The sequence below is a fragment of the Pseudoclavibacter chungangensis genome, assembly GCF_013410545.1.
GTDB lineage: Bacteria > Actinomycetota > Actinomycetes > Actinomycetales > Microbacteriaceae > Pseudoclavibacter > Pseudoclavibacter chungangensis.
On the sequence record NZ_JACCFV010000001.1, the window covers coordinates 3,562,320 to 3,675,221 of the forward strand.

At 71.8% G+C, this 112,902-nt stretch carries 107 protein-coding genes, 1 tRNA gene and 2 pseudogenes (2 of these 110 running past the window's edge); 67 read left to right on the forward strand and 43 right to left on the reverse strand.

Annotated features, from left to right (window positions below; all coding sequences use genetic code 11):
• The 8 genes from HNR16_RS15775 to HNR16_RS15810 all read left to right on the forward strand — a co-directional run.
• On the forward strand, positions 1 to 71 hold the end of the coding sequence (locus tag HNR16_RS15775; protein WP_225737986.1) for a thiamine pyrophosphate-dependent dehydrogenase E1 component subunit alpha. Its footprint begins 1,045 nt before the window's first position; only the last 71 of its 1,116 coding nucleotides appear in the window; the start codon falls outside the window, past its left edge; its stop codon occupies positions 69 to 71.
• Between the two features lie 107 nt (positions 72 to 178).
• Positions 179 to 1,144: an alpha-ketoacid dehydrogenase subunit beta gene (locus HNR16_RS15780; protein ID WP_158042014.1), complete on the forward strand. Its 966-nt coding sequence runs from the start codon at positions 179 to 181 to the stop codon at positions 1,142 to 1,144.
• Between the two features lie 17 nt (positions 1,145 to 1,161).
• Positions 1,162 to 2,637: a dihydrolipoamide acetyltransferase family protein gene (locus HNR16_RS15785; RefSeq protein ID WP_158041983.1), complete on the forward strand. Its 1,476-nt coding sequence runs from the start codon at positions 1,162 to 1,164 to the stop codon at positions 2,635 to 2,637.
• Between the two features lie 180 nt (positions 2,638 to 2,817).
• Entirely contained in the window at positions 2,818 to 3,087 is a 270-nt protein-coding gene (locus tag HNR16_RS15790) for a hypothetical protein (RefSeq protein ID WP_158041982.1), read from the forward strand.
• A gap of 51 nt (positions 3,088 to 3,138) precedes the next feature.
• Positions 3,139 to 4,173 (forward strand): IS30 family transposase, encoded by a 1,035-nt coding sequence (locus HNR16_RS15795; protein WP_179558345.1) that lies wholly within the window; start codon positions 3,139 to 3,141, stop codon positions 4,171 to 4,173.
• 23 nt (positions 4,174 to 4,196) lie between these two features.
• Complete coding sequence (locus HNR16_RS15800; RefSeq protein ID WP_218868468.1) at positions 4,197 to 4,985, forward strand: hypothetical protein; 789 nt, start codon at positions 4,197 to 4,199, stop codon at positions 4,983 to 4,985.
• Positions 4,986 to 5,466: 481 nt separating this feature from the next.
• Positions 5,467 to 5,736: a hypothetical protein gene (locus HNR16_RS15805; protein ID WP_158038810.1), complete on the forward strand. Its 270-nt coding sequence runs from the start codon at positions 5,467 to 5,469 to the stop codon at positions 5,734 to 5,736.
• A gap of 61 nt (positions 5,737 to 5,797) precedes the next feature.
• A complete protein-coding gene (locus tag HNR16_RS15810) occupies positions 5,798 to 6,628 on the forward strand; it encodes a suppressor of fused domain protein (protein WP_158038811.1) in 831 nt (276 codons plus the stop codon).
• A gap of 25 nt (positions 6,629 to 6,653) precedes the next feature.
• Here the strand turns inward: HNR16_RS15810 and HNR16_RS15815 are convergent, their stop codons facing one another.
• On the reverse strand, positions 6,654 to 7,724 hold the full coding sequence (locus HNR16_RS15815) for a PLP-dependent cysteine synthase family protein (protein ID WP_179558296.1): 1,071 nt from the start codon (positions 7,722 to 7,724) through the stop codon (positions 6,654 to 6,656).
• A gap of 210 nt (positions 7,725 to 7,934) precedes the next feature.
• Entirely contained in the window at positions 7,935 to 8,669 is a 735-nt protein-coding gene (locus tag HNR16_RS15820; RefSeq protein ID WP_158038813.1) for a TetR family transcriptional regulator, read from the reverse strand.
• Positions 8,670 to 8,780: 111 nt separating this feature from the next.
• On the opposite strand from HNR16_RS15820, the gene HNR16_RS15825 reads away from it, so the two are divergent.
• Positions 8,781 to 12,473 (forward strand): ABC transporter ATP-binding protein, encoded by a 3,693-nt coding sequence (locus HNR16_RS15825; protein ID WP_218868469.1) that lies wholly within the window; start codon positions 8,781 to 8,783, stop codon positions 12,471 to 12,473.
• Positions 12,474 to 12,619: 146 nt separating this feature from the next.
• On the opposite strand, the gene HNR16_RS15830 is transcribed toward HNR16_RS15825, so the two are convergent.
• The gene (locus HNR16_RS15830) at positions 12,620 to 13,258 is read right to left on the reverse strand and encodes a TetR/AcrR family transcriptional regulator (protein ID WP_158038814.1); all 639 of its coding nucleotides are present in this window, start codon (positions 13,256 to 13,258) and stop codon (positions 12,620 to 12,622) included.
• 125 nt (positions 13,259 to 13,383) lie between these two features.
• Here HNR16_RS15830 and HNR16_RS15835 point away from each other — a divergent pair, with 125 nt between their 5' ends.
• From HNR16_RS15835 to HNR16_RS15850, 4 genes and pseudogenes are all read left to right on the forward strand, one after another.
• Entirely contained in the window at positions 13,384 to 14,121 is a 738-nt protein-coding gene (locus HNR16_RS15835; protein ID WP_158038815.1) for a hypothetical protein, read from the forward strand.
• A 33-nt stretch (positions 14,122 to 14,154) separates the two neighbouring features.
• Positions 14,155 to 14,802: pseudogene (locus tag HNR16_RS15840) on the forward strand (NADPH-dependent F420 reductase); the annotation flags it as partial.
• A 114-nt stretch (positions 14,803 to 14,916) separates the two neighbouring features.
• Positions 14,917 to 15,747, forward strand: coding sequence for an arginase family protein (locus HNR16_RS15845; RefSeq protein WP_158038817.1), 831 nt, complete (start codon positions 14,917 to 14,919; stop codon positions 15,745 to 15,747).
• A 76-nt stretch (positions 15,748 to 15,823) separates the two neighbouring features.
• The gene (locus HNR16_RS15850; protein ID WP_158038818.1) at positions 15,824 to 16,288 is read left to right on the forward strand and encodes an META domain-containing protein; all 465 of its coding nucleotides are present in this window, start codon (positions 15,824 to 15,826) and stop codon (positions 16,286 to 16,288) included.
• Positions 16,289 to 16,348: 60 nt separating this feature from the next.
• Here the strand turns inward: HNR16_RS15850 and HNR16_RS15855 are convergent, their stop codons facing one another.
• The 3 genes from HNR16_RS15855 to HNR16_RS15865 form a co-directional block, all read right to left on the reverse strand.
• A complete protein-coding gene (locus tag HNR16_RS15855) occupies positions 16,349 to 17,452 on the reverse strand; it encodes a hypothetical protein (RefSeq protein ID WP_158038819.1) in 1,104 nt (367 codons plus the stop codon).
• Positions 17,449 to 17,925 (reverse strand): hypothetical protein, encoded by a 477-nt coding sequence (locus HNR16_RS15860; RefSeq protein ID WP_158038820.1) that lies wholly within the window; start codon positions 17,923 to 17,925, stop codon positions 17,449 to 17,451. Before HNR16_RS15860 ends, HNR16_RS15855 begins: the two co-directional genes overlap by 4 nt.
• A gap of 217 nt (positions 17,926 to 18,142) precedes the next feature.
• A complete protein-coding gene (locus tag HNR16_RS15865; protein ID WP_158038821.1) occupies positions 18,143 to 18,877 on the reverse strand; it encodes a MarR family winged helix-turn-helix transcriptional regulator in 735 nt (244 codons plus the stop codon).
• 109 nt (positions 18,878 to 18,986) lie between these two features.
• On the opposite strand from HNR16_RS15865, the gene HNR16_RS15870 reads away from it, so the two are divergent.
• On the forward strand, positions 18,987 to 19,553 hold the full coding sequence (locus tag HNR16_RS15870; protein WP_225737704.1) for a MarR family winged helix-turn-helix transcriptional regulator: 567 nt from the start codon (positions 18,987 to 18,989) through the stop codon (positions 19,551 to 19,553).
• A 135-nt stretch (positions 19,554 to 19,688) separates the two neighbouring features.
• Here the strand turns inward: HNR16_RS15870 and HNR16_RS15875 are convergent, their stop codons facing one another.
• A complete protein-coding gene (locus HNR16_RS15875; RefSeq protein ID WP_179558297.1) occupies positions 19,689 to 21,155 on the reverse strand; it encodes an InlB B-repeat-containing protein in 1,467 nt (488 codons plus the stop codon).
• 387 nt (positions 21,156 to 21,542) lie between these two features.
• Between HNR16_RS15875 and HNR16_RS15880 the strand changes: the two genes are divergently transcribed.
• The 6 genes from HNR16_RS15880 (at position 21,543) to HNR16_RS15905 (ending at position 26,266) form a co-directional block, all read left to right on the forward strand.
• Positions 21,543 to 21,968, forward strand: coding sequence for an META domain-containing protein (locus tag HNR16_RS15880; protein ID WP_179558298.1), 426 nt, complete (start codon positions 21,543 to 21,545; stop codon positions 21,966 to 21,968).
• Between the two features lie 126 nt (positions 21,969 to 22,094).
• Complete coding sequence (locus HNR16_RS15885) at positions 22,095 to 23,243, forward strand: metal ABC transporter substrate-binding protein (protein ID WP_179558299.1); 1,149 nt, start codon at positions 22,095 to 22,097, stop codon at positions 23,241 to 23,243.
• Complete coding sequence (locus HNR16_RS15890; protein ID WP_218868470.1) at positions 23,240 to 24,103, forward strand: metal ABC transporter ATP-binding protein; 864 nt, start codon at positions 23,240 to 23,242, stop codon at positions 24,101 to 24,103. The genes HNR16_RS15885 and HNR16_RS15890 overlap by 4 nt, the downstream gene beginning before the upstream one ends.
• Complete coding sequence (locus HNR16_RS15895) at positions 24,100 to 25,029, forward strand: metal ABC transporter permease (protein WP_225737705.1); 930 nt, start codon at positions 24,100 to 24,102, stop codon at positions 25,027 to 25,029. Before HNR16_RS15890 ends, HNR16_RS15895 begins: the two co-directional genes overlap by 4 nt.
• The gene (locus HNR16_RS15900) at positions 25,029 to 25,874 is read left to right on the forward strand and encodes a metal ABC transporter permease (RefSeq protein ID WP_158038826.1); all 846 of its coding nucleotides are present in this window, start codon (positions 25,029 to 25,031) and stop codon (positions 25,872 to 25,874) included. Before HNR16_RS15895 ends, HNR16_RS15900 begins: the two co-directional genes overlap by 1 nt.
• Positions 25,871 to 26,266 (forward strand): Fur family transcriptional regulator, encoded by a 396-nt coding sequence (locus HNR16_RS15905; protein WP_158038827.1) that lies wholly within the window; start codon positions 25,871 to 25,873, stop codon positions 26,264 to 26,266. The genes HNR16_RS15900 and HNR16_RS15905 overlap by 4 nt, the downstream gene beginning before the upstream one ends.
• A 15-nt stretch (positions 26,267 to 26,281) precedes the next feature.
• Here HNR16_RS15905 and HNR16_RS15910 read toward each other — a convergent pair whose 3' ends face one another.
• From HNR16_RS15910 to HNR16_RS15925, 4 genes are all read right to left on the reverse strand, one after another.
• Positions 26,282 to 26,440, reverse strand: a complete 159-nt coding sequence (locus tag HNR16_RS15910; protein WP_179558300.1) for a hypothetical protein — start codon at positions 26,438 to 26,440, stop codon at positions 26,282 to 26,284.
• A gap of 107 nt (positions 26,441 to 26,547) precedes the next feature.
• Positions 26,548 to 27,468 carry a metal ABC transporter permease gene (locus HNR16_RS15915; RefSeq protein WP_158038828.1) on the reverse strand — a complete coding sequence of 307 codons (921 nt, stop codon included), beginning with the start codon at positions 27,466 to 27,468 and terminating at the stop codon, positions 26,548 to 26,550.
• Positions 27,465 to 28,364, reverse strand: coding sequence for a metal ABC transporter ATP-binding protein (locus HNR16_RS15920; RefSeq protein ID WP_158038829.1), 900 nt, complete (start codon positions 28,362 to 28,364; stop codon positions 27,465 to 27,467). The genes HNR16_RS15915 and HNR16_RS15920 overlap by 4 nt, the downstream gene beginning before the upstream one ends.
• Before the next feature lie 109 nt (positions 28,365 to 28,473).
• Positions 28,474 to 29,400 carry a metal ABC transporter solute-binding protein, Zn/Mn family gene (locus tag HNR16_RS15925; RefSeq protein ID WP_158038830.1) on the reverse strand — a complete coding sequence of 309 codons (927 nt, stop codon included), beginning with the start codon at positions 29,398 to 29,400 and terminating at the stop codon, positions 28,474 to 28,476.
• Positions 29,401 to 29,708: 308 nt separating this feature from the next.
• Here HNR16_RS15925 and rpmB point away from each other — a divergent pair, with 308 nt between their 5' ends.
• The 3 genes from rpmB to rpsN are packed head-to-tail and all read left to right on the forward strand — an operon-like array spanning position 29,709 to position 30,423.
• Positions 29,709 to 29,945 carry a 50S ribosomal protein L28 gene (gene rpmB / locus HNR16_RS15930; protein ID WP_158038831.1) on the forward strand — a complete coding sequence of 79 codons (237 nt, stop codon included), beginning with the start codon at positions 29,709 to 29,711 and terminating at the stop codon, positions 29,943 to 29,945.
• Positions 29,945 to 30,115 (forward strand): 50S ribosomal protein L33, encoded by a 171-nt coding sequence (rpmG, locus tag HNR16_RS15935; RefSeq protein ID WP_026937797.1) that lies wholly within the window; start codon positions 29,945 to 29,947, stop codon positions 30,113 to 30,115. The genes rpmB and rpmG overlap by 1 nt, the downstream gene beginning before the upstream one ends.
• A gap of 2 nt (positions 30,116 to 30,117) precedes the next feature.
• Positions 30,118 to 30,423, forward strand: a complete 306-nt coding sequence (rpsN, locus tag HNR16_RS15940; protein WP_158038832.1) for a 30S ribosomal protein S14 — start codon at positions 30,118 to 30,120, stop codon at positions 30,421 to 30,423.
• A gap of 184 nt (positions 30,424 to 30,607) precedes the next feature.
• Here the strand turns inward: rpsN and HNR16_RS15945 are convergent, their stop codons facing one another.
• Positions 30,608 to 31,174, reverse strand: coding sequence for an SRPBCC family protein (locus tag HNR16_RS15945; RefSeq protein ID WP_158038833.1), 567 nt, complete (start codon positions 31,172 to 31,174; stop codon positions 30,608 to 30,610).
• Between the two features lie 106 nt (positions 31,175 to 31,280).
• Positions 31,281 to 31,742 carry a hypothetical protein gene (locus HNR16_RS15950; RefSeq protein WP_158038834.1) on the reverse strand — a complete coding sequence of 154 codons (462 nt, stop codon included), beginning with the start codon at positions 31,740 to 31,742 and terminating at the stop codon, positions 31,281 to 31,283.
• Between the two features lie 291 nt (positions 31,743 to 32,033).
• Here HNR16_RS15950 and HNR16_RS15955 point away from each other — a divergent pair, with 291 nt between their 5' ends.
• Positions 32,034 to 32,321, forward strand: a complete 288-nt coding sequence (locus HNR16_RS15955; RefSeq protein WP_158038835.1) for an HU family DNA-binding protein — start codon at positions 32,034 to 32,036, stop codon at positions 32,319 to 32,321.
• A gap of 71 nt (positions 32,322 to 32,392) precedes the next feature.
• Here HNR16_RS15955 and HNR16_RS15960 read toward each other — a convergent pair whose 3' ends face one another.
• Positions 32,393 to 32,560, reverse strand: coding sequence for a MetS family NSS transporter small subunit (locus HNR16_RS15960; protein WP_158038836.1), 168 nt, complete (start codon positions 32,558 to 32,560; stop codon positions 32,393 to 32,395).
• Entirely contained in the window at positions 32,557 to 34,140 is a 1,584-nt protein-coding gene (locus tag HNR16_RS15965; protein WP_158038837.1) for a sodium-dependent transporter, read from the reverse strand. The genes HNR16_RS15960 and HNR16_RS15965 overlap by 4 nt, the downstream gene beginning before the upstream one ends.
• A gap of 152 nt (positions 34,141 to 34,292) precedes the next feature.
• Here HNR16_RS15965 and HNR16_RS15970 point away from each other — a divergent pair, with 152 nt between their 5' ends.
• The 4 genes from HNR16_RS15970 (at position 34,293) to HNR16_RS15985 (ending at position 40,008) form a co-directional block, all read left to right on the forward strand.
• On the forward strand, positions 34,293 to 36,461 hold the full coding sequence (locus HNR16_RS15970) for a bifunctional copper resistance protein CopD/cytochrome c oxidase assembly protein (RefSeq protein ID WP_225737706.1): 2,169 nt from the start codon (positions 34,293 to 34,295) through the stop codon (positions 36,459 to 36,461).
• Positions 36,458 to 37,825 carry an ATP-dependent DNA helicase gene (locus HNR16_RS15975; RefSeq protein ID WP_158038838.1) on the forward strand — a complete coding sequence of 456 codons (1,368 nt, stop codon included), beginning with the start codon at positions 36,458 to 36,460 and terminating at the stop codon, positions 37,823 to 37,825. Before HNR16_RS15970 ends, HNR16_RS15975 begins: the two co-directional genes overlap by 4 nt.
• Positions 37,826 to 38,035: 210 nt before the next feature.
• Positions 38,036 to 38,674 carry a YceI family protein gene (locus tag HNR16_RS15980; RefSeq protein WP_179558301.1) on the forward strand — a complete coding sequence of 213 codons (639 nt, stop codon included), beginning with the start codon at positions 38,036 to 38,038 and terminating at the stop codon, positions 38,672 to 38,674.
• Between the two features lie 62 nt (positions 38,675 to 38,736).
• On the forward strand, positions 38,737 to 40,008 hold the full coding sequence (locus HNR16_RS15985; RefSeq protein ID WP_179558302.1) for a YceI family protein: 1,272 nt from the start codon (positions 38,737 to 38,739) through the stop codon (positions 40,006 to 40,008).
• Positions 40,009 to 40,026: 18 nt separating this feature from the next.
• Here the strand turns inward: HNR16_RS15985 and HNR16_RS15990 are convergent, their stop codons facing one another.
• The gene (locus HNR16_RS15990; RefSeq protein WP_158038841.1) at positions 40,027 to 40,959 is read right to left on the reverse strand and encodes a 2-hydroxyacid dehydrogenase; all 933 of its coding nucleotides are present in this window, start codon (positions 40,957 to 40,959) and stop codon (positions 40,027 to 40,029) included.
• Between the two features lie 129 nt (positions 40,960 to 41,088).
• On the opposite strand from HNR16_RS15990, the gene HNR16_RS15995 reads away from it, so the two are divergent.
• From HNR16_RS15995 to HNR16_RS18675, 3 genes are all read left to right on the forward strand, one after another.
• Complete coding sequence (locus tag HNR16_RS15995; protein ID WP_158038842.1) at positions 41,089 to 41,826, forward strand: enoyl-CoA hydratase/isomerase family protein; 738 nt, start codon at positions 41,089 to 41,091, stop codon at positions 41,824 to 41,826.
• A gap of 99 nt (positions 41,827 to 41,925) precedes the next feature.
• On the forward strand, positions 41,926 to 42,123 hold the full coding sequence (locus HNR16_RS16000; RefSeq protein WP_158038843.1) for a hypothetical protein: 198 nt from the start codon (positions 41,926 to 41,928) through the stop codon (positions 42,121 to 42,123).
• 102 nt (positions 42,124 to 42,225) lie between these two features.
• Positions 42,226 to 42,360, forward strand: a complete 135-nt coding sequence (locus HNR16_RS18675; RefSeq protein ID WP_263971447.1) for a hypothetical protein — start codon at positions 42,226 to 42,228, stop codon at positions 42,358 to 42,360.
• Positions 42,361 to 42,392: 32 nt separating this feature from the next.
• Here HNR16_RS18675 and HNR16_RS16005 read toward each other — a convergent pair whose 3' ends face one another.
• Positions 42,393 to 43,565: an acetyl-CoA C-acyltransferase gene (locus HNR16_RS16005; RefSeq protein WP_158038844.1), complete on the reverse strand. Its 1,173-nt coding sequence runs from the start codon at positions 43,563 to 43,565 to the stop codon at positions 42,393 to 42,395.
• Between the two features lie 287 nt (positions 43,566 to 43,852).
• Here HNR16_RS16005 and HNR16_RS16010 point away from each other — a divergent pair, with 287 nt between their 5' ends.
• From HNR16_RS16010 to HNR16_RS16025, 4 genes are all read left to right on the forward strand, one after another.
• Positions 43,853 to 44,008 (forward strand): hypothetical protein, encoded by a 156-nt coding sequence (locus HNR16_RS16010; RefSeq protein WP_179558303.1) that lies wholly within the window; start codon positions 43,853 to 43,855, stop codon positions 44,006 to 44,008.
• Between the two features lie 115 nt (positions 44,009 to 44,123).
• Positions 44,124 to 44,360 (forward strand): hypothetical protein, encoded by a 237-nt coding sequence (locus HNR16_RS16015; RefSeq protein WP_158038845.1) that lies wholly within the window; start codon positions 44,124 to 44,126, stop codon positions 44,358 to 44,360.
• A gap of 96 nt (positions 44,361 to 44,456) precedes the next feature.
• Complete coding sequence (locus HNR16_RS16020) at positions 44,457 to 45,119, forward strand: DsbA family oxidoreductase (RefSeq protein WP_179558304.1); 663 nt, start codon at positions 44,457 to 44,459, stop codon at positions 45,117 to 45,119.
• Positions 45,116 to 45,319: a hypothetical protein gene (locus HNR16_RS16025; protein ID WP_158038847.1), complete on the forward strand. Its 204-nt coding sequence runs from the start codon at positions 45,116 to 45,118 to the stop codon at positions 45,317 to 45,319. The genes HNR16_RS16020 and HNR16_RS16025 overlap by 4 nt, the downstream gene beginning before the upstream one ends.
• 46 nt (positions 45,320 to 45,365) lie before the next feature.
• Here HNR16_RS16025 and HNR16_RS16030 read toward each other — a convergent pair whose 3' ends face one another.
• Together HNR16_RS16030 and HNR16_RS16035 are read right to left on the reverse strand one after the other, a co-directional pair.
• Positions 45,366 to 47,087, reverse strand: a complete 1,722-nt coding sequence (locus HNR16_RS16030; protein WP_158038848.1) for an amidase — start codon at positions 47,085 to 47,087, stop codon at positions 45,366 to 45,368.
• Entirely contained in the window at positions 47,084 to 48,124 is a 1,041-nt protein-coding gene (locus tag HNR16_RS16035; RefSeq protein WP_158038849.1) for an agmatine deiminase family protein, read from the reverse strand. Before HNR16_RS16035 ends, HNR16_RS16030 begins: the two co-directional genes overlap by 4 nt.
• Before the next feature lie 195 nt (positions 48,125 to 48,319).
• Between HNR16_RS16035 and HNR16_RS16040 the strand changes: the two genes are divergently transcribed.
• The gene (locus HNR16_RS16040) at positions 48,320 to 48,931 is read left to right on the forward strand and encodes a TetR/AcrR family transcriptional regulator (RefSeq protein ID WP_158038850.1); all 612 of its coding nucleotides are present in this window, start codon (positions 48,320 to 48,322) and stop codon (positions 48,929 to 48,931) included.
• A 216-nt stretch (positions 48,932 to 49,147) separates the two neighbouring features.
• On the opposite strand, the gene HNR16_RS16045 is transcribed toward HNR16_RS16040, so the two are convergent.
• The gene (locus HNR16_RS16045; RefSeq protein WP_158038851.1) at positions 49,148 to 50,821 is read right to left on the reverse strand and encodes a DUF4190 domain-containing protein; all 1,674 of its coding nucleotides are present in this window, start codon (positions 50,819 to 50,821) and stop codon (positions 49,148 to 49,150) included.
• A gap of 319 nt (positions 50,822 to 51,140) precedes the next feature.
• Between HNR16_RS16045 and HNR16_RS16050 the strand changes: the two genes are divergently transcribed.
• A complete protein-coding gene (locus tag HNR16_RS16050; protein WP_158038852.1) occupies positions 51,141 to 51,500 on the forward strand; it encodes a hypothetical protein in 360 nt (119 codons plus the stop codon).
• Positions 51,501 to 52,311: 811 nt separating this feature from the next.
• On the opposite strand, the gene aroQ is transcribed toward HNR16_RS16050, so the two are convergent.
• From aroQ to HNR16_RS16085, 7 genes are all read right to left on the reverse strand, one after another.
• Entirely contained in the window at positions 52,312 to 52,776 is a 465-nt protein-coding gene (gene aroQ / locus HNR16_RS16055; protein ID WP_158038853.1) for a type II 3-dehydroquinate dehydratase, read from the reverse strand.
• 129 nt (positions 52,777 to 52,905) lie between these two features.
• Complete coding sequence (locus HNR16_RS16060) at positions 52,906 to 53,289, reverse strand: hypothetical protein (protein ID WP_158038854.1); 384 nt, start codon at positions 53,287 to 53,289, stop codon at positions 52,906 to 52,908.
• Between the two features lie 171 nt (positions 53,290 to 53,460).
• The gene (locus HNR16_RS16065) at positions 53,461 to 54,420 is read right to left on the reverse strand and encodes an aldose 1-epimerase family protein (protein ID WP_225737707.1); all 960 of its coding nucleotides are present in this window, start codon (positions 54,418 to 54,420) and stop codon (positions 53,461 to 53,463) included.
• The gene (locus HNR16_RS16070) at positions 54,417 to 56,027 is read right to left on the reverse strand and encodes a hypothetical protein (protein WP_158038855.1); all 1,611 of its coding nucleotides are present in this window, start codon (positions 56,025 to 56,027) and stop codon (positions 54,417 to 54,419) included. Before HNR16_RS16070 ends, HNR16_RS16065 begins: the two co-directional genes overlap by 4 nt.
• Positions 56,028 to 56,205: 178 nt before the next feature.
• Entirely contained in the window at positions 56,206 to 57,453 is a 1,248-nt protein-coding gene (locus tag HNR16_RS16075; protein WP_158038856.1) for a MerC domain-containing protein, read from the reverse strand.
• 102 nt (positions 57,454 to 57,555) lie between these two features.
• Positions 57,556 to 58,227, reverse strand: a complete 672-nt coding sequence (locus HNR16_RS16080; RefSeq protein ID WP_158038857.1) for a hypothetical protein — start codon at positions 58,225 to 58,227, stop codon at positions 57,556 to 57,558.
• A 57-nt stretch (positions 58,228 to 58,284) separates the two neighbouring features.
• A tRNA-Gly gene (locus HNR16_RS16085) sits at positions 58,285 to 58,355 on the reverse strand.
• A 112-nt stretch (positions 58,356 to 58,467) separates the two neighbouring features.
• Here HNR16_RS16085 and dcd point away from each other — a divergent pair.
• The 4 genes from dcd (at position 58,468) to HNR16_RS16105 (ending at position 61,195) form a co-directional block, all read left to right on the forward strand.
• Positions 58,468 to 59,073, forward strand: a complete 606-nt coding sequence (dcd, locus tag HNR16_RS16090; protein WP_158038858.1) for a dCTP deaminase — start codon at positions 58,468 to 58,470, stop codon at positions 59,071 to 59,073.
• Positions 59,074 to 59,225: 152 nt separating this feature from the next.
• Positions 59,226 to 59,429: a CsbD family protein gene (locus HNR16_RS16095; protein WP_158038859.1), complete on the forward strand. Its 204-nt coding sequence runs from the start codon at positions 59,226 to 59,228 to the stop codon at positions 59,427 to 59,429.
• 127 nt (positions 59,430 to 59,556) lie between these two features.
• Complete coding sequence (locus HNR16_RS16100) at positions 59,557 to 60,669, forward strand: VIT1/CCC1 transporter family protein (RefSeq protein WP_158038860.1); 1,113 nt, start codon at positions 59,557 to 59,559, stop codon at positions 60,667 to 60,669.
• A gap of 1 nt (position 60,670) precedes the next feature.
• On the forward strand, positions 60,671 to 61,195 hold the full coding sequence (locus HNR16_RS16105; RefSeq protein WP_158038861.1) for an NUDIX hydrolase: 525 nt from the start codon (positions 60,671 to 60,673) through the stop codon (positions 61,193 to 61,195).
• Between the two features lie 61 nt (positions 61,196 to 61,256).
• On the opposite strand, the gene HNR16_RS16110 is transcribed toward HNR16_RS16105, so the two are convergent.
• The 4 genes from HNR16_RS16110 to HNR16_RS16125 form a co-directional block, all read right to left on the reverse strand.
• Positions 61,257 to 61,844 (reverse strand): DUF4333 domain-containing protein, encoded by a 588-nt coding sequence (locus HNR16_RS16110; protein ID WP_158038862.1) that lies wholly within the window; start codon positions 61,842 to 61,844, stop codon positions 61,257 to 61,259.
• A 25-nt stretch (positions 61,845 to 61,869) separates the two neighbouring features.
• Complete coding sequence (locus HNR16_RS16115) at positions 61,870 to 62,769, reverse strand: hypothetical protein (RefSeq protein ID WP_179558305.1); 900 nt, start codon at positions 62,767 to 62,769, stop codon at positions 61,870 to 61,872.
• Positions 62,766 to 63,821 (reverse strand): trypsin-like serine peptidase, encoded by a 1,056-nt coding sequence (locus HNR16_RS16120; RefSeq protein ID WP_158038865.1) that lies wholly within the window; start codon positions 63,819 to 63,821, stop codon positions 62,766 to 62,768. The genes HNR16_RS16115 and HNR16_RS16120 overlap by 4 nt, the downstream gene beginning before the upstream one ends.
• A 139-nt stretch (positions 63,822 to 63,960) precedes the next feature.
• Positions 63,961 to 65,031, reverse strand: a complete 1,071-nt coding sequence (locus HNR16_RS16125; RefSeq protein ID WP_158038866.1) for a trypsin-like serine peptidase — start codon at positions 65,029 to 65,031, stop codon at positions 63,961 to 63,963.
• A 197-nt stretch (positions 65,032 to 65,228) separates the two neighbouring features.
• On the opposite strand from HNR16_RS16125, the gene HNR16_RS16130 reads away from it, so the two are divergent.
• The 7 genes from HNR16_RS16130 to HNR16_RS16160 all read left to right on the forward strand — a co-directional run bounded on the left by HNR16_RS16130 (position 65,229) and on the right by HNR16_RS16160 (position 72,573).
• Positions 65,229 to 66,266 carry an LLM class flavin-dependent oxidoreductase gene (locus HNR16_RS16130; protein ID WP_158038867.1) on the forward strand — a complete coding sequence of 346 codons (1,038 nt, stop codon included), beginning with the start codon at positions 65,229 to 65,231 and terminating at the stop codon, positions 66,264 to 66,266.
• Positions 66,267 to 66,297: 31 nt separating this feature from the next.
• Positions 66,298 to 67,932, forward strand: coding sequence for a DUF7059 domain-containing protein (locus HNR16_RS16135; RefSeq protein WP_225737708.1), 1,635 nt, complete (start codon positions 66,298 to 66,300; stop codon positions 67,930 to 67,932).
• A 52-nt stretch (positions 67,933 to 67,984) separates the two neighbouring features.
• Entirely contained in the window at positions 67,985 to 68,392 is a 408-nt protein-coding gene (locus HNR16_RS16140) for a metal-sensitive transcriptional regulator (protein ID WP_158038868.1), read from the forward strand.
• An 87-nt stretch (positions 68,393 to 68,479) separates the two neighbouring features.
• Complete coding sequence (locus HNR16_RS16145; RefSeq protein ID WP_218868471.1) at positions 68,480 to 68,686, forward strand: heavy-metal-associated domain-containing protein; 207 nt, start codon at positions 68,480 to 68,482, stop codon at positions 68,684 to 68,686.
• Complete coding sequence (locus HNR16_RS16150) at positions 68,673 to 70,985, forward strand: heavy metal translocating P-type ATPase (protein ID WP_263971448.1); 2,313 nt, start codon at positions 68,673 to 68,675, stop codon at positions 70,983 to 70,985. Before HNR16_RS16145 ends, HNR16_RS16150 begins: the two co-directional genes overlap by 14 nt.
• 101 nt (positions 70,986 to 71,086) lie before the next feature.
• A complete protein-coding gene (locus HNR16_RS16155) occupies positions 71,087 to 71,233 on the forward strand; it encodes a hypothetical protein (RefSeq protein ID WP_179558306.1) in 147 nt (48 codons plus the stop codon).
• Positions 71,234 to 71,361: 128 nt separating this feature from the next.
• Positions 71,362 to 72,573, forward strand: coding sequence for an RtcB family protein (locus HNR16_RS16160; protein ID WP_158038870.1), 1,212 nt, complete (start codon positions 71,362 to 71,364; stop codon positions 72,571 to 72,573).
• Between the two features lie 45 nt (positions 72,574 to 72,618).
• Here HNR16_RS16160 and HNR16_RS16165 read toward each other — a convergent pair whose 3' ends face one another.
• Together HNR16_RS16165 and HNR16_RS18910 are read right to left on the reverse strand one after the other, a co-directional pair.
• The gene (locus HNR16_RS16165; protein ID WP_158038871.1) at positions 72,619 to 74,694 is read right to left on the reverse strand and encodes a glycosyltransferase; all 2,076 of its coding nucleotides are present in this window, start codon (positions 74,692 to 74,694) and stop codon (positions 72,619 to 72,621) included.
• A 208-nt stretch (positions 74,695 to 74,902) separates the two neighbouring features.
• Positions 74,903 to 76,357 carry an MFS transporter gene (locus HNR16_RS18910; RefSeq protein WP_158038872.1) on the reverse strand — a complete coding sequence of 485 codons (1,455 nt, stop codon included), beginning with the start codon at positions 76,355 to 76,357 and terminating at the stop codon, positions 74,903 to 74,905.
• Between the two features lie 303 nt (positions 76,358 to 76,660).
• Here HNR16_RS18910 and HNR16_RS16175 point away from each other — a divergent pair, with 303 nt between their 5' ends.
• Entirely contained in the window at positions 76,661 to 78,325 is a 1,665-nt protein-coding gene (locus tag HNR16_RS16175) for a Mur ligase family protein (protein ID WP_158038873.1), read from the forward strand.
• On the opposite strand, the gene HNR16_RS16180 is transcribed toward HNR16_RS16175, so the two are convergent.
• The 3 genes from HNR16_RS16180 to HNR16_RS16190 all read right to left on the reverse strand — a co-directional run bounded on the left by HNR16_RS16180 (position 78,304) and on the right by HNR16_RS16190 (position 81,271).
• Positions 78,304 to 78,576: a hypothetical protein gene (locus HNR16_RS16180; protein WP_158038874.1), complete on the reverse strand. Its 273-nt coding sequence runs from the start codon at positions 78,574 to 78,576 to the stop codon at positions 78,304 to 78,306. The genes HNR16_RS16175 and HNR16_RS16180 overlap by 22 nt on opposite strands.
• 224 nt (positions 78,577 to 78,800) lie before the next feature.
• Positions 78,801 to 80,483: a VWA domain-containing protein gene (locus HNR16_RS16185; RefSeq protein WP_158038875.1), complete on the reverse strand. Its 1,683-nt coding sequence runs from the start codon at positions 80,481 to 80,483 to the stop codon at positions 78,801 to 78,803.
• 26 nt (positions 80,484 to 80,509) lie between these two features.
• Entirely contained in the window at positions 80,510 to 81,271 is a 762-nt protein-coding gene (locus HNR16_RS16190; RefSeq protein WP_158038876.1) for a hypothetical protein, read from the reverse strand.
• 299 nt (positions 81,272 to 81,570) lie between these two features.
• Between HNR16_RS16190 and dnaK the strand changes: the two genes are divergently transcribed.
• The 4 genes from dnaK to HNR16_RS16210 all read left to right on the forward strand — a co-directional run bounded on the left by dnaK (position 81,571) and on the right by HNR16_RS16210 (position 85,792).
• Positions 81,571 to 83,442, forward strand: a complete 1,872-nt coding sequence (gene dnaK, locus HNR16_RS16195; RefSeq protein WP_158038877.1) for a molecular chaperone DnaK — start codon at positions 81,571 to 81,573, stop codon at positions 83,440 to 83,442.
• Between the two features lie 2 nt (positions 83,443 to 83,444).
• Complete coding sequence (locus HNR16_RS16200) at positions 83,445 to 84,095, forward strand: nucleotide exchange factor GrpE (RefSeq protein ID WP_158038878.1); 651 nt, start codon at positions 83,445 to 83,447, stop codon at positions 84,093 to 84,095.
• An 84-nt stretch (positions 84,096 to 84,179) separates the two neighbouring features.
• Positions 84,180 to 85,181 (forward strand): DnaJ C-terminal domain-containing protein, encoded by a 1,002-nt coding sequence (locus HNR16_RS16205; RefSeq protein ID WP_158038879.1) that lies wholly within the window; start codon positions 84,180 to 84,182, stop codon positions 85,179 to 85,181.
• A gap of 80 nt (positions 85,182 to 85,261) precedes the next feature.
• A complete protein-coding gene (locus HNR16_RS16210; protein WP_158038880.1) occupies positions 85,262 to 85,792 on the forward strand; it encodes a heat shock protein transcriptional repressor HspR in 531 nt (176 codons plus the stop codon).
• Between the two features lie 36 nt (positions 85,793 to 85,828).
• On the opposite strand, the gene HNR16_RS16215 is transcribed toward HNR16_RS16210, so the two are convergent.
• Complete coding sequence (locus HNR16_RS16215) at positions 85,829 to 86,875, reverse strand: DUF2207 domain-containing protein (protein ID WP_158038881.1); 1,047 nt, start codon at positions 86,873 to 86,875, stop codon at positions 85,829 to 85,831.
• 49 nt (positions 86,876 to 86,924) lie between these two features.
• Entirely contained in the window at positions 86,925 to 87,683 is a 759-nt protein-coding gene (locus HNR16_RS18915; RefSeq protein ID WP_158038882.1) for an HNH endonuclease family protein, read from the reverse strand.
• A gap of 120 nt (positions 87,684 to 87,803) precedes the next feature.
• Between HNR16_RS18915 and HNR16_RS16225 the strand changes: the two genes are divergently transcribed.
• The 6 genes from HNR16_RS16225 to HNR16_RS16250 all read left to right on the forward strand — a co-directional run bounded on the left by HNR16_RS16225 (position 87,804) and on the right by HNR16_RS16250 (position 96,437).
• On the forward strand, positions 87,804 to 88,550 hold the full coding sequence (locus HNR16_RS16225; protein WP_158038883.1) for an SDR family oxidoreductase: 747 nt from the start codon (positions 87,804 to 87,806) through the stop codon (positions 88,548 to 88,550).
• A gap of 109 nt (positions 88,551 to 88,659) precedes the next feature.
• Positions 88,660 to 90,438, forward strand: coding sequence for a S8 family peptidase (locus HNR16_RS16230; protein WP_158038884.1), 1,779 nt, complete (start codon positions 88,660 to 88,662; stop codon positions 90,436 to 90,438).
• A 46-nt stretch (positions 90,439 to 90,484) separates the two neighbouring features.
• Positions 90,485 to 91,552 (forward strand): class I SAM-dependent methyltransferase, encoded by a 1,068-nt coding sequence (locus HNR16_RS16235; RefSeq protein WP_179558307.1) that lies wholly within the window; start codon positions 90,485 to 90,487, stop codon positions 91,550 to 91,552.
• 145 nt (positions 91,553 to 91,697) lie between these two features.
• The gene (locus HNR16_RS16240) at positions 91,698 to 93,116 is read left to right on the forward strand and encodes a maltokinase N-terminal cap-like domain-containing protein (protein WP_158038886.1); all 1,419 of its coding nucleotides are present in this window, start codon (positions 91,698 to 91,700) and stop codon (positions 93,114 to 93,116) included.
• 106 nt (positions 93,117 to 93,222) lie between these two features.
• Positions 93,223 to 93,888: a response regulator transcription factor gene (locus tag HNR16_RS16245; RefSeq protein ID WP_225737710.1), complete on the forward strand. Its 666-nt coding sequence runs from the start codon at positions 93,223 to 93,225 to the stop codon at positions 93,886 to 93,888.
• Positions 93,885 to 96,437, forward strand: a complete 2,553-nt coding sequence (locus HNR16_RS16250) for an ATP-binding protein (RefSeq protein ID WP_179558308.1) — start codon at positions 93,885 to 93,887, stop codon at positions 96,435 to 96,437. Before HNR16_RS16245 ends, HNR16_RS16250 begins: the two co-directional genes overlap by 4 nt.
• Before the next feature lie 61 nt (positions 96,438 to 96,498).
• Here the strand turns inward: HNR16_RS16250 and HNR16_RS16255 are convergent, their stop codons facing one another.
• Positions 96,499 to 97,800 (reverse strand): hypothetical protein, encoded by a 1,302-nt coding sequence (locus tag HNR16_RS16255; RefSeq protein WP_158038888.1) that lies wholly within the window; start codon positions 97,798 to 97,800, stop codon positions 96,499 to 96,501.
• Between the two features lie 108 nt (positions 97,801 to 97,908).
• Between HNR16_RS16255 and HNR16_RS16260 the strand changes: the two genes are divergently transcribed.
• Positions 97,909 to 98,550, forward strand: coding sequence for a hypothetical protein (locus tag HNR16_RS16260; RefSeq protein ID WP_158038889.1), 642 nt, complete (start codon positions 97,909 to 97,911; stop codon positions 98,548 to 98,550).
• A gap of 62 nt (positions 98,551 to 98,612) precedes the next feature.
• On the opposite strand, the gene HNR16_RS16265 is transcribed toward HNR16_RS16260, so the two are convergent.
• Both HNR16_RS16265 and HNR16_RS19070 read right to left on the reverse strand, forming a co-directional pair.
• Entirely contained in the window at positions 98,613 to 100,277 is a 1,665-nt protein-coding gene (locus HNR16_RS16265) for an amidohydrolase (protein WP_158038890.1), read from the reverse strand.
• A pseudogene (locus tag HNR16_RS19070) lies at positions 100,277 to 101,670 on the reverse strand (purine-cytosine permease family protein). The gene HNR16_RS16265 and the pseudogene HNR16_RS19070 overlap by 1 nt, the downstream one beginning before the upstream one ends.
• A 400-nt stretch (positions 101,671 to 102,070) precedes the next feature.
• Between HNR16_RS19070 and HNR16_RS16275 the strand changes: the two are divergent.
• The 4 genes from HNR16_RS16275 (at position 102,071) to HNR16_RS18920 (ending at position 108,144) form a co-directional block, all read left to right on the forward strand.
• Positions 102,071 to 104,242: an ATP-dependent Clp protease ATP-binding subunit gene (locus tag HNR16_RS16275; protein WP_158038892.1), complete on the forward strand. Its 2,172-nt coding sequence runs from the start codon at positions 102,071 to 102,073 to the stop codon at positions 104,240 to 104,242.
• 77 nt (positions 104,243 to 104,319) lie between these two features.
• Positions 104,320 to 106,167, forward strand: a complete 1,848-nt coding sequence (locus tag HNR16_RS16280) for an RCC1 domain-containing protein (protein WP_158038893.1) — start codon at positions 104,320 to 104,322, stop codon at positions 106,165 to 106,167.
• A gap of 151 nt (positions 106,168 to 106,318) precedes the next feature.
• The gene (locus HNR16_RS16285; RefSeq protein WP_158038894.1) at positions 106,319 to 107,752 is read left to right on the forward strand and encodes an NAD(P)/FAD-dependent oxidoreductase; all 1,434 of its coding nucleotides are present in this window, start codon (positions 106,319 to 106,321) and stop codon (positions 107,750 to 107,752) included.
• Positions 107,749 to 108,144 (forward strand): cupin domain-containing protein, encoded by a 396-nt coding sequence (locus tag HNR16_RS18920; protein WP_158038895.1) that lies wholly within the window; start codon positions 107,749 to 107,751, stop codon positions 108,142 to 108,144. Before HNR16_RS16285 ends, HNR16_RS18920 begins: the two co-directional genes overlap by 4 nt.
• 83 nt (positions 108,145 to 108,227) lie before the next feature.
• Here the strand turns inward: HNR16_RS18920 and HNR16_RS16295 are convergent, their stop codons facing one another.
• Both HNR16_RS16295 and HNR16_RS16300 read right to left on the reverse strand, forming a co-directional pair.
• A complete protein-coding gene (locus HNR16_RS16295; protein WP_158038896.1) occupies positions 108,228 to 109,136 on the reverse strand; it encodes a class I SAM-dependent methyltransferase in 909 nt (302 codons plus the stop codon).
• A gap of 4 nt (positions 109,137 to 109,140) precedes the next feature.
• On the reverse strand, positions 109,141 to 109,764 hold the full coding sequence (locus HNR16_RS16300) for a nitroreductase family protein (RefSeq protein WP_158038897.1): 624 nt from the start codon (positions 109,762 to 109,764) through the stop codon (positions 109,141 to 109,143).
• Between the two features lie 64 nt (positions 109,765 to 109,828).
• Here HNR16_RS16300 and HNR16_RS16305 point away from each other — a divergent pair, with 64 nt between their 5' ends.
• The 3 genes in view from HNR16_RS16305 to HNR16_RS16315 are tightly spaced (at most 57 nt apart) and all read left to right on the forward strand, a layout consistent with a single transcriptional unit that may run on beyond the window.
• A complete protein-coding gene (locus HNR16_RS16305) occupies positions 109,829 to 111,184 on the forward strand; it encodes a serine hydrolase domain-containing protein (RefSeq protein ID WP_158038898.1) in 1,356 nt (451 codons plus the stop codon).
• 57 nt (positions 111,185 to 111,241) lie between these two features.
• The gene (locus tag HNR16_RS16310; protein ID WP_158038899.1) at positions 111,242 to 111,868 is read left to right on the forward strand and encodes an ArsR/SmtB family transcription factor; all 627 of its coding nucleotides are present in this window, start codon (positions 111,242 to 111,244) and stop codon (positions 111,866 to 111,868) included.
• Positions 111,869 to 111,870: 2 nt separating this feature from the next.
• A protein-coding gene (locus tag HNR16_RS16315; RefSeq protein WP_179558309.1) for a serine hydrolase domain-containing protein crosses the window boundary here: on the forward strand, positions 111,871 to 112,902 show its 5' portion. It continues 108 nt past the right edge of the window; 1,032 of the gene's 1,140 nt are visible here — the first part of the coding sequence; the start codon lies at positions 111,871 to 111,873; its stop codon lies off the right edge, out of view.

Consider the following 112,902-nt stretch of genomic DNA (forward strand, 5'->3'; position numbering starts at 1 on the left):
ACGCGCTCGTCGAGCACGAGCACGCGTGGTCGGACCGGTACGAGGCATCGTTCGGGGAGGACGCGAAATGAGCGAGGGGACGACGACACAGGTGTCGACGGACGCGCGCGAGCGCACGACGCCCGAGACGGGCGGTACGACGGTCGCGGCCGAGCCGCGGCCAACCGGTGTCCACACGATGCCCATGGCGAAGGCCCTCAATCTCGGGCTGCGCCACGCGATGGAGGACGACGCGAAGGTCCTGCAGATGGGCGAGGACATCGGGGACCTCGGCGGCGTGTTCCGCGTCACCGAGCACCTCAAGCGCGATTTCGGTCCGCGTCGCGTCATCGACACGCCCCTCGCCGAGGCCGGCATCATCGGCACCGCGATCGGCCTCGCGCTGCGCGGCTATCGCTCCGTGTGCGAGATCCAGTTCGACGGCTTCATCTTCCCCGGCTTCGACCAGATCACGACGCAGCTCGCGAAGATCCGCAACCGCCACGAGGGCGGGGTGACGATGCCGATCGTGATCCGTGTGCCCTACGGTGGCCACATCGGCTCGATCGAGCACCACAGCGAGAGCCCCGAGGCGTACTTCGCGCACACGCCGGGGCTGCGCGTCGTGTCGCCGTCGACGCCCAACGACGCGTACTGGATGATCCGGCAGTCGATCGCCTCGAATGACCCGATCCTGTTCATGGAGCCCAAGAGCCGCTACTGGCAGAAGGGCGAGGTGAACTTCGACGAGCCCCTCGCGCCGCTGCACACCTCGCGCGTCGCGCGCGTCGGGACGGACGTGACGGTCGTCGGGCACGGGGCGATGACGAGCCTCCTGCTGCAGGCCGCGGCGCTCGCGGAGACCGAGGGCGTGAGCCTCGAGGTCGTCGACCTGCGCTCGATCGCGCCGATCGACTACGAGCCGATCATCGAGTCGGTGCGCAAGACGGGCCGGCTCGTCGTCGCGCAGGAGGCGCACGGGAACGTGTCGGTCGGCGCGGAGATCGCGGCGACCGTCGCGGAGCGCGCGTTCTACTCGCTCGAGGCACCCGTGCTGCGCGTGTCGGCGTTCGACGTGCCGTTCCCGCCGTCGAAGCTCGAGTCCATCTTCCTGCCCGACGTCGACCGCATCCTCGAATCGGTCGACCGCGTGCTCGAGTACTGAAGCAGACAGGATCAGCGATGACGATTTCCGACTTCGAACTGCCCGACGTGGGCGAGGGCCTCACCGAGGCCGAGATCGTGCAGTGGCACGTGCGACCCGGCGAGCCCGTGGCGCTCAACCAGGTGCTCGTCGAGATCGAGACGGCGAAGTCGCTCGTCGAGCTGCCGAGTCCGTTCGAGGGGGTGATCGGCGAGCTGCGCGCCGCCGAGGGCGACACGGTCGAGGTGGGCAGCGTGATCCTCACGGTGCAGGGCGCGGGGGCGTCCGACGCACCCGACGACGGCGCGCCCGTCGCGGCCGACACCGGTGCGGGTGCCGGCAACGAGGTCGACGCGGAGTTCGAGTCGGCCCGCGCGGACGCGTCGAGCACGATCGCCGCGGCCGAGACGGCGGAGGCCGCCGCGGACGAGAAGCCCGGTTCGGTGCTCGTCGGGTACGGGGTCGGGAAGGCGCCGACGACGAGGCGGAAGCGTCGCACGGCGGGGGGCTCGGCCGCGAGCGACGGCGCGGGCCGCGACTTCCGCGGGGCCGGGGCGGAGGCGACGAAGTCGGCGCTCGCGGCGCAGACGCGTGCGAGCCGCTCGAACGAGGACGGCCCGCGACGACTCGCGAGCGTTCCCGCGGCGTCGGCGCAGCCGGTGATCGCGAAGCCGCCGATCCGGAAGCTCGCGCGCGATCTCGGCGTCGATCTCGCGCAGGTCGAGCCCACGGGGCTCGCGGGTGAGACGACACGTGACGACGTGCTGCGTTCGGCGCACCAGGCGAGCGTGTTCAAGAATCTCGAGACGCCCGAGCCGGGGCCGGTGCGTGAGGAGCGTCACCCCGTGAAGGGGGTCCGCAAGGCGATCGCGAACGCGATGGTGTCGAGCATGTTCACGGCGCCGCACGTGACGCTGTTCGTGGATGTGGATGCGACGCGGACGATGGAGTACGTGAAGCGGCTGAAGTCCTCGCCGGACTTCGCGGGCGTGAAGGTCTCGCCGCTGTTGCTCGTGGCGAAGGCTGTGGTGTGGGCGATCCGGCGGAACCCGACGACGAACGCCGCGTGGACCGACGAGGAGTACACGATCAAGCACTACGTGAACCTCGGGATCGCGGCGGCGACGCCGCGCGGGTTGATCGTGCCGAACATCAAGGATGTGAACGAGATGTCGATGCGGCAGCTCGCATCGGCGATCGAGCAGCTCACGCTGCGTGCACGGGACGGGAAGACGCCGCCGTCGGAGCAGCAGGGTGGAACGTTCACGATCACGAACATCGGGGTGTTCGGGATGGACTCGGGTACGCCGATCCTGAATCCGGGTGAGGTGGGCATTCTCGCGCTGGGCACGATCAAGCCGAAGCCGTGGGTCGTGGGTGACGAGGTGCAGGTGCGGCAGGTGACGACGCTCACGGCATCGTTCGATCACCGGCTCGTCGACGGCGATGTCGCGTCGCGCTTCCTCGCCGACGTCGCGACGATCGTGGAGGAACCGGCACTGCTCCTCGACTGAGCGGGCCGTGGTGATGGTCCACGCCTGGGCATGACCGGTGTCCGCGCCCGCCGTGTCGGCGGAGTGACGTCGCCAATGTGCCCGAACGGGCGCCGCCGGGCACACGGCCCCGCGAACTGAGGGCTTCAGATTCGCGGTGACGCCCCTGACACTGGTGCCATGCTTGCATCAGTCGGGAGCTTGGATCACACGTCCGAGCGGATCACCGAAGGGGTGCTGCAGCGCACGCCGGTCTGGGTGCCGATCGCGATGGGGTTGATACTCGGCGGACTGGTGTCCCTCGCCGCCGGGGCGCCGTCGATCGGCGACCGCATCGACTGGGCGGCTGCGACGTCCGCGGCAGCGGAATTCATCGATGACTCGGTCCTGTGGTCGGCATTGACGATCGCCGCGCTCGTCTTCACGCTCGCCCCCATCGTTTCGAGCCTGACGCGAACGGTGGTGTCATAGCGTCGAAGCAACACTCCTGTTCGGCGGGGGTCTGATCGATGGAGTGTGTGGATGTCGCGGGTGGGGTTGTCGTTCAGTGACAGGTCGGAGATCTCCACGGCGTCGAAGGCGGGTTGGGGTGTGCGGAAGATTGCCCGTCACCTGGGGCGTTGCCCGTCAGTGGTCTCCAGGGAGCTGCGTCGGAACGCGACGAAGACCCGCGGCTACCAGGCCGTGACCGCAGACGTGGCCGCGCAGCGTCGCCGGGCCCGTCCGCAGCAGCGGAAGGTCGCGGCGGATCCGGTGCTGCAGGCGCGGGTGAATGCTGACCTAGCCGCATCGTGGACGCCGAACGAGATCGCGGGCCGCTTGCGCCTGGAGGCAACAGACCCGACTGTTGGCCGTATGGCGAACTCTCCTGATGCGCAGGGCCGCACCGTCTCTGGTGAAGCGATCTACCAGTACATCTACGCGATCCCGCGCGGGGAACTGGCCCGGCGCGGGATCTTTCTGCAGTCCAAGCGCACCAAGCGCAGGCCCCGCACTACGGGCCGGTCCCGGGGCGGGCCGATCATCGGGATGGTCCCGCTCTCAGAACGGGGCGAGGACGCCGCCGAGCGCCGGGTGCCAGGCCACTGGGAGGGGGACCTGATCATCGGGAAGAACGGTGCCTCCTGCGCGGCGACACTGGTGGAGCGGATGAGTGGTTTCACCGGGCTGCTGGCTCTGCCCTCCAAGCACGCCGAGGGCACCGCGGACGCGGTCATCGAGTATTTCAACGAGCTGCCCCAGATGATGAAGGCGTCACTCGCGTGGGACCAGGGCAGCGAGATGGCCCACCACGCGAAGGTCACCTTGGCCACGAACATGCCGGTCTACTTCGCCGACCCCCACTCGCCCTGGCAGCGACCCAGCAACGAGAACACCAACCGGCTCTACCGCGAGTACCTGCCCAAAGGCACGGCGATACCCGACCACCAGCCCTACCTGACCACGATCGCCGAGGAGATCAACAACCGGCCCCGCCGCCGGCTCGGCTTCCTGACACCGACCGAAGCATTCGCTCGACTACTGGCCGGCGAGCCCCATGTTGCTTCCACGCCTTGACATCGCCAACCTCCCGTATGTCGGTGGGGTCCGGCGCAGTCGTGGCGGACGCCCGGCCTGAGTTCGGCGATGCCGTCGATCTCCGCATCCTGAGAACGGCGCAATGGCTGCTGTTCGTTTTGACCATGATCGCGTACACGCAGATCGCGTTTCGCGTCCTTGCCGTAGTCGACGAACCGTCCGGGGAGGCCCTCGGAGGCGTCGTCCCGCTGCTACTCGCCTGCGCGATCACGCTGCTGCTCTGGAACTTCGAGGACTGGGGCAATCCCTGGGCGTGGCGGCCACAGATCGAACGGCGACTGGCCGCGTTACGGGCGCAGCGAGCTCGTGTCGGCGTCCCTCCACGAGCCGACGAGCACACGGGGCCCGATGGTCTGGCTGATGAGCGGAGACGGGTATTCTGCCGTTCGCTGCTGGTAACCGCTGTCGCCGCCGCAGGAGCCGACGTCATAGTCGTGGTCGGCCTCATCGTCGTGGGAACCGTGCAGGCCGGCCCATCTCTGTCCGAGGCGATTCTCGCGGCACTTGTCCTGGGCGCTGTGCTCGTCGCTTTCGTTCTCGCGTGGACGGCCATCGTCAAGGGCGGGCTCAGCGCGATCGTCCAATGGCGCGCGGGTTCGCGAGGGGTCCCCGATGATGCGATCGCACTCATCGTCGGGCTGCTTTCGCTCGTGCTCGGCCTGTTGATCGTCTGGATCGTTTTCGTGACGGGGGGGTCGTCGGCTGGCTGTCGCTCGTGGTGTTTTTCCTGCCCCCTGTCATCTCGTTCGGTTCGGCGGCCCTGCTGGGTGAGTATCGTGTGCAGTCGGTGAAGCACGCGAGTCGTCTCGACACGCAGATCGAATATCTGTTGCGTGAGCTCGACCGACTCCCCACTGCGCTCAATTCCGGTCACGATGGAGCCTCGGGCGAGGGCACCCCTGTCGCCGAGACGGACGCAGCCGTCCGCGTCGCAAAAGGGCGGCTTCGCGATCGCGGGGCGGACGGGACGAGGTGCGCCGGAAAGACCTCACTCCTCGTGCTGCTCGGAACGGTCATCCTGGCGGCTGCGGTCCCTGCGGCCAGGGGCAGGGTGCTCGCGAAGCCCGAGCCCCAGAGACATCGACGCCTCGTGCACAGAACCGTCCGCTGATTAACCGCCGAACACGGGAGGAGCTCACGGAGGCTGTCGCTCCGGCAGGCGAGGCCGCTGCTCCCCGCCTTCGGCCGCCGACAGGACGACACAGACGGCCCGCGCTCGGGACCTGCCGGGCACTGGTGTGCGGAATCGGCCTCGTCTGAACGGAGAAGGCCGTGGCCGATACGGTCGAGTCGTCGGAGAACTCGATGATCGATCCCGTGGCGGGGCAGCGATTCGATCATGCCGTACACGCTGCGCTGCGGCATCCGTCCGGTACGCCACGTTCGACCGCCCCGGCGCGCGAATCGGCGCGGGAGGAAGCGAACCCGATCCGCGGTCGCGCCACCGTCGGTCGGGAACTGCTCGCCGGGGCGGTCACCGGCGCGGTCGGACTCGCGATCGGTGCATTCGCTCTGGGGCGGGCCGGGCGTGACCGGCGATGAGGCTCGGAGCGCCAGTCACGTCGCCCGGCGGCGTGTCGGACGGAACTGACAGACTGGCGCCATGACTGCCACACCGGATCGTCCCGACCAGGCCTTCCCCGAACACGTCTTCTCGGCGCTCGGCGTCGATCCGACGGTCTTGCCGGACCGCATCGGCGGCATGGTGATGGTCGCCGTCAAGCGACCGCCCGGCGGCCCGATCACGTTCATGACCGCGGGCGCATCGAAGCTCCCGACCGAGTCGGGCGAGCGGGTCGAGCTCGCCGTCGAGGTCGTCGACGGGCAGGAGGGGGCCGCGGTCGCCGCGCTCACGATCGTGTGCGACGACATCGCGCAGAACCATCGCGTGCCGCCCGTCGGCGTGCCGTGGCGCAACTCGGAGCCCTTCCTGACGGGCACCGCGATCTCGGCGATCCTCGTCACGCCGTCCCGCTGGGGGCCGACGTTCGACGAGGTCCGCGATCCCGACGGCAGTGTCGTCGGCCACGTCCGCACGCTGCGCCTGCTGACCGACGACGAGGCGGCGTTCGCCGCGGCGAGCGGATGGGACGCACTCGTTGCGCTGGCCGGCACGATCGACGCGCTGCTCGACGCCGAGCGCACGAGCACGGTCGAGTTCGCGGGCGTCCCCGACGACGCACCCGTGTTCGTCACGAAGCTGCACGCCGAGGAGCCGCCGCGCTGGGTCACGTACACGGGGTCCGATCTGCGCTCCGTGACGGGCCTCGAATCCGACGCCTACATGGACGATCCCGACAACTTCGAGATCTGGTCGGCCTCGTCGTTCGCGGCGCGCTTCCCGCGCGTCGCGGGGTTCGTCCGCGAGGCGCGCGCGGGGCAGACGGCCCTGTTCGTCGACGATTCGGGCCGCTACACGCTCGAGGACGACTGAGCCGGGCGACGGGTCGCGCCCGCCGTCACCCCGCGGGCTCGTAGCGGTCGGCGATCCAGCCGAGCTCGTTCTCGCGCAGCCACGCGGCGTTGTACTCGCGGCTCGTGTAGTCGCGGCCCGAATCGGCCGAGAACGACACGATAACGCTACCCGGCTCGACGCGCTGCGCGAGATCGACGGCGACGCGCAGGCTCAGGATCGACGAGAGGCCCAGCACGAGGCCTTCCGTGCGCGCGACGTGCCAGCCGTAGTCGATGACCTCGGCCCGCGGGCGCACCTCGATGCGGTCGATCACGTCGAGGTCGATGTTGTCGGGGAAGTTCCGCTCGAGCGACTCCCAGCCCGGCTCGCGCCGCGCGATCTGCAGCAGGTTCGTGTCGTTCGCCTTCTCGGTGAACTGCGTGCCGACGACCTCGATCGACGGATCGCGATCGTGCAGGTAGCGTCCCGTGCCGCTCACGGTGCCGCCCGTCGCCATCGCCGCGATCCAGTGTGTGATCCGTCCGCCCGTCTGCTGCCACACCTCGGGGCCCGTCGAATCCACGTGCGTCGCGGGATTCGCGTGCGTCGACTGCTGCCTGGCCCACCAGTTGCTCGGATCCTCGCGCTCGTAGCGCTCGGCGATCACCGCCCAGTTCTCGGGATCGTCGGCGGGAACATCGGCGCGACCCGGCACGAGGTCGACGCCGAGGAACCGCAGCAGGTTCTCCTTCTCGGGGGAGAGCAGTCCGTTGACGACCGCCGTCACGGGGTGGCCCGTCGCACGGCCCGCGAGCGCGTAGCCGATCGCGGTGTTCCCGGCCCCGAAGTCGACGATGCGCTGCCCGGGCCGGAGTTCGCCCGACTCGATCGCGGCGCGCACGATGCCGATCGCGATGCGGTCCTTCGACGAGCCGCCGATGTTGAACTGGTCGAGCTTGACGAACACCTCGCCCGGGGCACCCTCGGTGAGGTGCCGGACACGCACGAGCGGCGTCGCTCCGACGAGTTCGAGCAGGTCGTCGACGACGGGCGCCTCGGCGGGATCCCGGAACGAGGTCGGGAGGGCGCGCGCCACCCCGCGGGCATCACTGCGCTGGTTCACGGTCGCGGTCATCTGCGGTCTCCCTCCGGGAACGGACATGCTGACGGCGTGGTCTCCCGCGCCGTGTCGTCGCGCTCGTGGGAGGCGACGTCCGGATGCGAACAAGGCTAGGCACGTGCCGTCGCCCCGCGACACCGCGCCACGTCGCGGCGGGTCATGCGGCGACCGGTGACGAAACGAGCCCCGGGGTCCGAGCCCGACCGGCGTTCGCGAGTCGCGGCGTCAGGAGCGGGTGTCGGTTGCGGCGGCGTTCCGCTCGAGCCAGCGTTCGATGCCGGCGATGCGTAGGTCGACGAGGTCAGTGAAGTGTTCGTCGCTCGTCATGGGCGGGCCGAGCGCGGCCTGGCGCGAGAGGGGCGCGGCGAGTTCGGGGTTCGCGTCGAGCCCCGGCGGGGGAACGGGGCGCGACATGAGGTCGCTCGTCGCGTCATCGGCCTGATCGGAGCGGTCGTCGACGAGGAGGACGAAGCCGGCGACCTCGGTGAGGAACGCGGAGCGGACGACCATGGCCTGCCGGAGGGTCAGGCCGATGCCCGTGAAGAACTCGAGATTGCGTTCCGTGAGGCGGATGCGGGCCGGATCGACGCCCGCGAGCGTCACCTCCTCGTCGAGGGAGATGAGGACGGCGCGCGGGAACGAGCGGTAGTACGTTCGCGCCTCCGCGTAGAGGCGGCGGATCGAGGAGCGCCAATCGGCGACGTCGAGCGGCGTGTCCGGGATGCCCCGCAGCAGGAGGATCGCGGCGTCGTCGATGACGGATTGGCGGTCCGGCACGTGGTTGTAGAGTGCGCGCGCCGTCACGCCGAACTCGTCGGCGAGCCGGTGCATCGAGACGGCCCCGAAGCCCTCACGGCCGCCGATGGCGAGCGCGCGCGACGCGATCTGCTCGCGGCTCAGCAGTGCCTTCGGGGGACGACCACGGCCGCGACGCGTCGTCGGCTCCTCGTCGGTCGGCATGAGCGACATGCTAGGCGCGGCCGTCTCGACGGGAGCCGGGCGGATGGCTCCACGAGGACAATAAATACACAGATATTGATTTTAGACGTTCGGCTTCGTATCGTCACTGAGGTGACCCTTACCTCGAATCCTGCGCCTGGGATCCCGACGGCGCCACCGACGAACTCGATCGGCGACGCCGTGCGCCGCCATCGCCTCGGCCTCGTGGCCTCCGCGGCGCTCGCGATCGTCGCGGCGGCCTGTTCGCTCGCCCCCTACGTCGCCGTCTTCGCCGTCGTGCGCGCGCTGTTCGTGGACGACGCACCCGGTGCCGTGGTAACGATCGCCGCCGTGGCGGCAGCGGCCGTCGTGCTGCGAGCGATCGCGAGCGGGCTGTCGACGCACGTCGGACACGTCTCGGCCTACCGCGTGCTGCTCGACCTGCGCTTCGGGCTCGTGCGCAAGCTCCGCCGCATGCCGCTCGCGCGCGTCCAGGCCCGTTCGACCGGTGAGATCAAGAAGTTGCTCCACGACGACGTCGAACAACTCGAGGAGGCGCTCGCGCACGGCGTCCCCGACGGCGCCGCGGCCGCGGCCGTCCCCATCGCGACCACGGCGCTCCTGTTCGTCGTCGACTGGCGGCTCGCACTCGTCGCACTCGCCTCGCTCGTCGTGCTCGTCGTCATCTCGGCGGTCGGCATGACGCTCGCGCAGCGGAACAACGCAGCCCTCGCGACCCACGCACTCGTCCTCGAGCGGGCCGTCACGGGCTACCTCCAGGGGCTCGAGGTGATCCGCAGCTACGTGCGTCCGGACAGCGGCTACGACCAGGCCCGTGGTGCCGTCCTGCGCGGTGCCGAACTGCAGCAGCGCGCGACGCGCGGCCCCCTGCGATGGCTCGCGTCGTTCCTCACCGTCGGCACGGGGCTCGCGCTCGCGGCGCTGCTCCCCGTCGCGGGGCTCGGCCTCGAGGCGGGCACGTTCGACCTCGCGACCGTGCTCCTGTTCCTCCTCGTCGGCATCGCCTACCTGACGCCGATCATCGGCCTCGTGGGGACGCTCGCGACGATCATGAGCCGCATCCAGTTCGCGGCGGGCGGTGTGCGGGCCCTGTTCGCGGAGGACGAGCTGCCGGAATCGGAGTCACCGGGCATCCCCACGACCTTCGACGTCCGACTCGACGGCGTGACGTTCGCCTACGGCCCCGAGCGACCCGCGCTGCACGACGTGACGCTCCACGTCCCCGAGGGGTCGAGCCTCGCGCTCGTCGGCGAGACGGGCAGCGGCAAGTCGACCGTCGCCCGGCTCATCAGTCGCTTCGCGGACGCCGACGAGGGCACCGTTCGCATCGGCGGCGTCGACGTCCGCGACATCCCCGCGACCGAACTGTCGCGCATCGTCGCCTTCGTCCAGCAGAACGAGTACGTGTTCGCCGCGAGCCTCATGGCGAACATCCGGATCGCCCGTCCCGGCGCGAGCGACGAGGAGGTCGTGCGTGCGGGCGAGACGGCCCAGCTCGGGGACGTCGCCGCGGCGCTCGCCGATGGGTGGGCGACGGAACTCCCCGAGGGCGGTGGGCGACTGTCGGGCGGGCAGCGTCAGCGCATCGCGATCGCGCGCGCCGTGCTCAAGGACGCTCGCGTGATCGTGCTCGACGAGGCGACCGCCGCGCTCGACCAGGAGACCGAGCGGCGGACACTCGACGCGCTCGATCGACTCACCGAGGGCCGCACCGTCATCACGATCGCGCACCGGCTCGCGACCATCGCCGGCAGCGACCGCATCGCACGCCTCGACGGCGGCCGGGTCACGGCGCAGGACCACCACGAGCGACTGCTCGAGACGCACGAGCCGTACCGCGCGCTGTGGCACGCGTACGAGCGCGCCGACGGCTGGCGCATCGGGGCGGACGATCCCGAGGACGCGGCGCCCGGCGACGCCGGCGTGGCCCGGGAGGAGGGCGACGACGCGGAGGTCCGGGGCGAGGACGGCCCCGCCGTGCCCGTCGCGGCCTCGGGCACGGCACCCGCACGGCGCGTGGGCGACCCGTCGACGGACGCCGGCGAGGTCACGGACATCGTCCGTCCGGGGCTCGGGCGGATGGGCTTCCTCGCCCAGTGGCGGGCGATGTACGGGCGCAGCCTGCGGCCGCTCGTGCGCGGCATCGGGCGCATCCTGCTCGAGGGGGCGTTCCGCAGCGTCCCCGTCGTCACGATCCTCGTGATCGTGCTCGCCGCGACGGGCGCGGTCCCCGGGCTCGCGCTCGACGCGGGCCTCGTGTGGCTGTTGACCGCCGTGCTCGCCGCCTCGATCGTCGCGAGGCTCTTCGCCGCCGCGTGGGCGAACGCCCTCGTGTGGCGGCTCGCCGCCGACTCGAAGGCCGGGCTGCAGTTGTCGGTGCTCGATCGCCTGCGTCGCGTCCCGCTCGGTTTCGTGGATCGCGTCGACCGGTCGCGCATCGGGACGGTCGTCACGAACGACGCCGTCATGGTCGACTTCCAGAATCTGCCGCAGCAGCTCCTCGGGGCGCTCGTGCAGCCGACCCTCTCGGCCGTCGCACTGTTCGTCGTCGACTGGCGCCTCGCGCTCGCGACCCTCGTGGGCGTGCCCCTCTTCTGGCTCATCACGGCGTGGGGCGACCGCATCTTCCATCGCGCGTTCGCCGATCACCACCTCGCCCGCGGTGAGGCGACGACGGTCATGGTCGAGCAGGCGCGCGGCGCGGCCGTCCTGCGCGGCGCCCCAGGCTCGTGGATCGCCGAGCGCTACGTTCCCGTGCTCGAGCGGCTCGCGCGGACGAGCACCGACATGTCGGTGCGCGCGACGCCCGCCACGGCGCTCGGATCGATCGTCATCGAGATCGGGCAGGTCGTGCTCATCCTCGTGGGGGCGGCCGCGTTCGCGGCAGGTCTCGTGCCGGCGAGCGTGCTCATGCTGTTCCTCGTGCTCTCGCTCACCGTGTACCAGCCGATCCAAGAGCTCATGCTGCTCACCGGCTATCGCCGGAACCAGCAGCAGATCGCGGCGAAGATCGCCGAGGTGTGGGACGAGCCCGTGCTCACGGAGCCCGCCTCGCCCGCCGAGCCGGACGGTGCCGAGGTCGAGTTCCGCGACGTCGGCTTCCGGTATCGGGACGAGGACGCGCCCGCGCTCGACGGCGTCTCCTTCCGTGCGGAGCGTGGCCGCGTGACGGCGCTCGTCGGTGCGTCCGGCTCGGGCAAGTCGACGATCGCGCGGCTCGTGAACCGCATGTGGGATCCCGCGGCGGGCAGCGTCCGCATCGGCGGACGCGATCTGCGCGAGCTCGGCTCCGATCGCACGATGCGGCTCGTCGCGACCGTGTTTCAGGACGTGCACCTGTTCGACGACACGGTGCGGGCGAACGTCACGCTCGGGCGACCCGAGGCGAGCGAGGAGGACGTGTGGCGCGCGTTGCGCGCCGCGCAGTGCGACGACGTCGTCGATTCGCTGCCCGACGGGCTCGACACGGTGCTCGCCGACGGCGGTGCCGACCTGTCGGGCGGGCAGCGGCAGCGCCTCTCGATCGCTCGGGCGCTGCTCAAGGACTCACCCGTCCTCGTGCTCGACGAGGCGGTCGCATCGGTCGATCCGGCCACCGAGGCGCGGATCCAGTCGGCCCTCGCCGTGCTCATGCGGGGACGGACGACGATCGTCATCGCCCACCGGCTCTCGACCGTGCGCGGCGCCGACACGATCGTCGTCGTCGAGGGGGGACGCGTCGCGGGGATCGGGACGGCCGCGGAGCTGCACGACTCCTCGCCCGCGTACCGGGCGCTCGCGGACGCGGCTCGCAGCGAGGCCTGAGCGTCGCGGTGACGCGGGTGGCCGTCGCGGGCAGCGGCGGGCGGGGTGGCGAGCCGACCGCGCCGATCGCGGCTGCACCCGACGGGCCCGAGGCGCCGGTCCCGGGCCGGAACCGCACGTGTGGGACCGGGAACTCCGCTGTCGCGTCACGCGAGACCGAGTGTGTGCACCTGCCTCGCGATGACGGCTTCGACGAGGGCGTCCGGTGAGCCGGTCGTTCCGACGAAGTGGCCGGAGAGTTCGAGGCCGATCGTTCCCGCGACGGTCGCGAGTTCCGCGAGGACGGCGGCGATGCCGCTCGGCGTGAGGTCGGGGTACGCCGACGTCAGTGCGTCCCCCACGTGGACACCCTCGAACTCGACGACCCGCTCCGTCGCGCCGCAGCGGAAGAACGGCGCCGCGACCGCCGCCGCGGCCGGGATCGTCTCGGGCGGGGCGACGTAGCCGGGGATCGGTGTCCCGTACACGAGCTGGAACTCGTGGGGTCGGTGCTTCGCCCACGCCCGCCATTCGCGGACGAGCGCGCCCCAGCGCTCGGCGGGTGCCCCCTCGTCGACCGTCGCGAGGGCGTCGGCCAGGTGGTGATAGCTCTCGACGATCATCGCCGTCAGGAGTGCCTCGCGTGTCGGGAAGTAGCGGTACACGGCCGACGACACGAGCCCCACCTCGCGAGCCACGGCCCGCATCGACAGGCCCTGGCCGCCGCGCTCGGCGATCTCGTGGCGCGCGGCCGAGAGGATCTGCGCGGTCGTACGTGCCCGCGATTCCTCGCGTTTTCCGGTCATCTCGCCTCCGCCGCCAGTCTGCCACATCCGAGAGCGGTGCTCTTGACGAGAAACGAGAGCGGTGCTCTACTTGTTCCGAACGAGAGCACCGCTCTTGAATGCGGTGCGACGAGACGGAGGAAACCATGCACACGACGAACGAACGACCGACGACCGGTCACACCCCGGTTGAGGGGGCACGCATCCCGGGGCGCGAACCGGCGCGAGTCGGCGCAGCCGCACCGGCACCGGGCGGCGTGGGGCGCGCGCTCCTGCTCCCGATCGCCGCGACGGGCGTGCTCATGGCGGCGTACCAGCTCGTCCGGCCCTACGGTGACGTCGCCGGTGGCACCGGAACCCTCGACGCGATCGCGTCGCCCTGGTGGCTCGTGGCCCACATCGCGGCCCTGTTCGGCCTCGCCGCATTCGCGCTCGCCGCGGTGCGCCTCGCCGACGTCGACGGCTCGCGCACGGCTCGCGCCGCGCGTGTCGCCGCGCTCGCGGGCGCCGCGCTCGTCCTGCCCGCCTACGGGGTCGAGGCATTCGGGCTGCACCTCGTCGGGCAGTACGGCGAGGGGTCGCCGATCGCACTCGCGATCTTCCACGGCTCCCGCGAGAACGTCACCGGGCTCGTGTTCCTCGCGGGCGGCCTCCTCGGGATCGCCGTCGCGGGCGTCCTCGCCGCGATCGCGTTCCGCCGCCGGACCGGATCGTGGACGATGTGGCCGGTCGCGATCGCCATGGCGCTCGTCATGCCCGCATTCCTGCTGCCACCGGCGGGACGGATGGCGTTCGGCATGCTGACGCTCGTCGCGGCCGCGATCGCCGTGTTCGGACTCGTGCGCACGGCATCCGCGAGCGCACCGGTCGCGTCACATTCGTAACAGTCGGAACGACGGGACCTCGCGCGCGTTGACCCGAGCATGACAACACTCGGAATCATCGGATCAGGACACATCGGCAGCCAGATCGCGCGAGCGGCGATCGCGCACGGCTACGACGTCGTCATCGCCAACTCGCGCGGGCCCGAGACGCTCACGGAACTCGTCGCCGAGCTGGGGCCGAAGGCCCGCGCCACGACCGCGGCCGAGGCCGGCGCGGCGGGCGACGTGGTCGTCGTCACGGTGCCGCTGAAGGCCATCGACGACATCCCGGTCGAGCCCCTCGCGGGCAAGATCGTGCTCGACACGAACAACTACTACTTCGAGCGGGACGGCCACATCGAGGCGCTCGACCGGGGCGAGACCACGACCTCGGAGATCGTGCAGCGGCACCTGCCGACCTCGAAGGTCGTGAAGGCGTTCAACCACATCGCGGCCGCCGACATCACGACCGACGGCACACCCGCCGGGACGCCGGACCGCCGCGCGCTCGCGACGGCGAGCGACGACCAGGAGGCCGTCGACTTCGTCACCCGCTTCTACGACGAGCTCGGCTTCGACACCGTGAACATCGGACCGCTCGCCGACTCGTGGCGGGTCGAGCGCGATCGACCCGCCTACGTCGTGCGACAGAACGCGGAGGAACTGCGCGAGAACCTCGCGAAGGCCAACCGGCTGCCGTGAGCGGCTCCGCCCGGCGGGCCTCCCGCCCGCCGGGCGAGCACCGTCCCGCGGGACGATCGCGGGCATACTTGGCTCGGGCGACCGAGCGGCGGCCGCAGGACGAACGGAGTTCCCGTGACCGAGTACGGGCTCATCATCTCGCAGGGACGCGTCGCGGACCGGACGGACGGGGCGCTCGCAGGCGCCCGTGCGACGGGTGATGCGCTCGCGCGCTACCTCGACCTCGAACCCACCGTCGTCGGGACACCGGAGCCGAGCACGGACGACGACTGGACCGTGAGCCTGCCCGCCGCGGCGGCGACGCTCGACGGGCTGCGCGACGCCGTGGCGGCCGTTCTCGACGACGGTCGGACGCCACTGCTCGCGACCAACACGTGCGCCGCGAGCCTCGGCACGCTCCCGACCGTCGCGGAGCGTTACCCCGACGCCGTCGTGCTGTGGATCGATGCGCACGGCGACTTCAACACGCCCGCGACGACCGGATCGGGGTACCTCGGCGGCATGGTCGTCGCGGCCGCGTGCGGGCTGTGGGACAGCGGACACGGCGCCGGGCTCGACCCGTCGAACGTCGTGCTCGTCGGGGCGCGCGACATCGACCCCGCCGAGCGCGAACTACTCGACGACGCCGGTGTGCGCATCCTCCCTCCCGCCCTCAGCACGCCGGAGCGGGTGAACTCGATCGTGGCGGGCCGGCCCGTCTGGATCCACATCGACTGGGACGTGCTCGAACCGGGGTTCATCCCGGCCGCCTACCGCGTCGCCGACGGACTCCTGCCCCACGAGGTCGCGTCGATCCTCGCCGAGCTCCCCGCCGGAACCGTTCGCGGCGTCGAGCTCGCGGAGTTCGAGTACGACGCGCCCGAGGCGCCGTCGCGCGTGAGCCTCGAACTCGTGATCGAGACGTTCCAGCAACTCGACCGCGCGCAGCGACACCGAGGAGCGTGAGTTCACCGGCCGGGGGCCACACGAGCATCGCGCTCGTTCACCCGCGCCGCTCAGCCGCTCGCGGCAGGATCCTGTCATGGACGAGAACTTCGAGGGACGTGACGGCGACGACGGGGCGGGTGACACGGGACGGCCGGACGACCGCTCGCCGCCCCGGCCCATCGTCGGGGCGTGGTCGGTCGTCGAGGAGGATCGCTCCGCCGCGGACATCGTGCCGTGGCTCCTCTTCGCTCACGACGGCGAACTGCGGGGCTTCGACGGCTGCAATGCGTTCCGCGGACGCTGGACCGAGATCGTCCGGGGTGCCGCGCTCGAGGTCGAACGCGACGAGCGCAGGGCGTGCGTCCGAGGGACCACGGCGCTGCAGTCGGCGACGACCGTCGTGTTCGCCGACGATACCCCGGGCGTGTTGCACGCGTTCGACGGCGACGCCCGACTCCTCCTCCGTCTCGCGTGGGCGCCCGAGAACGACATCCGGCCCGGCGTCGCGCATCGCGACGAATCGGACGGGGATGCCGCGAACGGTGATGTGCACGATTGAGGTGCACTCGCTCGACCCCGCGGGCGGCTCCGGTACGGGCGATCGGGCGACGCGCGTCACCTAGCGTGCGAGACCGTCGTGACCGTTCCGACGCCCGCTCGACCCTCGGGTGCCACCGCGCCGTGCATCGCCGCCGATGATGCGCGGGTCGGACTCGATGCTCGTCGACGACCGGGCCGCGCGACGGGTGAAGCCGACCGGGTCGTTCCGGCCGATGGTGTGGTGGAAGCGGCCGCGGCGGCGTGGTTCGGGGCCGACGTCGAGGTAGGGCACCGGGGCCCGGTCGGTGCCCAGGTCGATGCCGTTCGCGAGCAGCAGCGCGGGGTCGAGCGCGTGCGTCGAGAGGTCGAGAGCGACGGCCACCTCCGAGGCCGTTCCCGAACGCGGATGGTGCGAACGGTTCACGCGGCACACGAAGCCCACGGCGACCGCGCCGGCGAGATTCGCGTGATCCGAGGTGCCCTCGGGGCCGAGCGCCGCCCGTTCGGGTGGACGCCGGACGCGGACGCGCAGCATCGCGTCGAGGTTGCGGGGCGTCGGCGCGAGCGTGAGGTCGCGTTCGAGGGTGAACGGCGGACGGGGTCGTGCCGCGAGGCGCGAGCCGCGGAGGACGTCGTCCGCTCGGGGACCGTGCGCGAGGTCCTCCGGGGCGAGCTCGCCGAGCACCGAGCGGTGGAACTCGACCGACGCGTTCCAGCCCGCGATCTGGGCGCGCGCCTCGTCGAACTCGTGGACGACGACGAGGCCGTCGACGACGCCGGAGTAGTCGCGGTGCGGACCGTGTCGGCCGATCTGCGGCCGTGCGCGGGCGATCCCGTGTGCGAGTGCGCCGATCTCGTCGCGCATCGCGATCGTTCCCGCCACGATCACCGCTCGGTGCAGGCCGTGTCCGAGCAGGAAGGCGATCTCGGGTTCGTCGACGCTGTCGACGGGGCCGCGGGGAAGGATGAGGGCGCCGCCGACCGCATCGAAGGGATCGACGGACGGCGTTCGCGCTCCGTCGAGCACGATCCGACGGAGCGCGCCGGATGCGACCGCCCGCTCGAGATCGGTCCGCAGGACGGCACACCGGTCGAACACGCCGGAGAGCACCCGCCGCTCGTCGGGCCCGACGGTCGGCCCGCGCGCGATGCGCTCCAGGACGTGACGAGCGGTGGTCGTCACGGGGTCGCCGTCCAGCGCGCGTGGACGTCGGTGACGATGTCGTCGCCGACCCCGCCGTCGGGGTGTCGGGTCGCGGCGATGCCGACGACGAGGCGCTGTCGTCGGACGTACGCACCCATTCGGCGCCCGTGCTCGCCGGTCCACGGCCGGACCCGGAATCCGAAGGCGGAGAGGCGGTCGAGAACGTGCGCGAGCGCGGGCGTCACAGGGGGCTCGGCCTCGTCGTCCGCGGGTGCGAGACGCACGCGGAGAACGGCGCGGGGAGCGGTTTCGTAGGAGATCACGGCGATCGATCGATCGTCGAGGCGCTGGATGCACCCGTGGACGCGTGCGCCGACTCGAGGGAGCCGGACACCGAGCAGTCGCTCGAACCGGTCCACCCGTTCGTCCGGCCGGTCACCACTCGTCGCGAGCACTTCCACGAGTTCCCGGACGAACCGCGTGGGGCCGTCCTCGCGGTCGGACGCGATCATGCTGCCTCCTCGTCGGTCGTCGTGCAGGGACGCTAGCTCGTCGGGACGAGGAGCGGGGCGGTTGTCCACAGGCGTGTGTCGTGTGCGGCGTTCGGAGCAGCGCACCGCACGGTGGCGCGGCCGGTGTCGAGCGGTGTCACGGACCCCGAGGGGGCCTGGTCCGCCGTCTCGGAGGACGGTGGGACCAGGCCCCCTCGGTGTCCGTGTCGTTTCGTGGTCAGTGCTCGGTCGCACTCGCGCGACCGAGGCGGAAGCCCCGTTCGAACGCGTGACCGCCCCGACCGCGTCGCCGCGGTTCGTGGTCGTGGCCGCACGGCTGCGCATCGGCGTGACGGTCGCGCCACGGTGCGCCCTCGAACCGACGGTGTCGATCGGTGTGGAACGCCTCGTCGTCGCCCGCGGGACGAGGGGGACGGTGGCCTCGGCGCTCCGCCGCCCGGACGGTTTCCGGGTCGAACGGCGGGCGGGCGTCACGGTGAGGCCGGCGGCCCCGCGGCGAGCGGTAGGGGAGTCGGGCACTCGGGCCGAGGAGCCGGATCACGGCATCGGCGTCGTCGACCGGCGGGGTGAGCGCCGTGAGGGCGTCCTCGAGCGCATCGCGCTGCACGGTCGTGAGGACGTCGGTGGCTCGCGAGCGTCCCGACTCCGCGATCCGTGCGAGGTGTTCGAGCGCCTCGCGGCCGGTGTCGGTGAGCGAGAGCTCGCCGCCCTCCGCTGTGACGAGGCCGCGCTCCACGAGTGCGGCGACGACACGGCGGTGTCGCAGGTGCCCGATGGCGGTGCCGCGTCGGGATCCCCGGTCGTCGAGCGCGCTCAACAGGAAGTAGCTGCGCGCGTCGACGCCTGCCTCGATGAAGGCGGCGAGGATCGAGCGGTGGATTCGGGCCTGCGCGTCGAGCAGCTGCTGCTCGAGTGGGAGGCCGTTCGTGGTGGTGTCGTGTTCGGTCTGCATGAGAAGTCCTTTCGTCGGGTGACATCACACCCGGTATGCATGTCAAGTGACATGTATGTAGTGTGACATGCACTTTGATCCATGTCAACCAACATGTAAAATTCGAGGCGTGTCCAACGACGAGCCTGATGTCACCGACGAGATCCTCGAGGCCCTCGGCCGCCTTCGCCCGCGTCCGCACCGTCACCCCGGCTGGCCGGACCCGCATCACGACGGGCCGCGGTCGCACGCCGACCACCGGCAGCGCGGCCCGGCGTTCGAGGGGGAGGGACCGGGGCGCGTCGGGCCCGCACGGTTCCGTGTCCTCGATGTCCTCGTGTCCGAAGGGCGGACCCTGTCGGTCGGCGAGATCGGTGAACGCCTCGGCGTCGACCAACCGCGCGCGTCCCGGCTCGTGCAGCAGCTCGTTCAGATGCATCTCGCCGAGCGGTACCCGGATCCCGAGGATGCGCGGCGCACGCGGATCGCGCCGACCGATCGTGGTCGTGCGTTCGCCGGCGGTCGCCGTGGGCGACGACGCGCCCAGGTCGAGCAGGCGCTCGGGGGGTTCACGCAGGCGGAGCGCATCGAGTTCGCGCGCCTGCTCGGACGATTCGCCGACTCGTGGCCCGAGTGGAGGCCGGACGGGACGAATGATCCGAACGATCCGAGGACGTACGACTCACCCCGGGGGTGACGCACGGGGTCCCGCTCGGACGGTCGACGACCTCGTCCGGTCGCCACCGGGCTGTCGACCCGGGGCGTGAAACGGCGAAGGGCCCGCGCGAACCGGTGTGCGGTTCGAGCGGGCCCATCGGCCGCGTTCGTCGGATCAGTCGCGGGCCGTACGGCTCCGGCGGGCGATGAACAGGGCGCCACCGAGCGCGACGAGCGCGAGGGCCGTCAGGCCGAGCGGCACGACCGACTCGGCGCCGGTCGTCGCGAGCTGCGAGTCGGGCGTCGAGGCGACGGGAGCCGAGGGCGGCGTCGAGGCCGACGGCGGGGTCGACGAGGTCGGCGGGATCGAGCCGCACGCTTCCTTCGTGAACGTGATCGTCCACTCCGTCGTGCCCTCCGCCGTGTAGCCCTCGAGCGCCTCGGCCGTCAGGACGACGGTCGTGCCGGCGATCGTGTGCTCACCGGGCTCCACGGCGACGCCGTTGAGGCTGAACTGGATGCCCTCGACGGACGGGATGAGGAGCGTGTCGTTCGTCGTGCCGTCACCCGGCTCGCAGACGTCCGCCACCGACGGCGCGCCGCTGCTCGGGCCTGCCGCCGTGGGAGGCGTGGTCGGCTCGGTGGGAGGCGTGGTCGGCTCGGTGGGAGGCGTTGTCGGCTCGGTGGGAGGCGTGGTCGGCTCGCACGCGACCTTCGTGAACGAGAAGGTCCACGTGCTCGTTCCCTCGATGGCCGAGCCGTCGAGGCTTGCGGCGGTCACCACGGCCTCGGTTCCCGCGACGAGGTGGTCACCGGCCGGGACGACCGTGCCGTCGATCGAGTACTCGATGACGTCGCTCTCGGGGATCGTCACCGTGTCGACGACCGAACCGTCACTCGGTTCGCACACGTCCTGGGACGTGGGCTCCGCCGCGACGGGACCGCGGGCCGCCGGGCAGGCGTCCTTCGTGAATTCGAGCGTCCACGTCGAGTCGCCCTCGAGCGTGTACCCCTCGCGGGCGGTCGCGGTCACGACGACCTCGGTGCCGTCTGCCGGGTACGTGCCCGCCGGGACGATCTCGCCGTCGACCGAGTAGTCGACGCTCTCGGACTCGGGGATCGTGTAGGTGTCCTGCGTGTCACCGTCGGACGGCTCGCACACGTCGTTCACGACGGGAGCGGGCGCCTCGGCCGTCACGGGCGGAACGGTCGTGCAGAGGTCCTGGATGGCGGCGTTGTCGGCGACGACGTAGTGCGCGGCTCCGGCGACGGTCCAGTTCTCGGTGGACTTGAACGGTGCGGTGTAGGCCTTGCCGACCTCGGGCTCCGACGAACCGGGCTCGACGTAGATGTTGTCGACCTGGATGGTCTGGTACCCGCATGCTTCGCGCGGGAACGCCTGGGGGTCGTCCGTGGGGTTCAGGACGTCGTTGCCCTTGGGCTGCGTGTCGACCTTCTCGAAGTAGAGCAGGTCCTGGTCGCCGGGCCAGCCGCTGGGCGTCCGGTCGTACCCGAAGGACGCCTGGATCCAGTAGCCCTCGCTCGGTGTCGTGGCGGTCGCGGGCGCGGCCGCGGCGAGTGAGAGCGGAATCGCGAGCGCGACGAGCGCCAGCCCTCCACCGATCGATTTCGGAATACGCATGAGACAGGAACCCCCTTGTGGATGCCAGGAGCCGAGCCGCGTACCGTTCACGTCCGCCGCCGCCGGCGGAGGTGGGCCGAGCGCGATGTTCCCCAACATCGCACTCGCGGATACACGGGAGGGATCCCGAGTGACACCCAACCATACCCAAAAATCACGGTGTTCTCACAGCTCCCGGCGGATGATGTGTCCGATCGGGCAGACTCGCCCGGGACGACGGGGTCGAAGCCCGTGAACACGATCGGACGTCGGGTTCGCGAGTGGGGCACGCGGGGATCGTGGGCGCGACCCGCACGGTGACGGCGTCGGAGGACGCGCGGTGTGCGGCGTCGCGGCTCCTGAGCCGACTCGCGGCAGCGTGGCATGTTCGAGTGCGAGACTCTCGGCGTGACCGAATCGACCGGTGTCCGACGCGACGAGACCACCTCGTCGCCGGTTCGCCCCGCCGTCATCAGCGTGCTCGTGCTGCTCGTCGTGCTCACCGTGGCCGTGTTCGTCGCGCGTGCGTTCCCGGCGATCGTCGACGAGTGGTCCGGCACGACCGAGGGCCCGAACGGGCCGGTTCCCGTCTCGCTCGAGTTCCGCGAGGGCGGTGGGCTCGGTGGGAACGACGGGTGCAACACCCTGTTCGGTGAGTGGGCGCCGACGGGTGACGGCGCGGTGGTCGAGCGTCTCGCGTCGACGCTCATGTTCTGCTTCGACGTCGACACGTGGTTGTCGGGTGCGCACCGCGTCGTCGTCGAGGGCGACCGGCTGCTCGTGTACGACGACGCGGGGGCGCACATCGGGACGTTGGACCGCGGGGCGGCATAGTCTGGCGTCACCCGCCTTGTTGACGACGATTTTCATTACAGATAGGGTCGACGACGTTCTCGACGTCCGAGCTCCCCCTGGTCGGCGGGCGTCGACCGACCGCGACCGGGGCAGAACAGGATGTTCGTGCGCACCCCACCCCGATTCGCTCTGGTCGCCGGCCTCACGGCCGTCTCCGCCCTCACGCTCGCCGGGTGCAGCGGTTCCGCTCCCCAGACAGCGGGGGACGGCCCGTCGGTCGTGACCACGACGACGCAGGTGACCGACTTCACGCAGCGCCTGCTCGAGGGTGTGGACGCGAGTATCACGAACCTCCTCGGACCGGGACGCAGTGTGCACTCGTTCGAGGCGACCCCGGCGGACCTCGCCGCGATCGCCGCCGCCGATGCGGTCGTCGTGTCGGGTGCAGGGCTCGAGGAGTGGCTCGACGACACGCTCGCGGCCGCCGGCTACACGGGCCCCGTCATCGACGCCTCGACGGGGATCGAGCTCGGGGGTTCGCACCACCACGACCACGGCACCGAGGACGGTCACGATCACGGCGGCGAGGACGGCCACGACCACGGCACCGAGGGCGAGGACGGCCACGATCACAGCACCGAGGGCGAGGACGGCCACGACCACGGCGCCGAGGCGACGACCCCGGAGCCGACGGCCGAGGCGTCGACCGGAGCCGAGGACGACCACGACCACGAGGGCACGAACCCGCACATCTGGACGGCACCGACGAACGCCGAGCGCATGGTGGCCAACATCGCCGAGGGCCTCGCGGCGCTCGAGGGCGTCGACGCGTCGACGATCGAGGCGAACGCGGCGGGCTACACGGCGAAGCTCGCCGAGCTCGACGCGTGGATCACCGAGAACATGGCGAAGGTCCCGGTCGAGAAGCGACTGCTCGTGACGAACCACGACGGGCTCTACTACTACGACCGGGCGTACGACATCACGTTCGTCGGGTCGGTCATGCCGAGCTGGGACGACAACGCGGAACCGAGCGCGGCCGACATCGACGCCCTCGTCGCGGCCATCCGTGAACACGGCGTGACGGCGGTGTTCACCGAGACACAACTGTCGCCCGAGGCCATCGAGCGAATCGGTGCCGAGACCGGTGCCACGGTGTACTCGGGCGAGGACGCCCTCTACACGGATGCACTCGGCGAGGCGGGCAGCGCGGGTGCGAGCTACATCGGCGCGACCGCGCACAACACGAACGTGCTGATCGAGGCATGGGGAGCGACGCCGTCCGAACTGCCGGCGGGTCTCGTCGACGCATGACGACGGCCGGCCCCGCAGACGGCACGACCGCCGTGCTCGTCGAGCTCGCCGACGCCACGTTCGCCTACGGCGCCGGTGCCCCGGCGCTGGAACACGTGACGATCTCGGTCGCGCCCGGCGACGCGCTCGCCCTCATCGGCCCGAACGGGGCGGGGAAGTCGACGCTGCTCGCGGGGCTTCTCGGGCTCGTCCCCGTCGTGTCGGGCCGGGCGGCGGTGCTGGGTGGTTCCGCCAGGGCGGCGACGGGGCGCGTCGGGTACATGCCGCAGACGGACGAGATCGATCCGGACTTCCCCGTCACGCTCCGACAGGTGGTCATGATGGGGCGGTATCACCGTCTCGGCGCGTTCCGCCTGCCGGGACGCCGGGATCGGGAGGCCGTCGCGGCGGCGATCGAACGTGTGGGTCTCACGCCGCACGCGGGCGGCCGCTTCGGTGCGCTCTCCGGCGGCCAGCAGCAGCGCGGCATCCTCGCGCGCGCGCTCGTCGCCGCGCCGCGCCTGCTCCTGCTCGACGAGCCCTTCAACGGGCTCGATCGGACGAGCCGGGAGCGGCTCGTCGGAACGCTCCGTGAGCTGCGGGCCGACGGCGTCGGGATCGTGGTGTCCACGCACGACCTCGAGCTGGCGCGCGACGTGTGTTCGCACGTCCTGCTCGTCGACCGGTGCCAGATCGCGGCGGGCCCGATCGACGCGACGCTCACGCCCGAGAACCTGCGGCGGACGTTCGAGCACGCGTCCGCCGACGGGGAGGCCCACGGCCATCACCACCTGGCCCACGGCCATGATCACGACACCGGGTTCCGCGGCGTCGACGAACCACCGCACGTGCACGTCGCGATCGAGGGGCACCACCCGTGACCGATCCCGGCACCGTGTTCGCCCTGCCGTTCATGCAGAACGCGCTCGCGGCCCTCCTCATGCTCGCGGTCGCGGGGGCGGTCGTCGGCGTCGCCCTCAACCTGCGTGGCCTCGAGTTCCTGAGCGACGGGCTCGTGCACGCCGTGTTCCCCGGCGCGGTGGCGGGCTTCCTCCTGAGCGGGCCCGAGGGAGTGTACCCCGGTGCCGCGGTCGCGGCCCTCGTCGCGACGGTCGTGCTCACGATCGTCGCGCGGCGGCTGCCGGGAGCGGGGTCGGATGCCGCGACCGCCGTCGTGCTCGCCGGGGCGTTCGGCCTGGGGGTCGTGCTCGTGTCGACGCGGTCCGACTACACGACGGGGCTCGAGCAATTGCTGTTCGGTCAGCTCCTCACCGTGTCGTCGTCGGACCTCGGTGCGATCGCGCTGTGCGGCGGTGTCGCGGTCCTCCTCGTGGCCGTCACGTGGAAGGAGCAGCTGTTCGTGTCGTTCGACGTGCGCGGCGCCCGCGCGGCCGGCCTGCGGGTGCTCGTCCTCGAGCTCGCGCTCAACGCCGCCATCGCGCTCGTCGTCGTCGCGGCCTCGCGTGCCGTCGGCAACCTGCTCGTGCTCGCCGTGCTCATCGCGCCCGCCGCGATCGCGAGGCTCCTGTCGCGTCGGCTCGCCGTCATCGTCCCCCTCGCGGTCGGTGTCGCGATATCGGCGTCGGTCCTCGGGCTCGCCCTGAGCTACGCGCTCTCGGTCGATCTGCGGGTCGGTGCCTCGCCGAGTGCCGTGCTCGCCCTCGTGCTCGTCGGCGGCTATCTCGCGGTCGCGGCCGCTCGCGGGCTCGTCACGGGTGTGGTGCGGCGTCGACCTCGCAGCGGGTCGCATGCCGATCTTCCGTCCGGTGCGGATCAGGAACCGATGACGGTGCTCGGGGTGCGCTGATGGACTACTTCACACGCGCGATCGTCGCGGCGGTCCTCGTCGGGCTCGTGTGCGGGCTCGTCGGAACTCTCGTCGTGCTCCGCCGACGCGCGTTCTTCACGGTCGCGCTCACGCACGCCACGTTCCCGGGCGGGGTCGTCGCGGCGATCGTCGGCATCGACATCGTGCTCGGCGCCGGCCTGTTCGGGGTGCTGCTCGTCGGACTCATGACGCTCCTGTCGCGTGAGCGTCGGCAGGGGCCGCACGTCGCGGCGGGGATCGTGCTCACGCTCGGGTACGCCCTCGGCATGCTCGTGGTGTCCCTGCATCCGAACCTTCCCATCAGGGTCGACACGTTCCTGACCGGGTCGATCCTCACCGTCTCGGACGCCAATCTCGTGACGCTCGCGGTCGTGCTCGCGGTCGTGCTCGTCGCCCTCCTCGGCTTCGGGACGCGCATCCTCTTCTCGACCTTCGACCGGCGGGGCGCCGAGGCCGCGGGCTTCGGGGAGGGGGTGACCGATGCACTCGTGCTCGGGATCATCGCGCTCTCGGTCGCGGCGTGCATGCCCGCCATCGGCTCGATCCTCGCGATCGCGACGATCGCCGCGCCCGCCGCGGCCGCCCGCCTCTGGACGGGGTCCGTCGGCGGCATGCTCGCGCTCTCGTGCGTGCTCGGCGTCGTCGTCGCGATCGCCGGCCTTCTCGCCTCGCGTGCGTTCGGCCTCGCGGCGGGCGGCTCGATCGCCATCACGGCGAGCCTCGTGTTCGTCGTCGCGTTCCTGCGCCCTCGCCGCGGCGTGCGGCGCAGCACCGTGACGGCGGACGAGACGCGTGCCCCGCGCCCGGCGGCGGTGCGACCGTGACATCCCGACGTAACACGTGGCAGAAGGACGCCGTGCGTCGCGGTCTCGCCGAGGCGGAGGCCTTCGTGAGTGCACAGACGCTCCATGCGCGGCTCGCGGAGGGCGGGACCTTCATCGGGCTCGCGACCGTGTACCGGGCCCTCGCCCAGCTCGCGGAGGAGGCGCTCGCGGACACGGTGCAGGCGGCGGACGGCACGCTCATGTACCGGGCGTGCGACATGCGTCACCACCATCACCACCTCATCTGCCGCGCGTGCGGCCGCGCCGTGGAGATCGAGGCGGACGCCGTCGAGGCGTGGGCGGAGGGGGCCGCGGAGGCGCACGGTTTCTCGGAGCCGGAGCACGTCGTCGACGTGTTCGGGCTGTGTGCCGAGTGCCGTTCGACGTGCTGAGTGGGCGGGCGCGCGTCAGCCGTGCAGGACGGCGATGTCGTCACCGAGCCACGAGAACCAGCCCGCGAGCTCCGCGGGCGAGGTGACGACATCGGCCATGAGACATGCCCCGACGACGGCGAGGAGCAGCATGCCGGTCACCACCCACGATGCGCGATTCGGAGCCGATCTCATGGCGTCCACGATAGGCGACGGCTCGCCACCCGCCGTCATCCGCACTCCCCATTGCGCGTCCGCCACGGGAGGGGTATCGCGTGTCGGCGTCACCTCGGCCCGGCGCCTCACGCCGAGGCCGGCTGCTCGGTGGTGCGCCGCGTCACACGGCGCCGCAGCGCACCCACGATGACGCACACGAGGTAGATCGTGAACGAGATGGTCGTGATGTACGGGCTGATCGGGATCGACGCACCGAGCGCGAGCAGGATGCCGCCGACCGCGGAGGTGACGCCGAACGCGACGCTGAGGGCCGTCACGACGAGCGGTGAGGACGCGACGCGCATCGCGGCGGCCGCGGGCGTGACGAGGAGCGAGAGCACGAGGAGCGCTCCGACGATCTGGACCGAAACCGCGACGGCCATGCCGAGCAGCAGCATGAACCCGATCGACAGCGCCCGCACGGGGACGCCGCGCGCGGCGGCGACCTGCGGGTCGACGCTCGCGAACAGCAGCGGGCGCCACGCGAGTGCGAGCGCCACGACGACGACGACCGAGATGCCGATGAGGTAGCCGAGCTGGGGGTCGTCGACCGCGACGATCTGTCCCGTCAGGAGCCCGAACTTGTTCGCCGCGCGGCCGTCGTAGAGCGACAGGCAGAGGATGCCGAGGCCGAGGCCGAAGGGCATCATGACCGCGATGATCGAGTTCCTGGTCGCGGCGTGGACCCCGAACACCCCGATGAGGAGCGCCGCGAGCACCGACCCGACGAGGGACCCCTCGACGACACCGACGCCGAGCAGGAGCCCCGCCGAGGCGCCGGCGAAGGACAGCTCGCTCACGCCGTGCACCGCGAAGCCCACGTCGCGGTAGTTCACGAACACGCCCACGAGGCCCCCGACGACGCCGAGCACGGCGCCCGCGATGACGGTGTTGACGAGGAGCGCGAGGAGCTTGCCGTAGTCGGAGAAGTCGAAGATCTGGTCCCACCACGAGGCGTCGCTCGCTGCGAGGACGTTCGAGACGGCCGGGAGGAGCGACTCGATCATGCGTCCGCCTCCGTCCGCTCGTCGCCGTGATGGGCGCCGTCGTGGCTCGGATCGGCGTGGTGCAGGAGTTCGCCGTCGGTGCCGACCACGATGATGCGACCGTGTGCCCGGAGCACTTCGACGGGGGAGCCGTACAGCTCGGAGAGCACCTCGGAGCGGAACACCTCGTCGGGCGTCCCGATCCGGAACCTGCCGTCGGCGAGATAGAGCACGCGTGTGACGATCGGCAGGACCGGGTTGATGTCGTGGGTGACGAACAGGCTCGCGACGTGCCGCGTGCGCACCGCGTCGTCGATGAGGCCGACGACGCGCTCCTGATTCGGCAGGTCGAGCGACAGGAGCGGTTCGTCGCAGAGCAGGAGCAGCGGCTCGGCGGCGAGCGCCTGCGCCATGCGGAGCCGCTGCTGCTCACCGCCGGAGAGCTCGGCGAGGCGCCGGTCGGCGAACGACTCGGCCTCGACGTCGCGGATGAGCTCGTCCACGCGGCGTCGACGCGCCCGCGACGGCCAGGGCAGACCGAACCGGCCGCCGTCGAGCCCGAGCGCGACGAGGTCCCGGCCGCGGATGCCGGGCCCGCCGCCCGTGAGGTTCTGCTGCGGCACGTAGCCGATGCGCGATCCGCCGCGCGACACGGGGACGCCCTCGAGCTCGACCGAGCCGGCCGAGAGCGGCTGCAGCCCGAGGATGCACTTGAGCAGGCTCGACTTGCCGGAGCCGTTCGCGCCGATGATCGCGATGACCTCACCCGGTTCGACATCGAGGTCGAGCCCGGACCACAGGGTCCGTTCCCCGAACGTGAGCGTCGCGTCCCTGATCCGCAGGAGCGGCGGCGACGCCGACGCCGCGTCGGTCGTGGCACCCGCGTCCGGTCCGGTGCCCGGTGTGGTGGTCGGCACGAGAGGTCTCCTTTCCCCGTACGGGGTCCGCCGATGGATGGCTGCCGAACGCTCCGACGGGCGCTCCGTGCGGAGCGCCCGTCGGCGTCGGTGTGGTGCTCGCCGCGGGTCAGGCGGAGAGCGCCGCGCTGATCTGATCGATGTAGCCGCTCATCCAGTCGACATAGTCTGTTCCATCCGGGAGCGTCTCGGTGACACCGATCGCGGTGACCCCGTTCGTGGAGGCGGCGTTCAGGATCGCGTCGGTCGACGGGCCGCTCGTCTGCTCGTTGTAGACGAGCACCTTCACCTGGTGCTGGGCGAACAGCGCCTCGGTCTCCTGGAGCACGGTCGCGGGCACGTCGGTGCCCTCCTCGACCGCCTCGCTGAACTCGGCGGGGGTCTTGTTCTCGAGCCCCATGGCCTCGAGCAGGTAGAGCGGAACGGGCTCCGTGATCGCGACGCCGGTGCCCGTGAAGGAGCTCGCGGCCTCGGCGGTGCGCGACTCGAGGCCCTCGATCTTCGTCGTGAAGTCGGCGCTGTTCGCGGTGTAGGTGGACGCGTTCGCGGGGTCGATGGTGCCGAGCTGGGTCGCGATCTCGTCGGCGACCTTCGCGACCGTCGGGAAGTCGTACCAGACGTGCTCGTTGAGCTCTTCGCCGTCCGCGGCGGTCTTGCCCGACACGTCGACCGCGTTGATCACGGGCGCGGTTGACTTGCTGCTCGCGAGCATCGTGTCGACGAAGTCGTCGTAGCCGCCGCCGTTCTCGATGACGAGCGCGGCCTCGCTGAGGGCGAGCTGCGTGCGGGAATCGGCCTCGTACTCGTGCGGATCCTTGTCCGGGTCGTCGATGACCGACGTGACCGACACGTGGTCGCCGCCGACGACCTGGGCGATGCTGCCCCACACGTTCGTCGATGCGACGACGTCGATCGTTCCGCCCGCACTCGCGTCGGGCGAGTCGGTCGCGGCGGGGCCGCCGCCGGAGCAACCTGCGAGAAGGGCGGTCGCCGCCGCGGCGGCGACGAGGAATGGAAGGGACCTGCGACGCTTCATGCGTCCTCACCTGGTTTCTGTCGATGCGTTCCGTGGCGCCGGGTCGCGGGGCGCGTGGTGCGCGCGGCGCGTGGTCTCGACGTCGGCTTCATGCTGAGAAGGGTTATCAGTATATATCCGTCCGGGCGGTGCTCGTGTGCACGTGGTGGGATGCGCCTTGCGGTCCCCGGGCGTGTCGCGTAAGCTCGATCCTTGGTGTGCTCGGGGTTCCCCTCCGGGTGCAGCCGCACCCCGTCCGGATCGAACGGGGCGCAGACAAGAGATCTTGGGCTCGACCGTCCGGTCGAGCGGTATCGATGGAGGAACCAATGGCCGCAGTGTGCCAGGTGACCGGAGCCGTTCCCGGCTTCGGACACAGCATCTCGCACTCGCACCGTCGCACGAAGCGTCGGTTCGACCCGAACATCCAGAAGAAGACGTACTACGTGCCGTCGCTCAAGCGCAAGGTCACCCTCACGCTGAGCGCCCGTGGCATCAAGGTCATCGACGCGCGCGGCATCGACTCGGTCGTTGCCGAGCTCATCGCGAAGGGGGTCAAGCTCTAATGGCGAAGAAGTCGCAGGACGTCCGTCCGATCATCAAGCTCCGTTCGACCGCGGGCACCGGGTTCACCTACGTCACGAAGAAGAACCGTCGCAACACCCCCGACCGTCTCGTGCTCAAGAAGTACGACCCGGTGATCCGCAAGCACGTCGAATTCCGAGAGGAGCGCTAACCATGGCCAAGAAGAGCAAGATCGCCAAGAACGAGCAGCGCAAGGCCGTTGTCGCCCGCTACGCCGAGCGTCGCCTCGAGCTGAAGAAGGCGCTCATCGACCCCAACGGCACCGACGAGTCGCGTGAGGCGGCCCGCGTCGCCCTGCAGAAGCTGCCCCGCGACGCCTCGCCCGTGCGCGTGCGCGGTCGCGACAGCATCGACGGCCGCCCGCGCGGCGTGCTCTCGAAGTTCGGCGTCTCGCGCGTCCGCTTCCGCAACATGGCGCACCGTGGCGAGCTGCCCGGCGTGACCAAGTCGAGCTGGTAACCCCGGCCGCACCACACGAACGAGGACGGACCCCGGCATCGCCGGGGTCCGTCCTCGTTCGTCGCTCCCGTCGTCCCACCGTGCCACCCTCGCGCGCGTGACGCGGACGGTGTGCCTGCGGTGATCTTGGAGTGGTAGAGGGTGCCACCCTCGCGCGCGTGACGCGGACGGCGCACGGCTCGGGTCACGTGCTGCGCGGCTGCGTCGTGTCCTCGGTGTGGTCGGGCCCCTGGTCGCCCGGCACCTGACCGTCGTCGGGGAATCCGCGCTCGGCGTAGGCGCGGCGGACGGGGACGAACGCGGCCATCCCGCCGTCGACGGGGTCGGCCGCGCGGCCGTCGAGCGCGGCCTCGAGCGCCTCGAGGCACATGTCCCATCCCGCGGCGTTGCGGGCCGCCCCGCCCTCGGTCTCGAGTTCGTCGACGAGCGTCAGCAGCGCGCCGTGCTCGTGCGGCTCGACGTGCAGGTGCAGCCGGTCCTCGCCCCACTCGAACCCGAACGCACGCGGCGGATCCCACGCGAGCACGGTCCCCGTCGAACCGTCGGGGTCGTACGGATCGCCCGACAGCCGGATCGGGCCCCCGACCCGCTCCTCGTAGTGCACATCGGGCGAGGGGAACCAGTGCGCGAGTTCCGCCGGATCGCTCACGGCCCGCCACACGTCGGCCGGGTCGTGGGTGAGCGGGCGTCGGAACGTGACGGTCGGCCGACCGTCGGGCTCGGTGTACTCGGCGTCGTATCGGATCGTCATGACTGCTCCATCCTCGGTGCGGGTCGTCGGTCGTCGTGGATGCGTAGTGTCGGTCAGTCGGTCGGACGTCGGCGGAGCGGGACGGGTCGTGGCGTGGTGCCGCGGATCAACCGGCGTCGACGCACGGCCCCTCTCGGCGGATCTCGGCGAACTGCGACTCGATCGTCACGGTCGTGCGGTTCCCCGCGATGTCGGTGCTCGTGACGACGGTGCGGAAGCCGCTCCACGTGAACGGTTCCACCGTGTCACCGCTCGCGCCGAGGGCATCGAATGCGAGCTGACCGGCATCGCCGACCGCGGCGCGGTCTCGACTCGCCTCGGAGGTCGTCGTGACGACGGCCTGCCGCCCGCCGTCGGGGGCGCCGCCCTCGACGGTGCACCTTGCATCGAGGACCTCGTCGAGTGGCGACCAGTCCCCGCCGAGCGCCGTGCGGACCGCGTCGATCTGGGCGTACGCCGTCGGCGGGGGCGTCGTCGTGACCGGCACGGCCCCGTTCGGTTGCTGTTGACAGCCCGCGAGGAGCACGGCGACGAGGAGCACGGGAGGGATCATCGCGGTCCGGCGCATACCGGGAGGGTAGGGAATCCGGCCTGGAAGGCACCGAGTACGCGCCGTCGCACCGGCCTCACGGGCCCGCAGATGCCCCGTTTGCTGGAAAACTGCGGCGAAATGAGCCCGAATCACGGCGTGTTCCGCGAATTGACGGGCCGAACGGCCCGCCGCTGATAGCGTTTCGACCGTTGCCACCGCTAGCGCGGCCGCGGAATCCCGCGGGCGTCGGGATCCCCCGGGCGCACACGGCAACAGCAACCGAACCTGCAACCGCCATCGGGCGGAGTACGTCCTGAAGGAGGACCCATGGCAGACAAGACCGTGAACAAGACCGAACTCGTCGCCTCGATCGCCGCCGAGACCGGCCAGAGCCAGGCCGCCGTGAGCGGTGTGCTCGACGCGCTCTTCGCACAGCTCGCCGCGAACGTCGCCAAGGACGTCAAGGTCACGATCCCCGGCTGGATCTCGGTCGAGCAGACCGCCCGTGCCGCGCGCACCGGCCGCAACCCGCAGACGGGTGAGGCCATCCAGATCGCGGCCTCGAAGGGCGTCAAGATCTCGGCCGGCTCGAAGCTCAAGGCCGCCGTCAAGTAGTCGACGCGACGCACGAAGGGCCGCCCCGTGAGGGCGGCCCTTCGTGCGTTCCCGGTGGTGCGGGTGCGCGATCAGGTGTCGCGGGGGATCGGGCCCGCGTCGAGGCGCTCGTCGTCCTCGCCGCCGGGTGGGAAGCTCGTGACGTTCGGGCGGCGGCGCAGGAAGACGATGCTCGCCGCCGATCCGCCCCACAGGAAGATCGCGGACAGGACCAGCACGGTGATCGCGATGGGAGTCATGCGCCCGCCTCCGTCCGCTCGCTCGAGGTCGGTGTCGGCGGATACGGCGGCCACGGCGTGAACTCGTCCGGCGATCGGACCCAGCGGAAGGCCGTGAGGACGATCGCCGCGATGATGCAGAACACGATCGTCCCCCAACCGAACGTTGCCAGGTACCAGCCGGGCATGTCCGAGTAGCCGTCGAGGACGAGGTCCTTGATGCGCTCGTAGAGCATGTACGTGAGCAGGACGGGTGCGAGCACTGCGACGAAGAACAGCCAGATCCGGCCGACCTTGAACGTCGAGACCGCGTTGAGGTGGTACTCGAGCTCACGCCCGCGGCGCAGCACCCAGAACACGAGCACCGTCACGACGACGGCCGAGAACTCGATGCCGATGTTGTTCGCCCACTCGTCCATGACGTCGAGCGCGAGGAGTCCGGTCGTGGTGGAGAACAGCAGGATCGACAGGACCGCGCTCACGGCTCCCACGACGACGGGGGCGCTGCGCGAGGTGAGCCCGAACTTCTCCTGCACGCCCGCCGAGACGACCTGCAGGATCGAGATGAGCGACGTGAAGCCGGCGAGCACGAGCGAACCGAAGAACAGGCAGCCGAACAGCGGGCCGCCCGGCATCTGCGAGACGATCGCCGGGAAGGTCATGAACGAGAGCCCGACGCCCGTGATCCCATCGAGCTGATCGATCGTGGTGCCCTGCTGGAACGCGAAGAAGCCGAGCGTCGCGAAGACACCGATCCCGGCGAGCAGCTCGAAGGAGCAGTTCGTGAACGCGACGACGAGGCCGGGTGTCGTGAGGTTCGCGCGTCGCTTGCGGTACGACGAGTACGTGACCATGATGCCGAACGCGATGGAGAGCGAGAAGAAGATCTGGCTGTACGCCGCGATCCACACGCTCGGGTCCCCGAGCGCCGCCCAGTTCGGTGTGAAGAGCGCGTTGAGGCCGTCGACGGCACCGTCGAGGAAGAGTGCACGCACGACGAGGACGAGGAAGGCGACACCGAGCGCGGGGATCGCGATGACGTTCGCACGTTCGAGCCCCTTCTTCACCCCCGCCGCGAGCACCGCGATGACGGCGACCCAGACGAAGACGAGCGGGATGAGGACGCCGGGCACGAACGTCGTGCTGAGGCCGGGTTCGCTCACCTGCAGGTACTCGTCGGTGAGGAAGGACGTCGGGTCGTCGCCCCAGCGCAGGTCGAATGAGAAGACGAAGTAGCTCAGCGCCCAGCCGATGATCGCCGTGTAGTAGAGGCCGATGACGAACGCGATCGCGACCTGGAACCAGCCGAGCGACTCGGTGAACCGACCGATGCGTCCGCCGATGCGGCGGAACACCGTCGGCGCCGAGCCCCGGAACCGGTGGCCGAGCGCATAGTCGAGGAAGAGGATCGGCAGCCCCGCCGTGACGAGCGCGATGAGGTACGGGATGAGGAACGCCCCGCCGCCGTTCTCGTACGCGACGCCGGGGAAGCGCCAGATGTTGCCGAGGCCGACGGCGGAGCCGATGGCCGACATGATGAACCCGAATTGACCGGTCCATTGCTCCCGTGGCGGGGCGGCGGTCGAGGGGGCGGTGCTCATACGATCTCCGTTCGCGGCGGTGCGAGAATTCAAGATGCCCGACGCTATCAGGCGGTTTCCGCCGTGTGCGACCGCGGAGCGTCGATCGGTCCTCGATCGATGGTGGCGATGCGCGAGTCGGCCGGTCTCGTCGCGCGTAGGCTGGAGGCACCATGCCCAGAAACGACGAGGCGGCGCCCACGGCCGACGAACGCGCCCCGGCGTCCACCGCGGCGACGCGGCCGGCGACGAGCGGGACGCTTCGCGCGACCGGCGGGATCACCGCGGCGTGGACGCCGGGAGCGATCCGGTTCGTGCAGTTCGGGCCCGCCGCGCTCCTGGCCGCGGCCCTCGTCGCGATGCTGCTCGGGCTCGGCTTCGGTGGCGGCGCCGCAGCGGTCGCGCTCGCCGATCCCGGCCCGATCGTGCGCTGGGGGCTCCCCGTGCTGCGCCTCGCGTACAACCTGACGGCCGCGGTCACGATCGGTGCGCTCGTCTTCGCGTCGTGCGTCGTGAGCCGGACGGGCCCGGAGTTCGAGCGGGTCATGCGCATCGCCTCCGGTGCCGCGACCGCGTGGACCGTCGCGACCGCCGGTGCCGCGTTCTTCACCTACCTGCAGATCAGCGGCGTCCCCCTCTCCGCGAGCGCGGAGTTCGGGGAGCAGCTTCGCTTCTTCTTCACCGAGATCGACCTCGGCCGACTGTGGCTGCTCGATCTCGGCATGATCCTCGTCCTGTCCGTCGTCGTGTTCGCGGTGCGGTCGATGTGGGGCGTCGGTCTCTCGACACTCCTCGCGCTGTTCGCGCTGTGGCCGCTCGCCTCGCAGGGGCACGCGGCCGGTGCGGCGAACCACGAGACGGCGATCGGCGGCATCACGCTCCACTACACGGGTGCCGCCGTGTGGCTCGGCGGTCTCGTGCTGCTCGCCCTCGTCACGCCCGCGCTCACGCCCGCGCGCCGCTACGACGTCGTGCGTCGCTTCTCCGGCATCGCCCTCGTGTCGTTCGCCGTCACGGCGTTCTCGGGCGTCGTCGCCGCCGTCATCAACGTCGGATCGTGGGCCGCGCTCACGGAGCCGTACGGCGTGCTCGTCGTGCTCAAGGTCGTCGCCCTCATCGGCCTCGGCATCTTCGGGGCGCTGCAGCGCAGGACGCTCATCGGGCGCATGCGGCCCGCGGAGGACGGCACGGCGAAGCGCGCGCCGCTCGCGTGGCTCATCGGACTCGAACTCGCGCTCATGGGGGTCGCCGCGGGGCTCGCCGCCGCACTCGGCCGCACGCCGTCGGTCGTGCAGGACGTCACGGCGGAACAGCTCGCCGATCCGTCGCCGGCGCAGCTGCTCTCGGGCAACGAGCTGCCGCCGCCGTTCGAGTTCTCGCGGCTGTTCACCGAGTGGCGCCTCGACCCGATCTGGACGACGCTGTGCGTCCTCGGTCTCGCGCTCTACCTCGTCGGGGTCGTGCGCCTGCACCGCCGCGGCGACCGGTGGCCCGTGCTCCGCACGATCTCGTTCACGCTCGGCATCCTGCTGCTGCTGTACCTCGTCAACGGGGCGCTCATCGTCTACGGACAGTTCCTGTTCAGCGCGCACATGAGCCAGCACATGGTGCTCTCGATGATCACGCCCATCTTCCTCACGCTCGGCGCGCCCATGACGCTCCTCCTGCGCGCCGTGCCCGCCCGACACGACGGTTCGACCGGTGCCCGCGAGTGGGCCATGTCGATCATCCACTCGCGCTTCAGCCGCTTCTTCACGCACCCCATCGTCGCGTCGGTGCTGTTCGCCGGATCGCTGCTCATCTTCTACTACACGCCCCTGTTCCGCTGGGCCGTGACCGATCACGTCGGACACATGTGGATGGTCGCGGACTTCCTGATCGTCGGCTATTTCTTCACCCAGTCGCTCATCGGCATCGACCCGATCCCGAACCGCGCCCCCTACCCGCTGCGCCTGCTCGCACTCGTCCTCGTCATGACGTTCCACGCGTTCTTCGGGCTCAGCATCATGACCGGCACGAGCCTGCTCATGGCCGATTGGTACGGCGCGACCGGCAGGACGTGGGGGCCGGCGACCGCGCTCGACGACCAGCAGCTCGGCGGTGCGATCTCGTGGGGGCTCGGTGAGTTCCCGACCGTGATCCTCGCGCTCCTCGTGGCGATCGCCTGGTACCGCTCCGACGAGCGCGAACAGCGGCGCACCGACCGCCGCGCGGCCCGCGACGGCGACGCCGAGCTGAAGGCGTACAACGAGCAGTTGCGCGCGCTCGCGGAGCGCGATCGGGCCGCGGACGAACGGCGAGGCGGGGCGCGGGGGACGACATCGACGGGGGACGACGCATGACGATCACGCTGACCCAGGAACAGCAGGCGGTCTTCGACGCGATCGAGCACACGCGCGACCACCTCTTCGTGACCGGTCGCGCGGGCACGGGCAAGTCGACGCTGCTCAACCACCTCTCGTGGCACACCTCGAAGCAGCTCGTCATCTCGGCCCCGACGGGCGTCGCGGCGCTCAACGTCGGCGGGCAGACGATCCACTCGCTCTTCAAGCTCCCGATCGGCGTCATCGGTTCGTCGCCGATCGAACAGAACGGCGACGTGCGGAAACTGCTCAACACGATCGACACGCTCGTGATCGACGAGGTCTCGATGGTGTCCGCCGACCTCATGGACGCGATCGATCGTTCGCTCCGGCAGGCCCGGGGGCGCAAGGACGAGCCGTTCGGCGGCGTGCAGATCGTCATGTTCGGCGACCCGTTCCAGCTCGCGCCGGTGCCCCCCTCGCACGGCGACGAGCGGGCGTACTTCCGCGACCACTACCGCTCCCTGTGGTTCTTCGACGCGCGCGTGTGGCTCGAGACGGAGCTTCGCATCCACACGCTGCGCGAGATCCACCGACAGCACGAGGACGAGTTCAAGCAGATCCTGACGGGCGTCCGCTACGGACAGGTGACGGCCGAGATGGCCGGCCGCCTCAACGAGGTCGGCGCCCGTCCGGCGCCGAGCGACGGGACGATCACGCTCGCGGCCCGCAATGCGCAGGTCACGCGCATCAACGCCGAGAACCTCGAGCGTCTCGCGGGGCGCTCGATGACCGCGAAGGCCGAGATCACGGGCGACTTCGGCGGCCGCAACTTCCCCGCCGAGGAGTCGCTCGACCTCAAGGTCGGCGCCCAGGTCATGTTCCTCCGCAACGACGTCGACAGCCGCTGGGTGAACGGCTCGATCGGCGAGGTCACGCGCATCGACCGGACCGTGTACGTCGAGGTGGACGGCGAGGAGCATGAGGTCGAGCCGATCGTGTGGGAGAAGCTCAAGTACTCGTACTCGGCGGTCACGAAGGAGCTGAAGCGCGAGGTCGTCGGCGAGTTCACGCAGTTCCCGCTGCGGCTGGCGTGGGCCGTCACGATCCACAAGTCGCAGGGCAAGACCTACGATCGCGCGATCGTCGACCTCGGCGCGCGCGCGTTCTCGCCGGGGCAGACCTACGTGGCGCTCTCCCGCATCCGCGCCCTCGACGGGCTCTACCTCTCGCGCCCCCTGCACCCGCGCGACATCTTCGTCGACGAGGACGTCATGCGCTTCATGCGTCAGGTCGCCGCCGCCCAGCGGGCGCAGGCGGCCGGGACGACGTCGACGCCCGCTGTGCCGGCCGGTGCCGTCGACGCGGAACGGAAGGACCCCGCGAGCAGCGCGAGCGCGTGAACGCGCGGCGTCGAGCCGATGAGCCGGCGTCGTCGCGAACTGCGAATCCCCCGAGCACCTGGACGCGTCCGGCGTGCTCCGGGCGAGCATCGACCGACGTCACGCAGCCTTGCAGAGCGGCGCCCGGCGGCCGACGGTACGGGAGACGCGGGCGTGATGCGTGGTGGGGGCCACGATCATGCCGCGGGGACACGCGAGGGGGGAACCAGCATGCACGACGACGGGGACGCCCGGCGGCCCGGGACGAACGGGTCGCGCGGGAGGGGCGAGTGGCAGCGGGGGACGTGGGCGTGCGACCCACGCCGCTCGTCGGTGCGGTTCGAGGTCGCACTCCTCGGCATCGGTCGTGCTCGAGGGACCTTCGAGCGCTTCGACATCGCCATGACCACGGGCGACGCGCTGCCGGACACCTCCGCGTCCGTGGCCGTCGACGTGGCCTCCATCGAGACCGGCGACCGGGCCCGGAACGAGCAGCACCAGGCCGCCGACGTGTTCGACGCCGCGCACCATCCGCACATGACGTTCGCGTCCGGTGCGGTGCTCGTGGACGAGGGGGAGGGGTCGATGGCCGTCGAGGGACCGTTCACGCTGCGGGGCGTCACGAGGACGGAACGCTTCGCCCTGGACGTCGACGGGCCGGTGACCGCGGACGACGGCGTCCCGCGGCTCGCGCTGTGCGCCCGGGGAACGATCGATCGGCGCGACTACGGCGTTCGGTGGGCGGCCGTGACACCGACCGGCGAGTTCCTGCTCGGCGACCGTGTTCGCGTGCGGATCGACGCGATGATGGTCCTGCGCACGTCGGCCGCGGTGGGGCGCGCTTTCGCTGACCGGGGGGACAGGGCATAGTGATGGTGCACCGCCCGCGGCAAGCACCGCGCCGGACGGGAACGGTGCCAGAAGGAGTGAGCGTGACGCGAGCAGTCGACTCGAGGCATGATCGGATCGTCGGCACCTGGGTGGCGGAGCAGTCGCGGAGCCGGATCGAGTTCCGGATCGGCCGACGACTCGTCGGCAGGTTCGAACGATATGCCGCGATCGCGAAGACCGCCGCGGACCCCGCGGACACCTCGATCCGTATCGTCGTCCACGCGGCCTCGTTCCGGACGGAGGAGGGCCACGATCGCGGTGACCGCCTGCGTTCGATCGTGGTGCTGCGCTCGAACGAGTTCCCGAGCATCACCTATCGCGCCTCGGATTTCGAGCGCACGGACGACGGGATCGTCGCGCACGGCGAGCTGACCGTCAACGGCATCGCACGACCGTTCGACGCCGTCGCGGACGTCAGCCGACCGGTCACGGACGAGGACGGCCGGACGCGTCTCGCCCTCGGGCTGCGCGGCACGGTCCGGCGTGCTGACTACCGCCTCGGCGCGGGGCTGGAGCGGCGGGTGCGCGACGTCGACGTGACCGTCCGGCTCGTGTTCGTCCTGCAGGGATCCGCCGGACGGCTCGCCCCCGATGCGTCCGGAACGGCCGATGGGCCGGCCCACGCGACGACGACCGCGCGCGAGGCGGCGACGCGCGCCGGGACACGCGAGGCCGACACGGTCGGTGCGGTGTCGTCCGACGCGGGAACGGCTCCGGTGACTTTCGTCGCGAAGCTCCCGCCGCGCGCCGACCGCCGCGATCACGACGCGGAGCGGCCGGCCCGCCGGGCGACCCCGAGCGGCGCCCCGGCGGGCGAGGACGCGACGCGCGGGACACCGTGGGCGCCGGGTCCGACGACCGTGGCCCCATCCGATGTGGCCCCGTCGACCGAGACGACGACGGGCGAGGCGACGCCGAGCGAGACGACGGTGACCGAGGCCCCGGTCGCGTTCGACGGAGCCGGCCGGCAGGAGGCCATCGGGACGATGCGCTGGCGGACCGCGGCCGACGACCACGACGGAACTGGCGCGGCGAGTGCGCTCCCGAGCGGGTCGTCGGTCGCCCCGCACGAGCCGGCCGGCGCGTCCGGGACGATCCCGCCCCGGACGGACGAGCCGGTGGTGATCGGTGCGGCCGACATCACCGAATCGGGCGCGACCGCATCGGGCACCGCCGCACCCGGCACGGACGCCGAGTCGCTCCGCGCGACCGCGACGGCCGGGGCGTCCGAGCGGCCCCCGGCCCTGGCCGCGGTGCCCCGCTCGCACGGTCGTCCGTTCTGGCGGCGACTCCTCGACCGGTTCGGGCGCTGAGCCGTCCGGCCCGCGCGCTCAGCCGCCCAGGACGACGTTCACGGGTGCCTCGTCGCGCACGAGCCGGTCGATCTGCTCGAGGACGAGCGCGCGGAGCCGGGGCTGCATCGCGGTCGACGCGCCACCGACGTGCGGCGTGATGAGGACGTCGTCGAGCGCCCACAGCGGGTGCCCCTCGGGGAGCGGCTCGGGGTCGGTCACGTCGAGGGCGAGACGGATGCGACCGCGCCGTACGTGATCGACGAGTGCGTCCGTGTCGGCGACGGGGCCGCGGGCGGCGTTCACGACGAGTGCGCCGTCGGGGAGCGCCGTGAGGAACGTGTCGTCCACGAGGTGACGCGTCGCGTCGGAGAGCGGGACGACGACGATCACGACATCGGTCTCGGGCAGGAGCGCGGGGAGCTCGTCGATGCCGTGCACGTGGCGACCGTCGACGTCGCGAGCGCGTGACGCGACGACGGTCACGTCGGTCTCGAACGGTGCCAGGCGGTCGGCGATCGCACGCCCGACCCCGCCGTAGCCGAGCACGAGCACCCGCTGGTCGGCGAGGCTCCGCGAGAGCCCGAGCCCCGTGCCCCACACGCCGCGCTCCTGATTGCGCACGTGCAGTGGGATGCGTCGCTGCGAGGCGATGACCATGCCGACGGCGAGCTCGGCGGTCGAGGCCTCGTGCACGCCCGCCGCGTTCGCGAGCACGTGCCCGGCCGGCAGGCGCTCCGCGTAACCGTCGTAGCCGATCGACGGACTCTGCACGAGGCGGGTCTCGACGCCGTCGAGTCGGTCGAGCACGTCGAGTGCCGACATGTAGGGCAGGACGACGAGGTCGATGCGTGATTCGGGGGCCGGGCCCTGGAGGTCCCACTCGATGACGCGCACGCCGGCGGGCGGATCCAGGCGTTCGAGCTGCTCGGTGGTGGGGACGCTGACGACGAGGTCCTGGTCGGTCGGCATGGGGCTCCCTCTCGTGGGTGCGGGGACGGGGTGACCATGTCAGCGTAGGTGGCGCGGCCGACTCGTGTCCCGGCGCCGCGTGCACGAGGATGGTGTGGGCGCGACGACGCGTCCGGACGGAGGAACCGCATGATCGGGACGAGTATCGAGGACGGCATCGCGACGGTGCGGATCGACGACGGCCGCCTCAACGTGATCGACCTCGCGGCCATCCGCGAGCTCGCCGCCGCGGTCGAGGCGCAGCGCGACGCACGCGCGATCGTGCTCGTCGGCGCACAGCGGGCCTTCTCGGCGGGCGTCGACCTCGCGGGGCTGCTCGCCGCGCCGCTCGCGTACACCGAGGAGTTCCTCGAGGCGCTCGAGTCGTTCGTCGTCGCGCTGTACCGCGTGGAGGTGCCGACCGTCGCCGCCGTCACGGGGCACGCGATCGCGGGCGGCTGCCTGCTCGTCGCGGCGTGCGACGTGCGGGTCATGGGCACCGGCCGCATCGGGGTCACCGAGAGCCTCGTCGGGTTCCCGATCCCACCGGCCGCACTCGAGGTGCTGCGGGCACGCACCGGGGTGCGCACCGAATCGCTCGTGCGCACGGGAACGACGCTCGAACCCGCCGAGGCGCTCGCGGCGGGCCTCGTCGACGAGGTCGTCGAGCCCGGACGCGTCGTCGATCGCGCACACGAGGTGGCGCGCACCCTCGCCGCATCGCCGCCCGCGAGCTACGCCGTCCAGAAGCTGATGCTCCGCGCCGACACCGACCGGCGCATCGAGGACGCCCGGGCCGCGTTCGGTGATGCCGTGCGCGAGACGTGGCTGAGCGATGCGCCGCGCGCTCACGCGGCGGCCTACCTCGCGTCGCTCACGCGGCGCTGACGACCGACTCCCCACCGTGGTCCCCATGCCCCGAGGTCACGGGGCACCGGCGCCGCACGCCCTCTGACAGGCTCGTGCGGGACGTTCGGAGGGGGACGCATGCTGATCTGGACCCGTTGGGGGTGGCTCATGGTGCTCATCGCCTTCCTGGTGTGCGGGGTGACCGCCTCGATCGTGCGTGGCATCGCGACGTGGGTCGCGGCACGGACCTATTCGGTGGCCCCGGAGGCGGTCACCGCGGGGATCGCCTTCGTCATCACGGGTGCACTCGTCCACGTCGTCGCGCTGACCCTGTAAGCGCGGTTCCTGGACGCGCCCGCGTTCCGGACGATCGACGTCCCCCTCGAGGAGCCCTACCGCGACGAGAGCGGCCGTGCGATCGCGTTCCGCACCGTCGAGGTGCTCGACGAGCGGACCGGACGGCCGATCAACGATCGTCGGGCGTCCACGATCTTCTTCGTGCCCGTCCGCTACTGGGGTGCGATCCTGGCCATCGGCGGCGTGGGGTGCATCATCATGGGGCTCGTGGACTGACGAGCCCGGACGGTGGTGCGGAGCGGTGCCGCTCAGCGGGCCCGCAGCACGATCGCCGAGCCCTGGCCGCCGCCCCCGCACAGCGCGGCGGCACCCAGGCTGCCCGTGCCCAGGGCCCGCAGTTCGCGAGCGAGCGTGCCCACGACGCGCGTGCCGGACGCGCCGATCGGGTGCCCGAGCGCGATCGCGCCGCCGTGCGGGTTGACGATCGCCGGATCGATGCCGAGCGTCGCGGTCGAACGGACGGCGACCGCCGCGAAGGCCTCGTTGATCTCGACCGCCCGCAGCTCCGCCGCGTCGGCACCGATCCTGGCGAGCGCCGCGACGATCGCGTTCGCGGGCTGTTCGTGCAGCCTCGTGTCGGGGCCCGCGACGAGCGCGTGCGACTCGACGGTCGCGATACCGACGAGCCCGAGCTCGGCCTCGACCTCGCGGCTCACGAGCACGAGTGCGGCCGCGCCGTCGGTGATCTGCGAGGCGTTGCCCGCCGTGATCGTGCCGTCCTCGGCGAACGCCGGGCGCAGCTTCGCGAGCGACTCGACGGTCGACTCGGGACGGATCCCGTCGTCCGCCGAGACGAGCGTCGCGCCCCGGCGCGACGGTACCTCGAACGGTGCGATCTCGCCCGCGAGGAACTCCGCGCTCGCGGCGGCGCGCGCGTGGGAGGCGGCGGCGACGGCGTCCTGCACGTCACGCGCGATGCCGAGCTCGCCGTTGCCGTCCTCGGTCTCGGCCCCCATCGAACGGTGCGCGAACGCGTCCGTGAGCCCGTCGTTCTCGAGCGTGTCGACGAGCTCGATCGCGCCGTAGCGCTGACCCGCGCGCGAGCCCGACCACGCGTGCGGCGCGAGCGACATCGACTCCTGGCCGACCGCGACGACGACGTGCGCCTCGCCCGCGTCGATGAGGCGTGCCGCCTCCGCGACCGCCTCCGAGCCCGAGAGGCAGACGGCGTTGACGGTGATCGCCGGGGTCGTGAGCGGCAGGCCCGCCGCGACGGCCGACTGCCGCGCGGGGTTCTGCCCGACCGCCGCCTGCAGCACCTGACCGGCGACGACGCGGTCGACCCGATCCGCCGCGACGCCGGCACGCTCGAGGGCCGATCGGATCGCGTGCGCGCCGAGGTCGGTCGATCGCACGGTCGCGAACTGCCCGTTGAAGCGGACGAACGGCGTCCGGGCGTATCCCACGATGATGGCCGACATGCGGCGACTCCTCTCCGGCGGTGATCCCGGCTGCCCGGAAGTCGTCCGCGTCATGGCCCGGCTCCGTCGCGGCCGGACGGGTTCCATCATCGCCCACCCGCGGGGCCGGGCGACGTCGGCCATGGGGTTCTGCACGTCCACCGCGCGTCGTCGCCCGGATTCTTGCGGTCGGTCCACAACGGGAGGTCTCGAACGGGCCACGATCCGGCGAGCCGCGTTGTCGGCCCGTCGGGCGGCTGCCATGCTCGGCGCATCCCCCACACTCCGATCCCCAGTCAGGAGTCATCATGGCCGAGGTCATGCAGGGGCGCGTCGAGCGCGCCCCCGAGTACACCGTCACACCACTTCGCCAGATCGAACGCGACCGCCTCGCCGAGCGCCTGCGCTACCTGGCGGACTACGGCGAACGTTCGGGCGACGAGCGCGCCCGCCGCATCGCCTGAGAGCTCGCAACCCACCCGGAGCGCTCCGGGATCCCGCCGCGACGAACCGGATACATCCAGCTTCGTGGTGGCACGCTAGAGACGTCTCCGAATCCCCCACCAGGAGTCTTCCCCCATGACGAACGTCTCCGAGCGTCCGCGGTCCGCCGTCGACGCCGAACACGAATCCACGACGCGAGAGCCCGATCGGCTCGGTGCCGCCCTGCGCTACCTCGCCGCCTATCGGCCCGCGCCGGCCCCGGACGCGGCCGACGTCGCCGATGTGCGCCACCTCATGGCCGCGCCGAGCCGCTACCAGCTCGCCGCGAAGCGCGCGACGAGCTGGACGGGCGGCCTCGACCGCATCGCCTGAGCGACACGACGCCCGGCGGAATGTGCGCGTGCTCGCGTACGTTCCGCAGGGAGTCGGTGCACACTCTCAGGCGTCGACGGATCGATGGGAGATGGTGTGCGGATCGAGATCTGGGCCGATGTCGTGTGCCCCTGGTGCGGCATCATGAACGAACGACTGAATCGCGCGCTCGCCCGGTTCGGGCACGACGACGAGGTGGAGGTCGTCCACCACGCGTTCCGGCTCTCGCCGGAGTTGCCGGAGGACCACGGCTTCGCGGTGACCGAGCGCATGACCGCGAACGGACGCATGAGCGAGGCGGATGCCGTCGCGGCCTCGACGCGCATCGAGGACATCGCGCACGAGGACGGCATCGAGCGGTACCACGTCGCCGACGGCTCGACCGGGAACACGATGCGCATGCTCGAGGTGCTCGCGTTCGCGGCGTCCCGCGGCATCGATCGCGCCGCGTGGGACGCCGCGTTCCACGCGCACTTCGGAACGCGACGAGACATCTGGAACCCGGAGGCGCTCGCCGACTTCGCCGATTCGATCGGCGTCAACGGCGACGAGGCGCTCTTCGCGCTCCACACCCGCCGCTTCGCCGAGCAGATCGAGGCGGATCAGGCCAGGGCGGTCGCGCTCGGCGCGCAGGGGGTGCCGTTCGTCGTCGTCGACGGCCGGTACGGGATCTCGGGCGTCCAGTCGGTCGACACGCTCGTCGACGTGTTCGAACGCGCCCTGGCGGCCGAGGACGACATCGAGGCGGTGAGTGCATGACGAACGACGTGACGTCGCACGAGGAGGTGCCCGAGCGCGAGGGCTTCGCCCCGCTGCGGATGGTGGGCGAGCCAGCGGCAGGCATGTGCGGGCCGCTCGGCTGCATGCTCCCGCCGTCCGAGGCCATCGGTGCGGAGGAGACGGCGCGCGACACGGCGACCGGCTCCGACGGCGTGGTGCCGGACGACCCGCACGCCTGAGGCACCGTCGTTCGGCGCGCAGCCCCCTCCTCGCGGTCGCCCCGTCTCAGCCGAGACGCGGCGTGCGCGGCGGTTCCGTGCGTCGCTCGCCCGTCGCCTCGAACGCGGCGGCGAGCCGCAACAGCGCCGTGTCGTCGTAGGCGCGCCCCGCGAACGTGAGGCCGACCGGCATGCCGATGTCGTCCAGCGTGCCCATGGGCACCGTCACGGTCGGGATGCCGAGGTGCCGGACGACGAGGTTGCCGTTCGCGACCCACGTGCCGTTGCGCCACGCGAGATCGGCCGATGCCTCGTTCACGTCGGTGTCGGCGGGGCCGATGTCGGCGACCGCGGGGAACACCACCGCATCGAGTTCGAGCTCGTTCATCCACGCCTCGAGATCGAGCCGTCGCGTCTCCTCGAGCGCACGCAGGCCGTCCGGGAGTTCCGGGAACTCGAGCGGGTCGGCATCGGGGTGCGCGGCCGCCCAGGCCGGGTACTCGGCGATGTCGTCGTCGAATCCCGTGTAGCGGTCCGGCAGGGCACCCGGTGGTGGCGGGAAGATGGCCGCACCGTCGACGAGTTCGAGCCGGTCGAGCGCGGGGTCGCCGTTCGCGCGCAGGAAGTCGTCCCACGCCCACGCCGAGAGGTCGACGATCTCGTGCCGCAGGTAGGCGGGCGACACGAGCCCGCGCGTCGCGATCGTGGGCGCGCCGGGGCGATCGCCCTCGTAGTTCGAGACGGCGGGGAAGTCGACCTCGACGACCTCGGCGCCCGCGGCCTCGAGGTCGCGCCGCGCGGCCTCCCAGCGGGCGATGACGGAGGGCCGCGTCTCGATGCGGCGCCCCGTGGGCCCGCCGATCCCGGGGTGCTCCGAGGTGCCGGCGTCGGGGTCGGCGTTCACGTACATGCGCGGGACGCCGATCCGCGTGCCCGCGAGGGTGCGGACGGCCGCGTCGCGATCGTCGGGCGCGAGCGCGGCGTACGAGTCGGGCCGCAGCTCGGAGCTGCGGGGGATCTCGACCCACGGCTGCACGCGCCAGAAGTCGCCGCGCGTCTCGGGGTCGTCGGCGACGACGACGTCGAGCACCTCGAACAGATCGCGCATCGTGCGCGTGTGGGGCACGACGACGTCCATCGTCGGGACGAGCGGCCAATTACCGCGCACCGAGATGACCCCGCGCGAGGGGGTGTACGCGCACAGCGCGTTGTTGGATGCGGGCCCGCGGCCCGAGGACCACGTCTCCTCGCCGAGCCCGAACGCGGCGAAGCTCGCGGCGGTCGCCGTGCCGGAACCGTTGGAGGAGCCCGAGCCGAACGGTGCCGTGAGGTAGTCGGCGTTGTACGGGCTCTCCGCGCGCCCGTACTCGCCGCGCTGCATCCCCCCGTTGGCCATGGGCGGCATGTTCGTGAGGCCGAGGCAGATGGCGCCGCCGTGCCGCAGCCGTTCGATCGTGAACGCATCGCGCTGGGCGACGAGCCCGGCGAACGCTGGGCTGCCGGCCGCGGCGGTGAGGCCCCGCACGAGGTAGCTGTCCTTCGCGGTGTACGGGATGCCGTCGAGCGGCCCGAGCGTCTCGCCCGCCGCCCGGCGTGCATCGGCGGCCTCGGCCTCGGCGAGCGCGTCGGGGTTCGGCACGACGAGCGCGTTGAGTGCCGTCGGGGAGTCCGGCGCGTCGTAGGCGGCGATGCGGGCGAGGTAGGCCCGCACGAGGTCGACGGACGTCGTCTCACCGGTCTCGAGTGCCTCGCGCAGGCGGGCGATGGGGGCCTCGACGACGTCGATCACGAGCGGCTCCCGACCGTCGGCTGCTGCTGCGTGATGCAGTGGATGCCACCGCCACGCGCGAAGATCGGCCGCGCGTCGACCGAGACGATCTCGCGCTCGGGGTAGGCCTCGGCGAGGACGGCGCGTGCGTCCGCATCGGCACGGTCCTCGCCGAACGCGCACGCGATGACCGCGCCGTTGATGACGTGGTGGTTGACGTAGCTCCAGTCGACGAACCCCTCGGCGTCGCGCAGGGTCGCGGGCGCGGGCAGATCGACGACCTCGAACGAGCGCCCCTGCGCATCGGTCGCGGCCGCGAAGTGCTCGCGCAGCGTGCGGCTCACCTCGACGTCGGGGTGACCAGCGTCGCGCTGCGAGTGCAGCAGGACGCGGCCGGGCGAGGGCATCGTCGCGACGATGTCGACGTGCCCGTTCGTGCCGAACGCGTCGTAGTCGCGCGTGAGGCCGCGGGGGAGCCACACGAACGCCGTCGCGCCGAGCGTCCGCGCCATCTCGGCCTCGACGCTCGCCTTCGTCGCGTCCGGATTGCGCCGGGGGTCGAGCTGGACGGTCTCCGTGAGGAGCACCGTCCCCTCGCCGTCGACGTGGATGCCACCGCCCTCGTTCACGAGGTCGGAGTCGACGAGTTCGGCACCGGCCTGCTCCTGCACGAAGCGGCCGAGTTCGGCCGACTTCTGCCACTCGGCCCACGGGGGTGCGCCCCAGCCGTTGAAGACCCAGTCGACGGCGCCGAGCACGCCCGGGCGTTCGTCGTCGACGACGAACGTCGGGCCCGCGTCGCGCATCCAGAACTCGTCGAGGGGCGCCTCGAGCTGCGTGATGTGGGAGCCGAGCATGCGTCGGGCACGGTCGCGCTCGGAGGGGTCGACGACCATCGTGACCTCCTCGAACTCGCCGATCGCGTGTGCGACGTCCGTCCAGGCGCGGTACCCCTCCTCCCGGTCCGCGGTCGATTCGCCGAGCGTCACACCGACGCGGGGAAAGGCCATCCAGGTGCGATCGTGCGGAGCGGTCTCCGCGGGCATGCGCCAGGTCATCGGTCCTCCGTGGAACTTATATTGATCGAGTGATCAATTAGGATGACGGTAGTCGAAGCGACCCGGGGAGTCAACGAACGAGCGACTGCGGATTCGCTGGGCATCGGCGTCGCCCCGGGGCGTTCGGTGAAGCGCTCGCGGCGCCCGATCGAGCCATCCCCTACCGTTGGGGCGAGGGAGAAGGAGGTGGGCGGTATGGCGACGACTCCGAGGGTCCGCCTCAGTCCCGATGAGCGGCGGAGCGAGATCGCCGAGGCGGCGAAACGCATCGCGCTGCGGGACGGCATCGGTGCGCTCACGCTCAGGCAGGTCGCGGCGGGTGCGGGCGTCACGCCCGCGCTCGTCGCGCACTACGCGCCGAGCATGGAGGAACTGGTGGCCGACACGTTCGCGACCGTCGTCGGGGCCGAGCTCGCGGAGCTCGAATCCCTCGTCGCCGACGTTTCCGACGCGAGCGAGCGGCTTCGTCTGCTCCTGCACACACTGCTCGACGGGCGTCGCGACGACGTGACGCTCGTGTGGGTGCAGGCGTGGGCGCTCGGTGGACGCAACGACGTGCTCGCGGCGCGCGTGCGCGAGCACATGGATGCGTGGCAGGCGTTCATCGCCCGCACGATCGAGCTCGGCATCCGCGACGACGCGTTCCCGCCGGGCGATGCCGGTGAGGCCGCGTGGCAGATCCTCGGCATGATCGACGGCGTGAACGCGCAATCGCTCGTCCGGTGGCGCGATGACGGTGAGCGCTTCCGGCTCATGCTGCGTGCCGTCGAGGGCGTGCTCGGGCTGCCCGCCGGCGCGCTGGCCTGAGTCGAGGGGGCGGCGCCGGAGGTGTGTGCCGAGGTCGGTCGTGCGGTGAGCGCCGACTTCGACGCGGTCATCGGCGCGCTCGCGGTCGCGGCGGAGCGATGAACGGAACGACCGCCACGGCGGTCGGTCCCGTCGCGGTGCGTCGCCGCGAGGTGGTAGCCGGTAGCGACGGCCCGCTCGCCGTCGCGCGCCCGCTCGCCGCCGCGGTGACGTCCGTCAGGCGACCGTGATGGTCCACGGCCCCGCGGCGCGCACGGTCACGAGCGACGCGCCGCTCGGCCAGTTGACCGACCCCTCGTACGCGCCGATCGTGTTCAGCAGGACCTCGGTGTTCTCGGCGTACCGGCGGACCGAGAAGCTGCCCGTGCCCGTATAGCCGATCGTGGCGATCCCGCCGGGACCGTCGTAGCGGAGCACGGTGTCGGACGTTCCGGACGTCTGGTCCCCGAAGGTCTCGAGCGCCTCGATCGAGCGGATCGTGACGGTCCAGGCGCCCTCGGTGATGATCTCGAGCGACACGTCGCCACTCGTCTGGTCGCCGGGCGTGACGTCGTCGCTCGAACCCGAATCGGTCCCGGCGTCCGGGGCCGCGGTCGGGGGTGGAACGGCGTCGAACGCGACCGTCCCGTCGTACGGGCCGAGGGCGTCCACGAGCTTCTCGAGTCGTTGGCCCGCCGAGCCGAGCGACCAGACCTCGATCGGGACCTCCGCCTCCGTGGCGGAAACGAGCACGATGATCGGCTGGTCGAGTCCGTCGATCGGTTGGATCGGGAGGACGGCGGAGCCCACGCCCTCGTGTACCACGTCGGCGGGCACGGGTGGTGCCTCCGGCTCCTGTGTCTCGACCGTCGTCGGTTCGGGCGTCGGCGTCGTCCCCGCGAGCACCGTTCCGGCGATCGCATCGAAGACCGCGGTGAAACTGACGAGGACGGCGATCGCGAGCGCGACCGGCCCGAGCACCGTTCCGGCCACGGCGGGGAATCGCGGTGCGGCACGACGCACGAGTGCGATCACGCCGAGAATGATCGCCACGACCGCGGGGATCCACGACCACGCGCTCGTGAGCGGGAGGATGGCCGCGCCGACGGCACCGAGGCCGATGACGAGCGCGAGGACGCCGAGCACGCGGGCGGCCGTGCCGCCACGACGTGACGCGGCGGCGTTGGCCGGCTCGGGCTCGTCCGGCGCCTCCCGGGTGGGTCGTTCCGGAACGTGTTCGTGGGTCGGATCGGCAGGGGGCCAAGTGGCATCGGGAGTCGCGGCTCGGGCATCCGACGTCGACGGCCCGGCGGGCGCGGGACGCCATTCCGGGGCGGCCGGCGAATCGCCGAGCGCGTGCGGATCGTCGAGCGGACCGGGCGCGTCGAACGGCGACGGCGGACGCTCGGACGTCGTGACCGGCCGCCGCGTCGGGACGGGTGCGTGCGGCGCGAACCACGAGTCGAACGGCGAGTCCCCGTCGCTCGGTGACGCCGCACCGGGTTCGTCGGAACCGTCGTCCGCGTCCGTGACCGTCCGGGCGTCGGCGTCCGGCGACGCCGATGTGCCGGTCGGTTCCGCCGCGAGGGGGTGGGCGTCGTCGGCCGACGCGGCGGGCGCGGCAGCGAGGAGGTCACCGGAGCCGCCGGCCGCCGGGGCGCTCGCGGACGGTCCGGCGGCGTCCGGTTCCCGGCTCGGGGCACCGACCGGGTCGTGGTTCGCGAACGGGGCCCGGGTGTCCGGGAAGTCCTGGGGGCCGAATGGCCCGGTGGCGGCGTCCCGCCCCGGAGTACCGAACGGTTCCGGTGCGGCCAAGGGGTCGCGGGCGCCCGCGGAATCCGGGGTGGCGGGCGGCCAGGAGGTGTCGAATCGCTCGGGAGTCGTGCGCGGTTCGGGCGCGGTGAGCGCCACAGGAGTGGCGAACGGTTCGGGCGGGGCCACCGGTTCGGGCGCGGTGAATGGCCCGGGCGTCGCGAATGGTTCGGGCGCGGTGACCGGTTCGACCGGTTCGGGCGGGGTGAGCGCCGCGGGAGTGGCGAACGGTTCGGACGGGGTGACCGGTTCCGGCGCGGTGAATGGTCCGGCAGGCGGCCGGGAGTCCGGGGCGTCGGGCGGCTCCTGAACCGTCCGGGGAGCCCCGACGGAGGACGCCTCGGCCGTCGGCGGCCACCACGTGTGGGAGTCGTCGGCGACGGTGTCCGCGTCCCGGTCGAACGATCGATCGCCGTCCGTGGGTCGCACGGTCTCGTGGGGCGGTCCGAACCACGTGGTCGATGCCGGAGCCGAGTTGCCGCCACTGCCGGGAGGGGCCGAGATCTGCCGCGACGCGCGGTCCGCCTCGGACGACGAGCTGTCGCCCGGGGGCTCGAGCCGCGGCGGGTCGGGACGCACGAAGGACGGGGGCGGGACGATCGTGGCGGGGCGCGAGGACACGTCCGACGGCCACGCCGACGGCGCCGGTGCGGAAGAGAGCGTTGGGGGATCCTCGGGCGGTGGACCGGGGGCGTCGTCCGGTGACGTCGGCGCGTTCCCGGTCCGCTCCTCGAACGGTGGGACGGGTGACCCCGGCGGGGACGGCGTCGCATCGTGACCGCGGGTGGGTGTCGACCACGGGGATTCCGGTGCCGCGGCGTCGGGCCAGAGCACGTCGTCGAAGACATCGTCCGCGGGGGCGACCGCATCGGCGTCCTCGCGCCACCGACGTTCGCTGCCCGCGGGTGCGGGTGTGGGTGCGGGGGAGGGGGCGGGTGCAGATGCCGGGGTCCCCGCTGAGGACGGCGCGGCGATGCGATCGGGTGCGGGCCCATCGGTCGGTGTGGGGTCGGGTGCCCCCGCGACGTGGCCGAGTGCTGGTGCAGGCGCCACCTGCCACGCGGGCGTGTCCGCTCGTACCGTCTCCTCGACCGGTGTGGGGTCCGGGCGACGCGGTGCCCTCGGAATCGTCTCGGAGGAGATCTCGTCGTCGTGCACGGGACCGTTGCCGGCCGCCTCAGGAGCGGGACCGGTATCGGCGCGTGGCTCGTCCGCTGGGGCGACGGCCTCCGCGCCGGGACGTTCGGGCGCATGAACACGTTCGGGCGTGACCCCGTCGTCGGTGGATCCAGTCGTCGGTGACGGGCCGAACAGCTCGGGCGCAGGTGCGGCGAGCGACGAGAAAAGCGAGGGCCCCTCCGGGCGCGGCGCCTCGTCCTCGGGATGCTGTCCCATGCGGTCTCCTCTGGTGGGCGACTCCCGATCGTGCGGGACGATCGACGGCTGGAATTCGGCGGCCGGAACGGAGGTCGTGCGATCGCTCCGTCGTCGACCGTGGGGCACCGTGCGGCACGTGCCGCACCACGCGGCAGTGCGAGCCTATCGGGCCCGGAGCGCGTGGCACACGCGGGGTGACGGCGTGACCGTCATCATCCGCCTCGCCCGTCCCGGCCCCGCTCCGCGAGGCCTCGGATCGCGAGCTCGTAGCCGCCGGTCCCGAAGCCCACGACGATGCCGATCGCGACGGGAGAGAGGTAGGAGTGGTGTCGGAACTCCTCACGGGCGTGCACGTTCGACACGTGCACCTCGATCGTGGGCACGCTCGCGCCGACGATCGCGTCGCGCAGGGCGACCGAGGTGTGCGTGTAGGCGCCCGCGTTGAGCACGACGCCGAGCGCCGAGCCGGCCGCCACCTCGCGCCCGATGTCCTGCAGCCAGTCGACGAGCGTGCCCTCACTGTTGCTCTGCCGGAACACGAGCGCGTGGCCGAGCGAATCGGTGAGCGTCCGGCAGCGTGCCTCGACATCGGCGAGCGTTTCGTGGCCGTAGACCTCAGGTTCTCGCGTCCCGAGCAGATTGAGGTTCGGGCCGTTGACGACGTGGATGGTGGGCATCGTGCTCCTCAACTGCTGCGTCGCGGTCGACCGTCGGGGTCGAGTGATGCGTTCGAGCCTAGCGAGCGCACCGTCGCGGCGGCGCGCGCGGGCGACGCGATTATCGCGTCCGCACCGGATGCCCCGACGTCAGAAGAGGTGGTCGATGACCGCGATCCCCACGGCGACCGCCGCGAGCGAGAGGGCGGTCACCACGAGGGCCGTGCGACGCGTGCGACGTCGGATCGCCACGGCGGCGAACGCGATCGAACAGACCCACGGGACGACCGCGAGCAGCACGGGCACCGGTTCGAACGCGAGCAGGACGGCCGCGACGCCGAGGAGCACCGCGAGGAACGCGAAACGCCCGCCGCGCGGGGCGCAGGCGAGCGCATAGGAGGTGGGGACGGACACGTACGGCTCGTCGACGGCTGCGGGAAGGCGCCTGATCGAATGCCTGATCGCGGGCATCGGGGTGGTCATCGGCGTGGCGCCGTCGAGGCGCTCCGCGCTCGTGGATGGGACGTCTGGCACGCACGCTCCTCGGTCGCTTCGGCCGGGAACACTGCTCGGTTTCGGCCCGATCGATCGGGCCGGCGCGGAGGTCGCGGCAATGGGGGGAACCGGCCACCTGGACAGCCGGTGGACAGAGCATATACGTTCGCCGGGAATCCCGCGCGGCCGGTTCGTCGCGGCCGCGCGGGGTCAGGCGAACGGCGGGAGCGCGGCGATCCGCCACCCCGCGGTGAACGTCCCGCCGGGTGGGATCTCGGCGAGATCGGTGCCCGAGTTGAAGGCGTCCGGCGGGCACGTCATCGGCTCCACCGCGAGGCCCGCGCGGTGCATCGCGGTGCCGGGAAGGTCGGAGCTGTAGAGCTGCACCCACGCACACGCGCGGTCGAACACCACGGCGACGCCCGCTCCGTCGTCCCCGCGCACCTCGACACGGGCGTGGCCCGTGGCGTCGCGTTCGATGCCGGTGGACGTGTGGTCGAGGACGGCCGCACCGATCGGTCTGGGCTCGCGGAAGTCGAACCGTTCCGGATCGACCTCGACGTCCACGAGACCGAGCGGGGCGAGTCGCTCGTCGGTCTCGAGGACGTGCGATGCGGGGAGCAGCAGCTCCCATTCGTCGACGGGCCCCGGCCCCGCGACGAGGTAGGGGTGCGGCCCCGTCCCGAACGGTGCGTCCACGGTGTCGAGATTCCTCGCCTCGACACGCTGGCGCAGGCCGTGACGGTCGAGCTCGAACGTGCTGCGCACCTCGACACGGAACGGGTAGCCGGGCTGGGGCTGGATCGTCGCCGCGAGCACGACCCGTGCATCCGTGCGCTCGACCGGCTCGAAGTCGAGCCACGCGACGAGTCCGTGCAGCGCATGCCCGCGCTCGGGCTCCGTGAGCGGGAGGGCGTGCGTGATCCCGTCGCGTTCCCAGCGGCCGTCGACGATGCGGTTCGGCCAGGGCGCGAGCGTCGCACCCCGCCACGCGGGGCGCACCTCGTCGGCCGCGAAGGGGACGACGAGGTCACGCCCGTCGTGCTGCAGCGTGCGCAGTGTCGCGCCGATGGTCGCGACGGTCGCGACGTAGGCGCCGGAGTGCAGCTCGAGCTGGCCGCCGGACCGCGGCACGCGGCCGGCGTGGTCGTCGGGTACGGATGCGCTCACCCCTCCGTCGCCCCGTCCTCGCCGAGCTGTTCGGCGGGGGCGGTGCCCTCGGGAGCTGGCGCACCGTCGGTCGCGTCGGGCTCGGTCGAGGGCGACTCGACCCCGTCCGGCGTCGCGGCCGGGTCGACGCCCAGGGCCGTCGTGGCGCCGGGCAGGATGTCGAGCGTCCAGGCCTCATCGCTCTCGATCGAGACGACGAGGGGGCCGGCGGGCCACAGCTTGCTGAACACGAGGAAGTCGGAGCCGTAGACCGACCAGCTGTCCTCCGTGCCGAGCAGCTCGACGTTCACGTACACCGGTTTCTCGAACGTGAAGGTGCTCACGCCCGCAGGACCGTCGTAGTACAGGAACGCGTCACCCTCGCCCGAGACGGTCGTGTCGAACGTCGGAAGACTCGTCACCGAGCTGACACGGATGCTCCAATCGCCTTCCGCCTCGATCTCGAGGCCGAGCGCTTCGCCGGAGGACGACCCGTTCACGATGCCGCGGGCGGTGCCACTGCGGTAGATCGAGGCGACGGAGGTGCCGTAGCCGTCGTCGACCAGTTCGTCCGCGAACAGGCTGCCGCTCGGTCCCTCGTAGGTGATGTCGACGACGGCCAACGAGCCGGGACCGTCGGGCATGGGGAAGCGCACGTCCGCGTCCCCGGAGCCGTCGATGACGAACGGCTCGCCGTTCGCCGAGGTGGCGGCCGGGTCGAGCGTGTCGTCGGCGACCCCGCTCCCGGTCGGAACCGTGAGTGAGGTGGCCACGAACAGGATCACGCCGACGAGCGCGAGTCCGCCCGCGATGAGCGCGCGGATGCGCCGGGCGCCCCCGTGTCGGAAGGGCGGCAATGCGAACACGGCCGTGAGCGTGACGAACGCCCACAGGAACAGTGGCGAGATGAGCGCCATGAACAGCGCGGCGAGGCCGAAGAACATCGCGAGGATCGAGTGGTCGCGGGGCGTGCCGGGCTGCTCGGCCGGCTCGGCCTGCTCGGCCTGCTCGGGCGGGTCGGACCTCGGGGTCCAGGCTGGGGCGTCCGACGAGGCCGAGCTGTCGTGATTCCCGTCCCGCTCGTCGTCCCACCCGTGGTCGTCGTCGTGATCGTCGCTCCCGGACGACGCGAGCTCGGTGTCGGTGTCGCGTCCGGCGGGTGCGTCGCGGTGTCCCTCCGGGCCCTCGGCGGCCGCGGGGGGAACGGCGCCCCCGACGTCCGCGGGCGAGTGTCCGTCGCGATCGATCGCCCCCTCGGTGGTGACCGCATCGCCCGACGACGCGGCGCCCCAATGACCGAGCGGGCTGTCCGGCTCGGCCTCGCCCGGCGCGGCGACGGGGTCGGGCGCGTCGGATCCGGCCGTGTCGGATCCTGCCGTATCGGCAGCGGGTGCATCACCGTCCGGAGCGTCGCGCTCGTGGTCCGATCGGCCGTCGTGGACACGGGCATCGACGTCCGCGCCGTCGTCCGTGTCCGGTGTGGCTCCGGCCTCCGTCGCCGGGCGTGACCACGAGCTGAGGAAGTCGGGCGCACGGTATCCCGTCGGCGCGCTGTAGTCGCGGTTCGAGTAGTCGACGCGCCCCGTGGGCTCGCCATCGGTCTCGTCCGGCTGTCGTGCGTCCGGCACCGGGCACCTCCGTGTTACGGGTGGGCACCCGTCCTGGTGCCCGCTCGCGGCGAGTCTAGGGCGCGCCTCGACCACGCGGCATCGTCCTCCGGGTGTGCCTTCGGACGGGGCCGGTGCGCGGATCGTGACCCGTCGCCACGCACGGCGTCCGACCCGCCGGGCTCGTCGCCCGTGTCCGTCACGGGCTCGGTGCGATCTCCAGACGCCACGGCACATTGCTCGTGACCGTCACGACGAGTGGTCGCATCGGCCACAGCATCCGGGTGTCCATGAGGGAGACCCCATCGATCGTCCGGGTCCGATCCGTGCTGTGGATCGTGATGGTCATCTCGCTCGGATAGAGCTCCTGATGGAGGGCGTCTCCCTCAGGGGCGTCGAACGTGAAGGTTCCCATGCCCCCGAGACCCTCGAAGGCGAACATCTCCGTTTCGTCGGCGTCGCCCTCTCCCACGATCGTGGCACCCAGCTTGTACGTGGGCAGTTCGGTCCACGGAGCGATCGTGATGGTCCATTCGCCGTCGGCCTCGACGATGAGGCCGTTGTTCGGCGCGAAGCGCCCGCCGGTGAGGACGCCGCGTTCGGAGAGGCCCGTGGACACGACGATCTCCGCGCCGGCCGTGCCGTCGTCCAGCAGCGTGCTCACGCGCACGGTGTCGCGAGCCGTGGCCGGCTCGACGGTCACGACCGCGAGCGAACCGGTGGCGACGGGGAGCGTTTCGTCGCCGTGACCGGTCAGCGTGAGGGGCGGCCCCGATGCGGGGACGTGGTGGACGGGAATGATCGGACCGTCGGCGCCCCGACCCGAGCCCGCTCTCGTGCCCGTGCCGGTGAGCATGATGATGATCGCGACGAGGAGGATTGCGAAACCGATGATCGTCAGGCCGCGCGAGAGGGCCGACGCGCCTCGCGGACGGACGCCTCGCGAGTAGGCGGGGATCGCGAAGGCCACCCCGAGCGCGATGAGGATCCATGGGAATCCCACGGAGAACTGGAACGCCACCATGGCGAGCGCACCGAAGATCATGGCGATCGGGCCGAGCAGCGCGCGGTACCGTTCGGTCTCGGTGACCGGCGGCTCCGATGTGGCGGCGAGCGATCGATACGAGGAGCGGGGCTCGCGCGATGTGGTCGAGCGGAACGCCGCGGCCGGCCGGGCCGTCGCTCGGTCGTGGGCTCCGGTTCGTGCTGTGTGTTGCGAGACGCGTCGCATCGTCGGGCGGCGGTCGGTGTCGTCCCGCGATGGGTCGCTCCCGGCGCGCGTCGCGTCCGCGGCCGGGGCACGGTCGTCCGGTACCGCCGTGAAGGTCGACCCGGTGAAGAGGTCGGGGGCGCGGTACGCGCTCGGTGCGCGGTAGTCGTGGTTCGGCGCGACGGAACGGTCCGACTCGGCGTAGCCCTCGCGCTCGGTTCGTTCCCTCTGGGCCACGTGTACCCCCGGGTGGAGGGGGCGCCGCTCGGTGCCCGCTCGGGTGGAGTCTATGGGCGTCGCGGGGCGCCGCCAATGGTGAGCGCTCCGAGCGTGTGCGTGTCAGGTGCCGAATCGGGCGACGGCGACGCCGATGCCGACGGTGGCCACGACGGTCACGACGGCGATGACGATCGGTGCCGCTGCGAAACCACGTCCGCCGCGGTCGCGCCACCAGACGACGACGAGCGCGGCGACGCCCGCGAGTCCGCCCAGGACCGCCGCGAGCACGGTGGGATGGCCGAGGAGCGGGACCGCGACGGCGGCGACGGCCAGGAGGATTCCGAAGCGTCCACGCACGGCGCCCCCGGCGGACGTCGGGCGCATCCCGAGGTGCGTGGGCCGTCGGTCGCCGCGGCGGGGCCGGGTCCCGCGTCGTGCGCCCGAGGCCTCCGTGCCCACGTCCCGCGCCCACCGGCGCATCCTCGCCGCGCGGGCGACCGCTGCCTCGGCGTCGGCCACGACCGCGCTCGCCGCCGCTGCCTCGGCGTCGGCCACGGCCGCGCGAGCCGCCGCGTCCTCGATCGCACGCGCGTGCCGTGCAGCGGATGCGGCGCGCTCGGCGGCTCGACGCTCTCGCTCGATTCGCACGTCCTCGATCGCTCGCGACTCGGCCGCCGCGGCGACCGCGTCCGCCCGCTCCTGCTCGTCGGCCTCGCGACCGCCGGCCTCGAGACGCGCGAGGAAGGCGTGGGGATCGGGCCTCGGGTCCTCCCACGGCGTCGTCTCGCCCATGCGTCTCCGTGCGTTCGGCTGCCGAACACGGGCGACCGTCGCACGATCCGATTTCGGAGCGGATGACGGGAATCGAACCCGCGCTATCAGCTTGGGAAGCTGAAGTTCTACCATTGAACTACATCCGCGCACCGGCCGTTCGGCCGACCGCCCCAGTGTAGCAAGGTCGCGCAGTTCGTGTTCCACCGTCGCGGGGAGCCCGCCCGAACGCCCGACGGGTGGCGCCGCTATCCTGATCGCGTGCTGCTGAGCGACGGGGACATCAAGGCCGGGATCGACGCGGGCGCCATCGGTCTCGAACCGTACGACGTCGGCATGGTGCAGCCGTCGTCGATCGACGTGCGGCTCGACCGGTACTTCCGGCTCTTCGACAATCACCGCTACCCGTTCATCGACCCGTCCGAGGAACAGCCCGAGCTGACACGGCTCGTCGAGGTCGACGCCGACGAGGCGTTCGTGCTGCACCCGGGGGAGTTCGTGCTCGCCTCGACGTACGAGCAGGTGACCCTCGGCGACTCGATCGCGGCACGGCTCGAGGGCAAGAGCTCGCTCGGGCGCCTGGGGCTCGTCACGCACTCGACGGCCGGGTTCATCGATCCGGGGTTCCAGGGCCACGTCACGCTCGAGCTCTCGAACGTCGCGACGCTCCCGATCAAGCTCTGGCCCGGGATGAAGATCGGCCAGCTCTGCTTCTTCCAACTGGCGAGTGCCGCCGAGCACCCCTACGGATCCGCCGCCTACCAATCGCGCTACTTCGGGCAGCGCGGCCCGACCGCCTCGCGCTCGTACCTCAACTTCTCGCGCGTCGACGTGTCGGCGACCGACGCGGGTGCCCTCGGCGGCTGACCCGGCCACGTTCACGCGGTCGCTCCGGCTCCCCGCCGTGAGCCCACACGTCACGGGCGCCGAGGCGCGGTCCGAGGTCGCTGTCAGCTTCGGGCGAGATGGTGGTCGTGAGGCCCGCCGACCGGCGGGCGACCACCGACCCGGGAGGCTCCATGGCACTGGACGACGACATCAAGCACACCTCGCAGGACCTCGGCGGCCGCGCGAAGGAGGCCGCCGGCGCAGTCACGAACAACGACGAGCTCAAGCGCGAAGGTCGCGCCGACCAGTTCGAGGCCAAGGTCAAGAACGCCGTCTCCGACGCGGCCGACTCGGTCAAGGAGGGCGTCGACCGCCTCAAGGACAAGCTGAGCTGATCTTCGACGATTCGGCGCAGAACGCCCGCCCGGTGCGACCGGGCGGGCGTTCTCCCGTTCGGGACGGGACCGACGGCGCACCGCGAGGCCTGCCGGACGACGCGCACGACCGATATCATCGATGCACATGACTCCTGTCCTCTCCGCCCCGGGCGACGGCGATCTCACCCGCGACCCGTCGCCGAAGGACATCCGCCTCTGGCGTCGCTACCTCGCGAACGAGCGAGCGGAGGCCGCCGTCTACCGTGACCTCGCCCAGCGACGCGAGGGGGAGGAACGCGACATCCTCCTGGCCCTCGCCGACGCCGAGGGACGGCACGAGGCGCACTGGCGCGAACTCTTGGGGGAGCGGGGGGACGGCGGCGTCAAGCCCGGCATCAACACGCGACTGTTCGGTGTCTTCGCCCGGCGGTTCGGCTCCGTGTTCGTGCTCGCGCTCATGCAGCAGGCCGAGGCCCGGTCGCCGTACGCGACGGAGGCGGACGCGACACCCACGATGGCCGCCGACGAGCGCATCCACGAGGAGGTCGTGCGCGGTCTCGCCATGCGGAGCAGGACGCGCATGTCGGGGATGTTCCGCGCCGCCGTCTTCGGGGCGAACGACGGGCTCGTGTCGAACCTCGCGCTCGTTCTCGGTGTCGGCGCGACGGGCGTCTCGCCGCAGGTCATCCTCATCACCGGTCTGTCGGGACTCCTCGCCGGGGCGCTCTCGATGGGTGCGGGCGAGTACGTCTCCGTGCGCTCGCAGCGCGAGCTGCTCCAGGCGTCGACCCCGAATCCGGAGACGCCCTCCCTCATCCCCAGGCTCGACGTCGACGCGAACGAGCTCGCGCTCGTGTACCGGGCACGCGGCATGTCGGCGGACGACGCGCAGGAGCGGGCCGATCGCATGATCGCGCTGCAGGGGGCCGCGCCGGAGTCGGGTCCGGTGAACCTAACCGGCGGCGAGGAGCACGAGGAGCTCGGCACGCCCTGGGGCGCGGCGATGTCGAGTTTCTGTTTCTTCGCCGGCGGCGCGATCATCCCGGTCCTCCCCTACCTCTTCGGGCTCCAGGGGCTCACGGCCGTCTTCGTATCGGCCGCGGTGGTCGGGATCGCGCTGCTCATCACGGGTGGCATCGTCGGCATCCTCTCGGGTGCGCCGCCCTGGAAGCGTGCTCTGCGGCAGTTGCTCATCGGCTACGGTGCCGCCGCGGTCACGTACGTGCTCGGGCTCGTCTTCGGCGTGACGACGGGCTGACGTGCCCGTCCCGGACTTCGTCCGCGCGCTCCGCGAACGCATCGGTCACGATCCGTTGTGGCTCGTGGGAGCGACGGCGATCGTCCTCCGCCCGGACCCGGACGGCGTCGAACGCATGCTCGCCGTGCGCCGCAGCGACAACGGTGAGTGGACGCCCGTCACCGGCATCGTCGACCCGGGGGAGCATCCCGCGACGACCGCCGTGCGCGAGTGCCTGGAGGAGGCACGGGTCGAGGTCGAGGTCGAACGGCTCGTGCTCGTGACCGTGACCGGCGAGGTGACGCACGTCAACGGCGACCGGGCGCAGTACTGCACGCTCGTGTTCCGCTGTCGCTGGATCGCGGGAGAGGGGGAGGTCGGTGACGAGGAGTCGACCGACGTCGTGTGGTTCCCCGTCGACCGGCTGCCGCCGTTCAGTGAATCCCACGCGTGGCGGGTCGCCGTGGCCCTCGAGAACGCGCCCGAGTGTGCGCTCGTGGTCGGCGGCGTCCGGCTCCCCGTCGAGCCGCCGCCGCGACACGGTTGAACTCCGCGTCCGGGACGACCGGACGTCGCCGCTCGCGTTCCCGGCGTCCGGGACGCCGGGCTCAGGCCTCCGGCGAGCCCACGACGAGCTGTCCGTCGGTGGATCCGATCGTCACCGTGACCGACTGCTGTTGTCCCGCGTACTCGAACGTGCACTGGAACGAATCGCCCTGCTCGTTCTCGATCCGGTCGGGGCACGTGACCCCCTGCAGCTCGGTGAGCCCGAAGTCGGTCTGCAACACCGCGGTCACCTGCGCCTCGACCTCGCCCTTCGGGAGCGTGCCGATGCCGATGGACGCGATGAAGAAGCCCGCGACGCCGCCCACGACGAGCGCGAGGGGCGTGGCGATGAGCAGTGTCAGGAGCGACCGGGACGGTGAACGGTTGGTGGATCCCTGCGTGGCGGGCGGCTGCGTGCCCTGTCCGTAGCTCGACGGCTGGACGCCGAAGCTCCCGGCGCCACCGTAGGCACCGCCGGCGGGCTGGCCGAAGCTGCCCCCCGCGGGCTGCGCGTAGCCGCCGCCAGGCTGGCCGAAGCCGCCGACCGCGGGCTGACCGTAGCCGCTCCCGGCGGGCTGGCCGTAGGCCCCCGACGGTTGTCCGTAGCCGCCGCCTTGCGGGGTGCCGAAGGGTGAGTTCGGGGTGCTCATGCGTGCTCCTCGTGGTGCGTGCGGATCATTTGCCGTCGCGGATCTCGTTGATCGCCGTCCAGAACGCGCCCACCTGGCCGGACGGTATCTGGGTGACGAACGATTGGTCGAGCGTCGCGGGGTCGGTCGGCTTGTCGGCGTCGTCCGGTTCACCCGTCAGCTCGAACCCGAACTGGGCCTGCAGGGACTCCGAGTCGGACCCGACCTGACCGTTGACCTCGACCTTCGTGACGACCCCGTTCGGGTCGAGCCACACGTGCAGCGGGATGAACGCCTCCATGACCTCGTCCCCCAGTCGCTGCCGCAGCTCGTCCGTCATCGTGAAGAGCTCGGCGTCATGGAGCGAGGCGAACGTCACGGCGGAGGTGACATGGCGGGAGCCGTCGGCGTTCACCTCGATCTGCACCGGGATGTCCTTGCCGTGCGCCTCCTGTGTCAACGTCCACGCGTTCGAGATGCCGCAGAGGAACTGGACGGACTCGAAGCGACACAGCTCCTCCTGCGTTCGTCCGATGTCCCCCTGGGGAATCGAGACCCACGGCGTCTTCGTCACGGGGAGGTACGCGTCACCGAACAGGAAGTAGGTGTTCATGCTCCCGCCCATGTGCACGACATCGATCGTGCCGTGTTCGATCACGGCGGCCTGCTGCGACTTGTACGTCGTTCCCCAGACCGTGGTCTCGAGCCGCGTGTGAAGGGTCTCGCCCTGCGAGGTCTGGGCGTGCGCGTAGCCGACCGAGGTGAAGTTCTCCGTCTCGGCGATGCCCTCGAAGATCGAGGTCCCGAGCACTTCGAGGGCGGCCGCCTCGTGGAAGGCCGCTTTCGCGTCGTGGTTCGCGACACCGTACGGCGTCACGCCGGCGCACCCCGTGAGCATCGCGAGCGCGAGGACGGCGAGCCCGAGCGCGTTCGTTCGTCGGGTCATGCGCCCGCCTCCCTGTAGAGTTCGAGTGCCTGACGACCGAGGATGGACCCGTTCGAGACGTCGTTCCCGCCCGTCGAGTTGACGGCGACGACGTATCCCGCGCCGAGGCCCTTGTCGTAGTAGGCGTTCCATGCACCGCCCGACGAGCCCTGGGTCATGTCGCAGAGATGGCTGTAGCCGCCCGCCGAGCTCTGCGACCAGTTCGTCGACGCGCACATGTACTCGTCCGACCCGTCGAACGGCGGCGCCGACGGATAGCCGATCTGTGTGATCGCCTGCACGGGCACCCCGAATGCGATGCCCTGCCCACCGGTGACGTCCTGGATCGACTGGCCGTTCTTCTCCTCCATCACGAGGAAGGCGAAGTCCGTGGTCCAGCCGGTACCGCTCACGCGTCCCTTCTCGTCTGCGCGAGCGTTGTCGATGAAGTTCTGCGGCACGAGGAACTCGGTCGCCGCCCAGATCCCGTACGGCTGCGATGCGCCGTTCCCGGCGTCACCGGGGACGAACACGACGTTCGTGGCGGGGGTCCCGCTGCCGTCGAGGGCCATGACGCAGTGCGCCGCCGTCACGACGACGTTGCCGGACGTGCTGTTGACGACGGTCGCCGAGCACACGTAGGTGGATCCCGCGACCTCGAAGTAGAGGCGACCGTAGGTCGCGGCCCCGAGGCCGGCCCGATCGTACGGAACGGCCTCCGGGATGTCGCCGAACCCGTTCGCGGACTCCGCCGCCGGGGTCGGCACGGTGGGTGGGAAGTAGGCCCCGGTCGCGGGGTCACCCGGGCCGAGCGAGACGCCGTTGTCCGGGTCGGTGAACTCGAGGCCGCTCGCGTCCGCGAACATGTCGGGATTCGACCAGTAGTCGTGGCTCTCCTGCGGCGTCGAGTCGAAGGTCTGGCGGAGGCTCACGGATTCGATCTGCACGGGTGGGGCGTAGGGGGCGTAGCCGCCCGCCGCAGGGACGGCGTCGACCGCCGTGCAGCCGGTCAGGCCGAGGACGGCGGCCGAGATCACGAGTGCGAGTGCGCGGCACGATCGTGAACGGAGCATCGGCGTCCTCTCCCTCGTGGTGGGGGCCGGGGCGACGGCGGCTCGCCGCCGCCGGATGATTCGGTTCATGGTAGCCGGGGGACCGTGGCCGCTCGTCGCGCGAACGGAGGTGCGATGTGCGACGGCGGGATGAGATCCGTCACTGCTTCGCGTCCGCCTGTTCGTACAGTTCGAGCGCTTGCTTCCCGAGCGGCGAGCCGCTCGTCGTGGGCGTTCCGCTCAGGGAGACGGTCGAGGTCGTCGCGATGATGTAGCCGGCGCCGAGCGTGCGGTCGAAGTAGGCCAACCAGCCGCCGCCCGAGCATCCCGGCGTCATGTCGCACGGATGGCTGTAGCCGCCCGCGAAGCTCTGCGTCCAGCTCGTCGATGCGCACACGAACTCGTCCGTCCCGTCGAACGGTTCGGCGGTCGGATAGCCGATCTGCGTGATGGCCTGCACCGGGACGCCGAACGAGATGCCCTGGCCGCCCGTGACGTCCTGGATGGACTGGCCGTTCTTCTCCTCCATGATGAGGAACGCGAAGTCCGTGGTCCAGCCGGCTCCCGTGACGGATCCGGAGGCCTCGACGTGTGCGTTGTCGACGAAATTCTGCGGCATGAGGTACTCGACCGCGGCCCACTGGCCGTACGGCTGGGTCTGCGCGTTGCCGGCGTCGCCGGGGACGAAGACGACGTTCTGTGGCGTACTGCGATCGCCCGAGAGATCCATGAGGCAGTGTGCGGCGGTCACGACGATGTCACCGCGCGAACTGTTGACGACGGTCGCCGAGCAGACGCCGTTGTGACCGTTGAAGGCCATGTAGAGCCGGCCGAACGTCGATGCGCCGAGCCCGCCGCGGTCGTACTGCTGCGCCTGGGCGATGTCGCCGTACCCGTTCGTCGATTCCGCGGCGGGCGTCGGGGTCGTCGGCGGGAAGTAGGCGCCGGTCGCGGGATCGCTCGCCCCGACCGTGATGCCGTTGTCGGGGTCGGTGAAGTTCATGCCGTCGGCGTCGGCGAACATGTCGGGATTCGACCAGTAGTCGTGCGTCTCCGGCGCCGAGGAGTCGAACGTGTCGCGGAGCGCGACCTCCTCGGACACCACGGCCGGAGCGTACGGTTGGTAGCCGCCCGCCGCGGGGGTCGCGGTGACCGACACGCACGCCGTGAGCGTGGGGACGAGGAACAGCACGGCGATCGCGGTCATCGCGCGCCGATGAGTGTCGGTCACCTGTGCGTCCTTCCGGCCCCGACGCGGGGCGAAGACGGGACGGTCGCTCGGGCCGGGTGCGCTCCGATCGTATCGGCGGCGCGGTGGCGGGGCATCGTCGGTGGGCTGATGCGACATCATCGTCGAGACGGATGTCGGGCGCCGCGGGACACCCGTCGAGGGGAATATCCGGACGGCTCCCGGGCGTTGGCACCAATATGTCTGCTGTTCCCCTCTCCGTCCTCGATCTCGCAACCGTCAGCACCGGACAGGACTCGGCAGCGGCCCTCGCCGCCTCCATACGACTCGCCCGAGCGGCGGACGAGCACGGGTATCGGCGCTTCTGGGTCGCCGAGCACCACAACACCGTGTCGGTCGCGTCGACCGCGCCCGCCGTGCTCCTCGGCGCGATCGGCGCAGCGACCGAACGCATCCGTCTCGGCTCCGGTGGCGTCATGCTCCCGAACCACGTGCCCTACGTCGTCGCCGAGCAGTTCGCGCTGCTCGACGCGCTGTATCCCGGCCGCATCGACCTCGGGCTCGGCCGCGCGCCCGGGACGGACCCGCTCACGGCGGCCGCGCTGCGCCGTGACACGTCGCAGCAGGCGGTCGACGAGTTCCCCGCCGACGTGGTCGAGCTGCTCGGGCTCTTCGGCGATCCGCGCACCGCGCCCGCGGGTGGTCGGCGTCTGCTCGTGACGCCGGACCAGGCGACGCGGCCCGAGATCTGGATGCTCGGCTCGAGCCTCTTCGGGGCCGAGCTCGCCGGGCGGCTCGGACTGCCGTACTCGTACGCCAACCACTTCGGGATGAACGGTGACCCCGTCGGCGCGGCCGAGCACTACCGACGGCACTTCGAGCCGTCCCCCGCACTCGCCGAGCCGTACTTCATGGTGAGCGTGTCGGCGCTCACCGGGCCGGACCCCGAGACGGTGTCGTACCTGTCGGGGCCGGCGAAGGTCATGCGCCACCAGATCTTCACGGGTGCGCGCGGCAAGGTGATCGCCCCCGACGAGGTGGCCGCGTACGCCGACCGGGTCGCCGATCGGGGCCTGTTCGACGCGATGGCGGGGTTCCAGCTCGCCGGGTCGGCGGAGGTCGTCTCGGCAGGGATCGACGAGCTCGCGGCACGGACGGGGGCCGACGAGGTGCTGCTCGCCGGTACGACGTTCGACGTGGAGGACCGCATCCGGACGCTGCGCGAGCTCGCCGCCGTCCGCGACCCGAGCGGTGCCGGGGCGGACTCGGACGCCTGACCCGAGCGGGAGGTGCGACCATAATGTGCGGGTGATCGATTCCCCCGCGGCGTCCGGCGCCGAGCCCCGTGAGTCCGCGTTCGACGACCCGACGGACGCCCCTCGCACCGACGACCTCGACGCGATCGCGCGGCTGCGCGCCGCCCTGCTCGCGGCCGACTACACGGTCGACGGGGTCGAACGGCTCCTCGGGGAGGAGCCCGCGGCGGCCCTGCACCGCGATCTGTTGGCACCGGCCTCGATCGTGCTCGACCGGGCGGCCGAGGCCGACGACGCCCAGGTGCCCGGCGCGAGCGGTCTCGTCCGCCTGTTCCTGCTCGCCGAGCCCGTGCGCGCCGAGCACGTCGTGGCGCTCGACGAGCTCGTCGCCCTCCGGCTCGTGGGGCCGGCCGACGAGCACGGTGAGGTCCGGGCCCTCGTCGATCTGCGGCCGTACGCGAGCGACGAGGGGCTCGACCTCTGGGTCGCATCCGACCTCGGTGGCGTGCAACTGCCCGGCCTCGCGCGCCCCCTGCGGCGGGACCACGTCGTCGGGATCGGACCGGCGACGACCGCCCTCGCGCAGCTCACACCGCGCACGCCCGTCGAGCGCGCCCTCGACCTCGGCGTCGGCATGGGGGTGCAGACGATCCATCTGCTCGCGCACGTCGCGCACGTCGTCGCGACCGACATCTCGGCCCGCGCGCTCGCGTTCGCGCGCTTCAACCTGCTGCTCGGCGCGCCGGCCCTCGGCATCGAGCCGGCGCGGCTCGACGAGCGGGTGTCGCTCCGCCTCGGCGATCTTCTCGAGCCCGTCGCGGGCGAACGGTTCGGCCTCGTCGTGTCGAATCCGCCGTTCGTCATCACGCCACGCCGCGACGACGAGCGCGCGAGCGAGCAGTACACCTACCGGGACGGCGGCCGGCCCGGCGACGCGATCGTGCACGACCTCGTGACGGGGCTGGGCGACGTCCTCGAGCCCGGTGGCGTCGCGTGCATGCTCGGCAACTGGGAGATCCACGAGGGGGATGCGTCGTGGCACGAGCGCGTCGGGTCGTGGGCATCCGACGACGTCGATCTGCACGTCGTGCAGCGTGAGCGGGCGGGCGGCGTCGAATACGCCGACATGTGGCTGCGCGACGCGGCCGAGAACGCGGAGCTCGGCTCCTGGCGCTCGGCGTTCGAGCACTACCTGGACGACTTCGCGCGGCGTGGGGTCGATGCGGTCGGGCTCGGGATGCTCCTCCTGCACCGACGCCGGGACGCGTCCGGCCCCGTCCTCCGGAGGTTCGAGGAGATCGGCACCGCGCTCGGACAACCGCTCGGTCCCGTCGTCGCGGGCGAGTTCGAGCGCGTCGAGTGGCTGCGCGGCCTCGACGACACGGCACTGTTCGACGAGACGCTCGTCGTCGCGGGCGACGTCACCGAGGAGCGCCACTCGCGGCCGGGCGACGAGCACCCGAGCGCGATCCTGCTGCGGCAGGGTGGCGGGTTCCGCCGCACGTTCCCCCTCTCGACCGAGCTCGCGGCGTTCGTCTCGGTGTGCGACGGCGAGCTCGCGGGCGCCCAGATCGTCACGGCGATCGCGGCGCTCCTGGGCCTCGACGACACCGCGCTCGCCGTGTCGCTCGCCCCGGATGTGCGCGACCTCGTCGAGTTCGGGTTCCTCGAGCCCGCCTGGCTCTGACGTCGTCGGGCGCACTCGGGGGATCGGTACCTCCCCGGGGTATTCTGTGTGCATGAGTCAGCAGGACACGAGCGCGATCGACACCCGCCCCGTCGAGGAGGATCCGGACGCACTCGACCGTGCGCCCGAAGGGGAGCACTGCTCCGCGCACGACGCGACGGGGCACCACGGCTACGCGGGTGACGTCGTCGCGCTGCAGAATCGCCTGCGCCGGATCGAGGGGCAGGTGCGCGGGCTGCAGCGTCTCGTCGACGAGGACGCGTACTGCATCGACGTCGTCACGCAGGTCTCCGCGGTCAAGTCCGCGCTCGATCGCGTCGCGATGCTCCTCCTGCAGGACCATCTGGGGCACTGCGTCGCGGGCGCGGTCGAAGCGAGCGTCGCGAGCGGGGACTCGAGCGAGGTCGAGGCGAAGATCGCGGAGGCGACGCGCGCGATCGAGCGGCTCGTCAAGAGCTGAACCGCTGGTGCTGAATACCCCATGGGGGTATTCTGTCGCCGTGTCCCACGTGACACACCCACGAACGAGGACCACCTGGAGGGCGCCATGATCACCACCTACACGATCTCGGGCATGAGCTGCGGCCACTGCGAGGGCGCCGTTCGCGACGAACTCGCGCGACTCGACGGCGTGACCGCCGTCGAGGTGAGCGCGCCCGAGGGCACCGCGCGTGTCGAGAGCGCCGCTTCGCTGCCGCTCGCCGCCGTCCGCGACGCGATCGGGGAGGCGGGTTACGAGCTTGTCGACGCCTGAACGCACCGACGACGCCGACCGGGCTGCGTCCCCGACCGTCATCGCCCTCGACATCGAGGGCATGACGTGCGCGAGCTGCGCGGCACGCATCGAGAAGCGCCTGGATCGCCTCGACGGCGTCGACGCCCGCGTCAACTACGCGACGGAACGTGCCGATGTGCGCGCCGAAGCGGGGGCACTCGGTCTCGCGAGCGACCGGGAGCTGCGCGATCGCCTCATCGCCGAGGTCGATGCGATCGGCTACGGGGCGCGTGAACACGTCGACGCGACCGCGCTCGCGGCCTCGGAGGCGGCCGAGCGCGCCGCCGAGGACGCCGCGGCGCGGCGGCGCATGCGCATCCGATTGATCGTGAGCGCCGCGCTCGCGGCCGTCGTCATCGTGCTCGCGATGGTCCCCGCCTGGCAGTTCCCCGGCTGGCAGTGGGTCTCGCTCGTGCTCGCGGTCCCCGTCGCGACGTGGGGTGCCTGGCCGTTCCACCGGGCCGCGCTCGCGGGGCTCCGACACGGCACCGCGACGATGGACACGCTCGTGTCGATCGGCGTCACGGCCGCCATGCTCTGGTCGGTCTACGCGCTCGTGTTCGGGCACGCGGGCATGATCGGCATGACCCACGGGTTCGAGTGGCGCCTCGAGCCCGGCTCGGGCGCGGGCGACGTCTACTTCGAGGTCGCGACGGGCGTCACCGTGTTCCTCCTGCTCGGCCGCTCGCTCGAATCGCGTGCGAAGCGCGAGGCGGGATCCGCCCTCCGAGCGCTGCTCGACCTCGGCGCGAAGGACGTCGAGGTGCAGGAGTCCGACGGGACGACGCGGCGCATGCCCATCGACGCCCTGCGCGTCGGCGACCGGTTCGTCGTTCGCCCCGGTGAGCGCATCGCGACCGACGGGTCCGTCGTGACGGGCGCCTCCGCCGTCGACACCGCCATGCTGACGGGCGAATCCGTTCCCGTCGAGGTCGCCGCGGGCGACGACGTGACGGGCGCGACCGTCAACACCTCCGGCACGCTCGTCGTGGAGGCGACGCGCGTCGGCGCCGACACGCGACTCGCACACATGGCGAGGCTCGTCGAGGACGCGCAATCCGGGAAGGCGCGCGTGCAGCGCCTCGCCGACCGGATCTCCGGTGTCTTCGTCCCGATCGTGCTCGTCGTGTCCGTCGTGACCCTCGTGGGGTGGCTCGTCGCCGGCGGCGGCCCCGAGATGGCGTTCACGGCCGCCGTGACGGTCCTCATCATCGCGTGCCCGTGCGCCCTCGGGCTCGCGACCCCCACGGCGATCCTCGTCGGGACGGGTCGCGGCGCACAGCTCGGCATCCTCATCGGCGGCCCCGAGGCGCTCGAACGTTCTCGCGGCATCGACACGATCGTGCTCGACAAGACGGGCACGGTCACGAGCGGCGTCATGCGCGTGCGCGGTACCGCACTCGTGTCCCCGAGCTCCGGCGACGAGGCGGACGCGGACGTCGGGGTGCTCGCCCGGGCCCTGCGCCTCGCCGCGACCGTCGAGGCGCGCAGTGAACACCCCGTCGCGCGCGCGATCGTCGACGCGGCGACGACCGACGGTGGGCTCGGAGAGGTGAGCGACTTCCGCAACGAGCCCGGTTTCGGTGTGCGGGGAACGGTCGACGGCGTCGACGTCCTCGTCGGTCGCCCCGACGACGAGTTCGAGGCGACGGGCGAGGCGGCGCGACTGCTCGCGGAGGACGTGACCGCGGTCCTCGTCACGCTCGACGGCACGCCGACCGCGATCGTGACGGTCGCCGACGAGGTGAAGCCCACGAGCGCCGAGGCCGTGCGTCGACTGCGCAGGCTCGGGCTCGATCCGATCCTGCTGACGGGCGACCGCGCCGCGGCCGCCGAGCGCGTCGCGCGCGAGGTCGGCATCGACGACGTCGTCTCGGGCGTTCTGCCCGAGGGCAAGGTCGCCGAGATCGAACGCCTGCAGCGTCGCGGTCGCCGCGTCGCGATGGTCGGCGACGGCGTCAACGACGCCCCCGCGCTCGCGGTGGCCGACCTCGGCATCGCGATGGGCACGGGAACCGACGCGGCCATGGAGGCGAGCGATCTCACGCTCGTGCGCGGCGACCTCGGGGCGGCGGCCGATGCCATCCAGCTCTCGCGGGCGACGTACCGCACGATCGTCGGCAACCTGTTCTGGGCGTTCGGTTACAACACCGCGGCGATCCCGCTCGCGGCCTTCGGCATGCTCAATCCGATGCTCGCCGGTGCCGCGATGGCGTTCTCGTCGCTGTTCGTCGTCGGGAACTCGCTTCGCCTGCGGGCGTTCCGGCCGGGGCGCTGAGCGCCCCGGTCGCGCCCGCTCCCCGCCTTCGACCCCTTGACGCCCGCGGATTCCGCTGTTTGACTGAGCGGTCGTCCGACCGATTCCGACGTGAGGCCGCCGTGCGCACCGACACCCCCACGAATCTCGCGAAGCGAGATGCCGTGGCGTCGTCGACCGCGTATCCGCGCGTCGAGCGACTGCAGCAGCAGTTCGAGGGCCTCGAGCCCGCATTCGGAACCGGGGGGACGACCCGACGGCGACGCTGAGCGTCGTCCGCGGGATCCACGCCACCGGTTCACACCGGTGGCGTTCGTCGTTCACGCGCGTCCCGGTGTGTCAGGTGGGAACCGACCGCGCGATCATCCGGTCCGCGGTCACGACGAAGGGAACGATCATGTCCGACGAACTGCCCGTTCGGCTCGCTGGAGCGCGGGCGCCGACGCTCATGTGGGCGGCGGAGAACGAGATCGAGCAGGCGGCGCTCGCGCAGTTGCGCAACATCGCGGCGCTGGAATGGGTGCACGGCGTGCGCGTCATGCCCGACGTGCACCTCGGGAAGGGGGCGACGGTCGGGAGCGTCATCGCGATGGAGCGCGCCGTCTCACCCGCCGCCGTCGGTGTCGACATCGGCTGCGGTGTCGCCGCCGTCCGCACCTCCCTCGTGGCGGACGACCTCGAGCGGATGCCGGTGCTCCGTTCGGCGGTCGAGCAGACGATCCCCGTGGGGTTCCGCGGCCACGACGACCCCGTCGACGTGCGCCCGCTCCGGCTCGACCGGGGCTCGGCCGCGTTCTGGGGACGTTTCGGCGAGCTCGCACCGAGCGTGCAGCGGCTCGAGTCGAAGGCGCACCACCAGCTCGGCACGCTCGGTGGCGGCAACCACTTCCTCGAGGTGACGGTGTCGTCCGAGGACGCCTCGGTGTGGCTCACGCTGCACTCCGGGAGCCGGAACATCGGCAAGGAGCTCGCGGAGCGGCACATCACCGTCGCGCGCGGACTGCCGCACAACCAGGACCTGCCCGATCGGGACCTCGCGGTGTTCCTCCGCGACACCCCGGAGATGGCGACGTACCGCCACGACCTCGACTGGGCGCAGGAGTACGCGATGCGGTCCCGCGCGGTCATGATGGAGCTCTTCAAGGGCGTCGTCGAACGGCACTTCGAGGCGGCGTCGGTGCGCTTCGGGGAGACGATCTCGGTGCACCACAACTACGTCTCCGAGGAGATCGTCGACGGCCGCCCGATGCTCGTGACGCGGAAGGGCGCCATCCGCGCGGGCGCGGGCGAGCTCGCCCTCGTCCCCGGCTCGATGGGCACGGGGAGCTACATCGTGCGGGGGCTCGGGAACCCGGCCTCCTTCTCCTCCGCATCCCACGGAGCGGGGCGGCGCATGTCGCGGAACGCCGCACGACGCGCGTTCGGCGGTACCGACGAGGGGGCGAGCGAGATCGCCGCGCAGCTCGGGACCGTGGAGTCGCGACGCGACGCGGGGATCCTCGACGAGCTGCCGGGGGCCTACAAGGACCTGCACCACGTCATCGCGTCGCAGCGCGATCTCGTGGAGGTCGTCGCACACCTGCAGACCGTGCTCTGCGTGAAGGGCTGACGGTCGATCGGGGCGCCGCGCACGATCCGCGCGGCGCCCCGGCGCTCAGGAGACCCGCTGCAGGCAGATGCTCGTCGAGAGCGGGTCGTACTGCCCACCGACGTGCACGACGTCGGGTCCCGCGATCTCGAGCTGGGTGCCGTACGCGTCGAGCGCCTCGCGCACCTGTGCCTCGAACTCGGGCAGGTGCAGCCAGCGGTGCGCGCCGAACGGTGCGGGGGAGGGGAGGTCGGGCGGCGTCGGCGTCGCCGCGGGGCCCGTCGTGACGATCTCGACCACGGGCGTTCGCGTGCGGTCGGCGGCGACACGCGTCGCGGCGTGCAACCGCACGTGGTCGGGGTGGCCGTAGCCGCCGTCGCGGTCGTACACGACCACGACGTCCGGCGCCGTCGCCCGGACGTGGGCCTCGAGGTCACCGGACAGTTCGGTGATCGACGCGCGGGCGAGCGTCGTCGTGTCCACGTCGTCGATCGGGCCCGCGATCCGCTCGGTGACCCAGGACATGCCCGAGTCGGCGTAGCGGCGCTCGTCGAGCCCCGCGGCCCGCGCGGTCCCCTCGCCGAGCCACGCGCGTCCCGTGATGCCGAGCGCGTCGCACGCGGCATCGCGCTCGCGCTCGCGCTCGAGCCCGATCCGCTCGATGCGCTCCGGCCCGTCGAGGGCGGCGAGCTCGGGGTCGTGCGCGTCGCGCACCTCGCCCCGCTCACCCCGCGTCGCGGTGAGGAGGTCGACCTCGATGCCGCGCGAGGCGAGCCAGGCCGCGAGCGGACCCGTCGTGAGCGTCTCGTCGTCGGGGTGGGCGTGCACGAGGAGCACGCGACCGGCGTCGCCGAAGACCGCCTCGTGGTCGCGCTCGCGCGCCGCGCGTTCGATCGCGAGGCGGGGTTCGTCGAGCCCGCCGCCGCGTCGGGCGGCCGCGATGAGCTCGGTGGCGCTGCGTCCAGCGACGAGACCGGCGTAGAACTCGAGGTGCGCCTCGGCCGAGCGCGTCCAGCTCTGCGTCTCCGCCCACGCCCGTGCCGATCGGCCGAGCGCGCTGCGGGCGTCCTCGTCGGCGAGCAGGCCCGAGACGACCTCGCGCCAGCGGCTCGGCACCCGGCCGGGCACGATGACACCGCTGACGCCCGACACGACCGCCTCGTGGAGACCACCCGAGGGGGCCGCCACGGTCGGCACGCCGCACGCCGCGGCCTCGAGGGCGACGAGCCCGAACGTCTCGGAGTAGGAGGGGAACAGGACGAGGCTCGCGCAGCGCATGAGGGGGACGAAGTCCTCGCGCTCGAGCCCGCCGAGCCGCTCGACGCGGTCCGCGATGCCGTGTCCGTCGATGAGTTCCTCGAGGGCGGCGTCGTAGTCCGCGAAGTCCTTGCCCGCATCACCCGCGATGCGCAGGTGCGGCGACTCGTCGCCCGCCCGCGTCGAGAAACCCGCGATCGCCTCGACCGCGAGGTCCGCGGCCTTGAGCGGTTGCAACCGCGCCGCGAACAGCACGTACGGTGCCTCCTTCGGGCACCGCACGCTCTCGTCGGGAGCGAAGAGTCCGAGATCGACGCCGGGCCGGATGACACGGATGCGGTCGGGATCGGCCCCGATGCGCTCGACCGTGTGCGACTCGGCGATGCTCACGGCGACGATCGCGTCGGCCTCGCGCGCGGCGCGTGCCTCGCCCGCGACGCGGTCCGGCGACTCGGGCGGCTCGCCCTCCGAGAGCGGCGCGCCCTCACGCGCCGCGACCGAGTGGTAGCTCACGACGTGGGGCACGTCCCACTCGCGCGCGAGCTCGAGCCCCGCCATCGCCGACATCCAGTGGTGCGAGTGCACGACGTCCGGCCGCGGCTCGGCGCGCAGGGCCTCGGTGTAGTCGTGCAGCCAGGCGTCGATCTCGCTCTTCGGGAGCACGACGGCGGGGCCGGCATCGATCTGGTGGAGCGTGAGCCCCGGAGCGATCTCGGCGACGGCCGGTTCCGCGGGGTCCATGCGGCGCACGTACACGTGCACGTCGTGCCCGAGCCGGGCGAACTCGGCGGTCAGATGACGCAGGACGACGTTCATGCCGCCCGCGTCGGCGGAACCGAGCGGGGCGTACGGCGACGTGTGCATGCAGAGGATCGCGAGGCGCATCGCGGCCTTCCCTTGGCGGAGGTGACGCTTCAGCTTAGGCGGCGGGATCGCGGCGGGACGATCGCCCGCCGTCCACCACGACTCCGGGCGTCACGGACCGATCGGCCTCTCGCCGAGCCCGCCGCTCCGTCCGGCGACCGGGAGCGGACCGATGCGCGCACGCGGTCTCGACATCCGCGTGTCCGCTCGTCCGGTCGGGGCCGACGGGTCACTCGCTCCGGAGGTCGACGTTCGTCGGCCGCGCGCGCACGGGGATGAGCAGGGCGAGCCCGATCACGAGCACGACGGCGATGCCGATGACGCCCATCTTCGTGTTCTGCGTGAGGGCGACGAACATGGCGAACAGGAGCGGCGTGAGGAAGTTCGCGGCCCGGCCCGTCGTGGCGTAGAGCCCGAACATCTCGCCCTCGTGGCCCACGGGCGACATGCGCGTGAGGTAGGAGCGGCTCGCCGCCTGGGTCGGCCCGACGAACAGGCACAGGAACAGGCCGAGCACCCAGAACACGGCCTGCGTGTTCGGGAGGAACAGCAGCACGATCGCCGTCACGGCGAGGCACGCGAGCGAGACGACCATGACCGCCTTCGGGCCGAAGCGGTCGTCGAGCCGGCCGGCGACGAGCGTGCCGAGCCCCGCGACGAGGTTCGCGGCGACCGCGAAGTAGATGACCTCGCTCGAGGAGAAGCCGTAGACCTGCGCGGCGAGGATCGCACCGAACGAGAAGATCGCGGCGAGCGCGTCGCGGAAGATCGCGCTCGAGAGGAGGAACACGAGCGCCCGCGGCTGGCGGCGTCCGATCCGCGCGATCGTGCGGAACAGTTCGACGTACGAGCGGAAGAAGCCGATGCGCGTGTGCCCCTCGACGCGCGGGTTCTCGGGGACCGCCCGGAACACCGGTATCGCGAAGACGAGGTACCAGACGGCCGAGACGACGATCGCGATCCGGATGTTGAGCGCATCCCCGTCGGCGCCGGAGGGGACCTGCAGGAGGCCACCGACGCCGGGTGTCCCGAAGGACTGGATGAACAGCACGAGCAGCAGGAGCAGGAGCGCGATCGAGCCGAGGTAGCCGAGGCCCCAGCCCATGCCCGAGGTGCGTCCGACGTTCGCGCGCGTCGAGACCTGCGAGAGCATCGCGAAGTAGTTCACCTGCGCGAACTCGGAGAACACGGTGCCGATCGCGAGCAGGGCCGCGCCCCACACGAGGAAGGCGGGTTCGGGACGGATGCCGAACATGCCGAACATGATGACGATGACGAGGCCCGTGTGGATCGCGAGCCAGAGCTTGCGTCGACCCGACCCGTCGTTGCGCAGCCCGAACGCCGGGGCGAGGAGCGCGACGACGACGCCCGAGGCGGCGATGAGACTCGCGATGAGCGTCGACGATGCCGCCTGGGCGGCGATGTACGCGGGGTCGTCCGCGGGGAGCCCGACGACCGAGGGATCGAGGAACAGGTCTGACGCCAGGTAGGTCGCGAACACGAACGTCACGACGACGGCCTGGAACGCCGAGTTCCCGACGTCGTAGAGCGCCCAGGAGAGCGACCGGCGACGGAGTTCGCGCGGGGTGAGCCTCGCGCTCCCGTCGACGGTCGGGGTGCGGCCGTCGTCCGGCTCGTCCGTCGGCTTCGACTCGGGGTGGTCCCCGGATACGCGGTTCTGCACGGTCGCAGTCTAGGGAGGGCGGGTGTCCGAACGGCATCCTGTTCCGGTCGCTCTGTGGACGGCGGTGTCGACCGAGCGCGGCCGGGTCACGCTGTGGGGAACCGAGAATCGCTCACGTTCCGTGGGTGCCGTTCGATTCCTGGGCGGACTCCGTCTCCGTCCATAGGGAATCCATAGCGGCGGCCGTTACGTTTTCGTTATCGCCCAGCCGCCCCGGATCGCTCACATCCGAGGGCCCGCCCCCGCGACGATCCCGTGCCCGACGAGGGCCGTTTCGTCGTGCCCGGCCCCTGAGAGGACACCATGCTCCCCGAACTCGCTCGACCGACCGCCCCCCGCCCCGTCCCGCTGACCACCGTCGGGGCTGCCGTCGATGCGGAGTCCGTGATCGGCGGGGACGGTGTCGTCGTCACGGGTGTCACGAGCGACTCCCGGCGCGTGCTCCCGGGCGATCTGTACGTCGCCGTTCCCGGCGCCCGTGTACACGGTGCGCAGTTCGCGGAACAGGCGAGAGAAGCCGGTGCCGCCGCTGTCCTCACGGACGCGGACGGTTCCGGGCGCGTGGTCGCCGCCGGGCTCCCCGTGGTCGTCGTCCCGCACCCCCGGGCGACGATCGCACCGGCGGCGGCCGCCGTGTACGGCACGGCGACGAACGCGCCGACCCTGTTCGCCGTGACCGGCACGAACGGGAAGACGACGACGACCTATCTCGTCCGGGCGCTGCTCGAGTCGCTCGGCATGCGCGCCGGGCTCTCCGGCACCGTCGAGCGGGTCGTCGGGGAGCGTTCGGTCGAGACGCGTCATTCCGGGCGCCTCACCACACCCGAGGCGGACTACCTGCACGGTCTCGTCGCCCGGATGGCGGAGGACGGCGTCGAGGCGGCGGCGATCGAGGTGTCCTCGCACGGGCTCGACGGGAACCGTGTCGACGAGCTCCCCTTCGAGGTCTCGATCTTCACGAACCTGTCGCAGGACCACCTCGACGTCTACGGCACGATGGAGCGGTACTTCGAGTCGAAGATGGCGCTCTTCCGTCCCGAGCACACGCGTCGCGGCGTGATCATGCTCGACGGCGAATGGGGTCGTCGTGCGGCGTCGGAGGCGCGGGTCCCGGTCACGACCGTCGCGACGGCCGCGGGCCCCGATGCGGAGGCGGCGGACTGGACCGTCCGCATCGATCACGAGGTCATCGCGCGCACCGACTTCACGCTCGTCGGGCCCGACGGCGTCCAATTGCGCTCGAGCATCGCACTCCCCGGCGCGTTCACCGCGATCGACCTGTCGCTCGCGGTCGTCGCGCTCGTCGAGAGCGGTATCTCGCTCGACCGCATCCGCTACGCGCTCGACTCGAGCGACGGGTTGCACCCCTCGGTTCCCGGACGCCTGGATCTCGTGTCGATGGATTCCCCGCTCCGCGTCTACGTCGACTACGGCCACACCGAGGCCTCGTTCCGCGCGGTGCTTCACGCACTCCGGCCGTTCACGCCCGGGCGCCTGTTCATGGTGTTCGGCGCGGACGGCGACCGCGATCGTGGCAAGCGGCCAGCGATGGCCCGCGCCGCGAGCGAGGAGACGGACGTCGTGATCGTCACCGACTACAACCCCCGCACCGAGGATCCGGCCTCGATCCGTGCGACCCTGCTCGAGACGATCCGCACCGAGTTCCCGGAGCGCGAGGTGCACGAGGTGCCCGAGCCGGGCGACGGCATCCGTCTCGCGATCGAGCTCGCGCGCCCCGGCGATCTCGTGTTCGTCGGTGGCCACGGCCATCGGGCGGACGTCGAGGTCGGCGGCCGGGTCGTCCCCTTCTCCGCGCGGGCCGTCGCGGTCGATGCGCTGCGCGAATTCGGGTGGCTCGACACACCCGCCTCCGCTCGGACACCCGGCGAGGCGGACGGGCGGACGGAGGCGGGAGAGCGCGGATCCGCCTCCGACGCCGAGGAGGATCACCTGGCTCGCGCCTGCTGACCGCACGGCTCGTCTCCACCGTCGCCCTGCTCCGGATCGAGCGGGGCGACGGTGCATTCCTGCACGATGTCGCTCGCGGGTACCGGGGGTGTGAGGGTGAGGAAGTGCCACCCCGTCCCGAGCACTGCGCCCGCGAGGACGCCGCCCGTGAGGGCGAGCACGGCGACGCGTCGGGGGACGCGGCGGGCGCGCAGCGGTCGGGTGCCGACGTCGCCCCGTGCCGTTGGTACCGCCTGCGTTATCGGCGCCACGGCGACGGGCGGTGCGAGCGACGCGTGAGGTCCCACCGGTGCGGGTGGCATCCCCGCGGCGAGAGGTGATCCCCACGCGTGAGGGGCCACCGGTGCGGGAACCGGGAGGCGCGCGTCGCCCGTTCCACCCGGTGACTCAGGGGGAGGAACCAGCTCGGTGTCGGTGTCGGCTGCGCTTTCGTGCGATCCGTCGTTCCTCCGGTCGTTCATGTCGTTCGTCCCGTTCATCGGTAATCGTTCTGGACACAGGGTTCGCCCGCGGGAACACCGCGTCCCGTGATCCCCTCGCCGTAGACGCCGACGAAGATGACGCTGCGTCCGTCGTAGCGGTGGCCGGGCCCGGCGGCGTCGAAGAACTGCAGCTGCGTGCCGTTCTCGCCCTCGACGACCCAGCGCTCGTAGGCGACCCCCTGTTCCAGGCGCACCGCGCCGAAGGCCGCGCCGATCTCGGCGCGCGTGGGTTGCTCGGACATGCGATCGAGCGAGACGGCCTTCGTCGCGACGGCGGCAACGCGACCGTCGAGGATCGTGATGTGCGGGCCGCCGTTCACGAGGTCGCCCGCGATGACGCACACGTTCGGCTCGGACGAGCCGACGCGCCACTGATCGAACGGGATGCTGGTCCATGTTCCGGCGTCCTCTTCGGACCAGATGCCGAGGTCGGGCACGGCCGCCACGAGCTCGGCCTCGGTCATGCCGATCAGGATGGGGCCGATCCCGCGCGTGGTGGGCGTCACGTCGAGCCCGTCGAGGGTCGTCGGTGCCCCGATCGCGGGGAGCGCCGCCGCATCGGCCACGCCTTCGGCCCGTGCCCGGTCGGGCTCGCCCGCGATCGCGAGCGTGATGCGCGTGATCCGCACCCCGTCGACGGTCACCCGATAGGCGGCACCGCTGCGAGGGCCCGTCTCGAAGTACTCGTACCTGCCGTGTGCGCCCGTACCGGAACCGATCGGCTCGCCGTACAGCGCGAGCGCCCGCTCGCGTGGGTCGCCGACCGCGAGGCCGGCGGTGGTCGGAATCGGGTCGCGCGGGACGAACTCGGTCGCGACGCCGGCGTCGAATCGGATCCACCCCGAGGGCGTCTCGGCGACGACGGGCTCGACGTCGGTGGGCGACGCGACGAGCTCCGGCGCGACGCTCGCCGCGCGGCCGAGCGTGTCACCGAGAGCGATGCCGTCGAAACCGGTCGCCCCGAGGGCGTTCCCCGTCGAGGCCCCCAGTACCTCGCCGAGGGCGGCCGTGAGCTGTGCGGTCGAGCCCGCGGTCGTGGAGCGTCCGCCACCTGCCGTGGCGATGCACGCGTGTTCGCGGCGCGTCGGGTCGACTGCCGCCGTGCCGATCGCGACGACGTCGATGCGGGCCTCGGGAAGATCGGCACGGATCTGCCCGACCCGTTCGCAGACCGGGACGTCCGCGCAGTCGTCGGTGCCGTCGGTCACGAGCACGATGTGGGCGGGTGTACCGGGAACGACGAGGTTCGCGGCCGTCCGGAGCGCCGCCGCGACGGGCGAGCGACCCGTCCCGGTACGCCCCTCGAGGAGAGAGCTCGGGCTCGCGGCGGCATCGACGACCGACACCGACGGGTCGATCGGGCGGGCGTCCACCTGGACGTCGTTGCACGAGTCGCCCCACGAGGAGGTGGAGCGCGGCAGGGTCGACCCGAAGGTCAGGACGCCCGCCCGCTGGAGGTCGACGTGCTGCTCGACGGCCGCGAACGAGGCACGGACCGCGCTCGCCCGTGACTCGCCGTCGGGGAGCGTGTGCGCCATCGACGCGGAGTCGTCGACGACGAGCAGCGTCGTCGCGCCGAGCGGGACGGGTGGTGCCGCGAGCCCGGGCCCGGCGGCGACGAGCGGCGCGAGCAGGGCGGCGCCGGTGAGCGCGACGAGCGTGACGGTGCGGCGCATCCGCGGCCGAGGCGTCGCCGTGCGGCTCACGAGATCGGCCGCTCGGTGAGGGCGGTCAGGTCGAGTCCGTCGTCCGTGATGCCCACGGCCACCTCGAGCGCCGTGTCGGGCGGTGAGGCGTTCGCGCCGTGCCGGTTCCCGATCCAGCGTGCGGTGAAGCCACCGTCGAGGTACTCGACCTCCTCGAACATCGAACGGTTGGTGTCGCCCACGGTGCCGAGGTTCGCGCTGCCGATGACCTCGAGACCACCGTCCGGCGTCTGCCGGTACAGGAAGAGGTTCGCGGGCCAGACGACCCCACCCAGATCGCACTCGAGGATCACGGCGAGGTCGAGCAGACCGTCCCCCGTCACGTCGCCGAACGCGAGGCGGCCGTCGAGCGCGGACGCGTCGAACGGCTCGTCCCCTCGAACGGCCGAGTCGGTGCCGTCGTCGTGCGCGATCGAGACGCCCGGGATCCACACGGAGCCCGCGTAGCGACCGTCCTCGTACGGGACGGGCAGGACGCCGTCGACGAGTGTGCCACCCTCGTGCCGACACGTCCCGGCGGGGATCCGTGCGCTGAACAGGGCGTCGGTGAGCCGGTCGATCTCGCTCGCGAGCGCGGCGACGCCCGGGTCGTCGACCGCGCCGGGGTCGACGTGGTCGAGGGAGGGCGCGGCGCCGACGCCCGTCGCGGACCAGATGAGTGCGCTCGCGACGGCGGTGACGGCGAGCGCGCCGCCCGCGCTCGCGATGGTGCCGACGAGGCCGAGGCCGGCGCTCGTCGTCGAGATCGGTTCGGACACGAAGGTCATCTCCCCACCGCGCTCACCCCCTGTGAGCGCGTGGTGACAGTCTCTCGACATCCGCGCGACGTGGGGTGCCCCGAGAACTGGGGTGTGGACAACCCGGTCCACAGCTCGCGCGGAGCCTCGCGTGCGACGCTCGTCGCGAAGGTTGAGTGACTCACACTCAACCTTCAGGTTTCCGAACTTGCGTCATCTCGACTCAACTGTAAACTTGAGTCATCAGGGCTCAGGTCCCGGGCGGATGTGTCCGGCGGCCGGTGCCCCTCACAACGACCATCAACCCAAGGAGATCGCACATGTCACGTGCCGTTGGAATCGACCTCGGAACCACCAACTCCGTCGTCTCCGTCCTCGAGGGTGGCGAGCCGAAGGTCATCCCGAACGCCGAGGGCTTCCGGACCACCCCGTCCGTCGTCGCGTTCACGAAGGACGGCGAGGTGCTCGTCGGCGAGACCGCGAAGCGCCAGGCCGTCACGAACGTCGACCGCACCATCTCGTCCGTCAAGCGCCACATGGGCACCGACTGGACCATCGACATCGACGGCAAGAAGTACACGCCGCAGGAGATCTCGGCGCGCATCCTCGGCAAGCTCAAGCGCGACGCCGAGCAGTACCTCGGCGACAAGGTCACCGACGCCGTCATCACCGTCCCCGCCTACTTCAACGACGCCGAGCGTCAGGCGACGAAGGACGCCGGTGAGATCGCGGGCCTCAACGTGCTCCGCATCATCAACGAGCCGACCGCCGCCGCCCTCGCCTACGGCCTCGACAAGGGCAAGGAGGACGAGCTCATCCTCGTCTTCGACCTCGGTGGTGGAACGTTCGACGTCTCGCTCCTCGAGGTGGGCAAGGACGACGACTTCTCGACGATCCAGGTCCGCGCGACGGCCGGTGACAACCGACTCGGTGGTGACGACTGGGACGAGCGCATCGTCAAGTGGCTCATCGAGGAGTTCAAGAAGCAGACCGGCGTCGACGTCTCGAACGAGAAGATCGCGCTGCAGCGCCTCAAGGAGGCCGCCGAGCAGGCGAAGAAGGAGCTCTCCGGCTCGCTCAACGCGACCATCCAGCTCCCCTACCTCTCGATGACCGAGGACGGCCCCGCGAACCTCGACGTCACGCTCTCGCGTGCGAAGTTCGAGGACCTCACGAAGGACCTGCTCGAGCGGCTGCGCAAGCCCTTCGAGGACGTCATCCGCGAGGCAGGCATCAACGTGTCGCAGATCTCGCACGTCGTGCTCGTCGGTGGCTCCACCCGCATGCCCGCCGTCTCGGAGCTCGTCAAGAAGCTCACGGGCGGCCAGGAGCCGAACAAGACGGTGAACCCGGACGAGGTCGTCGCCGTCGGTGCCGCGCTCCAGGCCGGTGTGCTGAAGGGCGAGCGCAAGGACGTCCTCCTCATCGACGTCACGCCCCTGAGCCTCGGTATCGAGACCAAGGGCGGCATCATGACGAAGCTCATCGAGCGCAACACCGCCATCCCGACGAAGCGCTCGGAGACCTTCACGACGGCCGACGACAACCAGCCGTCCGTGCAGATCCAGGTGTTCCAGGGCGAGCGCGAGTTCACCCGCGACAACAAGAACCTCGGCACCTTCGAGCTCACGGGCATCGCTCCCGCGCCGCGCGGCGTGCCGCAGATCGAGGTCACCTTCGACATCGACGCGAACGGCATCGTCCACGTGTCCGCGAAGGACAAGGGCACGGGCGCCGAGCAGTCGATGACCATCACGGGCGGCTCGAGCCTCCCGAAGGACGACATCGACCGCATGGTGCGCGAGGCCGAGGAACACGCGGCCGAGGACAAGAAGCGTCGCGAGGCCGCCGAGGCACGCAACGTCGCCGAGAACACGGCCTACCAGGTCGAGAAGCTCCTCACGGACAACGACGAGAAGCTCCCCGCGGACGTCAAGTCCGAGGTGCAGGCCGACGTGGACGCGCTCAAGACCGCGCTCGCCGGTGACGACGACGAGGCCGTGAAGTCGGCACTCGACAAGCTCAACGTGAGCCAGTCGAAGCTCGGCCAGGCGCTCTACGCCCAGGAGCAGGAGGCCGCCGCGCCGAGCGGTGCACCCGCGGGTGACCAGGGCACGACCGGAACGAGCCCGAACGACGACGACGACATCGTCGACGCCGAGATCGTGGACGACGAGGAAGACAAGAAGTAACGATGACGACCGAGAACCCGAACGACCACGAGGAGCCGATCTTCCGCGACAAGCGGCGCATCGACCCCGTCACCGGGAAGGTTCGGAGCGAGGCCGGGGCGGACGGATCCGCCCCGGCCGCGCCGGGTGCCGGTGACTCCGGCCAGTCGCTGAGCGACGAGGACCTCTCGAAGCTGCTCTCGGGTGAGGGCGCCGACGAGGCGCCCGCCGAGCAGGAGGCGCAGGCGGCCGATCGCCTCGCCGCCGAACGGCTCGCCGACCTGCAGCGCGTGACCGCCGAGTACGCGAACTACCGGCGGCGCACCGAGCAGGAGCGACTCGAGGCGAAGGACCGTACGACGGCCGACGTGCTCCGTGCGATCCTGCCCGTCCTCGACGACCTCGACCGCGCCGAGAAGCACGGTGACCTCCCGACCGAGGGCCCGATCGCGGTCATCGCCGCGAAACTCCGTGGCGTCCTCGACAAGCAGGGCCTCGAAGCCTACGGCGAGAAGGGTGACACGTTCGACCCGAAGATCCACGAGGCGATCGCGCAACTGCCGAGCCCCGACGCCGACGGCGAGACCGTCGCCGACGTCGTCGAACGTGGCTACCGCGTGGGTGACCGCATCGTGCGCGTCGCCAAGGTCGCCGTCACCGTCCCCGCCTCGTAGCGGACCGGCCGACGTCGGCCGCAGGGGCCCGGGGAATCGTCTCGAACGGCCCCCGGGCCCCCGCTGTCTCAGAAAGGATCATCGATGGCCAGTCAGGACTGGTTCGACAAGGACTTCTACGCGGTCCTCGACGTGCCGAAGGACGTCTCCGAACAGGACCTCAAGAAGCGTTACCGGAAGCTCGCGCGCGAGTTCCACCCCGACTCCCACCCCGGCGACCCCGCCGCGGAGGAGCGGTTCAAGGAGATCTCCGAGGCCTACTCGGTGCTCTCCGACCCCGCCGAGCGGGCCGAGTACGACCAGTTGCGGGCCATGGGCTCCGGCGCCCGGTTCACCCCGGGCGGTCAGGGCGGCGGGGGCGGCTTCGAGGACGTCTTCGGCGGCATGTTCAACCAGGGCGGCGGCCGCCAGCAGCAGCAGTACTCGAACGCCGATTTCGAGGATCTTCTCGGGTCGATGTTCGGCGGCGGTGGCGGGGGCGGCTTCGGAGCGGGCTCGTTCCGGCAGCCGCAGCAGCCGCGTGGCCCGCAGAAGGGACGCGATCAGACGGCGTCGACGACGCTGGGCTTCGGCACGGCGTTCCGCGGCGACACCGTGACCCTGCAGACGGGCGAGGGCAAGACCATCACCGTGCGGATCCCCGCCGGTGTCGAGGACGGCCAGAAGATCCGCCTCAAGGGCAAGGGCGCACCGAGCACGTCGGGCGGCCCGAACGGTGACCTCATCCTGCAGGTCGCGGTGCGACCAGACCCCGTGTTCGGGCGGCAGGGGCGCAACGTGACGGTCGACGTACCGATCACGTTCCCCGAGGCCGCGCTCGGCGCCACGATCGAGGTGCCCACCGTCGACGGCGACCCAATCCGCGTCAAGGTGCCCAAGGGCACCTCGAGCGGCAAGACGCTGCGCGTCAAGGGGCGCGGCTTCTCCGGGAAGTCGGGCACGGGCGATCTGCTCGTGAAGCTCCAGGTCGCCGTCCCGTCACATCTCAACGACGAGCAGGAGAAGGCGCTCGACGCCTTCGTCGCCGCGAGCGGCCACGAGTCGCCTCGCGAGGACCTGCTGCGGCGCGCGCGTCAGACCGCGTGACCGCGTGGGGGCGGTGTCCGGACGACGTCCGGGCGCGGCCCCCGTTCCCCCTGTCCACTCACGAAGGAGGGTGAGACACCATGGACGGACCCGTTCGACCGAGCGAGGACGACCCGATCTTCGCGATCGCCGTGGCGGCGCAACTGGCGGGCATGCACCCGCAGACCCTGCGGCAGTACGACCGCATGGGGCTCGTGTCCCCACAGCGGACGGCGGGCAGGGTGCGGCGCTACTCGCTCACCGACGTGCAGGCACTCCGCGAGATCGCGGAGCTCTCCGGCGACGGCGTGAGCCTCGAGGGCATCGCCCGCATCATGCTCCTGCGCGAGGAGAATCGCGAACTGCGCCACCGGGTGCGTGCGCTTGAATCGGAGCTCGCCGACGAACGACTCCGGCGTCAGGGACGACGCGTGTTCGCCGCGGGACAGGCCGGCGAGGTCGTCACGATCATGGCCGGCCGCCGCAGCGGCCGCAGGACGGGCGTCGTCGTCTGGCGACCGCAGCGACGCGGTGACCGCGGCGAGGAACGCACGGCCGCGACGCCCGCCGACGGATCGCAGGCACCGGAACCGAGCGCCGTGGTGGCGTTCGAGGCCGTCGACGAGCACTGAGCGGCACCGCGCCGCGCGCGGTGCCGCTCGTCGCGATCAGCCGCGTGCCCCGAACTCGCGGAGCGTCGTCGCGACGGATCCGCCGTCGGCCTCGACGACACGGGCGAACTGCGCGACGTCGGCGCCGAACGCCGCGGGCGTCGCCCAGGCGTTGCCGTCGGGACCAGCCGGCCACCGCAGGACGGTGTCCGCGCCGTGGGCGAGCGAGGCGAGCCGTGTGGCCGCCTCGAGCTCGCCACCCAGGACGACCGCGAGAGGCAGCGCCGCCCACGCCGCCGCGACGGCCCTGGGACCGTCGGCGGTGGGCTCCGCGCGTGCCACGTCGGCCGCCCGTCGCTCGTCGATCGCGGCGGCGACCGCCGCCCCACGAGCCGTGAGCCGGACGGGCGGGACGCGCACGAGCGGGAGCAGGGCACCGGCCGCCGTCGCGAGCGCGATGAGCAGCCACGGCAGCAGGAACATCCACGGCGCCGCCGTGCTCCCGAGCGAGAGGGACGCGGCGAACGCCGCGAGCGCGCTCACGACGGCGACGAGTGCGCTCGCGGTCACGACGCCCGCGATCACGGTCCGCCGCCAGCGGGCGCGAGGTGCCGCGAGGCCACGCACGAGCAGACTGCTGCGAACACTCGCGTCGACCGCCGTCCGCAGACGGCGGTGGAAGCTCGAACGACGCGGGAGCAGCACACGCTCACCCGTCCGCGCGGCGGGCAGCGCGAGCGATTCGATCACCTCGAGCGTCGTCGGTGCGGTGACGAGCTCGGGATCCGTGAGCTCGAGGGTCCACGAGCGCCGCATGCCCGCGTCCGCGTTGCCGCTCTCAGCCGCCTCGGCGGGACGGATACGTGCCGCACCGCTCGCGACGAGCCCCACGAGCTCGGCTGCGAAGCCGCGGCGCCCCCGCGGATGTAGCGTCGCCGCCTCGGCCGGCGTGAGCGCGTCGACGAGCGCACGCTCGTCATCGCTCGGCTCCGCCTCCGTGACCGCCCGCCGCCGTCGCGCGAGGTCGACCGCGGCGACACCGAGCGCGCCGAGTGCGATCACGGTCGCGAGTACGGCGATCGACAGCAGCGTGAGGACGAGCATGTTGGCACGCTACCGTCGACTCGCGTCCCTGCGGCGTGTGGGAATCGGATCAGCCGCCGCAGTCGTGCAGGACGCGCGTCATCGCGTCGCGTTCGGCCGCGGTGACCCACAGCTCGTAGCTCGCCTTGACCGCGATCTGCCGCGCGACGTAGACGCAGTGGTACGACTCGCTCGGCGGGAGCCACTGCGAGGCGTCCTGCGACATCTTCTCGTCGTTGACCCAGTCGAGCGTGGGCTGGAGGTTCAGGGGATCGTTCGCGAGCGCCACGCGCTCGTCGAACGACAGATCCTGCGCTCCCGTGCGCCACGAGTTGTAGAGCGCGACGACGTGGTCGATCTGGACGTCGTCGCTCGTCCCGGGGCCGCGCACGAACTCGACGGTCTCGCCGGAGTACGGGTCGTGGAACGAGCCGCGCTCGACCCGGCACCCGTCGCCGAGCAGGGCGACATCCGTCAGTTCGCGCGCGAGTGCGTCGTTCCGCGCATCGCAGCCGTTCCCGTCGGGATCCCCCCACCCGTCACCGAACGAGCGGGCCCGATCGAAGGGCCCGTCCCACTCCGTCCGCGGTGCGACCTCGATCGATTCGAGCACCGCGAGCGCGTTCGCCGCGATCTCGGCGTTCGCCGCCGCGGTCGGCGCGGGAGCGTCCCCCTGCTCGGTCAGCTGCTGGGCGAGGGAGGTGCGTTCCGCGTCCCCGCCCGATGCCACCGTGCCGCAGGCCACGAGAGCGAACGGCGCCGTCACGGCGACGCCCGCGGCCACGGCGACGGTGACGAGGCGCCGGACGGCTCGGGTGGGGACACGCACGGTCGGCTCCTCGGGCTGTGGGCTGGACTGCGAGACTCGGACGGCGACCAGGTTGCCACACGGCCGGGTCGTCGGCACGACGACACGTTGCCGAACGGAGCGAGGAACGTCGGAGGAGACATGGGCCAGGACACGACGAACGCCGGAGACGGGGACGCCCGCGCGCACGAGCGCGGCACGCGGCCGATCGCGCTCGTCACGGGGGCGACGCGGGGAATCGGTCTCGCGGTCGCTCGCGAACTCGGACGGACCCACCGCGTGCTCGTGGGCGGCCGCGACGCGTCCGCGACCGCGGCGCTCGCGGCGGAACTCGGCGATGCCGAGCCGTTCACCGCCGATCTGGCCGACGAGGTCGAGCTCGAGCGGGCGGTGCACGAGGCGGGGCTCGACCGGCTCGACGTGCTCGTGCACTCGGCGGGACTCCTCGGGCCGAGGCGTCCCGTCGCCGAGCTCACGCGATCCGAGTTCCGCGAGGTGTTCGAACTCAACGTGGTCGCGGTCGCCGACCTCACCGCCCGGCTGATCGTGCCGCTGCGTGCGGCGCGGGGCCTCGTGGTCGTCGTGAACAGCGGGTCGGGCCTCACGTCCGGTGCGGGGCAGGGCGTGTACGCCCCGTCGAAGTTCGCGGCGCGCGCCCTCGCCGACGCCCTGCGCGAGGAGGAACGTCCGAACGGGGTCCGGGTCACGTCGGTGCACCCCGGGCGCGTCGACACCGACATGCAGCACGAACTGCGCGCCGCGGAGGGCGGCGCCTACGAACCGTGGCGGTACCTCGATCCCGTCGCGGTCGCGGACACGGTACGTCTCGCCGTCTCGCTGCCGGCGGGCGCGGTCGTCGAGTCGCTCTCGGTGCGTCCGCTCGAATGAGGGCGTGCCGTTCCACGGGACGACGTGCGCGCCGCCGGCTCGTGAGAGTCTTGCCTGGTGCCACGCCGTCCCGCGGCCGTGCACGCGGGAGAGGAAGAGGAAGCGGTCGATGAGCTGGAACAGTCGGACCGGCGCGGGGACGCGCCCCCGTGGGTACGCGGTCGCCGCGACCCTCGCCACCGTGATCGCGCTGCCGCTGGGAGCGGGCGTCGCCACGGGCGCGACACCCGAGCCCGACCCCTACGCGTCCGTGCAGGACGGCACCTGGTACTTCGACAAGTTCGGCATCGGGTCGATCCATGCGGAGGGCATCACGGGCGCCGGCATCACCGTCGCCGTGCTCGACACGCCGATCAATCCCGATGTCCCCGATCTTCGGGGCACCGACCTCGAACCCCGCACCGAACACGTGTGCCCCAACGGGTACGACGGCATCTCCGACGAGGAGGAGGCCGGGCACGGGACGAGCATGACGTCCGTCATCATCGGCAACGACGCCGGGGTCGGCGATCTCCGTGGGATCCCCGGCGTCGCACCAGACGCGAAGGTGCTGCACTACGCCGTCCTGTCCGACCCGAACCTCACGGGGTGCGACATCACGCTCGCGGACTCCGTGCAGGACGCCGTGGACAACGGCGCCCGCATCATCTCGATGTCGCTCGGATGGGGCGACACGGACGACGTCGAGGAGGCGGTTCTCATCGCCCACCGGGCGGGAGCGATCGTCGACATCGCGGTGCAGAACGAGGACGGCGACGATCTCGACGACACGTCCGGCGCGAACGGCGTCGTCGCGATCGAGAACATGACGGCCTCGGGCGGATCCGACGGCCGGGAGGTGCACTCGGACCGTCTCACGGGTGTCGCACCCGGCGTCAACATCCGCGGGCCGGCCTACGGCGACGGCTCGTGGGACGCGTATCACCTCGGGGTGGGGTCCTCGCCCGCGACCGCGTGGGTGAGCGGCGTGCTCGCGCTCACGATGCAGCGGTGGCCCGAGGCGACGAGCAACCAGATCATCCAGTCGCTCATCCGCAACACGACGAACGACTGGCCCGAGCTCTCGCGCACCGACCTCGAGGGGTTCGGTCTGTTCTCGCCGCAGAATCTGATGCTCTGGGACCCGACCCGGTACCCCGACGTGAACCCGCTGCTGACGGACCGCAACGACGCCTTCCCGTCGTGGCAGGACGTCATGGGGAGCACGCCCTTCGTCGATCCCGGGTTCACCGAGGCGGGGGTCGGGTTCGGAACCTCCATCCCGTCCGCCGTGCCCACCAAGGTGCCGCCGTCGTTCTGGGTGACGGCACCGGGGATCCGGACCATCATCGGCATCGTCCTGCTCGTGCTCCTCGCTGTCGCCGTCGTGTTGTTCGTCGTGCGCGTGCGCTCCGGGCGACCGGTGCCGCTGCTCGAACGGCGAGGCGGCAGCCAGGGCGCGGTCGCCGGCGCTCCGGTGGGCGCGACGCCGTTCCCGGCGCCGCAGTTCGCGGGCACCGGGCCGCCGCAGAGCGGCGCGGCGGGGCCGTTCGGGGCCCCGGTGCCGTTCGGTGCGCCCACGGCGGCGCCGAGTGGCACGGCGTTCGCGGATGCGGCGCCCGTCGGGAGCGCGTTCGGACAGGGCGACGCCGGGCGATCCGACATCCCGCAGATGCCGTTCGCGTCGCCCGGCGGATCGGCGCCCGCAGGGGCATCGGACGCGTTCGTCGCCGGGACCCCGGCGACCGGCGGCGTCGTCCCGGCCGGCGACGCCCTCCCGAGCATGCCCGCGGGCACGCTCGGGCCGGTCACGACGGGGCCGAGCGGAACACCGACACCTCCCGCGCGTCCGGACTGGGTCCGGGGGACGAGCGACGGTCCGGGCCCGGCGAACGCCGACCGATCGTGAGCTCGGGACGCGGCGCGTTCGCCCCGGCGTCCCCGCGGACGAACGCGTGACGCACGACGCGAGCCTCGAGGGGGCCGTCCGACTCCTCCTCGCGGAGGCCCGGGCGCGAGCGACGGATCGGATGGGTCGTCGGCCCGCGGACCTCGTCACGATCGGCCTGGACGACCGCGAGACGCTCGCGGCGATCGAGGTGCTCGAAGCGGTCGGCGCGCGCACGTTCGACGACGCCGTCCCGCGCCCGGTCCCCTCGCCCGACACGATCCGGCGGGCCGACCCCGGCGCGGCGCTCCTGGCCGATGCGCGCGTCGTGCTCCTCCGGCTCCCGAAATCGCTCGCGGCGCTCGAGGAGCTCTCCGGGCTCGTCCGCACGCACGCGAGGCCCGACGCGATCCTGCTCGGAACGGCACGGACGAAGCACCTGTCACCCGGCGCGAACGGCGTGCTGGCGGCGGACTTCGCCTCGGTCTCGGCGAGTCTCGGCCGATGGAAGTCGCGCGTCCTCGTCGCGGAGGGTGCACGCCCCGGGCCTCCGGCGCGGTCCTTCCCGCTCCGCGAACACGTCGGTGAACTGGGCTTCGACGTCGTCGCGCACGGTGGCGCGTTCGCGGGACCCCGGCTCGACCTCGGCACGCGCGTGCTGCTCGACGTCCTGGACCGCGCCACGGTCGAGACGGACGCGGTCGGGACCGTGCTCGACCTCGGCTGCGGGACGGGCGTGCTCGCGACGAGCATCGCGCGACGTCGCCCGAGCGCCGAGATCATCGCGAGCGACCGCTCGTGGGCCGCGAGTGCCTCGGCGCGGGCCACGGTCGATGCCGCGGGTGTCGGGGCACGCGTCACGGTCCGACAGGAGGACGCCGCGGCGGGCGTGCCGGACACCTCCGTCGACCTCGTGCTGCTCAACCCGCCGTTCCACGAGGGACACGCGGTGGAGGAGCGGCTCGCCGACCGCCTGTTCGAGGCGGCGGCGCGGGTGCTGCGCCCGGGAGGGCGTCTGCTGACCGTCTACAACTCGCACCTGCGTCACCGCGCCGCGCTCGAACGGATCGTCGGACGCACGTCGCAGCTCGAGCGCACGTCGAAGTTCACGGTGACGAGCTCCGTCCGCCGCTGAGCGTCCCGATTCGCGTTCGCGTGCGGACCACGAGGTGGGGCGGCGCCCCAGCGTGGGACGGCACTCCGCCAGGGTCGCATCGGTACCCTGGCGTGCGTCCGCCCTTTCGTGGCCGACGGTCGCACGACGCACCGACGGAGGCTCCATGACCGACCTCATCACCCTGCTCCAGGCGTGGATCCCCACGCAGCGCTGGTTCGCGGGCGGTGACGGTCCTGCGCGCCTGCGACTGCTCGGCAGCTATTCGCTCGCCGATCCGGCCCATGATCTCGGTGTCCGATTCATCACGGTCGCGATCCTGCTCGACGAGGACTCACCCGCGCAGACGGTCTACCAGGTGCCGCTCGTCATCCGGGCCGTCGACGGGGCGATCGACGCGCGCGGCTACATCGGCACCTACACCGATGCACAGGGGGCGTCCGCCGTCGTCGACGGCCCCCACGACGGCGCGTTCGTCCGCGCGCTGCTCGACCTCATTCGGCGCGAGCAGACGGCGACGGGGCCGGGCGGAGCGGTCGACGCGGTCGCCTACGGCCAGCCGATGCCAGCCGTGCGGGTCGGCTCGTACACGCGCAGCCACGTCCTCCAGGGCGAGCAGTCGAACAGCTCCGTCGTGATCGAGACGGTCGACGATGCCGGCCGGCCGGCCGCACCGCTCATCATGAAGGTCTTCCGGACGCTCGGCGATGGCGAGAACCCCGATGCGACGCTGCAGACGGCGCTCGCCGCGGCCGGGTCACTGCGGGTGCCACCGGCACTCGGACAGGTCGCGGGCGAGTGGCCCGACCCTCGCACGGAATCCGGCCGCGCATCCAGTCATCTCGTGTTCGCGCAGGAGTACCTCGCGGGCGTCGAGGACGCCTGGCGGGTCGCCCTCCGATCGGCCGAATCCGGTGACGACTTCACGGAACAGGCGTACACGCTCGGCCAGGCGATCGCCGAGACGCACGCGACCCTGCGCCGCGTGATGCCCGTCGTCCCCGCGGGCCGGGACGAGATCGCGGCCGCGCTGCGCGGCATGCGTGATCGGTACGTGCAGGCGGCGGAGGGCGTTCCGCGGCTCGCGGAGCTCGCCTCGGGCGCGGAGCGCGTCTTCGCCGCGGCGGAGGCGGCGCCCTGGCCCGTCCTGCAGCGCATCCACGGCGATCTGCACCTCGGCCAGGTGCTCGCGGTGCCCGAGCGCGGCTGGGTGCTGCTCGACTTCGAGGGGGAGCCGTTGCGGCCGATGGCCGAGCGGAACGCGCCCGACGCGGCCGTGCGCGACGTCGCGGGCATGCTTCGCTCGTTCGACTACGTGGCGGGCGCGCTCTCGGTCGAGGCGGGGCGGCGAACGGCGGCGGACTGGGCGCAGGACGCGCGTGCGGCGTTCCTCCGCGGGTACGCCGATGGCTCGGTGCGTGACGACGGGGCCTCCCAAGGCTCGGCCGACACGGCGCCGGATCCGCGCGTGCTCCGGGCCTACGAACTCGACAAGGCCGTGTACGAGGCCCGCTACGAGGCGGCGTATCGGCCCGCCTGGCTGAGTGTCCCACTGGACGGAATCGAACGTCTCCTCGCGCGGTGATGCGTCCGTGTGTGTCGCGGCCGCTCGATAGGATCGAGGTGTCACCGGGCCCCGTCGGGTCCGGATGTTCAGCGGAGGGACCTCGATGTCGGATTCGACACCAGCCGTGCGGCCGACGCGAATCGGGCTCGTCGACGATCACGAGATCGTCGCGGTGGCCCTGCGCTCGACGATCAACGAGATGCCCGAGACCGAGCTCGTCGGATTCGCCGGCACGGTCGATCAATTGCTCGCGGAGCACCTCGACCTCGATGTCGTCGTGCTCGATCTGCGCCTCGCGGACGGGTCCTCGCCCGTCAACAACGTCGAACGGCTCCGCTCGTCGGGCGCCCGGGTGCTCGCCTTCACCTCGGGTGAGAACCCCTTCCTCGTGCGCGTCGTGGCCCGCTGCGACGTCGCCGGTGTCCTGCGCAAGTCCGAGCCCGTCGGCGTGCTGCAGGAGGCCATTCGTCGCGCCGCGGCCGGCGAGCACGTCGTCTCCTCGGACTGGGCGGCCGCGCTCGACGCCGACCCGAGCCTTCCCGATGCCGCACTGAGCGCCCAGGAACAGCGCGTCCTCGCGCTGTTCGCATCGGGCGTGAAGGCCCAGGCCGTCGCCTACGAGCTCGGCATCTCCGTCGGAACCGTCGACGACTACGTGCGACGGATCCGGGCGAAGTACGCACGTGTGCACCGCCCGGCGCACACGAAGGTCGACCTCTACAAGCGGGCCCTCGAGGACGGCTTCCTGCCGTTGCCCGAATCGCCTTCAGGCTCCACGCAGACACCATGACCAGGTCGTCGGCGGACTCCGAGACGCCGGAGCTCCGTTCGACGCTCACGCGCATCGTGCGTGTCCTCACGCTCGGTATCGGCGCGGCGGGGCTGCTGTTCCTCGCACTGCTCCTCCCCTCGATCATCGCGCAGTGGCCCATGTACGCCATGTGGTGGAACCTTCTCGCGACGGGTTCGCTCTTCGCCTGCTCCGTGGGGCTCGTCGTCGCGAGCATCGTGCATCGACCGCTCACGCTCCGCCGACTCCACGTCGTCGGCGCATGCATCCTCCTGACGGTCACCGCCATGGCGCCGATCGCGTCGGTCCGGCCGGTGCCCGACGGTCAGGTGCCGTGGATCCTCGACGTCATCGCCGTCCCCACGACGATGGCGGCGGTCGGCCTGCGTCCGGTTCTCGCGTGGGGCGTGACAGCGCTCGCGGCGGTGCTCGCGGGCATCGTCCGCACGACGACCGGTGCCGAGGACAGTGCGCTCATCGGGCTCGAGAACGGCGTGCAGACGGCGACGTTCTGTGCGGTGTTCGTCCTGCTCGTCGTCGCCGTGCTGCAGGCGGGCGGGCTAAGCGACCGGACCCTCGCGACCGCACGGACGGAGACGGCGCTCGCGGTCTCGGCGCGAGCGCGGGCCGACGTGCGCAAGCGCATCGACGCGCTCGTGCATGATCGCGTCCTCGCGACGCTCCTCCTCGCGGGACGTGCGCGCTCGCCCGAGGAGCGCGCCCTCGCGTCGACGCACGCGGCCGACGCGCTCGACGAACTCGCGCGGCAGGGCGACCCGGACACCCAGGTCGTGCACGCGACACCGCGGGAGTTCGTGTGGGACGTGCAGGGACTCGTCCGCGATCTCGACCCCGACGCCCAGTTCAGCTACGAGATCGACCGGGAGCCACCCGTTCCGAGCTGGCCGGACGGATCGCGCGACGACGTCGACCCCGCTTCGACCACAACCACCGACCGGCCGGCCGTGCTGCCCCACGGTATCCCCGACGACGTCGCCGAGGCGGTGACCGCCGCGACGCTCGAGGCCCTGCGGAACTCGCTCCGGCACGCGGGCGGACGGGGCGTCGAACCCGCGCGCGCCGTGCACGTCGTCGCGGGACGTGATCGCCTCGAGGTGACGGTGCTCGACGACGGGGTCGGATTCGACGTCTCCCGTGTCGCGAGCACGCGCCTCGGCATCGAATCGAGCATCCGGGCACGCATGCGGGCCGTCGGTGGCACCTCGCAGATCGTGTCGCACCTCGGGCAGGGAACGCGGGTCGTGATCGGGTGGACACGGCCGCTCGACGACGGCGCGGCAACCGTGGCCGGCGGCGAGCGGGCACCCGTCTCGAGCGGTGCGACGCGCGTTCCCCGCGCCCTCACACCGTTCGACCTCGATTTCTGGACCATGGCACCACGGATCAAGGTCCGTCCGCGCGCCGAACGTGGGCGGCGGTACAGCGAGATCGCGGCAGGCGTCCTCGGGACGGAGACGCTCGGCCGCGGGGGGAGCGTGCACGGCGGCCCGCTGCTCGTGTTCGCGGGACTGCAGATCGTGACGGTCGTGGTGCTGTCCGTCGGTTCCGATCCGCGCACCGCCATGTCCTGGTCGAATCTGCTCGCGGTGGGGCTGTACGCGGTCACGGTCACGGTGCTCGCGCTCCCCGGCCCGATGCCGATCCAGCTCGAGACGGGGTTCGCCGTCGTCTTCTCGTGCCTCGCCATCTCGATGCTGGTCTTCCTGACGCTCCCGGCCGGCGTCGACCCCGGCTATCAGGCGTGGCACTTCGGGGCGAACTCGGTCATGCTCCTCGTGCTCGGGCTGCGTGGGCGCATCCTGCTCTCGTGGGTCGCGATGGCCTGTATGGCCGCGCTGACGGTCTGGTGGTGCTTCTCGAGCGGGTTCGGTCTCGAGGAGGCCGTCGGATTCCTCAACCGGAACGTCGCGACGCTCGCCGTCGGCTCGGGCGTCTCGTTCCAGATGCGGCGCGCGATCACGCGGACGCTCGCGATCCGTGAGGCGCTCGACCGTCAGTACTCCATCGAGACCGCCGAGCTCGCTGCCGCGGAGGAGCAATCGCGTGTCCTGAAACGATTCGAGTCCGCGGCGCTCCCGGCACTCATCGCGATCGCTTCGGGGGCACCACCGACAGCCGGGGAGCAGCGGGACTGGCTCGCCACGGAGGCCATGCTCCGTGACCGGATCCGGGCGCGCTCGCTCGACCTGGAACCGCTGCGCTCGGCCGTCCACGCGGCCCGCGAACGGGGCATGCGCGTCGTCCTGCTCGACGACACGGACGGCCGCGAGATCCCACCGTGCGATCGCGTCGCGGCGCTCGAGTGGGCGGCGGACGTGGTGCGGGGGGTCCAGGGCCCCGAGATCACGGTGCGGCTCCGCAGCTCGCCACAGGGCGAGCTCTCGCTCACGATCGCGGGTGACGACGTGACCGCCGAACGCCGACTCGGGACGGACGACGACGAGGCGGACGAGGACGAGGCGGACGCCGATGACGCGCAGCGCGAGGACGGCGGTGAGCGGTCACCCCTGGGGACGGAGGGACGCTGAGTTCCGCGTGGATCGTGCCGCGCGGGTCAGGGCGACCGACGCGTCCGAGGGCCGCGGGGCATCACACGACGTCGACGAACGAGGGCGCGTAGTCCGCGCGCACGAGCGGTGACCACGGCAGCGCGATCCGCTCGGCGAGGCGCCACACGAGGTCCCGTGGCGCGGCGCGGAGTGCCGAGCCGGTCGAGAGGACGGCACCCATCCCGTGCTTCGCGTCCGTTCCCCAGTGTTCGAGGATGGTCGCGTGACCGCGCAGGAGCCCGGACGCTCGGGACACCTCGAGGTCGCCCGTCGCGGTGAGTGAACGCTCGAACCCCGTCTCGAGGCGGACGACCGCGGGGTCGCGGAGCGGATCGCCGCCGTGCCCGATGCCGGTCGGGCCGGGCGGGAGATCGAGCCCGAGGAGGGGGCCGACACTCGTGTCGCCCGGGGCCATGAACGCGTAGTGGGGGACACGCGCCGCGGCGGGCAGGTCGGCGACGCGGGCCACGCCCGGGCCGAGGCCCGCCGAGGCGAGGTGACCGACCGCGTCGACACGGAGGCCGCGGGCGAGTGCGGCACCGACGACCGAGCCACCGAAGCTGAAGCCGAGCGCGACGTAGCGCACGTCCGGATCGCGGGGGATCGCGTTCGCGAAGCGGCCGTAGCGGTTCGCGAGCAGGGTGGCGGCGCGGGAGGAGAGTCCGAACGGACCGACCGGGAAACGACCGCCCTGCCAGACGACGAGGCCGGTGCTGCCGGGGGCGGCCGTGTGCACGAGTTCGGACATCGTGTGAGCCTTGCCCTCGAACTGCCGGAGATCCGACTCGTTGCCGGGCACGAACAGCCCGACGGCGCGGACCGCGGGGTCGAGGGGGCTCGCCCACGGATCGTCGGTGTCGGCGATCGCGGGACCGACGTACTCGACGATCGCCTCGCGATCCGGGTCGCGTGCGAGCACGAAGCGTGGCCTGCCGCCCCGGTCGACGAGGCCCGGCCCCGTCGACAGCGCCGTGAGGCGCTCGTCCTCGAGGACGCGGCGGGCGTTCCGCGGTGACGTGGACGTCGCGCGCGTCGAGATCTCCGCCCGGAGCGTCGCGTGGTTCGCCGCGATCCGGCGCGGCCACGGGACGCCGTCGAGGTTCCCGACGAGCAGGGGCGTCCGCTCGACGAGACGCGCGCGGCGCGTGTCGTCGAGCGCGTCCCACCAGCGACGGACCGTCTCGGCGGCGGGTGGCCGGTCGATCGTGGCCCGTTCGAGCGTCCGATCGGGATCGCGTTCGGATGCAGCACCCGTGAGCCGATCGAGGGTCCGCGCGTCGGCGCGCCACGGCGAGCGTTCGGGGCGGCGGTGGGGACGGGCGGCGAGGCGATCGACGGGCACCCGGAGAGCGTAGCGCCGGACGAGGGATGCTCACAGCGACCGGTGCCACGATCTTCGCGGGCGCAACGGTGCGCCGCGGAGGATGCGACGGGCGGAGGGCTGCACGCCATGGATGATGAACGAGGGATCGATCGGCGCATCGACGAGGTGGCGTGGGATCAGCTCTTCCACGCGTTCGGCACGGCGGGGGACACGGCGCACCACCTGCGGGCGCTCGCTGCGGGACGGGAGTGCGCCCAGGCGGCCGCGCACGTCGGGACGGCGATCGTGCACCAGTCGACGGTGTGGCCGGCCTCGGCCGACGCGCTGCGCCTCGGATGCGAGGTGCTGTCCGTCACCGTCCTGCCGGTGCCGGCGGTCGACGGCGTCCTCGCGGCGCTCGCGGAGGCGGGGCGCGTGCTGTCGCTCGAGGTCGGGGGCGACCCCCAGCTCCCCCGTCGCGCGCGCGAGGCCTTCTTCGAGGCCCGCCGGCTCGCGGCCGAGGGGGTCGCCGACGACGAGGTGCGGTACGGGCCGGGTGACGACGAGCCGGTCACGGACGAGGCGGGCGAGATCGTCGTCGAGATCCTCTTCACGGAGTTCCCGGACGAGGCGGCCGAATGGATGCGGTCCGCCGTCGTCCGGATGCGGGAACTGGCACCCCTCGTGCTCGAGACGCTCGACGCGCTCGGACGTCGGGGTGCCGCGTCGCCCGAGCTGCTCGACGCCTGTCGCCGCGCGTGGGCGGAGCCGGCGGCGGTGCGCCGCTGAGCGGGGCCGCACACGGGCGATCGTGCTTGTTCGCGTCGCGGACGCGGACGAGCACGAGGACGTCAGGGCGCGTCGCTCACGTGGACGGTACGTCCACCGAGCACGGTCCGCCGCACGCGCACCCGATCGAGGTCCGCGGGTCCGGTGAGCGGGCCGTCGAGCAGGACGAGGTCGGCGAGCTTCCCCGGCTCGAGCGACCCGATCGTCGTCTCGTTGCCGGAGGCCTCGGCCGCGCCGAGCGTGGCGGCTCGGACGGCGGTGGACAGGTCGAGTCGCTGTTCCGGCTGGGCGGGACGGTGCGATTCGGGGTTCCGCGCGTGGACGTCCGCGGCGGGCGCGGTGCGCGTGCACGCCGTGTGGAGCGCCCAGAGCGGATCGGGGCTCGTGACGGGCCAGTCGCTCCCCATCGCGAGGCGGGCACCCGCGCGCTGGAGGGCGCCGAACGGGAAGTGCCACGCGGCCCGCTCGTCGCCGATGAGCGGGAACTTGCGTTCGAGGATCTCCTGGTCGTCGCGGGCCCACAGCGGCTGGATGTTCGCGGTAACGTCGAGCGCCGCGAAGCGCGGGACGTCGGCGGGGTCGACGACGTCGAGGTGGGCGATCTGGTGTCGTGGTCGCTCGGGACCGGTCGGTGCGGGGCCACCTCGTCGCCGGGCGGCCTCGACGGCGTCGAGGCACTCGCGGACGGCCCGGTCGCCGACGCCGTGGAAGTGCACGCCGATCCCCGCGGCGTCGAGCGCCGTGACGATCTCGACGAGGTCGTCGGGCGCGATGACCGAGTCGCCCCGCGTCGTGGGGTGGACGCCCGTGTACGGCTCGAGGAGCGCGGCCGTGCAGTTCTCGCAGATGCCGTCCTGCATGATCTTGACGCTGCGGACCGGGAACCCGGCCTCGCTCGTCGCGCGGAGGTGTTCGAGCATCGCGGGAACGTGCTCGGGGCCCGCCTGGGGCGGCCACCACATCGACCCCGTGACCCGGGCGGTGAGTGAACCGTCGGCGAGGGTCTCGAGGTAGGTGGGCAGGCAATCGGGCAGGCTCAGGTAGGCGCCGAGGATCGCATCGTGCCAGGCCGTGACGCCGAGCGAGAAGAGGTGCCGCTGGGCGGCGAGGAGCGCCGTCCGTCGCTCGGCGGGCCCGGGGGCGGGGACGAGGCGCGTGACGAGCTCGCCCGCGGCGTCGAACAGGACGCCCGTCGGCTCGCCGTCGGCGTCGCGCACGATGCGCCCGTTCGCCGGGTCGGTGCTCGCCCGCGTGATGCCGGCGCGCTCGAGGGCCGCGGAGTTGACCCACACGCCGTGCGCGTCGTGACTCGTGAGCACGGCGGGGCGATCGGCGACGATCGCGTCGAGGTGGGCCCGCGTGGGCAGTCCGCCGGGGAACGCGTCGCCGAACCAGCCGGAGCCGACGATCCACTCGTCGTCGCTCCGGGCCGCGAACTCGCGCACGAGCCGCGCGTAGCCGTCGATCGAGTGCTCGGGTTCGAGGTCGCAGCCACCGAGGGCGAGGCCGCCGGCCTGGGCGTGCACGTGGGCGTCGTGGAACCCAGGCAGGAGCGCCGCGCCCTCGGACTCGATGCGTTCGGTGCCGGGGCCCGCGAGCGCGAGCACCTCCTCGTCGGTCCCGAGCGCGACGATCCGTCCGCCCGCGACCGCGAGCGCCGTGTCGGTGCTCGGCGCGGGGGTGAGCAGCTGGGCGCCCGTGACGACGAGGTCGGCGGCCGCGCGCATCAGGCGGCCCGCCGGATGCTCGCGCGGCGCCACACGAGGTACACGACACCGGGGACGGCGAAGCCGAAGATCCAGGCGACGTCGACGAAGCCGAGCGGTTCGGCGAGCGGGCCCGTGTAGAGGTTCGTGACCATGAACGGCACCTGCACGGCGAGGCCGATGAGGTAGCAGACGAGGCCGATCGTGTCCCAGCGCCCGTAGCGGCCGCCGTCACGGCGGAACATGTCGTCGACGTCGTAGTGGCCCTTGCGGACGAGGAAGTAGTCGACGAGGTTGATGGCCGACCACGGGATGAGCACGTAGAGCAGGATCGTGACGAAGTCCTTGAAGATCTGCAGGAAGTCGTCCTTGCCGAGCAGGGCGGCCGTCATCGCGAGCAGGGCGTAGAAGATCGTCATGAGGACGCGCTTCGTCGTCGTGATGTCGATCTTCGCGGAGATCGTCTCGAGCACCGTGAGCGAGCACATGACGCCCGAGTAGATGTTCGACGAGTTCATGACGGCCGAGGCGATACCGAACGCGAACAACACGACGGGGCCGAAGCCGCCGAGCAGTCGACCGAGCGCGGCCATCGCGTCGCCGTCCGCCGTCGTGAGGCCGACGAGCGCGCCGAGCACCATGACGAGGACGGTGCCGATGACGAGACCGAGGTACGTCGCCCAGAACGCGGGCTTCGCGCCGCCGTTCGCGGGCATGTACGCGAGTAGTCCGACACGTAGGGCGCGTACGCGAGCTGCCACGTGACGCCGATCGCGAGCATGCCGAAGAACCCGGCCGCGTTGTAGCCGAGCTCGGTGTGCGCGACGAACGTCGCGGGGTTCGCGAGCGACAGGATGATCGAGACGACGACGAGTACGCCGATGATCACGGAGAAGACGGCCATGAGCTTGCGGACGAGGTCGTAGCCGAAGATCGCGACCGCGAGCGCGACGAGCGCGCACACGACGATGCCGACTTCGACCGAGCCGCCGCCGAGCGCGGCCGTGAAGCTCTGTGCCGCGACGACGAGGTTCGAGGCGAAGAAGCCGAGGAACATGATGAGCGCGATGAGCGCGAGAAGGCTGCCGCCGAGGTAGCCGAACTGGCCGCGCGCCTGCAGCATCTGCGGGATCCCGAGCTGCGGGCCCTGGGAGGCGTGCAGGGCGGCGCCGATGCCGCCGAGCAGGTTGCCGACGACGATCGCCGTGACGGTCCAGCCGAGCGAGAGGCCGAAGAGGGTCGGCCCGAGCGCGCCCGTGAAGACCGTGAGGGGGAGCATGTTGATGCCGAGCCACACGAAGAACAGCCCGCGGGCGGTGCCGTGGCGTTCGTTCTCGGGGATCGGACGGATGTGGCGTCGCTCGAACGCGACGAGCGGGCGGGGCGTGGCCTGCGGCGTCGTGACGTCGCTCATGGTGGCCTCCTCGTGGTGACGGAGCGGATTCCGGGACGGGTCGGCGACGGCGGGCCGGGGCGGCCCGCTCGTCTCGGTGCGGCCGGCCGGGCGGGTGCGTCGGCAGGCTCCTCGTCGGGTGTCGGTGCGCGTGGCCGATCAGCTCCGATCCGCCCCCGACTCCCGGGTTCGTGTTCCATCCTGACAGCGTGCGGACGTCGAGGGGATACGTGTTCGCGGTGCCCCTGATCACCTCGTGTGATGCGCCCGTGGACGGCTCGGTGTACCGCGGGCCGAGGTGGGTGTTCGCTGTGAGCGAGGACGCCTCGATTGTCCATTCACCGACAGTGTCATAAACTTGAGTTAGAGCGACTCAAGTTTGTCGCGGACACGATCCGGCCACCTCAGCGAAGGAGAACGAATGGCCAATATGCAGGGCGCGCAGGCTCCGGAAGCGGAGACCAAGAGTGCGCTGGAAGAGTACGGCGTCAATCTGACGGAGATCGCCCGCACCGGGAAGTTCGACCCCGTCATCGGACGCGACGCCGAGATCCGTCGGGTGAGCCAGGTGCTCACCCGCCGCACCAAGAACAATCCCGTGCTCATCGGCGAGCCCGGCGTCGGCAAGACCTCGGTCGTCGAGGGGCTCGCGCAGCGCATCGTCGAGGGCGACGTCGCCGAGTCGCTGAAGGACAAGGAGCTCGTCTCGCTCGACCTCTCGGCGCTCATCGCGGGCGCCAAGTACCGGGGCGAGTTCGAGGAGCGCCTCAAGGCCGTGCTCAAGGAGATCACGGAGTCCGAGGGACGCATCATCACGTTCATCGACGAGCTCCACACGCTCATGGGTGCCGGTGGTGGCGAGAGCTCGATCTCGGCCGCGAACATGCTCAAGCCCATGCTCGCGCGCGGTGAGCTGCGACTCATCGGCGCGACGACGCTCGACGAGTACCGCGAGTTCATCGAGAAGGACGCCGCGCTCGAACGCCGCTTCCAGTCGGTGCTCGTGGGCGAGCCGAGCGTCGAGGACACGATCGCGATCCTCCGTGGCCTCAAGGAGCGCTACGAGGCGCACCACAAGGTCGCGATCGACGACAATGCGCTCGTCGCCGCGGCGACCCTCTCCGACCGCTACATCACGTCGCGCATGCTGCCCGACAAGGCGATCGACCTGATCGACGAGGCCGCGTCGCGGCTCCGCATGGAGATCGACTCCTCGCCCGTCGAGATCGACACGCTGCAGCGGCAGGTCGACCGGCTGCGCATCGAGGAGCTCGCGCTCAAGAAGGAGCACGACGACGCGTCGAAGGAGCGCCTCGCGGCGCTGCGGAAGGACCTCGCCGAGAAGGAGGGGCGGCTCGGTGAGCTGAAGAAGCAGTGGGAGGTCGAGCGCGGCAACCTCAACCGCGTCGGTGAGTTGAAGGAGAAGCTCGACGACCTGCGGCAGCGGGCCGAGAAGGCGCAGCGCGAGGGCAACCTCGAACTCGCCTCGCGCCTCCTGTACGGCGAACTCCCCGATCTGCAGAAGCAGCTCTCCGAGGCGGAGAAGACGGAGGACGGCGGGCCGCGGCTCGTGAACGACCACGTCACGGCCGAGGACATCGCGGGTGTCGTCGCGATGTGGACGGGCATCCCCGTCGGTCGCCTCATGCAGGGCGAGATGGAGAAGCTCCTTCACCTCGAGGAGGAGCTCGGCAAGCGCATGATCGGGCAGGCCGCCGCGGTCGCCTCGGTCGCCGACGCGATCCGGCGCTCGCGGGCCGGCATCGCCGATCCGTCGCGCCCGACCGGTTCGTTCCTGTTCCTCGGCCCCACGGGCGTCGGCAAGACCGAGCTCGCGAAGTCGCTCGCCGAACTGCTGTTCGACGACGAGAAGGCCATGGTCCGCATCGACATGTCGGAGTACGGCGAGAAGCACTCGGTCGCGCGGCTCGTCGGTGCCCCTCCCGGGTACGTCGGCTACGAGCAGGGCGGTCAGCTCACGGAGGCCGTGCGGCGCCGTCCCTACTCGGTCGTACTGTTCGACGAGATCGAGAAGGCGAACCCCGAGGTGTTCGACGTGCTCCTGCAGGTGCTCGACGACGGTCGGCTCACCGACGGTCAGGGCCGCACGGTCGACTTCCGGAACACGATCCTCATCCTGACGTCGAACCTCGGCTCGCAGTACCTCGTCGACCCGGTCATGACCGACGCCGACAAGCGCGAGAAGGTCATGCAGATCGTGCGGCAGTCGTTCAAGCCCGAGTTCCTCAACCGGCTCGACGACATCGTCGTGTTCAGCGCGCTCAGCCAGGATGAGCTGTCGCAGATCGTGGGGCTCTACGTGAAGCGGCTCGAGCGTCGGCTCGCGGAGCGTCGACTGTCCCTCGACGTGGACGACGACGCGCGCGAGTGGCTCTCGGAGCGCGGCTACGACGCGCTCTACGGTGCGCGCCCGCTGCGTCGGCTCATGCAGACGGAGATCGACGACCGGCTCGCCCGCGGGCTGCTGTCGGGCACGATCCGCGACGGCGATACCGTGCACGTGTCGGTGAGTTCCGACGGCTCGGGCCTTGTGGTCGCGTCGCGGACGCCGCACTCGGCGAGCGTCAAGTAGCGCCGGAACGACCTGCGGCGGGTTCCCGAGATCGGGGCCCGCAGCAGGTCGTTCGCGTTCCGGAGGGCGTTTCGACCATGGAGCTCGGTGCGGAAGTCGGAGTGGACGTTCCGGAACTGGGTGCGAAAAGCCTGATCAGAGCAATTCGGAACATTCGGATGCAGGGAACTCTCAGGAAGAAGCGCAGGACGCCTAGCGTCGAATGCGCGAACTTGCGCGGCGTGCGCCACCACGTCGTCGACCGGGTCCGCTTTCTCTCCCCCGAGACCGAAGGGTCTGCATCCATGTCTGTCACTCCAAGGCGTCTGCTCCCGCTCGCCGTGCTTCTGCTCGCTCCGTTGCTCGGTCCGATGGCATCGCCCGCGATCGCCGACGACACCGGGCCGAAGGGGACCTCGGCCGGAGGAACAGACGTCTCCCTCCCCGCACCCGATCAGCCGCGATTCACCACGCTCGCCTCGAGCAACACTGTCGCTGCTGGGGTGGACACCGATGGAGCCGTCTGGATCTGGGGCGACCTGGCACGCTGGGACGGAGCCTTCGATACACCCCCCGCCGGGCCGACCGATGGATTCCGGTACACGCCCGTGCCCGCCGAACGCGTCGACGGTGTTCGTTTCGTCGACGTCGAGATCGGCTGTGCCGGTTGCAACTCGATGAACACGATCTACGCCCTCGACGACGAAGGAGGTCTCTGGGCGTGGGGAGCGTCGCGGAACGGCTACGAGCTGGATCCGAACGTGCCGACTCGTATCGAGTTCCCGGCAGGTGTCACCCTCGAGCAGATCGAGGCCGGTGATGGAAACTCGTTCATCGCGCTGGATACCGAGGGGCGCGTTTGGGCTCTGCCCAATGCGCCATCACACGAGCCCGACTCCGGCTACAGCGAGATCACGCACGTGACGGAGTTCGATGCCAAGGACATCTCGAAGATCGCCGCCGGAGGGTTCTGGAACTCCTATTACGTCGTGATCGAAACGGATGGACCGACGTGGATGTGGGGACAACCGTACTTCGGTGAGGGCGGGACCTTCGATTTCGATCCCACGCCGCGTGAGATCGAGCCTCCTGCAGGTGAGACTCTTGTGGACGTCGAACTCGCCGATGGAAACGACTATCGGGACGGCTCACCGAGCTTCACATCCGCGACAGGGAACGTGTGGAATTACCGTTTGGAGTGGGCGGGCGAGTATCGACCCGTCTGGACGGAGATCGACCGCTTCGAGGGGGCCGGAGTACGCACCTTCGTCGTCGACAACGACCCGAGTCTGCACCAGCTGAACTACACGGCCCTCGCCGAAGACGGCCGAATCCTCTACGCCCCCGGGGACGGGCCGGCCGTTGAGCTGGAACACGATGGCCCGCCGATCGTCGAGGTCGCAACGTGGGGCAACCTCTCGGGCTCCATGCAAATCAATGTTCTGGACGAGGACGGACGCCTCTGGTGGTGGGACGCATCGGCCGACGGTGCTCGGACCATAGACCCCGCGCCGGGCGCATTCGTCCCCGTCGATGACATGTTCTCGGTGTCCGAGGTGCTGTTCGGCGAGACGCCCGCGGCCTCGTTCGAGGTCATCGACGGCGCGCTTCGAGCTATCACCCCGGCGCACGAACCGGCGACCGTTGACGTCACGGTGCGCACCGTCACCGCTGCCGGGGCAGCGGGCCCCGAGTACGTTTACCCCGCCGCGTACACCTTCGTCGCCGGCGACCCGACCGAGACGCCAGGACCGACCGCCTCGGTGTTGCCGTCGGGATCGGGCTCGCCAGCTCCGACCGATGAACACGCGCAGACGCCCGGTGGCCTCGCGTCGACCGGCGGCGGGGAGATCGGGACGTGGGTCCTCCCAGCGATCGTCGTGCTCGTTCTGGGCGGTGTCGCACTGCTGGCTGTCCGAGCGCGGCGCACTCAGCGCGACGGCTGACGCCGAACAGCGGCCGATGCGCGGGGCGGTGACGATCTCGTCACCGCCCCTCCGTGCGCTCCGCGGACCCCGGCGCGGGCGTGGCAGGATCGAGGTGGCGCACGCGTGCCCGTGTGTGATCGCGATCGGCGTCGGCCGAGGAAGGACCACCATGCTCAGCTACGACCGCGCCGAGCGCGACATCCCGATCGAGCGCGTCCGCGCATCGCTCGCGGGTGCGTCCCCGACGCCCTACTGGCTCGACGACCCGCGGCGCCCGGCGGCACTGCCCGCGCTCGCGGCCGACGTCACGACCGACCTCGCCGTCGTCGGCGGGGGCTACACGGGCCTCTGGACGGCGCTCATGGCGAAGGAACGCGACCCCGGTCGTCGGGTCGTGCTGCTCGAGGGCAATCGCATCGCGTGGGCTGCGTCCGGCCGTAACGGCGGGTTCTGCGAGACGAGCCTCACCCACGGCGAGTCGAACGGTCGCACCCGCTTGCCCGACGAGGTCGATCTGCTCGACGAGCTCGGCGCACGGAACGTGCGCGAGATGGTCGAGACGATCGCGCGCTACGGCATGGACTGCGAGTGGGACCCCGTGGGCGTGCTCACCGTCGCGACCGAGCCGCACCAGATCGACTGGCTGCGCGAGGAGGCCGCCGAGACGCCCGGCACGACGTTCCTCGACGGGCCCGCGGTGCGCGCCGAGGTCGATTCGCCGCTCTACCTCGAGGGCCTGCGCGACCCGGGCGACGGCGCGATGGTGAGCCCGGCCCACCTCGCCTGGGAGCTGCGCCGTGTCTGCCTCGAGCTCGGCGTCGAGATCTTCGAGCACACGCCCGTCCGCAAGCTGCACGCCGACGAGCACGTGATCCGCCTCGAGACCGACGGCGGCACCGTCCACGCGACGGACGTCGCGCTCGGCACGAACGTGTTCCCCGCGCTCCTGCCCGCCGCACGGCTCTACACGATCCCCGTCTACGACTACGCGCTCATGACCGAGCCCCTGAGCGACGAACAGCTCGCCTCGATCGGCTGGGCCGGACGCTACGGCATCTCCGACCTCAACAACCGCTTCCACTACTCGCGCCTCACGCGCGACCACGAGGGGCGCACCCGCATCCTCTACGGCGGCTACGACCCCGTGTACCACTTCGGCGGTCGCATCAAGCGCTCCTACGACCAGCGGCCCGAGACGTTCGAGAAACTCGCGGCGCACTTCGCCGCGACCTATCCGCAGCTCGACGGCCTACGCTTCTCGCACGCGTGGGGCGGCGCGATCGACACGTGCAGCCGCTTCTTCTCGTTCTTCGCGACCGCGCACCGCGGCCGCGTCACGCACGCCGCGGGCTTCACGGGACTCGGCGTCGGCGCGACGCGCTTCGCCGCGAACGTCATGCTCGATCTGCTGAGCGGCGAGGAGACCGAGCGGACGAGGCTCGAGCTCGTGCGCACGAAGCCGATCCCCTTCCCGCCCGAGCCGTTCGCGTCCATCGGCGCGGGCATCTCCCTCGCCGAGATGGCGCGCGCCGACCGCAACGAGGGCCGACGAGGACTGTGGCTCAAGACGATGGACGCCGTCGGGCTGGGGTTCGACTCGTGAGCGGCGCACTCGGACCGAACCGTGCGATCGACGCGCTCGGCCCCGTCTTCGAGGCCGACGCGCACGAGGCCGTCGAGGGGTGGCAGCTCGTGGCCGGCGACCCGACGACCGCGACACGCGAACTCGCCGCGCAGGGCGGCGTCGAGGTGGGCATCTGGGAGCTCACGGCGGGCGTCGCCGCCGACGTCGAGATCGACGAGGTCTTCGTCGTGCTCTCGGGCGCCGGGACGGTCGAGTTCCCCGACGACCCCGACCTCGGACCGCTCCACGTGCGCGCGGGCACCGTCGCACGTCTCGCGGCGGGAACGCGCACGCGCTGGACCGTCGAGGGCGAGCCGCTGCGGAAGGTCTACATCGCCCTTCCCGAGGCGGACCGGCCGACCGGCGACTGACGTGACGGCGCCCGGAACGCGCGGCCGGGCGCCGTGCCGCCGGAACCGGGACGGTGATCGCCCGATGCGCACGACGCCGAGGCTCAGTCCGTGGCCGGCCCCCCCGGTGCGACCGCGGTGATCGTGAAGCTGAGGGGGAGGAGCCCCCGGTCGGCGGACGGCAGCTCGTACGTGCCGTCGCCGCGCTCCACGAGGTTCGCGAGCGGTCTCCACGGCAGCGTCGTCCCCTCGTGCATGCCCGTGATCCTGAGCCCTGCGCCGAGGAGCGCCGTCACGATCTCGCCGAGCGAGTGCGGCCACTCGAACGTGCGTGAGTTCGCGATCGGCGTCTCGTCGCCCGTGTACGTCTCGGTCTCGTCCCACGAATCGGGCGTGCCGTCCGGGATCGTTCGGTAGCGGACGACGTACTGCCCGTCGTCGCGTTCGTCGTCGAGCGCGAGCACCTGCGGGTGCGCGTCGCGGATGAAGAACACGCCACCCGGCCGCAGCAGCCCGGCGATGCCCGCCGCCCACGCCTCGAGGTCACGGAACCACGTGATCGTGCCGATCGACGTGTAGACGACGTCGACGCGCCTCGCGACCGCGTCCGCCGCGCGCGTCACGTCGCTCTCGACGAACGAGCCGGCCGTGCCGGTCGCGGCGAACAGTCGCCGCGCGACGTCGAGCGCGGCGGGCGAGAAGTCGACCCCCGTGACGTCGGCGCCGAGTCGCGCGAGCGAGAGCGTGTCGGTGCCGATGTGGTACTGGAGGTGCACGAGGTCCAGCCCGTCCAACGGCCGTGCGGCGCCGGGATCACGGCCGACCGCGCGTGCGAGCGGCGCGCGGTCGTCGCACACGACACCCGAGAGGAACCCCGGATCCGCGACGAAGCGCTCGATCCCGTAGGCCGCAGAGCGCTCGTGGACGCCCGTGCGCTCCTCCCAGTTCGCGAGGTTCGCGGCCGCCGCGACCGCATCGTCGGCGGGCTCGCCCTCGGACACGACCGGCGTCATGGCATCAGCGTCCGTCGATGTCGGGCACGTCGAGCGCGGCACCCGCGACGGGCCGCAGCAGCACCTCGTCGAGCGGCTTGCGCGAGCGGCGCGACGGCGCGAGCTCGTCGAACTCGCGCACGGCCTCGGGAACGTCATCGGCGTGGCTCCACCGACCGACGGCGATCACGGCTCGCGGCTCGAGCGTCGCGGGCAACTCGAACGAGGACACGATGCGATCGGCCGCGAAGCCCGCCATCTGCCGCGTCGCGAGACCGAGCGCCGAGGCCTGCACGGTGAGGTGCGCGACCGACTGGCCGAGGTCGTAGAGCCCCCACGGCAGCGCCTTGCCGTCGCGCTCCGTCTCGACGACCGCCACGACGAGCGCGCTCGCCCGGCCGGCCCACGTGCGGTTGCCGGGCGCGAGTGCCTCGACGACCGCGTCGAAGTCGGCGGAGCCGCGGCGCGCGAACACGAACTTCCAGGGCTGCGAGTTGCTGTGCGAGGGCGACCAGCGCGCGGCCTCGAGCAGGACCGCGACATCGGCGTCGGACAGCTCGAACGCCGCGTCGTAGCCGCGCGGGCTCCAGCGTTCGGCGAGGATCGGCGTGACGTCGAACTCGGTCTCGGTCGGTGCGGCGGTGGTCATCGTCGGGGTCCTCCGTGGGGATCGGCTGAGCGCCGGTGGGCGCCGTTCTGGGACAATTCTCGCCGTGACTCGAGCCACCACCAATTCGGCGACGTCGTCCGGCGACACACGTTCCGCCGCGCGACGGCGGCGTCTCCTACCCGCGGCGATGCTCGTCGCCCTCTCGACTCTGCTCGCGGCGTGCGCATCGGGCGGCGACGGGATCGGCACGCCCCCGCCCGTCCCCACGCGCGAGGCGAGCTTCGACACGACCGCGATCGAGGAGGCCATGACCGCGACGCTCGATGCGGGTGCGCCGGCCGTGCTCGTCGAGGTCCGCGACGGTGACGAGGTGTGGCGCTCCGCACGCGGGACGAGCGCGGTCGTCGGCGGCGCCGTGGCCGATCCGCTCGCGGCCGTCCGCGTCGCGAGCGTCACGAAGTCGATGATGGGTGTGCTCCTCATGCAGCTCGTGGAGGACGGTGATCTCGACCTCGACACACGCATCGAACGGTACCTGCCGGGTGTCGTCGATCCGGCGCAGCCCGTGACGGTGCGGCAGCTCGCGAACCACACCTCGGGCATGCCCGACTACATCGACACGTTCCCGCTCGACGACCCGACCGCCGTGTCCGCCATGCTCACGGCCGAGTACACGCCCCAGGAGCTCATCGAACGCGTCGCCGACGTCCCCTGGCTGAGCGATCCCGGGACCGAGTTCCACTACTCGAACACGAACTACCTCGTCCTCACACTGCTGATCGAGGAGCTCACGGGCGAGTCGCTGCCCGATGTGCTCGCGGAACGCGTGGCCGGGCCCGGCGCGCTCGAATCCACGAGCCTGCCGCTCGACACGAGCATGCCCGAGGGGGCCGCGCACGGGTACTTCACGACGAACGGCATCTACGTCGACGTCACGGAGCAGTCGGGATCCCTCTGGTGGGGCGCGGGCGGGGTCGTCTCGACCGTGGGTGACATCAATACGTTCTACCGCGGGCTCTTCCAGGGTACCTACCTGCCCGACGAGGCGGTGTCGGAACTCATCGACCTCGGCCCCGAGGGGTACGGGCTCGGGATCCAGGGGCACGTCGATCCGTGTCCCGCGCCCGAGCCGACCGCGACTCCCGTCGAGACGACGTCGGATCCCGTGGCGCCGACGGACGAGGCGACGGCCGACGGTGGAGCGACCGGCGACGCGGCCGGAAGTCCGTCCCCGAGTGCGTCGAGCACGCCGCTCGGGGTGCCCGGCATGACCTACGGGCATCTCGGGTCCGGGCTCGGATACCGGATCCTCTCGTTCTCCTCGCCGGACGGCGAGCGCCAGGTGACCGTCTCGTGGACGGCCTCGCCACCCGACTACGGCGACGACCCGCGGCTCGCGCCCGCGTGGGCGGTCGTCGATGCCGCGCTGACCGCGACCTGCCACACCGGGACACCCTGACCTGGGTGCACCCGCCGAGGGGTCGCGCGAAACCGAGTTCTCAATTATTCTGGAATTATGGAATTCCAGGAATCCGGTGGTGGCGCGTCACCCGACGCCCCCGACGACCGTCGCGAGAGCGCGTCGGAGGATGCGGTCGAGGCGCGCGTCGCGCGCATCGAGGAACGGCTCGACACCCTCGTGAACGCCCTGCTCGACAAGCCGATCGACGCGGTCGAACCACCCGCCGCACCCACCGCGCGGGCGGCCGAGCGAGGGGCGCGTTCGTCGGGCGAGGGCGACGATCCCTTCTGGGCGCTCACGGGGCTCCGAGAGCGGTCCCAGGGCACGGGCGCCGTGCTCTACACGGGGACCGTCGACTCGGGCGCAGGGCGCATCGAGTACCAGTGGTCGCGCCCCACTGAGGAGATCCTCTCGCGCGACTGGGACCGCGCGGCGGGCCGGCTCGCGGCGCTCGGTCACCCGGTGCGACTCGAGATGCTCCGACTTCTGCTCGCCGGCGAACGCACAGTGGCCGAGATCGTCGACGAGCTCGATCTCGGGTCCTCGGGCGTCGCGTACCACCACCTCCAACAGCTCGAGGCCGCGGGCTGGGTGCACACCACGACGCGCGGCCGACGCGACATCCCACCGAGCCGTGTCGTCGCGCTGCTCACCGCGATCCTGTCGACCGAGGAAGGCTGACCGTGCACACCACCCCCGACCCCACGTCCGCACCCGTTCCCCCGAACGCGTCCCCACCGTCGAGCGGTCCACCCCGCCCTCGAGCGATCGCGATCGTCACGGCCGCCGTCGCCGCGGGAGTCGTCGCCGTCGCGGGACTCCTCGCGATCCCCGCTCCCCGCGGCCTGGCGGAGCCCACGGGCGACGCCGCACTGATCGATGCACTCGCCCCCGCCCTCGCAGGCCACCACGTCGTGGCGGCCGTCCTCGTCGACGGTGCCGGGACGCGGCACGCGGGCTTCGGGGCCGACGAGTCGCACGAGTTCGAGATCGGCTCGGTCACGAAGACGGTCACGGCCTCGCTCCTCGCCGACGCGGTCGAGCGCGGTGAGGTGACCCTCGACACGACCGTCGCCGACCTCGTCGGGGAACGCGCGAGCGGGAGCCCCGCCGCCGACGTGACCCTCCGCGAGCTCGCGTCCCACACATCGGGCCTGCCCCGGCTCGATGCCACGACCACTGCGGCGTCGATCGTGCCCGGCATCCTGCGGCACGATCCGTACAGCCTGGCTCCCGACGAGGTCGTCGACGCGGCACTCGCCGAGCAATTGACCACGCGGGGGACCGTCGCGTACTCGAACCTCGGCAGTGCGCTGCTCGGGCAGCTCCTCGCCGAGCGCGCGGGCGTGCCGTTCGAGAAGCTCGCGGCCGAGCGCTTCGTCGCGCCCCTCGGGCTCGGGGCCACGAGATTCCCGACCACGCCCGCCGAGCTCGGCCCGGGAGCACCGACCGGCGCGAACGAGGCGCGGCAGTCGGCGGGAGCGTGGACGATGCGCGGCTACGCACCCGCCGGCTGCGCCCGGTCGACGACCGCGGATCTCGCGATCGTGCTGCGGGCCGCGATGTCTGGTGAACTGCCGGGCCAGGAGCCGTTCGAGGCGGTCGCGCCCGTCGGTGAGGGGACGGAGGTCGGTCTCGCGTGGTTCCGGACGAGCCTCGACGACGGGCGGAACGTCGTGTGGCACAACGGGATGACGGGCGGCTTCGCGTCGTTC

Bases quoted from the DNA above. Each gene is read 5' to 3' on its own strand.
- HNR16_RS15780 (WP_158042014.1), top strand. From the start codon at position 179: ATGCCCATGGCGAAGGCCCTCAATCTCGGGCTGCGCCACGCGATGGAG.
- HNR16_RS15785 (WP_158041983.1), top strand. From the start codon at position 1,162: ATGACGATTTCCGACTTCGAACTGCCCGACGTGGGCGAGGGCCTCACC.
- HNR16_RS15795 (WP_179558345.1), top strand. From the start codon at position 3,139: ATGTCGCGGGTGGGGTTGTCGTTCAGTGACAGGTCGGAGATCTCCACG.
- HNR16_RS15810 (WP_158038811.1), top strand. From the start codon at position 5,798: ATGACTGCCACACCGGATCGTCCCGACCAGGCCTTCCCCGAACACGTC.
- HNR16_RS15815 (WP_179558296.1), bottom strand. From the start codon at position 7,724: ATGACCGCGACCGTGAACCAGCGCAGTGATGCCCGCGGGGTGGCGCGC.
- HNR16_RS15820 (WP_158038813.1), bottom strand. From the start codon at position 8,669: ATGCCGACCGACGAGGAGCCGACGACGCGTCGCGGCCGTGGTCGTCCC.
- HNR16_RS15830 (WP_158038814.1), bottom strand. From the start codon at position 13,258: ATGACCGGAAAACGCGAGGAATCGCGGGCACGTACGACCGCGCAGATC.
- HNR16_RS15835 (WP_158038815.1), top strand. From the start codon at position 13,384: ATGCACACGACGAACGAACGACCGACGACCGGTCACACCCCGGTTGAG.
- HNR16_RS15850 (WP_158038818.1), top strand. From the start codon at position 15,824: ATGGACGAGAACTTCGAGGGACGTGACGGCGACGACGGGGCGGGTGAC.
- HNR16_RS15860 (WP_158038820.1), bottom strand. From the start codon at position 17,925: ATGATCGCGTCCGACCGCGAGGACGGCCCCACGCGGTTCGTCCGGGAA.
- HNR16_RS15865 (WP_158038821.1), bottom strand. From the start codon at position 18,877: ATGCAGACCGAACACGACACCACCACGAACGGCCTCCCACTCGAGCAG.
- HNR16_RS15875 (WP_179558297.1), bottom strand. From the start codon at position 21,155: ATGCGTATTCCGAAATCGATCGGTGGAGGGCTGGCGCTCGTCGCGCTC.
- HNR16_RS15890 (WP_218868470.1), top strand. From the start codon at position 23,240: ATGACGACGGCCGGCCCCGCAGACGGCACGACCGCCGTGCTCGTCGAG.
- HNR16_RS15900 (WP_158038826.1), top strand. From the start codon at position 25,029: ATGGACTACTTCACACGCGCGATCGTCGCGGCGGTCCTCGTCGGGCTC.
- HNR16_RS15910 (WP_179558300.1), bottom strand. From the start codon at position 26,440: ATGAGATCGGCTCCGAATCGCGCATCGTGGGTGGTGACCGGCATGCTG.
- HNR16_RS15915 (WP_158038828.1), bottom strand. From the start codon at position 27,468: ATGATCGAGTCGCTCCTCCCGGCCGTCTCGAACGTCCTCGCAGCGAGC.
- HNR16_RS15925 (WP_158038830.1), bottom strand. From the start codon at position 29,400: ATGAAGCGTCGCAGGTCCCTTCCATTCCTCGTCGCCGCCGCGGCGGCG.
- rpmB (WP_158038831.1), top strand. From the start codon at position 29,709: ATGGCCGCAGTGTGCCAGGTGACCGGAGCCGTTCCCGGCTTCGGACAC.
- rpmG (WP_026937797.1), top strand. From the start codon at position 29,945: ATGGCGAAGAAGTCGCAGGACGTCCGTCCGATCATCAAGCTCCGTTCG.
- rpsN (WP_158038832.1), top strand. From the start codon at position 30,118: ATGGCCAAGAAGAGCAAGATCGCCAAGAACGAGCAGCGCAAGGCCGTT.
- HNR16_RS15945 (WP_158038833.1), bottom strand. From the start codon at position 31,174: ATGACGATCCGATACGACGCCGAGTACACCGAGCCCGACGGTCGGCCG.
- HNR16_RS15950 (WP_158038834.1), bottom strand. From the start codon at position 31,742: ATGCGCCGGACCGCGATGATCCCTCCCGTGCTCCTCGTCGCCGTGCTC.
- HNR16_RS15955 (WP_158038835.1), top strand. From the start codon at position 32,034: ATGGCAGACAAGACCGTGAACAAGACCGAACTCGTCGCCTCGATCGCC.
- HNR16_RS15960 (WP_158038836.1), bottom strand. From the start codon at position 32,560: ATGACTCCCATCGCGATCACCGTGCTGGTCCTGTCCGCGATCTTCCTG.
- HNR16_RS15965 (WP_158038837.1), bottom strand. From the start codon at position 34,140: ATGAGCACCGCCCCCTCGACCGCCGCCCCGCCACGGGAGCAATGGACC.
- HNR16_RS15970 (WP_225737706.1), top strand. From the start codon at position 34,293: ATGCCCAGAAACGACGAGGCGGCGCCCACGGCCGACGAACGCGCCCCG.
- HNR16_RS15975 (WP_158038838.1), top strand. From the start codon at position 36,458: ATGACGATCACGCTGACCCAGGAACAGCAGGCGGTCTTCGACGCGATC.
- HNR16_RS15980 (WP_179558301.1), top strand. From the start codon at position 38,036: ATGCACGACGACGGGGACGCCCGGCGGCCCGGGACGAACGGGTCGCGC.
- HNR16_RS15990 (WP_158038841.1), bottom strand. From the start codon at position 40,959: ATGCCGACCGACCAGGACCTCGTCGTCAGCGTCCCCACCACCGAGCAG.
- HNR16_RS15995 (WP_158038842.1), top strand. From the start codon at position 41,089: ATGATCGGGACGAGTATCGAGGACGGCATCGCGACGGTGCGGATCGAC.
- HNR16_RS16000 (WP_158038843.1), top strand. From the start codon at position 41,926: ATGCTGATCTGGACCCGTTGGGGGTGGCTCATGGTGCTCATCGCCTTC.
- HNR16_RS16005 (WP_158038844.1), bottom strand. From the start codon at position 43,565: ATGTCGGCCATCATCGTGGGATACGCCCGGACGCCGTTCGTCCGCTTC.
- HNR16_RS16010 (WP_179558303.1), top strand. From the start codon at position 43,853: ATGGCCGAGGTCATGCAGGGGCGCGTCGAGCGCGCCCCCGAGTACACC.
- HNR16_RS16015 (WP_158038845.1), top strand. From the start codon at position 44,124: ATGACGAACGTCTCCGAGCGTCCGCGGTCCGCCGTCGACGCCGAACAC.
- HNR16_RS16025 (WP_158038847.1), top strand. From the start codon at position 45,116: ATGACGAACGACGTGACGTCGCACGAGGAGGTGCCCGAGCGCGAGGGC.
- HNR16_RS16035 (WP_158038849.1), bottom strand. From the start codon at position 48,124: ATGACCTGGCGCATGCCCGCGGAGACCGCTCCGCACGATCGCACCTGG.
- HNR16_RS16040 (WP_158038850.1), top strand. From the start codon at position 48,320: ATGGCGACGACTCCGAGGGTCCGCCTCAGTCCCGATGAGCGGCGGAGC.
- aroQ (WP_158038853.1), bottom strand. From the start codon at position 52,776: ATGCCCACCATCCACGTCGTCAACGGCCCGAACCTCAATCTGCTCGGG.
- HNR16_RS16080 (WP_158038857.1), bottom strand. From the start codon at position 58,227: ATGGGCGAGACGACGCCGTGGGAGGACCCGAGGCCCGATCCCCACGCC.
- HNR16_RS16095 (WP_158038859.1), top strand. From the start codon at position 59,226: ATGGCACTGGACGACGACATCAAGCACACCTCGCAGGACCTCGGCGGC.
- HNR16_RS16100 (WP_158038860.1), top strand. From the start codon at position 59,557: ATGACTCCTGTCCTCTCCGCCCCGGGCGACGGCGATCTCACCCGCGAC.
- HNR16_RS16110 (WP_158038862.1), bottom strand. From the start codon at position 61,844: ATGAGCACCCCGAACTCACCCTTCGGCACCCCGCAAGGCGGCGGCTAC.
- HNR16_RS16115 (WP_179558305.1), bottom strand. From the start codon at position 62,769: ATGACCCGACGAACGAACGCGCTCGGGCTCGCCGTCCTCGCGCTCGCG.
- HNR16_RS16120 (WP_158038865.1), bottom strand. From the start codon at position 63,821: ATGCTCCGTTCACGATCGTGCCGCGCACTCGCACTCGTGATCTCGGCC.
- HNR16_RS16130 (WP_158038867.1), top strand. From the start codon at position 65,229: ATGTCTGCTGTTCCCCTCTCCGTCCTCGATCTCGCAACCGTCAGCACC.
- HNR16_RS16140 (WP_158038868.1), top strand. From the start codon at position 67,985: ATGAGTCAGCAGGACACGAGCGCGATCGACACCCGCCCCGTCGAGGAG.
- HNR16_RS16145 (WP_218868471.1), top strand. From the start codon at position 68,480: ATGATCACCACCTACACGATCTCGGGCATGAGCTGCGGCCACTGCGAG.
- HNR16_RS16160 (WP_158038870.1), top strand. From the start codon at position 71,362: ATGTCCGACGAACTGCCCGTTCGGCTCGCTGGAGCGCGGGCGCCGACG.
- HNR16_RS16165 (WP_158038871.1), bottom strand. From the start codon at position 74,694: ATGCGCCTCGCGATCCTCTGCATGCACACGTCGCCGTACGCCCCGCTC.
- HNR16_RS16175 (WP_158038873.1), top strand. From the start codon at position 76,661: ATGCTCCCCGAACTCGCTCGACCGACCGCCCCCCGCCCCGTCCCGCTG.
- HNR16_RS16185 (WP_158038875.1), bottom strand. From the start codon at position 80,483: ATGCGCCGCACCGTCACGCTCGTCGCGCTCACCGGCGCCGCCCTGCTC.
- dnaK (WP_158038877.1), top strand. From the start codon at position 81,571: ATGTCACGTGCCGTTGGAATCGACCTCGGAACCACCAACTCCGTCGTC.
- HNR16_RS16200 (WP_158038878.1), top strand. From the start codon at position 83,445: ATGACGACCGAGAACCCGAACGACCACGAGGAGCCGATCTTCCGCGAC.
- HNR16_RS16205 (WP_158038879.1), top strand. From the start codon at position 84,180: ATGGCCAGTCAGGACTGGTTCGACAAGGACTTCTACGCGGTCCTCGAC.
- HNR16_RS16210 (WP_158038880.1), top strand. From the start codon at position 85,262: ATGGACGGACCCGTTCGACCGAGCGAGGACGACCCGATCTTCGCGATC.
- HNR16_RS16215 (WP_158038881.1), bottom strand. From the start codon at position 86,875: ATGCTCGTCCTCACGCTGCTGTCGATCGCCGTACTCGCGACCGTGATC.
- HNR16_RS16225 (WP_158038883.1), top strand. From the start codon at position 87,804: ATGGGCCAGGACACGACGAACGCCGGAGACGGGGACGCCCGCGCGCAC.
- HNR16_RS16230 (WP_158038884.1), top strand. From the start codon at position 88,660: ATGAGCTGGAACAGTCGGACCGGCGCGGGGACGCGCCCCCGTGGGTAC.
- HNR16_RS16240 (WP_158038886.1), top strand. From the start codon at position 91,698: ATGACCGACCTCATCACCCTGCTCCAGGCGTGGATCCCCACGCAGCGC.
- HNR16_RS16250 (WP_179558308.1), top strand. From the start codon at position 93,885: ATGACCAGGTCGTCGGCGGACTCCGAGACGCCGGAGCTCCGTTCGACG.
- HNR16_RS16260 (WP_158038889.1), top strand. From the start codon at position 97,909: ATGGATGATGAACGAGGGATCGATCGGCGCATCGACGAGGTGGCGTGG.
- HNR16_RS16265 (WP_158038890.1), bottom strand. From the start codon at position 100,277: ATGCGCGCGGCCGCCGACCTCGTCGTCACGGGCGCCCAGCTGCTCACC.
- HNR16_RS16275 (WP_158038892.1), top strand. From the start codon at position 102,071: ATGGCCAATATGCAGGGCGCGCAGGCTCCGGAAGCGGAGACCAAGAGT.
- HNR16_RS16280 (WP_158038893.1), top strand. From the start codon at position 104,320: ATGGAGCTCGGTGCGGAAGTCGGAGTGGACGTTCCGGAACTGGGTGCG.
- HNR16_RS16285 (WP_158038894.1), top strand. From the start codon at position 106,319: ATGCTCAGCTACGACCGCGCCGAGCGCGACATCCCGATCGAGCGCGTC.
- HNR16_RS16295 (WP_158038896.1), bottom strand. From the start codon at position 109,136: ATGACGCCGGTCGTGTCCGAGGGCGAGCCCGCCGACGATGCGGTCGCG.
- HNR16_RS16300 (WP_158038897.1), bottom strand. From the start codon at position 109,764: ATGACCACCGCCGCACCGACCGAGACCGAGTTCGACGTCACGCCGATC.
- HNR16_RS16310 (WP_158038899.1), top strand. From the start codon at position 111,242: ATGGAATTCCAGGAATCCGGTGGTGGCGCGTCACCCGACGCCCCCGAC.